Here is a 114,659-nt window from a genome sequence, read left to right as displayed (position 1 = left end):
GTGGCCGCTTCAGCGTTGCCCGGGGTACCCAGGGCGATGAGCATATCCTGTCCTACGGCAAGCAACTGGATGCGCTCGGCGAACGATACCAGCTGCTCGACACGCGACAGATCGGCGAGGTTACGGGTAGCCCCGCTTATACCTCGGGCATGTTCATGCCAGGCACGGTGATGATCCAGCCAGCGGCCTATGTGCGGTGTTTTGCCGATGCACTGGAAGACTCGGTGCGGGTGTATGAACAGACGCCGGCGCTGTCGTTCAAGCAGGTGGGGGGGGCTGGGTGATCAAGACGCCGAAGGGCGGGGTCACGGCCGGCAAGATCATTCTGGCCAACAATGGTCATGCACAGAGCTTCGGCTTCTTCAAGGGCAAGCTGCTGCACGTGTTCACCTACGCTTCGTTGAGCGAGCGTTTCGACCCGAAACGCCTGCCGGGGCAGCGTACCTGGGCAGCGACACCGGCACTGCCGATGGGCACCACGGTGCGGCGGATCAGCGATGGCGACAGTGACCGCATCCTGGTGCGCTGGCGCTACAGCTACAACCCGAGCCTGACCATTGGCGACGGCCAGGTGAACAGTGCCGGGCGTGTGCATGACGGCAAGTTCGCGACGCGCTTCCCTACTTTGAAAGGGCTGCGCATGGAGCACCGCTGGGGAGGCCCGATGGCGCTGACCTGGAACAGCGTGCCGGCGTTTGGCGAGGTGGCAAGCGGTGTGTTCTCGGCCTGTGGTTGCAACGGGCTTGGCGCGTCCAAGTCCAGTGCTGCCGGGATCGCGGCAGCCGACCAGGCAGTGGGTGTGCGCAGCGAACTGGTGGAGATCTTCACCGGCTTTGACAAGCCCAAGCAGCTGCCGCCGCAGCCGTTCCTGACCCTTGGTGCCAAGGCCAACATGAAACTCAAGGAGCTTCGGGCCGGGGATGAGTGACGCTGGCTGGCGATCAATGCATTGATGTTTGAATACCAGGGCCGCTTTGCGGCCCTTTTGCCGTATGGCATGCATATGATCTGTTAGTGCGGGCAAGCCGTGAATGTCTTGGGATTTGAGGTGATGCACAGATCGAGCGCCGCCCGCGCGGCGCTTCGCGGCACAAGGCCGCTCCCACTGTCTGTTTCGGGCCAGTCACGCTTGTGAGGTCACCGCTGTTTGCCTTGTTTGTTCCATTTGATATCGAAGGGGACACAGTTGCTATCCATCGATCTCCAGCCATGCACCAAGGCTACAACCCACCTGGCACAGGAAGAACTGGCCCGAAACAGATGTGGGAGCGGCCTTGTGCCGCGAAGCGCCGCGCGGGCGGCGCTCGATCTCAAAGGCGCTGAAAATGTTGTGGCAAGCACCTTGCAGCCGAGATGCCTTATCAGAGCGGGCAAATCCAACGGCCGCCTTGTATTGGCAGTGCCGGCCCTTTCGCGGGTAAACCCGCTCCTACAGGGGCAGTGTGAACCCTTGTAGGAGCGGGTTTACCCGCGAAGAGGCCAGCCCTGCAAACACAAGGCGGCCAGGTGCCGAACTCCGTCAGAACAGCGTTGCAGCTCAGCCCAACGATGCCGCCTCGGCAAGGCGCCGAGTCATAAGTTCGCAATACCAGTCGATAAACTGGCTCACGCCATTTTCGATGAGCGACGAATACGGCCCGGGAATGTAGGCGGGGGAGGTAACACCGATTTGCGTGCCTTCGACCAGCCGGCGGTCCTGATCGTTTGTGGCAATCCACACTTTGGTCAGCCGGTCGATGTCATAGTCGACCCCTTCCTGGGCATCCTTGGGCACCAGCCATTTGGTAGTCACCACGGTTTCGCCAGGCCCGACCGGCAATACACGGAAGCTCAAGGCGTGGTCGCCGAGAAAGTGGTTCCAGGTAGAGGGGTAGTTGAAGTACAGCAGCGCACCAATGTTTTCCACGCCACTGCGATCAAGGCGCTTGGTCACGGCTGGCTTGCCGTCCATGGTATAGCTGCTGGCCCCTGGGTTGAGCGGGATGCGGGTCATGCGGAACTGGCCGCCAGGGTCCATGACCAGGCGACTGGCCAGGCCCGCCGCCTCCAGGGTATCGCAGTATTCGGCGAATGCCGGGTCCTCTGCGCTTCCCACGCCCTGTACCGAGGCCAGCTCGGTGTAGCTGCACAGCAGTTCAGGGTGGGTACCGTCGCAGTGGTAGCATTCACGGTTGTTTTCAAATACCAGTTTCCAGTTGCCCTTTTCCACCAGATTGGATTCGAAAGCGACTTTGCAGTCCTCGAGGTAGTGGGGGCCGATAAAAGGCGAAACGGCACTGCGGAACTTTTCAAAGTCTGGCGCCACCTTGGCCACGCAGACATAGATGTAGCTATGGACCACTTCGCAGTGCACCGGCATGAGGCTATGTTTCGTCGGGTCGAAATCCGTGCCCATGTTGCCGGCATACAGCAACTTGCCGTCCAGTTCGAATGTCCATTTATGGTACGGGCACACCAGTTTGGCCACTTTGCCTTTGGCCTCGGTGCATACTTTTGAACCGCGGTGGCGACAGGCATTATGGAAGGCCCGCACCGCTCCATCTTTACCGCGTACCACCACCACCGGATACTCGCCAATCTGCAGGGTCAGGTAATCGCCCGGCTTTTCCATTTCAAAGGTATGACCGGCAAAGATCCACTCTTTGTACCAAATGTGCTCAAGGTCCTGCTGATAAAGCAGCGGGTCCATGTAGGCTGCACCAGGAAGCCCATGTTGCGGCTTACGTTGTTTGATCAGGTCTAATCCAGCGGTGTACGTTTGCATTTTTATTTTTACTCCTTAAACAACAACGCTTGGCAACAGGCAGCAGCCCTGGCGCGCACGGAAATACGCCAGCGATTGAACAACCCGAAGTTGAGGTTGAGCCGTCACTGATCGCTTTTGAGTTGGTTCTTTGCCTGAATCGAGTCTAGTGATCAGGCCGTTGCAGCGGAATCAACTTTTAGTAAGTCGCTGTGATAACCAAATCTCATGGCACCTGAAGGGCTCTGTTCACGACGTCAACGCCATGCGTCCAGGCTGTCCCCTGACCGGTCCGCGGTGTGACGGAAGAACTCCCGAAGGTGATCAATGAAGAACGAAACCTTGGCGGAGAGGTTCAAGCGTTCGAGATAGACGGCATAGATATCTGCAGGGGGTGTTTCGTAGTCCTCAAGCACTTCCTCCAGCCGGCCGGAGCGCAGGTGATCAGCGAGGTTCCATTCCGCCCGCATGAGAATGCCATGGCCATCGAGTGCCCAATTCAGGGCGACCTCACCATCATTGGTGCTCAGGCTACCGTGAACCTTGATCGACTCGGACTGCTTTCCGCGGCTCAGCCGCCAGATACCAAATGCTGCGTCATTCTGTCGTAACACGATGCAATTGTGAGCGGTCAGATCGCGCGGTGTTTCGGGCCTGCCGAAGGTGCTCAGATAACCTGGGCTTGCACAAAGCCGACGCCGGTTGGTCGCAATTTTGCGAGCGATAAGGCGGGAGTCTGGCAGTTCGCCGAAGCGAATCGCCACATCGATCGCATCATCTGGCAGGTTTATGGGGCGATCAGTCAAATGAAGCTGTACCTCAACCTCGGGGTAGCGCTTCGCAAAAGACGATACCGCAGGGCCCACATGGGTGCGGCCGAACCCGAGCGGTGCGTTCACCCGCAGCAGCCCCTTGGGCGCGGCACGGCTGCTCGACACCTGCCTCTCCATCTCATCAATTTCCCCAAGAATCCGCTTTGCATTGACCAGGTAGGTTTCACCCTCGGCGGTAAGGCTGATGCTGCGGGTGGTGCGATTGAGAAGCCGCACGCCCAGACGTTTCTCCAGTTGTGCCAGGCGCTTGGAGACTGCAGGTGGGGTCAGGTTCATTTCTCGCGCTGTTGCCGCCAGGCTTCCTGCCCTCACCAGCTGGGTGAAGAAGGTCAATTCGGATACAGGGTTCATAGGTGACTCTGAGGAAATAATGAGTTTATTTTCATTGTATTACGCGACTTCAGGAAAGGCATTATCTTGAGCTGGCGGGATTAACCACAAGAAAACCGGGCTATGTAGCTGTCACCGTCAGGCCATGTTTTGCCAGCATTGGATGATCGGCGTACAATTTACGACAAAGTTGGTCGGAGATTGATATGTCGCTTTACAGTGCGGGCGTCGAATACGGCATCCATTGCCTGCTGTTCCTGGTGGACGAGCGTGGTGAAACGCGTGATTCGAGCGTGCGCGACCTGGCGGAGTTGCAGGGCGTGCCGCAGGAATACCTGGCCAAGGTGTTCACCAAGCTGGCCCGCGCCGGGCTGGTGGCGGCCACCGAAGGCGTGCGCGGCGGCTTCCGCCTGGCGCGGCCAGCGGCTGAAATCACCGTGCTGGATATCGTCAATGCCATCGACGGGCCGAAGAAGATCTTTGACTGCCGCGAGGTGCGCGAGCGCTGCAGCCTGTTTGACGGTTCGCCGCCGGGCTGGGCGACCGAGGGCACCTGCGCGATCCATGCGGTGATGCTGGGGGCGCAGAAGCGTATGGAAGAGGCGTTGGCGCAGCAGACTGTTCTGGAACTGGCAATGCGCTTTGGGCGCAAGGCACCGGCCGAGTTCGGGCAGCAGGTCAATACCTGGATGGGCGAGCGGCGGGAAGGGAAAGGGGGCGGCGATATACCGGTCAGCCAGGTTTGAAGCGGTTGCCTGTGCCGGCCTATTCGCGGGCAAGCCCGCTCCTACAGGTACACCACAAACCTTGACGATCATGATGTCCCTGTGGGAGCGGGTTTACCCGCGAATAGGCCCCCGGATCAATGCACGGTCTTGCGCTGCCGCACACACTCCAGCGCCTGAGCAGTAAGCTCATCCAGCCGCTCGTCACGCATCTGCTCGGCTTCGATCATCGCATCCTCACCCTGCTGGTTGAGCAGGTAGGTGTGAATCTGCATCACTTCTGCCGTTTGGTAGATCGGCGCAATGTCCAGCCGCCCGATCAAGGCGCCGCTAGCCTGCCCGGTACTGCTCATCAGCACTTGCGGCCCGTTGGCGGCCACCACCTGCATCCCCATCGCCTCGAACCATGGCACCTGGTTGGCAAAGGTATTGAGCTCCACGCAGGCATGGCGTACCTGCAAGTCACCCAGCAAGGCGCGGGCGATGCCTTGGCGGCGATGGCTGGCACGTACGGCTAGGAAGGCCAGCGCACAGGCCTGTTCATCGTCATCGGCCGGCAGCGACAGGGCAAAACCCAGCAATTGGTCCGGTGCCTCGGCATCCAGCGCCAGGGTCAGCGCCACGGCCAGGCCGCGGGTGCCGTCCAGCGCTTGCAGGTACTGGTGCACCTCCATGCCGACGCCGTACTGGTACAGCGGGTACAGCGGATTGTCGGCGGTAATGGCAACACTGCTCAGTTCGCCGACATGGTGGATCACCAGCTCGCGGATCTGGTTCTGGAAAGATTCGGGCGGCACGCTGTCGAGGCGGCTCAGGATGAACATCGGGGGGTGGGCTCCGGCGAATGGGAATACAGCCCGCGCCTTGCTGGCGCGGGTTGTACAGTCTAACCGGTTTTGCCGAATCAGCCTTGGCCCAGTAATGCACCGAGCATCAGGTCGAGGTTTTGTACCGCCGCGCCCGAGGCACCTTTGCCGAGGTTGTCGAATACCGCAGTCAGCAGTACCTGGCCATGCTCGGGGTTGGCGTACAGCGCCAGGCGCAGGTCGTTGCTGTCGTTCAACGCTTCGGGGTCGAGGTTCGGTGCTGCGCCGTGCTGGTGCAGGGGCATCACCTGGACGTGACGGGCGCCCTGGTAGTGCTGTTCCAGGCAAGCCTGCAGCTGTTCGGCGCTGACCTGGTCGGGCAGCAGGCGTAATTGCAGGGGGATGCTCAGTACGATGCCTTGGCGGTAGGCGCCGTAGCCGGGCATGAACATCGGGCGTGCCGACAGCCCGGCATGCTGCTGGATTTCCGGCACGTGCTTGTGCGCCAGTTCCAGGCCATACAGCTGCAGGGCCGGGGTTTTGCCGGCACCAGGCTGTTCATGTCGCTCGACGGCGGCGCGGCCACCGCCGGAGTAGCCAGAGATGGCGTGGATGTTCAGTGGGTAGTCCGCAGGCAGCAGGCCTGCCTTGACCAGCGGGCGCAGCAAGGCGATGGCGCCGGTGGGGTAACAGCCGGGGTTACTGACACGCTTGCTCTGCGCGATGCGTTCGGCTTGCTGTTCGTCCAGCTCCGGCAGGCCATAGACCCAGCCCGGGGTGGTGCGGTGCGCGGAGCTGGCGTCAATCACCCGTACCTGCGGGTTGTGGATCGCCGCCACCGCCTCGCGGGCGGCGGCATCGGGCAGGCACAGCAGGGCGATGTCGGCGCTGTTGATCGCTTCGCGGCGGCGTTGCGGGTCTTTGCGCTCGGTTTCCGGCAGGGTCAACAGGCGCAGATCGCTGCGGCCTTGCAGGCGGGCGTGAATTTGCAGGCCGGTGGTGCCTTGGTCGCCGTCGATGAAGACAACAGGGGTGTGCATGGTCAGGGTCCGGTCGAGGAGAAGAGACCTATGCTCGCTTGTGGCTTTGGTAAAGAAAATTTGAATATGATGATCTAGCTATTCAGATTTTCTGAATGTGATCGTTAGTGCCGGCCCTTTCGCGGGTAAACCCGCTCCTACCAGGGACGGCGCCGACTTTGGCAACTGTGGTGAGCCTGTGGGAGCGGGTTCACCCGCGAATAGGCCGGCACAGACCATGCGCGAAATCAGCCTCGACCGCCTCCGCACCCTGGTGGTCATCACCGACCTGGGCTCTTTTGCCGAGGCCGCCCGCCAGCTCAACCTGGCGCCGCCCACCATTAGCCTGCACATAGCCGAACTGGAGGCACGCATCGGCGCCCCGTTGCTCACCCGCGCCCGCGGCCAGGTGCGGCCCACGGCAATCGGGGAAACGTTACTGGCTCGAGCCCGCCGCCTGCTGGCCGACGCCGACCTGGCGCTGGACGAAGTACGCCGGCAGGTCGAGGGACTTACTGGTCGGGTACGCTTGGGCGCTTCGACCGGTGCCATCGCCCACTTGTTGCCGCAGGCGCTGGAGCGTTTGCGTGTGGAGCACCCAGGGATTGACGTGCAAGTGCAGGTGCAAACGTCGCAGGCTTCGCTGGCGCGCCTGCGTGAGGGCACGCTGGATATCGGCTTGGTGGCATTGCCGCAGGTAGCCGGCAAAGGGCTGGCGGTCACCCCCTGGCGGCGCGACCCGATCCTGGCCTACGTGCCGGCCGACTGGCAGCCGCCGGCCAAGGTCACGCCGGCCTGGCTGGCGCAGCGTGCGTTGATCCTCAACGACAACAGTACCCAGCTGTCGCGGGTGACCGGGGAGTGGTTCGCGGCGGCGGGGTTGTACCCCGAGCCGCGAATCGAGTTGAACTATAACGATGCGATCAAGAGCCTGGTCGGGGCCGGGTACGGGGCCACGCTATTGCCGCAAGAGGGGGAGGCAGCCGAACTGGATCGGCGCATTGCCCGCCGACCGCTGCGGCCGGGGTTGTGGCGGCAGTTGGGCATTGCCTACCGGGAAGGGCAGGTGGAGCGGGCCACGGGGTATGTGTTGCAGGCGCTGGAGCGGTTGCGCCAGTAAGGGGGCCGCACAGCGGCCCCCGACCTCAAACCCGCTCTCGCGCCCGCACCACAGTCACCGTCTCCCCACCCACCCCCCAGTTATCGGTCGGCACCTCCTCGATCACCACAAAGGTACTGGCTGGCGGCTTGCCCAGCACCTGTTGCAGCATGCGGGTGGTCTGCTCGATCAGCTGGCGCTTGTGCTCAGCGGTTACCCCTTCATCGGTCACACGAATATGCACATAAGGCATGGCTGCTTGCTCCTCTGTTCAGTGCCAGGTGCCGGCGGTGCTACCGCCATCCACCGGCAGGATTACACCGCTGACAAAGCGTGAATCGGCCAAATACAGCACTGCGTCCACCACATCCCGGGGCGAGCCGGTGCGGCCGCTGGGTGACAGCGCGCCCAGCCCCTGCACATTGCCGCCATGCAGCGGTGTGTCGATGATGCCCGGCGCCACGGCATTCACCTGCACGCCGCTGGCCGCCAACTCGAGGGCCAGGCCTTTCACCGCCTGGTTCAGGCCGCCCTTGACCAGCACCGGTAGCAGCGCCGGCACGCGGGTATCCGGTTGCAGGGCAATTGAGGCGGTGATGGCGATGATCTGCCCGTGCCCTTGCCCAGCCATGATTCGCGCTGCTTCCTGGGCCGGGTAGAAGAAGCCCTTGAGGTTGGTGCCGACCAGTGTGTCGACATCCGTTGCGCTGTAATCGGTGAACGGCTTGGCAATGAAGATGCCCGCGTTGTTGATCAGGATATCGACGCCACCAAAGCGTTGCAGGGCTGTGGCAAACAACTGCTGTGCCGTGCTTGCCTCGGCGATGTCACCCGCCACGCCGATAAAACGCGATGGATTGCCGAGGCGGGCGGCGGCCTGCTCCAGGCGGGCCTGGCTGCGGGCATTGCCGACCACGTTGTCGCCCCGCTCGAGGAAGGCCTCGGCCAAGGCGAAGCCCAGGCCGCTGGAGGCCCCGGTGATGATGACAGTGCGTGGCTTGTTCATGTGCATGATCTCCAGTGAAGTGAGCCATCGGCTCGGTGTGGCGCTACTGTAGGTCGCCACCAGCACTTGAAAAATGAGGCGCAAGGCATTTCAATCGATACACCATGTAATCAATAGAGTTGCCATGACGCGCCATTTCGATGACCTGCAACTGGGCAGCCTTGAACTGTTCTGCCTGGCCGCCGATAGCGGCAGCTTCACCGCCGCTGCCTCTGAAGCGGGTGTCACCCCGGCGGCGGTCAGCCGCAGTGTGGCGCGCTTGGAAGAGCGTCTTGGAGTGCGCCTGTTTGTCCGTACCACCCGGCAGATGCGCCTGTCCGCAGCCGGCCAGGCCTATTACCAGCAATGCCGCCAAGCGTTGGGGCAACTGGTTGAGGCCGAACGCCAGGTGGCGGGCGGGCAGCTCGAGCCGAGCGGACGCCTGCGCATCAGTGCGCCCACGCCATATGCCCATTACCGCCTGTTGCCGCTGCTGCCGCGTTTTCGCCAGCGTTACCCGAAGGTGCAAGTGGATGTGCATGTCAGCAACCGCAACGTCGACTTTGCCGAGGAGCCGTTCGACCTGGCCATTCGTGGTCGCGAGCCGGCTGATTCACGCCTGGTGGCGCGCCGCCTGGAGGATGCCGAACTGGTGGTGGTGGCTACGCCGGGCTACCTGGCCCAAGCCGGTTCGCCGCAGGTACCACACGACGTGCTGGCGCACGAGTGCATTCAATTCGAAATGCCCAGCAGCGGCCGCCGCCCGCCGTGGAGCTTTCGCCAGGCTGGCCGCCAGATAGAGATCGAAACCCAAGGTGCGTTCACCTGCCTGGGCGACTTCCTCGCCACGGTCACGCTGGTGCGCCATGGCGGTGGGTTGATGCAGGCTTACCGGTTTACCGTGCAGGACGCCCTGGCTCGTGGCGAACTGGTGGAAGTGCTCGGCGAGTTTGGCGGGACCTCGCGGCCGTTCATGCTGATCTACCCCCAGGCCCGGCACATGCCCTTGCGAGTGCGGGTGTTCATCGACTACCTGTTCGCCGAGGCCGGCCTACCGCTGGGCTGAAGCGATGCGGGGCAAGCAGGGGGCAACTATGCTTTTCCCTGCGTCGAGTCGAATGCACCTCGACGAACCTTAGGGTTTTCCAGGAGAACGCTCCATGAAATCCACGAAATGCATACCCTTGCTGGTGATCGCCTCGGTCCTCAGTTTTGCCGCACACGCAGACCCTGCGAGCAACTGTGCGGCCAAGATCAAGGAGCTTGAGGACATCCAGAAAACCGATGGCCAGGCGCTGCACGGTGGCATGGCGCACGACTACCACGAGCTATTGAAGCAGGCCAAGGCTTCGCAGGCCTCGGGCGACATGACCCAATGCCAGGCCTCGGCTGACCGGGCCAAGACCATCTACAACAAGGCGCGCGGGAAGTAGGCGAATACCTGTAGCGGCCTCTTCGCGGGTAAACCCGCTCCCACAGGTATTGCACCGGCTTTGAACCTGCTGGGGGTCCTGTGGGAGCGGTTTTACCCGCGAAGAGGCCAGCACACGGTGGCCCAACAGTCAGAACCAGCGATCGTTCTTCTTGCGCCCCCGGGTCAGCGCCGGCAGGATCAGCCCCATCAACAAGCCCGCACCGGCAATGCTGCCGCCATACACCATGTAGCGCATCATCACCTGCTTGTTCTCGTCCCCCAGGCGTGCCTGGGTATCGCGCAGCTCCGACTGGCTCTGGTCGAGTTGCTCGTTCAACGCCTTGTTGCGCGCCTCCAGTTCGTCGATCAGCTTTTTGCGTGAATCGAGCGTTTCCTGCATGCCTTGCACGCGGCTCTTCCAGCTGTCGTCGATGGTCTTCAACTGCCCGGTCAGCTCGGCGACCTGGGCGTCGAGCTGCGGCAGGCGCTCGCTCTGGCCTGGTACTGCCTGCAAGTCGTTGCTGAGGATCCACACCAAATCACCGTTCTGACCGCGCACCTGGCTGTAGTTGCCCTGGCTGCCGATCAGGGTCAGCTTCTGCCCGGACTTGAGGGTGCCGACTATGCGGTGGCCGTCGGTCGGGCCGCTGCGCACGTAGGTACTCAGGCTGTCGCTGACCCAGCGTGCATCGCTGGCAGGCTCTTCGGCGTGCACCGGTGCGGCAAGGGCCACCAGGGCGGCGATCAGGCCACCGCGCAGGGCAGGGAGGGCGGAAGCAGTGGGGCGGGAATAGGGCATGTTGGGTCTTCGCTGAAACAGGACAAAAGTAGGCCCGGTGACTGGGCCGATGAACCGGTCGGTGAGTTGACCGTCAGCGAAAGACCGTTTTTTTGTCAGCAGGTTCACAACCTGATGTCGGAAATGTCTGCAGGATGTTGCAGAACCGGCTTCACCCAAGGCACCGTAGGCGTTGGCCTGGATGCGTTCGCCATGCTCGGTCTCAAACTCTACACCGGCGGTGGCCGCAACGGCGGGCGCAGTTCGTTCGATGTGCTGCCAGTTGATAGCGATGGCCAGGCCCGTGACGAAACACCAAGGTTGGCGGCGCGGCCAAGCTGCGCGTGTTCGATACGGTACTGAAGGTGGGCGATGTGTTCCCGGCAAACCCGGTGATGGCCGCCGGTGATTCGCGGCTGTTGCCGCAGCGATTTCAACTCGCCCAAGGAGCGCTCGTGGATATTGCGTTATGACCTGAACATGGCGGCCTACGGTATTCCCGGGCTGTCGTTCATGACGCGCTACGCCAAGGGCTCCGATGCCGACTATTCCAATGCCAACGCCTTCTAGATGCGCCGCGACGCCGAGGGCAACCCGCTTACTGACCAGAAGCGCTGGGAGCGTGACATCGAGGTCAAGTACGTGGTGCAGACCGGCGTGGCCAAGGATTTGTCCCTGCGTGTGCGCCAGGCCACCACCCGAGCCACGGCGTTCGAGTCGGACCTGGACGAAGTGCGACTGATCGTGGAGTACCTGTTGTCGATTCTGTGAGTTCACCTTGGCAGCCTTCTAGTCGCCTTCGACGCGGCCGTTGTGGGAGCGGGCGTGCCCAGGGCACGCCCGCTCCCACAAGGTCCTGAACATGCCTACAAGGTGGGGCCGGACGTGGGGATTTCTTGTTATCCTCGCCGCAACAGCAGCCGCGAGTCACCCATGCCAAGACCCCGCAAGCAGGACATCAACACCCCCGACAGCAAAGCCATGATCATCGAGGCGGCACTGCGGGTCATTCGCCAGGAAGGCGCAGGCTGCGCCACCTACCGGCGCATTGCCGCCGAGGCCGGGGTGTCGCCGGGGACCATGACTTACCACTTTGCCAACATCAACGAAATCGTCGCCGCCGCGTTCGTGAAGATGGCCGATGGCATCGCTGACCAGTATTTTCGCCAGCTCAGCGAGGCCCGTGACCAGGCTCATGCCCGCGAACTGGTAGCCGACCTGATCTGTGGCGACCTTTGGAAGGCCTCGGGGCAGATGCTGCTGATCTTCGAGCTATACACCTTCGTGTCCCGCCATCCGCAATACACCTATGTGATGGACGACTGGATGGCGCGCTCGCGCCAGGCCCTGCAGATGCATTTCGAGGAGCAGACCGCACGGGCGCTGGACGCGCTGATCGAGGGGTTCACCATCCACAATGCCCTGAGCAAGACCGTGGTCAGTCGTGACGATATCCTGGCCTTGATCAAGGCCATTGCCTGACACCGCGATGGCGCTGTTTCAGGCCACTTGCAGGCGCTTTTGTTCCTGCAATGCCGACGCCAGCACGAACGCGATCGCCACCAGCAGCAAAACCGGCAGCATGGCCATGCGCAAGCCGTAGTGCTCGCCAAGAAAGCCCAGCATCGGTGGGCCGACCAGAAACGCCAGGTAGCCGGCGGTGGCTGCCAGGCGTACACGCTGGTCACTGTGATCACCGCTTTCACCGGCTGCCGAGATGGCCAGCGGGAAGCCCAGCGAGGCCCCGATGCCCCACAGCATGACTGCGGCCGCCGCCACCCACTGCACATCGCAGAACACCACCAGGGCCAGGCTTAGCGCACCGAGCAGGGCGCTGGCGCGCAGGGTGGCGGCGCGGCCGAAGCGGGTTACCACAGGAGCCCCGGCGAAGCGGCCGAGGGTCATGCCGACGGTGAATACCAGGTAGATCAGCGTGCCAGTGGCCTGGGCGAAACCGTGACCATCGATCATCAGCAGTGGCAGCCAGTCGTTGGCGGCACCTTCGGCCAGGGCCATGGCCAGCACCACAAAGCCGATCAGCAGCAGGCGGCGGTCTTTCAGCAGCGCCCACCAGGAGAAGCTCGCGTCGCTGGCGGCCTGTTGTGCGGCGGGCTGTTCGCTGGCGCGTGGGGCATGGCCGATCAACGCCAGAGTGGCCAGCGCCGATAGCACAGCCATGGCTAGCAGATGCAGGTCCAGTGGCACGTTGATGGCAGTCATGGCCATACCCACCAGCGCACCGACCAGGGTGCCAAGGCTGAAGAAGCCATGCAGGGTGGTCATGATCGGCGCATCGATCGCCCGCTCCACGGCCGCCCCTTCAATGTTCGCCGCAATGTCCGCCCAGCCCATGCCCAGGCCGAACAGCAACAAACCGGCGAAGGCACACCAGGCGCTACTCAGGTCGCTGCTGGCAGCCAGCACGCACAGCCCTGCCGACAGCCCGAGCAGACCCAGGCAGATCACCCGGTTGGCACCGAACCGGCCAATCACCCGGCCAGCACTGAGGATGCCGAGCATGGCGCCGGCGGAAAAGCCGAACAGGATCATGCCCATCTGCTCGGTTGAGGCCTGCAGCCCATCGCGCAGGGCAGGGGTGCGGGTTACCCAGGTGGCCAGGGTCAGGCCGGGGAGCAGGAACAGCAGGTAGAGCGCGTAACGCGCCCATCGGGTGACGAGGGAGGGCATGGTGGGGCTCGCAGCAATTTAGGGTCGTACGTCTGTACGGTAAAATCGTACGGGCGTACGAAGCTGTGGTCAATGCTCGTCGGGCAGTGGCAGGTCAGGTGGTCCGAAGGTTCCAATGTGCATGGCGCGAGGGGCTAGACTCAAAAGCTCACACTCGTTCATGGAGCAGGACCATGACTGCCAAGAACACCATCTGCCTCTGGTACGACAATGATGCCGAGGAAGCAGCGAACTTCTATGCCAGCGTTTTCCCTGATAGCAAAGTGCTTGCCGTGCACCAGGCGCCCGGTGATTACCCCTCTGGCAAGCAAGGTGACGTGATTACAGTGGAGTTCACCGTCATGGGTATTCCCTGTGTTGGGCTCAATGGTGGCAAGGCCTTCACCCATTGCGAGGCGTTTTCGTTCCAGGTCAGCACCGAGGACCAGGCCGAGACCGACCGGTTGTGGGATGCCATCGTCAACAACGGCGGTGAGGCCAGTGTTTGCGGCTGGTGCAAGGACAAATGGGGGATTTCCTGGCAAATCACTCCGCGTATTCTCATCGAAGCTATCGGCCACTCCGACCGCGCGGCAGCCAAGCGGGCATTCGAGGCCATGATGCAGATGGGCAAGATCGATGTGGCCAGGATTGATGCGGCGTTGAAGGGCTGATGCATTGTGCTGCCTGTACTGGCCTCATCGCCGGCGGCCAATTTCCCTGGCCGTTCACCGTTGCAGCCGCCACTGCATTCGCGGGTAAACCCGCTCCTACACTGATCGGTGGTGCATGCACCTCGGTGGTTCGGCACAGCCCGTTGTAGGAGCGGGTTTACCCGCGAAGAGGCCGGGCCTGCTGGCCAATACCCCTGGCCATTCACCGTCGCAGCCGCCACCGCATTCGCGGGTGAACCCGCTCCTACATTGGTCGGGGGTGCATGCACCTCGGTGGTTCGGCACAGCCCGTTGTAGGAGCGGGTTCACCCGCGAAGAGGCCGGGCCTGCTGGCCAATATCCCTGGCCGTTCACCATCGCAGCCGCCACCGCATTCGCGGCGGTTCGACGCCTCGATAAACCCGCTCCTGCAAAGACCGCGTAATGCGGGTGCTATCTCGGTTGTTTGAGCGACAGCAACCCGCCTGCCACCACCATCCCCGCACCAATGACCAGCGCTGGCGCCAGCACCTCGCCAAACCACACCACCCCCAGCACCGAAGCGAACAGCAACAGCGCGTAGTTGAACGGCTGCAACGTCACAGCAGGTGCGTAGCGCAGGGCCTGGATCAGCAGCAGCTGTGCCAGCACGCCGGTCATCGACAGCACCAGCATCATCGCCAGTTGCCCTGGCTCAGGGGACACCCATTGCGGCAAGCCGATCGCAGTGGTCGCCACAGCGCCCCACAGGCCCATGTACAACATGTTGGTGGCAAAACCGTCAGCAGTGCTGATCTTGCGTGTAAGGATGCTGAAGAAAGCAAACATCAGCGCTGCCAGCAAGGGGATCAGCGAAGCCAGGCTGAACACCCCCAGCCCCGGCTGCAGGATGACCAGGGTGCCGGCGAAGCCGATCACTGCCGCCAGCCATTGCCGACTGCTGACCCGCTCACGCAGCAGGACACCGGCCAAGGCCAGGGTGAGCAGTGGAAAAATAGCGTAGATGGCATGCGTTTCGGCCAGGCCCAGGTAACGCAATGCCAGGCCGAAGATGATGATCTCGAACACCCCCAACAATGAACGGCACAGCTGCAGCCAAGGGTGACGACTGTTGGCAGCTACCCGCACGCCGCCGACCTTGAGCGTGGCGAAGGCGATGGCGAACAGCAGGAAAACCCAGTAGCGCACCATCACCAGCTGGGCCACGGGCAGGTCACGGACCAGGATCTTGGTGATGCCGTCCTGAGCCGCAAAGATGAACATCGACAACAGACACAACACAATGCCCAAGCGTGGGCTGGTGCTGGTGGCGCTGAGCGGTTGGGTCATGGATGTCATCGAGGATTCTCAGCGGCGGATAGCGCATGGTCGATGAAAGGTTAGTGACGCAACAGGCACCGCTACAGCGACATTTTCGCAGTCAATCCTATGACTTTTGGTTATGCCTCTGTCCCCACCTCGCTGTCTTCATGCAGTGACCAGTCGAACTGCTCGGCCAGCCAGTCACGCACCTTGCAGCAACTGGCATCGCGCGCCTTGGCCTCGCTCATGCTCAGGTAGTGCAGGGTTTCGCGGTGCACCAGGGTTTTCTCTACCGGGCGTACCAGTACCCCTTGCTCCACCAGCGGCGCGACCAGGTAGTGCCAGCCCAGCGCCACGCCCTGATGGTTTTGCGCCATTTGCAGCAGCAGGCTGAAGTCGTTGGCGTTGAACAGCAATGGCGCGTCGACGTCGCGGCGGTTGAGGTCGATGTCCTGGTAGGCGAACCAGACTTTCCAGTCCACATGTTCGGCTACCTGTGAGCGGCCGAAGGGGCTGAGGTTGAGCAGGGCGGTGTCGCGCAGGCCTTGCAGGGTGCGGATTTCGGGGTGCTGCTCCAGATAGTGCGGGGTGCACACGGGGTAGATCACGTCGCACACCAACGGCTGGCTGAAATAGCCTTGGCCGCTCTTGGCCATCTTGCAGATGAGGATGTCCGGGTTGATGCCGTTTTCCAGGGTCAGGAAGTTCTGCGTGACCACGATGCTCAAGTCGATCTCGGGGTAGGTGGCAAAGAACGCCGGCAGTTTCGGCCCCAGCCAGAAGTTGGCGAAGGCCGGCGAACAGCACAGCGTCACTTGCTGCTTGGGGCTGTCGGTATGGCGAATGCGCTCGGCGGCCTGGGCAATGTTGGTGAACGACAACTGCACCGCATCGTAGAAAATCGAGCCCGCCGGGGTCAGCTCCACGGCGCGCCCGGAGCGGTTGAACAGTTCGGCGCCCAGGTGTTCCTCCAGGTCGCGGATTTGCCGGCTGATGGCGGCCTGGGTGACGCACAGGGCCTCGGCCGCGCGGGTGAAGTTCTGGTAGCGGGCGGCGGCGACGAAGGCCTTGACCGCGCGCAGGGAAGGCATCTTGATCAGGGTCTGATCGGGTTGGGTGTGCTTGACCATACGTTTTTGTAATCAATAGGCCCTAGAAAATGTCGATGTATCGCGTTGCAGCCCTCGCCCTAGACTCAGTTGGCAAGCAGAAGGCTGCGCTGTTCATTTAAAAAGACTAATCGAATGAGCACACGCGTTAAAGCGCGATGAAGCGCATAGCGGCCTCGTTGCACCGCTGTTTTCCAGACAATAAGAACCAGGAAATCCGCAAGCCATGATGACATCGCCGTTCTCGATCCCCGCTAACGCCCGCCGTATCGACCCGTCCCGCCAACGCGCCGCTGCGCTCAAGGCCGATGGCTCGGTCGACGATAACGACCGCACCGAAATTGGCCCCACACCGCTGGCCTTCGCCGAGTGGGCCGCGCTCGGCCTGCAGGCACCGCACCTGCCGAGCATGCGCGAGTACCGCCTGCAGCGCATCCGCGAGCAACTGGTCGCCCGCGACCTGGGCGGTATCCTGCTGTTCGACCCGCTGAACATCCGCTACGCCACCGACACCACCAACATGCAATTGTGGACCACCCACAACCCGGCGCGCGCCTGTTTCGTCGCCGCCAGCGGCCATGTGGTGTTGTGGGACTTCCACGGTTGCGACCACCTTTCCGCACACTTGCCGCTGGTCAGCGAGTTGCGCAGTGGCGCTTCGTTCTTCTACTTCGAAACCGGCGACCGTACCGAGGAACACGCCCGGCGCTTCTGCGCCCAGGTCGACGAACTGCTACGCAGCCATGCCGGCAACAACCGCCGGCTGGCCGTGGACCGCATTGAAGTCGCCGGCCTGCGTGCCCTTGACGCCCTTGGCGTGCAAGTGCACAACGGCCAGGAGGTCACTGAATTCGCCCGGCTGATCAAAGGCCCCGACGAAATCCTGGCCATGCGTTGCGCGGTGGCCTCCTGTGAAGCCGCGGTTGCCGAAATGCGCCACGCCATGTGCGCCGGTGCTACCGAGAACGATGTTTGGGCGGCACTGCACAGCGGCAATATCCGCCGCGGCGGCGAGTGGATCGAAACCCGTATTCTCAGCTCCGGCCCGCGCACCAACCCCTGGTTCCAGGAGTCCGGCCCGCGGGTGCTCAGCGACGGTGACCTGCTGTCGTTCGACACCGACCTGATTGGTGTGTACGGCTTCTGCGTGGACATGTCGCGCAGCTGGATCTGCGGCGGCCTGGAGCCCACGGCCGAGCAGAAGCGCCTGTACCGCATCGCCCATGAACACATCCACGTCAACGCCGAGATGGTCAAGCCTGGTGTGCGTTTCACCGAGCTCACCCGCAATGGCCATCGCTTGCCCGAAAGCTGCCGTGCCCAGCGTTACGGCGTGATGTTCCATGGTGTGGGGCTGTGCGACGAGTACCCGAGCATTCGCTACCCGGAAGACCTTGAATCCTATGGTTACGAAGGTGAGTTGCAGCCGGGCATGGGCCTGTGTGTGGAGGCCTATGTGGGTGAAGTGGGCGGGCGTGACGGGATCAAGCTGGAGAACCAGTTGCTGGTGACCGAAGACGGGTATGAGCTGTTAACCCATTACCCGTTCGAAGAAAGCTTCCTGCGTGACTGACAAGCGCACCCATCGCCGGCAAGCCAGCACCCACAGGGATAGCGCAGCCCTAAAGGACAGCATAGAACCTGTGGGAGCTGGATTGCCGGCGATGGGCTGCGCAGCAGCCCCAGGTTCCTCTGCCTGGACCGATTAGTTGCCGCTTGCTTCGGCCTCTGTCGTTGCCACCTTCACCGCTGCCTTCTTCTCCTGCACCACAATGTAGAACTCCTCCCCATGCTTCACTGCCCCATACAACACGGCCTTTTCGATCAGCTCGTTACCGCGCAGGTGGCGCAGCATCATCGGGTCCTTGCGCAGGTCGCGGTACAGCGCCAGGCACAGCAGCACCATCACCACCACAAACGGCAGGGCCACGACGATGGTCAGGTTTTGCAGCCCGGTCAGCGCCTCGCCTGGGTCACGCGGGTCGCCGATTGCCAGCATGATCGCTGCCACCGTACCGGTCAGTGCGCCCCAGAAGATCACCGTGCGCCGTGATGGCGTGGTGGTGCCGTGCTCCGACAGTGTGCCCATCACCAGCGAGGCGGCATCGGCACCGGAGACGAAGAAGATGCCCACCAGGATCATCACCAGCACCGAGGTCGCCGAGCCCAGCGGGTAGCTGTCCAGCAACTGGTACAGCGCATGGTTGCTGTTGACCGCCCCATTGGCCAGCTGGAAGGCACCCTCACGCAGGGCGTCGATGGCTGCGCCGCCGAAAATGGTGAACCACACCAGGCTGACCAGGCTTGGCACCAACAGCACCCCAGTGACGAACTGGCGGATGGTGCGGCCGCGGCTGATGCGCGCGATGAACATGCCCACGAACGGCGTCCAGGAGATCCACCAGGCCCAGTAGAACACGGTCCAGCCGGCCAGCCAGCTGTTCATCTGCTCACCGCCGCTGGCGTTGGTGCGGGCCATCATTTCCGGCAGCATCTTGATGTAGATACCGATCGAGGTCGGCAGCAGGTTGAGCATCAGCAGGGTCGGGCCGACCATGAACACGAACACCGCCAGCACCAGTGCCAGCACCATATTGGTGTTGGACAGCCACTGGATGCCCTTGCCGATGCCCGACACCGCCGAGGTGACGAAGGCAATGGTCAGCAGGGTGATGATCGAGATGTAGAACAATTTGCCGGGGTGTGCGACCCAGCCGTTGTATTCCAGGCCGCCGGCTATCTGCAGTGCGCCCAGGCCCAGCGAGGCCGCCGAGCCGAACAGCGTGGCGAATATCGCCATCATGTCGATCAGGCGGCCGAGCGGGCCATTGGCATGCTTGCCGATCAATGGCCGGAAGGCGGCGGAAATCAACTGTGAGCGGCCACGGCGGTAGGTGCCGTAGGCAATCACCAGGCCGACGATGGCGTACATGGCCCAAGGGTGCAGGGTCCAGTGGAACAGCGTGGTGGCCATGGCCACCTGCATTGCTTCGCTGGTCTGCCCGCTGGCCGAGCCGGGCGGCGGCGACACATAGTGCGACAGGGGTTCGGCAACGCCGAAGAACATCAGGCCGATGCCCATGCCGGCGCTGAACATCATCGCCACCCAGGACACTGTGCGGAATTCTGGCTGTTCGCCATCACGGCCCAGCGGCACCCTGCCGTAACGGCTGGCGGCCAGCCATAGCACGAACACCACGAACAGTGTGGAAGTGAGGACAAAGAACCAGCCAAAGTTGAGAATGACCCAGGACTGCGCGCTGGAGGCGCTGCTGGCGAGGCTGGCCTGGTTAAGGAAGCCCCAGAGGACGAACGCGATGGCCAGGAGGCTGGTGAAACCAAAGACTATCCAGTCGAGCTTGCCCTCGAAATGCCGGTCCTGGCGGGCTTCTGCGGTTTTCGAGGGGTCGGTAACGCCAAGGTCGAGTGTTTCGGTGATGTGTTCCTTTGCCATGAATGATGAGGCCCCTTTGTGGCTTACCTGCACGCGCAGGCTTGTTGTTGTGTGGGCTACCGAGTTCGATGACGGCCTCGGCGGGGTGGATTGCTGGCGCGATTATCCTGCGCAGGAAACGCCGGCTCCTGTCCCGAATACGCCCTGGGGCGTCCATTGCGCGACTTGGCAAATACTTTTAGTTCTGGGGGCAATAGCCCTTTCTGCCTCGGCTTCTGGTACCCTGATGTGCATTACCCGGGCCCGCACATCCGAGCACCGTAGAAGCGCTGCTGCTTGTGGACCTGGCCGTACCAGGAAACGGAGATTCGTCAAAATGGCCACTGACCGTGTGAGCCTGATTCATTTCGATAAATTGAGCATGAGCCCTGCCGCTGCCGATCGGTTCCAGAAAGCCCTCGACGCGCTGGAAGCGCTCAAGCTGCAGGACCGTTACGTGTACCTCATCGCTCCTTATCTGGGTGATATCGCTGACGCCTCCGACACCGAACAACTGGCCACTGCCCTGGAGCAGGGCTTGCGCGTGGTCGACGAGCTGCTGGCCGCCAGGTCGGTGAGCAAGGTCAAGGCCGAGGAAGTGCGCCAGGTGTTCCAGGCTGCTGCTGCGCGAGCTCGAGCAGAACTGCCTGGCTGAGTGGTGGCATGGCCAAAGACATCGACAACCCCTGCGTCTCGCTATGCCAGCTCAACAGCGAGCTGTGCGTGAGCTGTGGTCGCACCCGTGATGAAATCCGTAAATGGCGGGGCATGAAGCGCCCGGAAAAGATGGCCACCGTGCAACGGGCGGCGACGCGGATGAAGGCTATCGCCAAGAAGGCGGCCAAGCGGCAGAATGCCGACTGAGCCTGCGTGCGATGCACGCGACTTTCCCTGATTGCCTGATGAGCGCGAAAATGGATTCTCACTCGCTGTTTGCCTTTACCTTGGTTGCCGCCATCGCGATTGCCAGCCCCGGCCCTGCCACCTTGATGGCCATCAACAACAGCATCGCCCACGGCCAGCGCAGCGCGATCTGGTCGTCGCTGGGCAATGGCTCGGGCCTGTTCTGCCTGTCGGCGGCGGCCATGCTGGGCTTGGGCGCGCTGCTGGCCAGTTCCGAGATGCTGTTCAATGCCGTGAAGATTCTAGGGGCGGGCTACCTGTTCTACCTGGGCGCGCGGCAGTTGCTGAAGAAAAGCCCGATGCTGGAGCAGGGCGCTGCAGAGGGGGTGGTCAAGGTGCGGCCTACGCCGCTGAAACTGTTCAAGTCGGCCTTCCTCACAGCGGTGACCAACCCCAAGGCGACCATGTTCTTTACCGCGCTTTTCCCGCAATTTATCGACCAGGGGGCGGCGTTGCTGCCGCAGTTCCTGACCTTGACCGGGATATTCGTGGCCTTGTCGCTGGTTTCGCTGAGCTTGTATGCCGCACTGGCTGCGCGGGCCAAGGGCGTGTTGACTCGCCCTTCGCTGTCGCGCTGGGTCAGCCGGGTGGTCGGGACGACCTTCATCGGCTTTGGCGCGGCGATTCTGGCGATGCGTCGGCAAGCGGCCTGAGGCGGGACCTTGGTGTGGCCGGCAAAGGTTTTTGCCGGCCGGTATAATATCTGGCTGATGAAAGGCCAGCCCGCAGGCCGCTGATGGTCCAGACTGTCTAAAGCAAACCCACAGGGATGCTGCAGTTGACCACAGGAGGTGGCAGCCTTTGGCCACCACGCAGGGTCGCGGGATGTCACATGTGCCGAGGGCTGTCGATGATCGAGCGTTGCTTTCGCCAAGCCTTGCTGCTGCCAATATGCCTGTTGCTACTGCCGCTGCTTGCGGTAGCGGATGAGCCTTGCCGACGCCTGACCGCCACTGGCAACCCCGAATACCCCCCGTACCTGTGGCGCGACCCGCAAAACCCCCAGCAACTGATCGGTGCCAATGCCGACCTGCTCAAGTACCTGGGCCAGCAGCTGGGTTTGGAAATTGACGTGGTCTATGCCGGGCCGTGGTCGAGGGCCCAGGAGGAAGTGCGCACGGGCCGGATCGACCTGTTGGCCGGCTATTTCCTGACCCAGGCCCGGCAGCAACAGATGAACTTCATCGCCCCGCCATTCCTGCACACCCCAAGCGTGGTCTGGGTGCGCCAGGACAATGCTTTTGCCTACCGGCAATGGCCCGACCTCAAGGGCCGCAAAGGCGGGACCCTGGTCAACAACAGCCATGGCCAGCAGTTTGACGACTACGCCATGGCCAACCTCACCCTGGAAGCGGTGCCCAGCGCCCGGCAGGCGTTCGAGAAGCTGATGCACAAGCGCAGCGACTATGTGGTGTACGAACAATACCCCGGCATGGCGCTGGCGCGTACGCTGGGGATCGCAGGCACCGTGCAGGTGCTGCAGCCGCCGGTGTCCAGCGAAGGGCTGTACTTGGCGCTGTCGCATGACTCGCCCTGCAACCAGCCGCAATTGCGTGAAGCGCTGGCGCGGGAGATGGAAAAGATCGTTGCCGGGGCGTTGCCGCAGCAACTGCTGAAGCAGAACCTGGAGCGTTGGCAGTAGCAGCAAGTACGCGGTCCCTGTAGGAGCGTCCTTGTGTCGCGACGGGGCGCGCAGCGGCCCCGGCAATATCGAGGTAAGGCAAAGATCCTGGGGCCGCTGCGCGCCCCGTCGCGACACAAGGCCGCTCCTACAGGGAAATCACAACCTTCAGGTCATGTGGTGAACCTGTGGGAGCGGGTTCACCCGCGAAGAGGCCAGCATAGTCAGCGCATATGCAAAATGATCGGGCTGCTACTGGCCGGGCCGGTATGCCCACGCAATTTGCCCACCGCCTGCGCATTCACTGCACCGCCCTGGTTACCCCACGCCGTACGCACGAAACTCAGCACCTCGGCAATCTCCTGATCCCCCAGCTGTTCGCGAAAAGCCGGCATGCGATAGGCATCCGGCACGCCGGCAGCTACCACCCGCTGCGAACCATTAAGGGTGATATTGATCGCCGAGGCGTCCTCTTTGGCCAGTGCTGAAGTCGCCCCGGCCAACGGCGGCATCCACTCGGCCTGGCCCTTGCCGTCCAGGCCGTGGCACGACGCGCAGCGGCTCACGTAGGTGTGCGCACCGGGGCTGTCGAGCCGCGTGGCCGCCGACTCGGCCTGGTACTGCCAGGGCGCGCCGTCGCGCTGCGGGTCGCCTGGCAGCGATTTCAGGTAGTGGGCAATGGCAGCCAGGTCGTCGTCACTCATGAACTGCGTGGAGTTGTTGAACGCTTCGGTCATCGAGCCGAACACCACCGCATGGCGGTTGCGCCCGGTCTTCAGGAACTGGGCAATCTCGGCCTCGCTCCAGCGCCCTAGCCCGGTGTTGTGGTCGGCGCGCAGGCTCGGGGCATACCAGCCATCGAGCAGGGCGCCGGCCAGAAACGGCTTGCCACCGTCATCCAGCGCCTTCTCGTTGAATGCCAGGCCACGCGGCGTGTGGCAGCTGCCGCAGTGGCCGGGGCCCTGGACGATGTAGGCGCCACGGTTCCACTGCGCGTCCTGGCCGGTTTGGGCGGCGTAGGGTGTGGTCGCAGCAAACAGGCCGTTCCACATTGCGATGGGCCAGCGCAGGTTCAGTGGCCAAGGGATGTCGCTGGCCAGGTTGGCCTGCTTTACCGGCTGCACACCGTGCATGAAGAACGCGTACAGCGCCTTTACATCGTCATCGCTGAGTTTGGCGTAGGACGGGTAGGGCATGGCTGGGTACAGTCGCCGGCCGCCGGGTGCGACACCCTGGCGTACCGCGCGGTCGAAGTCGGCCAAGCTGTATTTGCCGATACCGTAGTCGCGATCCGGGGTAATGTTGGTGGCGTGGATCGCTCCCAACGGGGTGGCCATTTCCAGCCCGCCGGCAAATGGTTTGCCATCAGGTAGGCTGTGGCAGGCCACGCAATCGCTGAGCCGGGCCACGTACTCGCCGCGGCTGACCAGCGCCGGGTCGGCAGCAACGGCCTGCTCGCCGGCAAAGGGCGTGGCGGGCTCACGGGTGACATACCAGGCCAGCAGGCCTGTCGCAACCAGGCACGGCAGCGCCAGCCAACCAGCGGTCCGTGCGAAACGATGGGTCATGGGGCGTCCCTTTGCGATCAGCTGAAGGTATGGCGGCTCATGGGCAGGCTGCGCACGCGCTGGCCGGTGAGTTGTGCGACCGCGTTGGCCACGGCCGGCGCCACCGCCGGTAGCGGTGGCTCGCCGATGCCGCCCATCTTCGCCCCGCTTTCGACGATGCGCACATGCACCCGGGCCATGCGCGCAGGCTGCAGGATCGGGTACAGGTCGTAATTGCGCGCGCGTGGCATGCCATCGACGTATACCGCTTCCTCCACCAGCGTTTGCGACAGCCCCAGGGCGACGGCGCCGTTGACCTGGTGCTCGATGATCGCCGGGTTGACGATGCTGCCTGGGTCGATGGCCTGCCAGATGTCGTGCACCTTGACCTGGCCATTCTCGATCGACACTTCGGCAATCACCGCTGCCTCCGAGCCGAACGGTGAGGCCATGGCCACGCCGCGTGCCCGTTTGCTGCCGTCCTCGGCGGTGAACGGGCCGCGTTTCCAGCCACCGGACAGTTCGGCGACCGCGTTCAGCAGGTTGGTCAGGCGCGGGTTGTCGCGCAGCAGGTGCAGGCGTAGTTCGAATGGGTCCTTGCCGCCTTTGTCGGCCAGCTCGTCGAGGAATGACTCATAGAAGAAGTCATTCAGCGAGTTGCCTACTGAACGCCAGTAGCCAAGCATGGCCGGGCCTTTGACGTAGATCTGCGCGATGCGCTTGTTGGCGATGGCGTAGGACTTGCCCGAAAGCCCTTCAAGCGCGGTCGGGTCGATCTTGTCCTCTTGCTTGCCAGCAATGGCCTCGGTCGGGCCTTCGGTGGCGCTTACCGCTTCGATGGCCACCGGCATGCCGTCGGCATCAAGCCCTGCGCGGAATTTCACCACCGCGACCGGGCGCAGCACATCGCGCAGGAATTCCTCTTCGCGACTCCAGATCAGCTTCACCGGCCGACCTACCGCTTTGGCCAGGGCAATGGCCTGCGGGTAGGGGTTGGCCGAGTCATAGAGGAAGTGGCGGCCAAAGAAACCGCCCAGCAGTGGCGAATGCAGATTGATTTGTGTGGCTTGCAGGCCAGTGCGCTTGGCAATGTCATCACGGAACATGTCCGGTGCCTGGTTGGGCAGCCAGACGTCGAGGGTGCCATCCGGGTTGAAGCGGGCCAGAGCGGACGGTGGCTCCAGCTGGGCATGGTTCAGGTACTGGTTGTGGTAGCTGGCCTCGACCTTGGTCTTGGCATTGGCCAGGGCGCCAGCGATATCGCCTTCGTTCTCTTCGTCACGGGCCGGGCCGTAGACAGTCGCCAAGTGCTCGCGCCAGCCATCACTGGAGAAGTCGGCCGGCATCGGCCGTACCTTGCTGTTGGCGGCCGGCTCTTTCCAGTCCACCTGGATCGCCTCCACCGCACGCTTGGCGTGCCACCAGCGTTCCGCGACCACGGCCACGGCGCCCGGCAACTGATGCACCGAGTGCACGCCTTTCATGGCCTTGACCTGGTCTTCGTTACGCAGGCTGCCCACGGTCATGCCCAGGCGCGGCGCGTGTTGCACGGCAGCGTGGAGCATGCCGTCGACCTTGATGTCGATGCAGTACTGGGCCTTGCCAGTGGATTTGTCGTAGGCATCCAGGCGGCGTACGGGCTTGCCGATCCAGCGAAACTGGCTGGGGTCGCGCAGCTTGACGCTGGCCGGGTCGGGCACTGGCAGGTCCATGGCGCGGCCGGCCAGCTCACCATAGGTTACGCTACGGCCAGACGTGGTATGTACCACGTTGCCCGGCGTGGTGGAGAGTTCTTCGACCGGCACGCCCAACTGCTCGGCACCTGCCTGCAGCAGCATGGCCCGGGCGAGCGCACCCAGGCGGCGCATGGTCGGGTAGCTCATGCGCACCGACATGCTGCCGCCGGTGATGCGCATGCCATTTTCCATCACCACGTAGGCTTCGCCCGGCGGTGCGCTATCGACCACGAAATTGGCGGGGTCGACGTCCAGCTCTTCGCCAACGATCTGCGCCATGGCGGTGAAAGGGCCTTGGCCGCCTTCCATGAAGGGGCTGAGCAGGCGCACCGTGCCGTCTGGGCGAATCTCCAGAAAGGCCGGCACCTGGGTGCCGCGTTCCACGGATGTTGCGGCCGCTGCCTGCACGCGGGCCGAGCCCATTGGCAGGCCGAAACCCAGCACCAGGGCACCGACTGCGGTGCCGGCAAGAAAGCGCCGACGCGATAGGTTGACCGTTTCACCCTGTTGCAACCTGAGCAGTTCGGCGGGGGTATCGACGGGCGTGTTCATCAGGCCTGCTCCCCTTGGGCCAGGTCATGCACGGCGGCATGGATGGCGTTGTAGGTGCCGCAGCGGCACAGGTTGACCATGGCCGCATCGATCTGTGCAGCGCTGGGTTTTGGGGTGTGCTTGAGCAGCGCCGTGGCCGCCATCACCTGGCCGGACTGGCAGTAGCCACATTGCGCCACCTGGTGCTCGACCCAGGCGGCGACCACCCGCTTGCCAACGGCGTCAGCCTCGATCGCCTCTATGGTGGTGACCTCGCGCCCGACCACACCGGCCACCGGGGTTACGCAGGCGCGCACCACCTTGCCGTCCACCAGCACCGAACAGGCGCCGCACTGGGCCAGGCCGCAGCCATACTTGGTGCCGGTCAGCCCCAGGTCATCGCGGATCACCCACAGCAGGGGCGTATCGGCGTCCGCCTCGACCTGGTAGGTCTTCTGGTTGATGCGTAGTTCCATGGTTCACCTGCCAGTCATCGGTTGTTGTCGCCATGTATTTTCTGCTTTGGGAATGCGTTGTTCCCCAGTTGAGAAACGCTAGCACAGGGCTGCAACCGCTGGTCTGCTGGCAGGGGCAGGTTCAGAGGATCAGGCAAGCAATCCGGTGGAATGCGCAAGCCAGTACCGGCCTCATCGCCGGCAAGCCAGCTTGCTCCCACAAGGGGCTGCACATCCTTCAAGCCTTGTGCCTGTGGGAGCTGGCTTGCCGGCGATTGGGCCAGTAAGGCAAACAGGACTTCTGGCTTGAAAACCCGGATAATGCCGGCCAATTTCGTTTTGCACGCTTAACTCACGGTAATCCCGCATGGAAATCAAGGTCAATTTTCTCGACAATCTCCGTCTCGAAGCCAAGTTCGATGACTTCACGGTGATCGCCGACCAACCGATCCGCTACAAAGGCGATGGTTCGGCCCCAGGCCCGTTCGACTATTTCCTGGCGTCTTCGGCCTTGTGCGCGGCTTACTTCGTCAAGCTGTACTGCCAGACCCGCGACATCCCCACCGAAAACATTCGCCTGTCGCAGAACAACATCGTCGACCCGGAAAACCGCTACAACCAGATCTTCAAGATCCAGGTCGAGCTGCCCGAGGACATTTCCGAGAAGGACCGCCAGGGCATCCTGCGCTCCATCGACCGCTGCACGGTGAAAAAGGTGGTGCAGACCGGCCCCGAGTTCGTCATCGAAGTGGTCGACAACCTGGATGCCGATGCCCAGGGCCTGCTGATGCCAGTTTCCGACACCAGCACCTACATCGCCGGCAAGGACCTGCCGCTGGAGCAGACCATCGCCAACATGTCGGGCATCCTCGCCGGGCTGGGGATGAAGATCGAAATCGCCTCGTGGCGCAACATCGTGCCCAATGTGTGGTCACTGCATGTGCGCGACGCCCAGTCGCCGATGTGCTTCACCAACGGCAAGGGCGCGACCAAGGAGGCCGCACTGGCCTCTGCGCTGGGCGAGTTCATCGAGCGCCTGAACTGCAACTTCTTCTATAACGACCAGTTCTGGGGCGAGGACCTGGCCAACGCGCCGTTCGTGCACTACCCGAACGAGCAGTGGTTCAAGCCCGGCCCACGTGATGCGCTGCCGGCCGAGATCCTCGATGAGCACTGCCTGGAAATCTACAACCCGGACGGCGAACTGCGCGGCTCGCACCTGTACGACACCAACTCAGGCAATACCGCGCGCGGCATCTGCTCGCTGCCGTTCGTGCGCCAGTCCGATGAGCAGGTGGTGTACTTCCCGTCCAACCTGATCGAAAACCTGTTCCTCAGCAACGGCATGAGCGCCGGCAACACCCTGGCCGAGGCGCAGGTGCAGTGCCTGTCGGAAATCTTCGAGCGTGCCGTGAAGCGCGAAATCCTTGAAGGCGAACTGTGCCTGCCGGATGTGCCGCAAGAAGTGCTGGCCAAGTACCCGGCCATCGTCGCCGGTATCCAGGGCCTGGAAGAGCAGGGGTTCCCGGTACTGGTCAAGGATGCCTCGCTGGGTGGTGAATTCCCGGTCATGTGCGTGACCTTGATGAACCCGCGCACTGGCGGCGTGTTCGCCTCGTTCGGCGCCCACCCAAGCCTGGAAGTGGCGCTGGAGCGTAGCCTCACCGAACTGCTGCAGGGCCGCAGCTTCGAAGGCTTGAACGACCTGCCGCAGCCAACCTTCGAAAGCCACGCTCTGACCGAGCCGAACAACTTCGTCGAGCACTTCATCGACTCCAGCGGCGTGGTGTCGTGGCGCTTCTTCAGCGCCAAGGCCGACTTCGAGTTCGTCGAATGGGACTTCTCCGGGCACGGCGAGGACTCCAACACTCAGGAAGCCGCGACGCTTTTCGGTATCCTCGAAGACCTGGGCAAAGAGGTGTACATGGCCGTGTACGACAACCTCGGCGCCACTGCCTGCCGCATCCTGGTGCCGGGCTACTCGGAAATCTACCCGGTCGAGGACCTGATCTGGGACAACACCAACCGCGCCTTGTCGTTCCGCGCTGACATCCTCAACCTGCACAGCCTCGAAAGCCGCCCGCTGAAGCTGCTGCTCAAGCGCCTGGACAACTGCGATGTGGATGACTACACCACTATCTCCACGCTGATCGGCGTGGAGTTCGATGAGAATACGGTGTGGGGCCAGTTGACCATTCTGGAGCTGAAACTGCTGATCTGCCTGGCGGTGCAGCGTTTCGAGGACGCCAAGGAACTGGTCGAGGCGTTCCTGCAGTTCAACGACAACACTGTCGAGCGCGGGCTGTTCTACCAGGCGCTGAACGTGGTGCTGGAGGTGCTGCTGGATGATGAGCTGGAGATGGACGACTACGAGGCCAACTTCCGTCGCATGTTCGGCAACGCGCGTATGGACGCGGTGCTCGGTTCGGTGGACGGCAGCGTGCGCTTTCATGGCTTGACCCCGACCAGCATGAAGCTCGAAGGCCTGGACCGGCATCTGCGTTTGATCGAGAGCTACAAGAAGCTGCACGCGGCCCGGGCCAAGTTCGCCTGATAACTGCTGCGTGAACTTGCTGACTCTTCTGGCTAGCGCTGGCCCCCTGTAGGAGCGGCCTTGTGTCGCGATAGGGCTGCGAAGCAGCCCCGGCGATTTGTGCATCTGTGCTGAAATCCTGGGGCTGCTTCGCAGCCCTATCGCGACACAAGGCCGCTCCTACAGGTCTTGTGCATTCCTTGAAGATGATGCCCGCCAGGTGGCCGCAACTATCTTGCACAAGTTCAAAAAGCTAGCGCGATCCCTGTGGGAGCGGGCGTGCCCGCGAAGAGGCCGGCAGCCTTCATATATCGCTTCGCTCTTGCCCCTATCCCCATTTGATCTTGCCACTTCGCCAGCCAAGCGCGTACCGTTTTGCACCCATCCCTGAATCCCCGGCGCGTACACCGCCAGAAGGACCTCGGCCGCGCACAACAAGAAGGCGCAGACCATGAGCACCCCTTTGGATACCAATGCCCTCAAAGCCCGCCAGCAAGCCGCCTGGGCCAGCGGCGACTACGCGGTAATCGGCACCACCCTGCAACTGGTTGGTGAACGCCTGGCAGAAGCCTGTGACCTGCGTTGGGATGAGCAGGTGCTGGATGTCGCTGCCGGCAACGGCAACGCCACCCTGGCCGCCGCCCGGCGCGGCTGCCGCGTCACCTCCACCGACTATGTGCCCGAACTGCTCAAGCGCGGCGAAGAACGGGCGCGGGCCGAGCACCTGAATGTGCTGTTCCAGGCCGCCGATGCCGAAGCATTGCCGTTTGCCGATGGTACGTTCGATGCGGTGCTTTCCACCTTCGGCGTAATGTTCGCCCCCGACCAGCCCCAAGCCGCGCGCGAATTGGCCCGGGTGTGCCGGCCCGGTGGCCGTATCGGCCTGGCCAATTGGACCCCGCAAGGCTTCGTCGGGCAGATGTTCAAGACCCTCGGGCGGCACGTGCCCCCGCCAGCCGGCGCCTTGCCGCCCTCGCGCTGGGGCGATGAGGAACAGTTACGGGTGATGTTCGAAGGGGCACTCGGTGAGCTGCAGGTCAGCCGTCAGCTGTTCAACTTCCGCTATCGCTCGGCGGCGCATTTCATCGAGGTGTTTCGCACCTGGTATGGGCCGGTGCACAAGGCGTTTGCCTCATTGGAGCCGGAGGCAGCCGGGGCGCTGGAGAGGGATCTGACCCAGTTGCTGGATGAGAGCAACGTCGCAGGCCCTTCGTCGTTGGTGGTACCGAGTGAATACCTTGAGGTGGTGGTCATTCGGGGTTAGCAGACTCTCCTTCGAAGGCCTCTGCCGGTGGTGGCGCTGCACGGACATTGAAAAGCTTGCAGACGCAGTACCAAGCGATGGCGACGGTCAGGTTGTACGGGAACAGCACGGCCCAGAACGGCAGTTGCCAGTTCTTCTTGCCCTGCATTTCACCGGGTTCGCCGGTCCGCCAGGGGGCGTAGTGGCGCCAGGCTTCTGCCGGGGTCAGGCAGATGGCGTGCAGCGGCTTGTGCCACCAGTTGGGTTCGCCGGGCGGCGGGAGCTTGTCCGGGCCGTGGTCCATGAAATGGCGGAGGTACTCCCACACTTCGGCGACGTATTGGGTGTCGGACTCGGTGGGTTCGTTGCTGTCGACCCATAGGCAGTCTTTCTGGTGGAGGCTCCCGTCCTCTCGGCGAGGGGCGAAGGCTAGGGCGTAGCTGGTGGTGAAGGAAGAACCGCTGAATTCAGTGCGTTTGAATACACCGCCTCCAATGTTGTTCCAATCGAAGACTATGAGTTTGTTTATTCGTTTGTAATAAATTTTTTTTGTTAAGCGATTCAGGAAGATGTGTGAAAGATTTTTTATGAAAAATATTCTGTATGCTAAGAAAGGAGTAAAAATGAACGGCGCCGAAATTAGCATGGCAATGAAGATTGTGCCGCCGTCGAGTGAGTAATCTATATTGCTGTCAGTGAGATTTAAGAAAGAGAATATGCAAGTAGATAAAAACATTGCCATGTAAATCTTTCCCATGAATACCGAGTCGGAGACCCAAGGGTTTCGCAAGCATAAGCTTGAGTTGTATGTCTGAATAAGTTGTCCAGAGATCTTTGGGTTGACCCCTGATCTATGCGATGGATTGAAAAGCCAGACAGTCGCCATGAATTTAGCGCTCCAGATAAAATTTGGTGGTAGAAGAGGTGTCGTTATCTAGGCTTCTGTTTTTATCGTAATCAAGCGTGAGCGTGACAGCTCTGATTCCTCTCGCTTCGACCTTGTAGTGAATTACTAAACCAGCGGGTGTCATGTGGCAATCCGGTGTTATAGGGAGGCGGGTTATGTGTTTGTCGAAGCTATAGCTAATAAAAATTCCTGACCATTCGCTTTGGCCCAGTGCAAAGCCTGGTAAAAGAAGAGTGAGCTCAACTGTTGAGCTTTCATCAGTAACGTGTGTGTGGATTATTGTTGTCCAATCAGGCGTCGACCACTCGTTATGTATGTTAAATCCTGTCGTGACACCGGCTATGCCGAGTTGCTCGGATTGCATCGTTGATAAAGTTCTTGGCGAGAAAAATTCCATATTCCATGCCTTGACTTCTTCGTGGAGATGGCAAAAGGGCGGTAGTTTTTTCTCGAAATCAAGTTTTATATTTTCTCGTGCCTCGCCGTCATTTTCCCTCGTGCCGAAAATGCCTCTGCACGCCCATAACTCTATAGGGCTGTGAAGGCGGGAATGTGCCTTTGAGTGGAAAAATAGACCTGCTCCAATCAAAGCGGCTCCTACCAGTGCAAGTCCCGCTGCGGTCCAGCCTGCAAAGGGAATAACAACCGTCTTACCTGCGATGGCAAGGGTTCCTTCTAGAGTTAGAATAGAACCCAAACCCGTTAAAGCACCGCCAGTCGCTGTATATATCCCTGAGGTGAGATTGCCGTTCTGCCACTGGCGTACTGCTTTAAATCCATCAGAGAAAAATCCTGCTGCTATCGCTGGGTAGGCTGAAGCTCGCGCAAAGAGATTACTCGTTAAGAAGTTAATGATGCCGTTACCGAAAGCAATCCCGGGTGCTGTTGAACTCAACCTCAGCATCACGGCTTTCTGCGTTGCGCGCACGCTCACCAGCGTCGCCGATGCCGCACCGATCACCCCGAAAATCGATGAAGCGAACCCCATCGTGTATTCCGGAGCATCGCTCTGCTGCACGCTGTTGTAGGCGGTCTTGAGCGAAATCACGTTGAACCACAACATGCCCGCGTTCAAACCACCGCCAATGCCCGAAGTAAGCAACCCAAGGAAGTTGGGTTTCACACGCGCGGTGGTGGTCAGTTCGATTGAAATAGTCCGGCTTCCGGAGATACGGATTTGTTTCATCTCCTCAACCTGCGCCAGGCCGCTCTTCAAGTACTTCTGTACCTCCTGGCTAAAGGGATTTTCCGCGATGGCTTGCTCGGTGATCCGGTAGCGTGCTGCCAGCAACCCCAGTGCTTTCTCGGCATTGCCCTCACGCGCCGCCAACAGCACCTGCTGACGCAGGCCATGACTGGCGTCCCAGCGGGTCTGCCCACGCAGGCGCTTGAGCACCACGGTATTGACTGACTGGGCGGTGAGGTCGGTAATGCCGGCCATGGCCGGGAAGCGGCCAGCCAACCCTTCGATCACGTTGTCGCTGGCACCGAACAGGCTGCCGATCGCATCTGCCTTGTCCTTGAACGGGTTGAACGGCGCCAGGGCGGTGTAGAGCGGGCTGTCGTGCTGATCCAGCCACTGCTCAAGGCGTTTGAGCCGCTGATCCTGTGCTTCGGTACCGGGCGCTGGCTGGCCCATCGGCTGAATCAGCAGCGCCAGTGAAATTTCCAGCCCACGGGCGGACGCGATTTCATCACGGTCGTAACAGGCCAAGGCCGCAGCCAGGCTGTAGGGGTTATCGACATGCTGGGGTTCGGCGGTCCCGAGCCAGGCGTCATGATCGTTGCTGGCTTGCAAGGCCTGGTTGCGCAACGCGACGATGCGGCGTCCCAGCTCGTCACGCTCGGTCAGGAAGCGCCGGTACTTGGCGAGGTCGAGGCGCTGTGCCAGGCGTGCGCCGTTGGGGGAGTAGTCTTCGTGGGTGAGCGCCTGAAAACGTGACTCGGACGGCGACAGGGCGGGGCCGCGGCGTTGCGTGCCAAGGCGGAACTCGGCGAGGTCCACTGAAGGTGCATCGGCCGGGTACAGGCTTTCCAGCGTCTTGTTCAGCAGCATGGCTACCAGGTTGCGATGGTGGAAATCGCGGCTTTGCACGCTCAGCTGTTCGGCATCCAGCTTGTAGCACGCCGGCACGCTTTCCTGTTCGGGCCCTTGTGCAGGCTTCGTGTGTTCCAGCTGCTCGGCGGGCATCAGGTCGCGCAGTTGGTGCTGGTAGGCCGACACCGTCAGGCTCAGGTCCAGGGCCATGCCTTCGGCATCGGCGAGCGCCACCACTACCGGTACCTTCGGCTGGGTGTAGGGGTAGTGGCGGCCGATGGCGACGAGGTTGCCGATGGGCAAGGTTTCGTTGATCGGGTCGCTGCTCCAGGTCAGGGGCATGCGCCGTTCGGTGGGCTTGAAGTCTTCGACCCAGGTTTGCAGGGCACTGACCGGCAAGACATGGGGCTGGGTTGACGGGGCCTGGTTGCCGGCTATCAGTTCGGCCATGTCCAGCTGGCGCATATGCCGTTTGCGCAGGGCTGGCGAACCGGTGATACGAGCAGTCATGGCGTTGGTCCACAGGTGTGGGCTATAGCCGATCCACACTTCCTTGGCGGTATCCGGGCAGGTGTCGGCCCACACCCAGCCCATGGTCCGGCTGGACAGGTAGCGATCACGCAGGTGGTAGTCGTCCAGCCCGCTGTAGCGCAGTTCCTTGTACAGGCCGGCGCCGACGTACTCGTGAATGACCAGCTTCTCGCCCAGGGCGCCTTTCATGAACACGTAGACATAGCCCGGGCGCAGCGCGCGCAGGGTGTAGGCGGAGTGTTGCAGCGGCCCGAAGCCTTGTTCCAGGTTGAAGCCTGCATCGGCATAGCGGCAGGCGGGCATGTCGCCGGTGCGTGGCACGATGGCATAGCGCACTGGCAGGATGGGGATGCGTGCGCTACAGGAAGGGCCGGAAGTAGCACTGCTTACGGAGGCATTACTCATGCGAGTTCCTTGCTCAAAGAGCAGCCTTTTCGGACCCTAGGCGTAAAGTGGCCTGTTCCAGTACTGAAAAGACTGAAATATCGGTTGGCTGATACTTTTACGGAGGTGCTGACGTTTCGCTTTTTGTTACGTGCTTCACGCTGGAATGTAGGGTTCTTGCTTGTATTGTAGGAAATGTCTTACTTAGTTGATGAAGTAAGAAGGTGATCTGGTTGTTGGCTTTGAGTGAAAGACAATGCCCCGATTTCCACTTCTTGGTCGAGGTGGAAAGTGTAAGATTTTATTTGGATGGATTTATGTTTCGCTGACGCAGTTGTGCGACTGGAAAGATGGATTATTTTTGTAGGACGTATCTTACTTATGAAGTTGTTTATATACTTTCAGTTCTTGCACTTGGCCATCACCACCTGGCAAGTTTTGGGTGTGCCCCCCGAGCGGGTGGCATAGCGTATGCAATTGGTCATTGATTTCTGCCGGGCATTGCTCAGGGTATTGCCCCAGGCCAGGCCGCCTTCGCCGGTAGTGGGGACGGCTTTGGCGAAACAGTTGGAGCCCACTGCAGGCGTGGCGTAGCGGGCCTTGCTGGCTTTGCTGGAGCAGCCAGCGGTGAGCGCCAGGCTAAGGGCGAGCAGGGTGGTCAGCGCCAAGGACGCGTTCGGGTGGATCGCTTTTCTGCTCATGTGTTCCCCCTTCGTTTACCGGGCGGCTAATGACTTGCAGGATATTTCATTCTAGCGAAGCGGTGAACTATCGCGTCGCCAAGAGCCTGGCTCACACTTGCAAAGATTGCACCCCGTTGTAGGAGCGGCTTTAGCCGCGAACACCGGCAAAGCCGGTGCCATGCACCGCGCTGGCTTCTTCGCGGGCAAGCCCGCTCCTACACGTATTGCGCAAGCTTCGGGCTCACGCGGTACGTGGGAGCGGCTTTAGCCGCGAACACCGGCAAAGCCGGTGCCATGCACCGCCCTGGGTTCTTCGCGGGCAAGCCCGGCGCCCGGTAAGGCCGTCCCCGCAAGGCATGGGATTGCCTGTAATCAGAACCGGTAGTTGAAGCTGGCTTCCAGTGTGCGCGGTGCACCTGGGGTGACCAGGTCTACCGAGCCGTGCGCCGAGGCGTAGTAGTCGCGGTCGAACACGTTCTTCAGGCGCAGCGCGGCGTCCCACTGCTGCACACCGTACAGCAGCGCGGCGTCGAAGGTGGTATAGCCCGGCATCACCACCACGTTGTCGAGTGCGGTGTAGCGTTCGTCGACGTAGTTGGCGCCGGCAGCCACGCGCCATTCCGGAGTCAGGGTACGCACCAGCCAGACGTTGGCGCTGTTACGCGGCGTCAGGGTTGGAGTTTGGCCTTCGTTGGCCACGCCGTTGGTCTTGCTGTTGGACTTGGTGATCTCGGCATCCAGGTAGGCGTAACCGGCGTAGACCTGCCACTTGTCCGTCAGCTGCCCGCTGACGGTGGCTTCGAAGCCGTCGGTACGTTGTTCACCCGCCAGCACGGTCAGGTTGGGGTTGGCCGGGTCGGCAGTCTTCATGTTGGTGCGCTCCAGGCGGAACACTGCAGCAGTCACCGACAGGCGGCTGTCGAGCAGGTCCCACTTGGCGCCGATTTCGTAGTTGGTGGTTTCTTCCGGCTCCAGATGCTGGTTGGTCGGGCTCACCGCGAACACCTCGCCCGAAGGCTGGTAGCTGCGGCTGACCGACACGTAGTAGGACTGGATGGCGTCTGGCTGATATACCAGGCCGGCACGCGGGCTCCAGGTCTTGTCGGTACGGTCGAGGTCGACGTTCTGCACGCGGTCGTCGTCGTACTCCTGGCCGAAGATGTCATAGCGCACGCCGACCAAGGCCTTCCAGTGCTCGTTCAGCTCGATCATGTCCTGCAGGTACAGGCCGGTGGTCTGCTGGAAGTTGGTGCCCTGGGACGACAGGTTGGCGGCGTGCTCCGGCACCGGCACCAAGGCGTCGCGGTATACCGGCACTTGGGCCACGTTGTTCTGGCTCAACACGCGCTGGTACTTGTCCTGGAAGCCCACTTCCACGCCATACAGCAGGTTGTGCTGCATGCCGGCCAGTTGCGCCTGCTGCTTGAGCTCGGTCTGGTTGAACACGCCGTACTCGTCACGCGCAACGTTGCCGCGGTTGAGCTTGACCAGCAGTTCGCCGTTGGGCGCGGTAACGAAGCGCGTCGGGGTGCTGTCGGCCAGGGTGTTGTTGCGGTCCAGGTCGTAGCGGTAGTAACGGCTGGTGTTGGTCAGGGTGAAGTCGTCGTTGATGCGGTAGTCCAGGCTGGCGGTCAACGAGAACACTTCGCTGCGGGCGTAGTCCTGGTCGGCATCGCCGGAACCGAAGCGCTTGCCGCGGTCCACGTCCACCGGGCGATTGCCCAGGGCCGGGATGCCGAAGTCGATCAGGCGCTTGTCGTATAGGTAGGTGGCGCCCAGGTTCAGTTCCAGGTCGTCGGACAGGCGGAAGTAGGCCGATGGTGCGATGGCCTTGCGATCGATGTAGCCATCGTCGCGGAAGGTATCGCTGTCTTCGAATGCACCGGTCATGCGGTAGGCCTGGTTGCCCTGCGGGTCGGCCCAGCCGGTGTCGAACTGGGTGCGGCGCTTGCCCTCGCTGTCGAAGCTCATGCCGACTTCGCGCTTGGGCGTGAAGCTTGGCTTCTTGCTGATGCTGTTGATCAGGCCGCCCGAAGAACCACGGCCATACAGCACGGCAGCCGGGCCCTTGATGACCTCGACACGCTCAATGTTGGACAGGTCGCGGAAATACAGGGCGTCGTCGCGCACGCCGTCGATGTACATGTCGCCAATGGCGCTGAAGCCGCGAATGGTCACCTGGTCGCGCTGGCCATCGCCGTTGGACATGCCGATGCCGGGCACGTTCTTCAGCACGTCTTCCATGGACTGCGCACCCTGGTCCTTGATCACACTCTCGGGCACGACGTTGACGGTTTGCGGGATATCGCGCAGCGGTGCATCGACTTTCAAGGCGCTGCGGCTTTCACCGGCCTTGTAGCTTTGCTGCTCGTAGGCGCTGGTGATGGCAGTGGCGGGGAGGGCGAGGGAGCCCTGAGCTTCGGTTTGAACGGCAGCGTGAACAGCAGGTACAACCAGCAGGCCCAGCATGGAAATGGATGCCGGGGCAACAGACCTTTTTGCCATTACAGGTGACTCTTTGTTGTTTTCGAAGGTCACGAATAGTAATGATTTGTAAATGTAAAGCAAGTGTAAAGAGTTCGCATTTGCTGTTGCAAGGATTTCCATGACGAAAATGCGCCGGAATGGGTCGCGTGAGAAGTGCCGGCAAGGCGGCAGGTAATGGCTATGCTTGTTAGCGCGTAAACATTTCCCGCACCTATTCGGTCTTGATTACATGGAAGCAGGCCTATGAACCCAATTCGTTCTCTCGCTCGTGCTGTTGCCCTTGCCACACTGGGCTCTGCCGCCAGTTTCACGGCGCAGGCTGCCGGTATCCCTATCGGCAGCGAGGCGCTGGAAAGCCACGTCACCACGCAGGTCACGGCCATCGACCTGGCCACCCGCCAGGTTACGGTGAAAGGCCCTGACGAGAAGAAGGATGTGACCTTCCAGCTGACCGAGAAGGCCAAGGCGCTGCCCAACCTCAAGGTGGGTGACCAGGTCGACATCTATGTGACCCGCGCAGTGGCCTATGTGCTGAATCCTGAAGTGGGTGGGGCGCCGAAGGCGAGCGAAGAGTCCGGAACCATTCGTGCAACCGAGCAAAACCCCAACCCGGGCGGCGAGGCATTCCGCCAGGTCAAGGTCACGTCACAGATCAAGAAGATCGACCTCAAGAAGCATGAAGTCAGCCTGCTGCCACCAGAGGGCAAGCTGCAGGTGGTCAAGGTCGAGAACCCTGACCTGCAGGCACGCATGAAAAACCTCAAGGTCGGCCAGACGGTCGACGCGATCTACACCGAAGTGCTGCGCGTCGAAACCTCGCGCTAACGCCTCATTGGGGAAGACTGCGGGTTGCCCGCGTATGGATCCGCCGTGATGCCTTGCATGATGGCGGATACCGTTCGAACAGCTGGAGCACCCAGTCGGGCCGAGTCTTGCTGGCATCATTGAGCCAATTGGCAACCGAGTCCTGGGCATACTTGTCGGCTTCGGCCAGGCGGGGTACCAACAGCGGCTCGGCCACTTCCGGTGCCTGTTTGAGTGCGGCGATGTGTTCGCACCAGACCCCACGAGGGCGCAGCACCTCGACGCAGAAACGGCGCACCAACGGGTTTTTGTCACCCGCATGCTGGCCGAGCAAGGCCAGTGCGCCTTCCAGTTCTTGGGCTAGGCGCGGGCGCAGGGCCATCCAGGCCCACTCGCGGACGCCGAAATGTTCATCCTGAGCAAAACGTAACTGGGCCAGTAATGCCGCCTCAAGGTTGAGCGAGCGCGACAGGTGTGCCTGAGCGAAAGCCGCCCAACTGCGAAGCGTATCGGAGCGGTGTGCGCTGCAGTACTCGAAAACTTGCTGACGCTGGTGCGCCGGGGCTTGTTCCAGCCACTGCCCAAGGGTGAGCCCGATGGCTGCGATCTTTTTCGACAGGCCCAGCGTCTGGCTGGCTTCGGCGGTGGCGGCCAACTGCTGGGCCAGGGTGGTGGGCAGCTCACTGGCCACTGCATGGGCCACGGTCAGTTGGTTCACTGCCAGGCATTCGGCCAGGTTGCGGGTTGCTAGTTGTCCGTGATCAATCAGGGTTTTGCGTTCATCTGTCATCGAATGTGCTCCATCACATACGGTATTCGTTGGGTTCCAGTCGTGGCTCCCCCGGCATGTCCTGGGGCGTCGCGGCTGGGCTGCATCCTAGTCCAATCGACAGAAATCGTAAGCTGATATCCATTTGGCGAATGATTGGCGTGCACACTTTCAATTTCCATAGATGCAGGGAATTTACCGATCATGGCCTGAACCTTTTTCAGGAACGAGACTGCCATGTTCAGTAAAACCCTGTGCCTGCTGGCACTTCCCTTTGCCTTGGCGCTGCTTGCCGGTGCCGTGCTGCCGTTTCAGGCGGCAGGCAACGCTGCTGTCGGCCGGGCGCTGGGGCATTGGTTATGGGGGGCGTTCACCTCGTTGACGGTCAGTTCGGTGGTGGTGATCGCCGCGTTGCTGGTTCTCAGGGTGCCGGCGCCGGATTTGGGCAAGGCGATGCAGGGGCCTTGGTGGCTATGGATCGGGGGTGTGCTGGGGGCGATGTACGTGGCCGGTGCCGCAGCGCTCACCCCTAAGCTGGGGGCGGCGGGGTTCCTGGTACTGGTGGTGGCGGGGCAGATCATCACGGCCGTTCTTGCCGACCATTTCGGGGTGATGGGGCTGGCGGGCAAGCCGCTCAACCTGGCCAGGCTGGCGGGTGTGCTGTTGATCCTGTGCGGTGTATTGCTGGTGCAGGGCACCTGGGCCGTGCCTTCGCCTGCCAGTACCACTGCGGTGGTCAAGCAGCCAGAAGGCTGATCAGTGCCCTGGCTGGCTGCAGGCCCACACGGTTTCACGCAGCCAGCGATGCCCAGGGTCGCTGTCCTTGCGGCTGTGCCAGGCCTGTTGGTAGTCGAAAGCAGGAATCGCCAGTGGCGGCTCGAACTGGCGTAACGCCTTGTGCGGGTGCAGTGAGCCCACCGCGCGGCTGGCCACGGTAAGGATCAGGTCGGTACCGGCCAGCACCTCGACTGCCGCGCTCCAGTGCGGCAAGGCCAAGGCAATTCGGCGGCGCAGGCCCAGGGCAGCGAGCGCACGTTCGATTTCATCGAAGGCATCCGGGCGCATGGCCATCAACACATGCGGGCGCGCCAGCCAGTCTTCCAGGGCCAGGCCGCCGCTGGCCGGTAGCACCTGGCGGTCGGCAACGCTGATGAAACTGTCAGCGAACAGCGGCTGGGCGGTGATCGCCTGGGGCAGATCGGGAAAGATGCCCAGGGCCAGGTCCAGTTCACCATCGAGCAGCTGGGCCAGCATGGTCTCGCGGCTGGCCTGGCTGATGGCCAGGTCCACCCCTGGCGCGACTTGGCGCAGGTGGCGCAGCAGGGACGGCAGGATGATGCGCGAGGAGTAGTCGGACAGCGACAGCCTGAAACGGCGTTGGGCTTTGGCCGGCTCGAACTGCGGGGCGGCCAGCAGGCCGTTTAGGTTGCCCAGTGCGTCTTGAAGCGGCCTGGCCAGCGATTGGGCGCGGGAGGTCAGGGCCATGCGGCCGTTCTGGCGGACCAGCAAGGGGTCGTCGAAATGCTTACGCAACTGCGCCAAGGCATGGCTTACCGCCGGTTGGCTGCGGTGCAGGCGCAGGGCGGCGCGGGTCACGTGCTTTTCGCTGAGCAGGGCGTGCAGGGCGAGGAGCAGGTTGAGGTCGATCTTGCGCAGCTCATCCATGGGATGAATGGCCTCTATAGAATCTGGCGGCTTTGATCAGCTTACCAAATGATTGAGCCTTGCACGGTCACTGTAGGAGCGGCCTTGTGTCGCGATGGGCCGCAAAGTGGCCCCGGATTTTCAGCTGCGCAGCAGATTTCGCTGGGGCCGCTTTGCGGCCCATCGCGACACAAGGCCGCTCCTACAAGGACCGCGTCATCTGTCGGGGTTATACTCCCAAGCCGTTTCACTGTTATCCGAGTATTTCGATGGGTCTTTCCGCAACTGCCACACCTGAACCGCGTCGCCTCGGCGCGCCTTTGATTGCCTTGGCCCTGCTGCTGGCCGGTGCCTGGTTCCTCAACCTCAACGCTGGCTTCAAGCAGGTGTTACTGCTGCTCGTTGGCGCGGCGCTTGGCCTGACGTTGTATCACGCCGCCTTCGGCTTCACCTCGGCCTGGCGGGTGTTCATCAATGAGCGGCGAGGTGCAGGCCTGCGTGCGCAGATGGTGATGCTGACCCTGGCCGTGCTGTTGTTCTTCCCGGCGCTGTCGGCGGGCAGCCTGTTCGGCAACCCGGTCACCGGCCTGGTAGCCCCGGCCGGCGTGTCGGTGGTGTTCGGTGCGTTCATCTTCGGCATTGGCATGCAGTTGGGCGGCGGCTGTGCGTCGGGCACACTGTTCACTGTGGGCGGGGGTAATGCACGCATGCTGGTGACCTTGTTGTTCTTCATCATTGGCTCGGTCACCGCCACCCACCATGCCGACTGGTGGTTTGCCTTGCCGTCGTTTCCGGCTACCTCGATCCTACAGGCCTGGGGTGTAGGGCCGGCGCTGCTGGTGAGCCTGGCTGTATTCGGGCTAGTCGGCTGGGCCACCGTGGTGCTGGAGAAGCGCCGGCATGGCGCACTGGAGGCACCGCTTGCCAGCCAGCACCAGGGCCTGCGCCGCTTCCTGCGTGGCCCTTGGCCGTTGTTGTGGGGCGCGATTGCCTTGGCACTGCTGAACTACGCGACGTTGGCGCTGGCGGGGCGGCCGTGGGGCATTACTTCGGCCTTCGCCTTGTGGGGCGCAAAGGTCCTCAACGGGCTGGGCGTGGATGTCGGCAGCTGGGTTTTCTGGCAGGCACCGGCCAATGCCAAGGCCTTGGCCGCGCCGTTGTGGCAGGACATCACTACCGTAATGGACTTGGGCATTGTGCTGGGTGCATTGCTGGCGGCGGGCCTGGCCGGACGCTTTGCCCCGAGCCTGAAAATTCCGTTGCCGTCGTTGGTAGCTGCGGTGATTGGCGGCCTGCTGCTGGGCTACGGTTCGCGCCTGGCTTACGGCTGCAACATCGGTGCGTACTTCAGTGGCATCGCCTCAGGCAGCGTGCATGGCTGGTTGTGGCTGGTGGCGGCCTATGCCGGTAACCTGATCGGTGTGCGACTGCGCCCATTGTTCTTCGCCGGGGAGCGCCGCCCTGCGGTACTGAGCGGCTGCTGAAGCGTATTGCTGCAAGGGATGCAGAAATCATCTGCATCCCGCCTGATTGTTCAACTTTTCCTACCTGTTTAGCCTGACTCGAACACTCATCCAGCAGGATTCGATCATGGCTAACCGCATCATCCTCAACACCACCGGCACTGCCGATGTCATGCAGCTGGAACACATACACGCGCAAGTGCCAAGGCCCGGCCAGGTCTGGCTGGAGCAGACGACCATGGGCGTGAACCCGCTGGACGTGTTGCAGCGCAAGGGCGGTGCACCGCTGGCATTGCCGTCCGGTCTGGGCCTGGAGGGCGCAGGCCGGGTCGCCGCCATCGGTGATGGGGTACACAACGTGCAAGTGGGGGACCGGGTCGCCTATGCAATGGGGCCAGTCGGCGCCTATGCCAGTGGCCGCCTGTTCCCGGCCGAGCGCCTGGTCAAGCTGCCGTCGCAACTGGATGACCAGGCAGCGGCTGCGGTGCTGTTCAAAGGCATCACGGCGCAATACCTGCTGAAATCCACCTATGCCGTAGGGCCGGGCACCCAGGTACTGTTGTATGGTGCAGCCGGCGCCTTGGGCCAACTGATGGCGCCTTGGGCGCGGCATTTGGGGGCTACGGTGATCGGCGTAGTGTCGCGCCCGCAAAGCGTGGCACGGGCGCAGGCGGCGGGCTGTCACCATGTGCTGGTATTCGACGCGGCAACGCTGGCCGGCCAAGTGCGCGAGCTGACCCGCGGGCAAGGGGTGGACGTGGCCTATGATTGTGTCGGCAAGGTGTCGCTGGAAGCCTCTCTGGACAGCCTGCGGGTGCGTGGCCTGCTGGTTTCGTTCGGCGGCACCTCAGGCGCCCCGGCGGCCATCGAGGTAGCCACGCTGAATGCCAAGGGCTCGCTGTACCTGACCCGGCCTTCGCTGGCGGCACACACCCGCACGGTTGACGAATACCAGCAACGCGCCGCCGATGTGCTGGCGGCGGTCGCCGAGGGTATCATCCAGCCTCGGGTCTGGCGCAGCTACCCGCTGGCCGAAGCGGCCAGGGCCCACGGGGACCTGGAGCAAGGGCTGTCGGAGGGCGCGCTGGTCCTTACTGCCTGATCTCTGATCCCACTGCCTTGTGCCGAGCCTTGCCATGGATGCCTTTGATAGCCGCCGCGCCGATGAACTTGCCACCTTGCTGGCCCTGCATGAGCAGGGGTCGTTTGCCGCTGCCGGGCGGCAGTTGGCGCGCCACCCCACGGTGCTGTCGAAGCGCCTGAGCGCACTGGAGGCGCGCCTGGGCATTCGCCTGGTGGAGCGCAGCACGCGGCAGTTGCGCTTTACCGATGAGGGCGCGCGGCTAGTGGCCAAGGTGGGCGAGGCCAACCGGCTGATCGCCGAGGCGGAGCAGGAGGCGGCTGAGGGTGCGGCAACGGTACGTGGCCGCCTGCGTCTCGCGTTGCCGGCAGCCATGGGCCGGCGTTGGTTGAGCGGGATGCTAGCCGACTTCGTGCTGGCCTATCCGCAGGTGACGGTGGAGGCTGAGTATGCCGACCGTTTCGTCGACCTGATCGGCGAGGGCTTCGACGCTGCGATTCGCATTGGTGAGCTGGCAGATAATCGCCTGGTGGCCAAGAAGTTGTGCGACCACGTGCGCATCCTGTGCGCGTCTCCCGGGTATCTGGTTCGGCATGGTGCGCCTGCGCAGCCGGAAGATTTGTCCGGCCATAATTGCCTGGGCTTCAGTGGCCTGCGTTCATTTCCCGAGTGGCGCTTGATGAGTGGCGGGCAGCAGGTGAACGTCAAGGTCGCCGGCAGCCTGCGCAGCAATGACAACGAAGCGCTGCTGGAGGCGGCGCGGCGTGGCGTGGGTATTCTTGCCGGGGGTGATTGGCTAATGGGTGAGGACCTGGCCAGCGGGCGCCTGCTGCGGGTGCTGCCGCACTGGCAGCTGGACGTGGCGGCAGGCATTTATCTGGTACGGCCGACAGCGCGCCTCAACACTGCCGCCCTGGGCGCCTTGAAAGCCTGGCTGGAACAGCGCTTCAAGGCCGGTGCCCCCTGGCGGCCTTGAAGCGCTCCTACAGGTTTAAAACATAACTAACTGATAAATAACAAATTACCTTTTAGCTACAGCATGCTGTACACACTGCTCGTAGTAGGTCTGCTTGATCGCCGCGGGTTTGATCCGCGAGCGGCTGTTGTAGGTCTGTTCGGTAATGCCGAAAGCGGTCATGCGCATCCACGGTTTGGGGAATTTGCGCACCTGCAGCTTCTTGCGCGTGGCATACAGGGTTACCCCGGAAAGCTTGGCCTGCTGGGCCTCGGCGGCTATCTGCGCACCCCAGCCGCAGGTGTGGCGATCATTCTGGCTCAGCGCCCGAGCCTGGGCGCCGAAAGCGAGCGTGGCCAGCACACAGCCGGCCATCGTTGCTAGAAGTACTCGCATGTTGCTGTCCTAAGCATCTGAAGATGAAGGAAGTTTGCCTTCGCTTTCAGAGGCTGGGGGCCAGCAATTTGCCGTCAGATCGTGGCCATGCGTAGCGGGTTGGCGGCTGGTGTGCGCAAGCTGGCCCAGGCCAGGCTGGCGACCCAGATCACCGACACGCCATAGTTCAGGCGTTGATACAGGCCGAACAACTGGCCGCTTTGTGCCGCCTGGCCCATCAGCGCGACGGTGATGATCGCCAGTACCACGCAGGCCAGGGAGAACAGTGCCAGCCCCTGTGAGCCGGCAATGCGGTTGCCCAACCAGGCCCACAGGGCGCTGGCCAGGGTCAATGACAAGAACATCAGCAGGCCAGACAGGTTATGCAACTGCTGTGAGGTGGACGGCTGCGCCGGTGCGCAACCTTGGTCGCAGGGAAACCAGCCCGTGCCCAAACTGCCGATGCCATGCAGCAGCACCAGGCCTGCACTCAGCAGCGCCAGTTTCGAGCCACGCCAGCGCCGCGCCAGGCCCCATGCAAACAGGGCGAACAAGGCGGCCAACGGGAAGTTGTTGACCAGCGGTGACCAATGGTGGGTCGGCGAGCCTGCAGCGCCGAGCTGGCTCATGGCTTGTTGCAGGTGGCTGTAGCCGGGGTAAGCCTGGGCGGTGAGCCATACACCTGCCAGCAACCAGAGGGGAATCAGCAGGCCGCTGGCGAGCAGCAGGCGGTCTAATGGCTTCATGCTGCGGTTTCCTTCCATGGATGAGTGAGCGTGAAGGCGCACAGTACAGGCTTTTGCGCGCTCTGGACCAGCGCTTCCACGCGTTTTTTTACAGGCTTTGGCCTACAGGCCGAGTAAGAAATACCGCACCGGGAGTATGTGATCGTACAACTGCTTGCGCTATGATGAGCGCTGTCTTTCAAGGTGAAATACAGGGCAATGACAGAGCAGCAGGTACAGGCAAAGACCCGGCGCAAGCCGCGCAGTCTGGCCCAGGAACTGGTCACGGTGCTGACCGAGCGAATTCGCAGTGGCCAGCTCAAGCGCGGCGACAAGCTGCCGACCGAATCGCAGATCATGGCCGAAGAGGGCGTCAGCCGCACCGTGGTGCGTGAGGCGATCTCGCGGTTGCAGGCCGCCGGGCAGGTCGAGACCCGCCACGGCATCGGCACCTTCGTGCTGGACGCGCCGGCTACGGGGGGCTTTCGCATCGACCCGGCGACGGTGGTCACCCTGCGTGAAGTGCTGGCAGTGCTGGAGTTGCGCATTGCCCTGGAGATCGAGTCGGCGGGCCTGGCGGCGCAGCGGCGCAGTGATGAAGAGCTGGCCGGCATGCGTGCGGCGCTGGACGAACTCAACGAAGGGGCTGCCCATGCCACCGATGCGGTATCGGCGGATTTCCAGTTCCACCTGCGCATTGCCCAGGCCAGCGGCAACCACTACTTCGCCGACATCATCAACCACCTGGGCACCAGCATCATTCCGCGTACCCGGCTGAATTCGGCGCGCCTGGCCCATGATGACCAGGCGCATTACATGAGCCGGCTGATGCATGAGCATGAAGCGATCTACGAGGCCATTGCCCGGCGTGACAGCGAAGGGGCGAAGATGGCCATGCGCATGCACCTGAGCAACAGCCGCGAGCGCTTGCGCCAGGCGCATGAAGAGGCTGAGGCGCAAGGGGCCTGAGGCCTTTGTTACCTGTGCTGGCCTCTTCGCGGGTAAACCCGCACAGGGACCCCAAAGGGCTCAAGCCTAAGGTGGTCCCTGTGGGAGCGGGTTTACCCGCGAAGAGGCCGGTACAGGCAAAAGAAAAGCCCCGCCATGTGCGGGGCTTTCTGGTTTCAGGGGGATCAGATCGCCCCTTCACTCCACTGCCCATTCACCAGCCGACGCACCCCCAGCGGGTTGCCATCGCGCAGTGCCTCAGGCAGCAGCGCCTGCGGGTAGTTCTGGTAGCACACCGGGCGCAGGAAGCGGTCGATGGCCAGGGTGCCGACCGAGGTGCCACGTGCATCGGAAGTTGCCGGGTACGGCCCGCCGTGGACCATGGCATCACACACTTCCACCCCGGTCGGGTAACCGTTGACCAGGATCCGCCCGACTTTCTCTTCCAGCAGCGGCACCAGCCAGGCAAAGGCCTCGAAGTCCTCCGGCTCGCCGATCAGGGTGGCGGTCAGCTGGCCACGCAGGCCGAGCAGGGCGGCGCGCAGCTGGTCGTTGTCCTGCACTGCCACGGCCACGGTGGTGGGGCCGAACACTTCTTCCTGCAGCAGCGGATCAGACTCGACCAGCAAACGGGCATCGGCCTTGAACAGCTGGGCACGGGCCTGGCTGCCTTCCTGCGCCTGGCCGGCCAGGTGCTCGATACCGGCGTGGGCGTGCAGGTGCTCCAGGCCGCCGACGTAACTGCGCAGGCCGCCGGCGTTGAGCATGGTCTGCCCGGCCTGTTGGTCCAGGTGTTGCCCCAGGTCGGCCAGCAGCTGGCTGTACTGCGGCGACTGCAGGCCGATCACCAGGCCTGGGTTGGTGCAGAACTGCCCGGCACCCATGCACACGGAGCCAGCCAGTTCGCGGGCGATGGCCTCGCCACGCTTGGCCAGGGCGCCCGGCAGGATGATCACCGGGTTGATGCTGGACATCTCGGCGAACACCGGGATTGGCTGCGGGCGCTCGGCGGCCATGCGGCACAGGGCGTCGCCGCCTTTCAGCGAGCCGGTGAAGCCAACCGCCTGGATAGCCGGGTGTTTGACCAGCCACTCGCCCACGCCGCCACCGAAGACCATGTTGAACACACCCTTGGGCATGCCGGTACGCTCGGCGGCACGCACGATGGCGCAGCCGACCAGGTCGGCGGTGGCCATGTGGCCGCTGTGCGCCTTGAACACCACCGGGCAGCCGGCGGCCAGTGCCGCTGCGGTGTCGCCACCGGCGGTGGAGAAGGCCAGCGGGAAGTTGCTGGCGCCGAACACGGCGACCGGGCCGACGCCGATGCGCATCTGGCGCAGGTCTACGCGGGGCAGCGGCTGGCGCTCGGGCAGGGCCAGGTCGATGCGTGCGCCGAGGTAATCACCACGGCGCAGCACTTGGGCAAACAGGCGCATCTGGCCGCTGGTACGGCCGCGCTCGCCCTGGATGCGGGCGGCGGGCAGGGCGGTTTCGCGGCAGACGATGGCGACGAAGGCGTCGTCCAGTTCGTCCAGCTCGGCGGCGATGGCGTCGAGGAACTCGGCGCGGCGTGCAGGTTTGAGGTTGCGGAATTCGACGAAGGCGGCAGCGGCCGCCTTGGCGGCCTGGTCCACTTCGCTTTCGGTGGCTTGGGCAAAGCTGTAAGGCAAGGCTTCGCCAGTGCTGGCGTCCAGGCTCTGCAGGCGCTGTGGGCCAGCGGCGCTGCGCTGGCCGGCGATGAAGTTGTGGCCGAGGATTTCAGGCATGGGGTGCTCCTGTAGAGAGTTGTGAAGGAAGAGAACTTGCTTGCGGAGTTTGCTCGGGCCCTGTGGGAGCGGGTTCACCCGCGAACACCGGCGAAGCCGGTGCCATGCACCGCGTTGGATTCTTCGCGGGTGAACCCGCTCCCACAGGGATCGCGACTCACTGTGAGACCGAGCAAGCTTGGGGCATCAGGTAATCGGTGCCGGGTTGAACAGGGTGATGTCGTTGTGCAAACGGTGCTGTTCGGCCCAGGTCTGTTTGCGGCCGCTGGCCACATCCAGGTAGTAATGGAACAGCTCCCAACCCAGCTCCTCGATGGTCGAGCGGCCGCTGGCGATGCGCCCGGCGTCGATGTCGATCAGGTCGGGCCAGCGCTGGGCCAGCTCGCTACGGGTGCACACCTTGACCACTGGCGCCATGGCCAGGCCATACGGGGTGCCGCGGCCAGTGGTAAACACATGCAGGTTCATGCCGGCAGCCAGCTGCAGGGTACCGCAAACAAAATCGCTGGCCGGGGTGGCGCAGAAGATCAGGCCCTTGCGCTTTACCCGCTCGCCCGGGCCGAGTACGCCCTGGATGGCGCCGCTGCCAGACTTGACGATCGAACCCAGGGACTTCTCGACGATATTCGACAAGCCGCCTTTCTTGTTGCCCGGCGTGGTGTTGGCGCTGCGGTCGGCGGCGCCTTGCTGCAAGTAGCGGTCGTACCAATCCATTTCACGTACCAGTGCATCGGCGACGTCCTGGTTTTCCGCGCGGGAGGTCAGCATGTAGATGGCGTCGCGTACTTCAGTCACTTCCGAGAACAGCACGGTGGCGCCGGCGCGTACCAGCAGGTCGGCGGCGTAGCCCAGCGCCGGGTTGGCGGTGATGCCCGAGAAGGCGTCGCTGCCTCCGCACTGCATGCCGAGGATCAATTCGCTGGCCGGTACGGTTTCGCGGCGGCGCTGGTCGAGTTTTTTCAGGCGTGTTTCGGCCAGTTCCATGATCTGTTCGATCATTTCCACAAAGCCCAGGCTAGCGTCCTGCAGGCGGTACAGCCATGGCTCGCTGAGGTCCACCGACGGGTCATTGTCGTGCATCACCTGGCCGGCCTGCAGTTTTTCGCAGCCCAGGCTGATGACCAGCGCCTCGCCACCCAGGTTGGGGTTGCGCGCCAGGTTGCGCACGGTGCGGATCGGGATATAGGCATCGCGGGCGTTGATTGCCACGCCGCAGCCATAGCTGTGGGTGATGGCCACCACGTCATCGACATTGGGGTACTTGGGCAGCAGTTCGCTGCGAATGCGTTTGACCGCATGCTCCAGCACGCCGGTCACGCATTGCACTGTGGTGGTGATGCCGAGGATGTTGCGGGTGCCGACGGTGCCGTCGGCGTTACGGTAGCCTTCGAAGGTGAAGCCATCCAGCGCTGGCAGCGGCTGCGGAACGGCGTCGCAACGCGGCAGGCTGTCCAGCTCGGGGGCAGCAGGCATGGCCAGTTGGCTCTCCTGCACCCAGCTGCCCTGGCGCAAGTCTTCCAGCGCATAGCCAATGATTTGCCCGTAGCGGCGCACCGGCTCGCCCTTGGCGATGGCCACGGTGGCGACCTTGTGGCTTTGTGGCACGCCTTCGACCAGGGTCAGGCCGTCGGCAAAACGGGCGCCTTCGCCCAGGCCGCCGTCGTTGACCACCACCACGACATTGTCGTCGTCGTGCAGGCGGACGTAGCGGGGCGAGTCGGAATGTTCGATCAACTGCATGGTTGGGCCCTACTTGTCAGGTTCTCAGGCTTTTTGTACATCCGCCCGCACCAGGGTTACCGGCGCGGGCGTGTTCACTCAGTGTCGCGAGCTGGCCAGTTCGCTGTTGGCGGCAGGCTCAGCCTGTGGCTTTGGGGCATCATCGCGCAGCTCGATACGCTTGATCGGGCCGACGATCACCAGGTAGCTGAATACCGCTACCAGGGCGTTGGCGCCCACATACACCAGGGCCCACTTGAACGAGCCGGTGGCGCTGATGATGTAGCCGATCACGATTGGCGTGGTGATCGAGGCGATGTTGCCGAAGGTGTTGAACAGGCCGCCCGACAGCCCGGCAATCTGCTTGGGCGAGGTGTCGGCGACTACCGCCCAACCCAGTGCGCCGATGCCTTTGCCGAAGAATGCCAGGGTCATGAAGCCGACCACCATCCACTCGGCGTCCACGTAGTTGCAGAACACCATGGTGGTAGACAGCAGCAGGCCGCAGACGATCGGCAGTTTGCGCGAGAACGTCAGCGAGTTGCCACGGCGCAGCAGCCAGTCCGAAATCACGCCACCCAGCACACCACCGATGAAACCGCAAATCGCCGGCAGCGAGGCGATGAAGCCGGCCTTGAGGATGGTCATGCCACGTTCCTGCACCAGGTACACCGGGAACCAGGTCAGGAAGAAGTAGGTGATGGCGTTGATGCAGTACTGGCCCAGGTATACGCCCAGCAGCATGCGGCTGGTCAGCAGTTGCTTGATGTAGCCCCATTTCGGGCCGTCGTTGCCGCGCTTCTGGTCCATGTCCACCAGGCCACCGTTCTGCTCGATGTGCTCGAGTTCGGCCGGGCTGATGCGCGGGTGCTGCCTGGGGTTGTGGATAGTCTTCAGCCACACCATGGAGAACACGATGCCCAGTGCGCCCATGACCACGAATACATGCTCCCAGCCGAAGCTGAACACGATCCAGCCCATGATGGGCGCGAACAGTGCGGTGGCGAAGTATTGCGCCGAGTTGAAGATGGCTGATGCGGTGCCGCGTTCCTGGGTCGGGAACCAGGCCGCGACGATGCGCGCGTTGCCCGGGAACGACGGGGCTTCGGCGAAACCGACCAGGAAGCGCAGGGTGAACAACGTCACCACCGCCCAAGCCACCGGCAAGCCACCGACAAACCCCTGCAGCAGGGTGAACAGCGACCAGGTGAAGATGCTGAAGGCGTAGACGTTCTTGGAGCCGAAGCGATCGAGCAGCCAGCCACCAGGAATCTGGCCAGCCACGTAAGCCCATCCGAAGGCGGAGAAGATATAACCGAGGGTTACGGCGTCAATGCCGAGGTCTTTCTGCAGGCTGGAGCCTGCGATTGCGATGGTAGCGCGGTCGGCATAGTTGATCGTGGTCACCAGAAACAGCATGAACAGGATCAGGTAGCGCACATGCGTCTTTTTAGTCGCTTGCATGCTGGCAATACTCCCACTAGTTATTTTTGTGCGGGCTCACGAATTGTAACCGGAGTGGGGGCTTCCCACTCCGGGTGCGGCAAGGGCAGGCCGCGGGGGTCGCTTATTGCGGACCCATCTTGTCCATAAGGGCTGCGAGCATTTCGTACTCTTCGGCAGTCAGGTCGGTCAGCGGGGTGCGTACCGGGCCGGCGTCGTAACCGGCGATCTTGGCGCCGGCCTTGACGATGCTCACGGCGTAACCGGCCTTGCGGTTACGGATGTCCAGGTACGGCAGGAAGAAATCGTCGATCAGCTTGGCCACGGCGGCGTGGTCGTCACGGGCGATGGCGTTGTAGAAGTCCATGGCCGTCTTCGGTACGAAGTTGAACACGGCGGAGGAGTACACCGGCACGCCCAGGGCTTTGTAGGCGGCAGCATACACTTCGGCGGTCGGCAGACCACCCAGGTAGCTGAAGCGGTCGCCCAGGCGGCGACGGATCGACACCATCAGTTCGATGTCACCCAGGCCGTCCTTGTAGCCGATCAGGTTCGGGCAGCGCTCGGCCAGCTTTTCCAGCAGGTCGGCGTTCAGGCGGCAGACGTTGCGGTTGTAGACCACCACACCGATCTTCACCGATTTGCACACGGCTTCGACGTGGGCGGCAACACCGTCCTGGCTGGCTTCGGTCAGGTAGTGCGGCAGCAGCAGCAGGCCCTTCGCACCCAGGCGCTCGGCTTCTTGTGCGTACTCGATGGCCTGGCGGGTGGAGCCACCGACGCCAGCGAGGATCGGTACCGAAGTGGCACAGGTGTCGACGGCGGTCTTGATCACCTGGCTGTATTCGCTGGCGGCCAGGGAGAAGAACTCACCGGTACCACCGGCGGCGAACAGGGCGCTGGCGCCGTATGGGGCCAGCCATTCCAGGCGCTTGATGTAGCCAGCCTGGTTGAAGTCGCCCTGGGCGTTGAAGTCGGTGACCGGGAAAGACAGCAGGCCGTGGGAGAGGATGGATTTAAGTTCTTGAGGATTCATTGTTGTTGGCATCCTGTGGCGCTTGGGTGAAGGGTGTTGTTCTGTGTTGGAGGTAAGTTATCGTACAACTAGTGCGATGACTAGTCCCTTTTGAGAAAATTTTTTGTGGGCTCAAGATGCATGTCTTGGCATTTGCAGCGCCTATCAGACCGAGCGCCGCCCGCGCGGCGCTTCGCGGCACAAGGCCGCTCCCACATCTGTTTCGGGCCAATTATTCCTGTGACATAGGCGCGCGCACCCTTGGTGCATGACAGGAAATTGAAGAAGAACAGGTGTGCAACCCACAATATCGAAGGGAACAAACAGGGCGGGCAGAGGTGAAGGCCCAGGAGAGACTGGCCCGAAACAGATGTGGGAGCGGCCTTGTGCCGCGAAGCGCCGCGCGGGCGGCGCTCGATCTCAAGGGCGCTAAAAATGTAACGACGACCACATAGCAGTCATCGTATCTCTTGGGGGAGGAAAAAACGATCGCGGAGACAGGCACAAGCCCGCCGCCCGATTCCACGGGAAGTGTTCTGGGACCAGCAGAGGGTGACCGGGGAAACGGGGGCGGCCTTGCGCCGCCCCGCGATCAAAGCAGAGGAAACTGAGGGTCAGGCCGCGCGCTTGATCTGCGCCTTGCGTACCTGGGCACGGCAAGCATCACCGAAAGCCTGGAAAATCTTGATCGAATCAGGGTTCTTCGCCGCTTGCCACTCAGGGTGCCACTGCACGGCAAACAGGAACGGCGAAATGCTCGGGGCGTGAATCGCCTCGACCAAGCCGTCTTCGGCGTGGGCGATGGCCTCGATGCCGGCGCCGAGCTTGTGCAGGCCTTGGCCATGCAGCGAGTTGACGCGGATTTCGTCGGTACCCAGGGTGTCACGCAGCCAGCTGCCCGGCTTGATCTTCACGCTGTGCACCTGGGCGTACTGCACCTCGACCGGGTCTTCCGGGTTTTCCCGGTGGTCGTTGAAGCCAGGCTCGGCGTACACCTTCTGGTAGATATCGCCACCCAGTGCCACGTTGATTTCCTGCATGCCACGGCAAATGCCGAAGATCGGCAGGCCACGCTTGAGCGCCGCCTTGACCAGCGGAATGTCGAACAGGTCGCGGTTCTGGTCCTGGCCCTTGCCTGGGGTCTGGTTTTCCTGGCCGTACAGGGCCGGGTCGATGTTGCTGCCGGCGCCGGTCAGGTACACGCCGTCAGCCATGTCCAGGTAGGTCTCCAGGTCTTCAGTGCCGCAGCAAGTGGGCACCAGCACCGGGACGCAATCGGAAAACTCGACCAGCGGGGTGATGTATTTGTGGGTCATGACCTGGTAGTCATGGCCTTTGCGCTCTTGGCTGCCCATGGTCATCAGGACGACGGGTTTGCGCAGGGAGGGTTTCTTGTTGCCAATGTTGCTGTTGGACATATGTCACCTTGGGACAGGTTCAACCTGTCGTTGTTGTGCAGGCGCACGGCGCGGGGCTCTGAGTGCTGCCTGTAGCCCCGAGCACTGCCGGCTCGTCGAGGCGACGATTCCGGTCGGGGCCTGTAGATAGCTTGCCAGAGCCGTTCGATATGTCAAACGAAGGAAGAGAGCTTTAATGCGGGAATGCGCCGGTTTTTGGGGGCTGAAACCGATGCGGGCCTGTGGCGGCGTGGGTTTGGCGGGGGTGAAAGTCAATAATATTTAACGATGCAGTTGGGTCATTGCAGCGGTGCAATGAAGGTGTTGCCTGGGCTGGCCTCTTCGCGGGTGAACCCGCTCCTACAAGGGCGTAGAGAACCCTGTAGGAGCGGGTTCACCCGCGAAGAGGCCGGAGCAGGTATCAGTGCAGTATCTGCGCCAGGAACCCCTTGGCCCGCTCGGTACGCGGCTGGTTGAAGAACACCTGCGGCGGGCTGTCCTCGATGATCTGCCCACCTTCAAGGAACAGCACCCGCTCGGCCACCTGCCGGGCAAAGCCCATTTCATGGGTAACGCAGAGCATGGTCATGCCAGTGCCAGCCAGTTGCACCAGCACATCCAGCACCTCGGCGACCATTTCCGGGTCCAGCGCCGAGGTTGGCTCATCAAACAGCATGATCCGCGGCTTCATGCACAGCGCCCGGGCAATCGCCACGCGCTGTTGCTGGCCGCCAGACAACTGGCTGGGGTACTTGTGCGCCTGGCTTTCGATACCCACCTTCTTCAGGTACATGCGCGCCCGCTCCTCGGCATCTTTGCGCGACAGCCCACGCACGCTGGTGGGGGCCAGCAGGCAGTTGTCGAGCACGCTCATGTGCGGGAACAGGTTGAAGTGCTGGAATACCATGCCGATGTCGCTGCGTATTTGCGCCGCCTCGCGGCTGGTGGCCGCCAGGTCGATGCCGTCCACCTGGATGCTGCCCTGCTGGGCGATTTCCAGGCGGTTGATGCAGCGAATCAGCGTCGACTTGCCCGAGCCGGACGGCCCGCACAGCACGATGCGTTCACCTTCGCGCACCTGCAGGTCGATGTCGCGCAGCACGTGAAACGCGCCGTAGTGCTTGTTCAGGCCTTCGATGCGGATCAGCACCGGGCGCGGGTCGGGTTCGGGGGCAAGGGTGGCAAGGCTCAGTGGTGCGGTCATCTTGTTGTTCTCCCGCGTGGGTTCAGTCGAAACGGGTCGCGCTGTAGGGCGCGGGGTCGGTGAAGGGGCGTTCGCCAGTGAGCAGCTCGGCCAGCAGGCGGCCGCTGACCGGGCCGAGGGTAAGGCCATGGTGGGCGTGACCGAAGTTGAACCACAGGCCAGGGTGGCGCGGCGCCGGGCCGATCACCGGGCGCATGTCGGGCAGGCACGGGCGGCGGCCCAGCCACGGGGTATCGTCCAGGCGTTCACCCAGGGCCGGGAACAACTTGCGCGCCAGGGCTTCGCAGCGGCCCAGCTGAATCTGGTTGCCCGGTGCGCTGGCCGCGTCAAACTCGATGCCGGTGGTCAGGCGCACACCACGGGCCATCGGTGCCAGTACATAGCCGCCCTGGGTGTCGCAGATGGAATGCTCCAGCTGCGCGCCGTCACGGGTGCTGTAGTGCATGTGGTAGCCACGCTTGATGGCCAGCGGGATCTGGTAGCCCAGGCCGCTGAACAGGTCGGCCGACTGTGGGCCAAGGCAGGCCACTACTTCGTTGGCGGTGATCGGACCGCGGCGGCTGTCGACCTGCCATTTGCCTTCTACTTGGCGCAGGCTGCGCGCATCGCCATGCAGGAACTGCCCGCCGCGTTGCTGGAACAGCGCCGCATAGCCACGAGTGAGGGCGCCGGGGTTGTTCACGGTCTTGGGGTCGAGCCAGTGGATGCCGCCAACGACGGTGGCGTCCAGCTGGTGCTCACGCGCCTGCAACTGCCCGCATTCGAGGATTTCGAACTGCAGGCCATACCGGCTCAGGCCTTTGGCGTCGGTCTTGGCCTGCTCGAACAGCGCCGGGTCGCGGAACACCTCGATCCACCCCTTGGCCTGCACCAGCCCTTCCAGGCCGGCCGCCGCGATCAGGGCGTCATGCTCTTCAACGCAGCGCTGCACCAGCGGCAGCATGTCGGCGGCAGCGCCGGCCAGGCACCCAGGGGCTGACTGCCGCCAGTAGCGCCACAGCCAGGGCGCGGCCTTGGGCAGGTGCATCAAGCTGTAGCGCACATCGGGTTGGCGGTTCAGGCCGTAGCGCAGCAGTGCACCCAGTTGCCGGGGGAAGGCATAGGGGATCACGCTGGAGCGCTCGATCAGCCCGGCGTTGCCGTGGCTGGTACCGCTGCCCGGTTCGTCGCGGTCGATCAGGATCACCTGGCGCCCGCGGGCCTGCAGGTGCAGGGCGGTGCTGACGCCGACGATGCCGGCGCCGAGAACAAGGGTCTGGCAATGCATGGAACGTATCCTTCGGTCAGTTCAGGTGGCGGCCCAGGCGGGCTTCCAGGTGTTTCAGCAGGCGCCGCACCAGTTCGACGATCACCAGGTAGAGCACGGCGGCCCACAGGTAGATCTGGAAGTCGAAGCTGCGCGAGAAGGCCAGTTTGGTCACGCCCATCAGGTCGTAGATGGTCACCAGCGAGGCAATCGCGCTGGCCTTGATCATCAGGATCAGCTCGTTGCCCAGCGGGCCGATGGCCACCAGCAGCGACTGCGGCAATATCACCTTGAAGAAGGTGGTCGAGCGTTTCAGGTTCAGCGCCCGCGCTGCTTCATGCTGGCCAGGGGCAACCGCCATCAGGCTGCCGCGGAAGATCTCGGCCTGGTAGGCAGCGGTGTTCAGGGTGAACGCCAGCAAGGTGCAGAACCACGCCTCGCGGAAGAACCACCACAGGCCGACGTCCTGCCAGAAGCCCTTGAGCGAACCCAGGCCGTAGTACAGCAGGAACAGCTGGGCCAGCAGCGGCGAACCGCGGAAGAAATACACGTAGCCGGCGGCCATGCGCTGCAGCAGCAGGCTGCGCGACATGCGCGCCAGGGCCAGCAACAGGCCGAGCACGGCGCCCAGGCTGAAGGAAATCGCCACCAGCTTGGCGGTCACCAGCAGGCCGTCGAGAAAGCGCGGGCCGTAGCGCTCCAGCAGGTCGGGGTCGAGTACCAGTGCCAGCAGTTGATCGAAGCTCATGCGCGTGCTCCTTGCAGGTGGCGGTTGCTGCGCCGTTCGATGTAGGCGAACACGCGCCCGGACAGTGCCGCGAACAGCAGGTAGCCCAGGCAGGCGACGCCATAGAAGAACATCGGCTCCTTGGTCACGCTGACCGCCAGGTTGGTCTGGCGCATCAGGTCGACCAGCGAGATGGTCGATACCAGCGAAGTGTCCTTGAGTAGCGACAGCCAGTTGTTCGACAAGCCGGGCAGGGCGATGCGGGTAAGTTGCGGCAGCAGCACCTTGAAGAAGCCGGTGCGTTTGCTCAGGCCCAACGCCGAGCACGCTTCCAGCTGGCCCTTGGGCAGGGTCTTGAAGGCCGCCAGCCAGATCTCGCTGGAGAACGCGGCGAATACCAGGCTGAAGGCGATCATGGCAGCGAGGAAGGTGTTGATCAGGAACTCACCCTCATAGCCCATGGCGGCGAGAATCTTCTGCGCGGCGATCTGGCAGCCGTAATAGATGATCAGCAGCGTCAGCAGCTCGGGCAGGCCGCGGAACACGGTGGAAAAGGTGGTGGCCCAGGCCCGCGGCAGGCGCTTGCGTGAGCGTGCGGCCAGGGCGACGACCAGGCCCAGCGGCAGGCCGATGGGCAGGCAGGCCAGGGCCAGGGATACGGTAACCAGCGCGCCGGCCAGCAGCGCCTGGCCCCAGCCTCCGCTGGCGAAGGACAGCAAGGACAATTGATCGAGCATGACGAACCCCTAAGATGGGCAACGCGGTCTCTTTGTAGGAGCGGCCTTGTGTCGCGATAGGGGTGCGCAGCACCCCCACATTTGCAGCTTCGCGGCGAAGAGTGCCGGGGCCGCTTTGCGGCCCTATCGCGACACAAGGCCGCTCCTACAGGGATTGCGCAGTTTCCAGAAGATCAGTTGTAGATATCGAAAGCAAAGTACTTGCTGGCGATCTTCTGGTAGGTGCCGTTGGCCACGATCTGCTGCAGCGCGGTGTTCAGGCGCTGGCGCAGGGCTTCATCGTCCTTGCGCACGGCAATGGCGGCATCGGCCTTGGTGTCGGCCACGTCGCCGAGGATCTTGCAGCAGTCGCCGCCGTTCTTGGTCATCCACTCGTGCAGCGGGAATTTGTCGGCAATCACGCCGTCCAGGCGGCCAGCGGCAAGGTCGGCGTTGGCTTCGTCCATGGTCGGGTACAGCTTCACGTCGGCGCCGGCCTTGGCGTATACATCTTCGGCGTAGATGGCCTGGGTGGACGACGACTGGGCGCCGACGGTGTAGCCGACGAAATCGGTCTGGGCGTTGTCGATCTTGCTGTCCTTGGCGACTGCCACGGTCAGCGGGGTGCGGTAGTAGTGGTCGGTGAAGGCAATTTTCTTGCGCCGCTCTTCGGTGTCGATCATCGACGCGACCACCGCGTCATACTTGCGCGCCATCAGCGCCGGGATGATGCCTTCCCAGTCCTGGGCCACCAGCGTGCACTCGACTTTCATCTGTTCGCACAGGGCATGGGTGATGTCGATGTCAAAGCCATGCAGCTGGTTGTTGGCATCGACATAGTTGAAGGGCGGGTAGGCGCCCTCGGTGGCGAAGCGCAGGGTTTCGGCACTGGCGGCACCCGTCAGCAGCAGGGCACACGCACCCACCAAGGCCATGGTCTTGTTCATCTCGCACCTCATTGCACTCTTGCTATTGTTGTTTTCCCGCCGACCACGAGGTGTAGCCGACGAATTCGTTATGTAGAGCGGCAGTCGCTTCCAAGCGTTTTTCAACATCCGGTCCGAGCTTCTTGCAGACCTCGTTGACCATCAGGTGCACCCACGACAGCATGGTCGAGGTGGATTCCCAGAACAGGTTGAACTCGGTGGGGATACGGAACACCTCGTCGGCGTTGGCATCGGCCCAGTCACAAAAGGTGTCGGTCACCAGGGTGACCGCAATGCCAGCCTCGCGCGCCTTCTGGCACAACAGCAGGGCGTGGCGGGAATAACGGCGCGCCTCGAACACCAGCAGGGCGCTGTCTTCGGCGCGGCCCAGCAGCACTTCGCCGAAGTGCCCGGCACTTATGTCGACCAGTTGCACACCATCGCGCAGGTATTGCAGCAGATGGCTCATGCACATGGCGATGCCGCGCTCGGTCTGGAAGCCGGCGATGAATACCCGTGGCTTGCTGGCCAGGCGTTGCGCCACGCTGTGCCAGGCCGGGCTCTGGCGGTACTCGTGCACGCGCACCAGGGCGGCGATCTCCAGTTCCAGGCTGCCGGCGTTGTCGCTGGCGTCCTGGTTCTGGCGGTAATCCTGCAGGCGGTCGCCCACCAGCCACGGGCCATCACCCAGGTCGTTCTGCAGGTCTTGCTTAAGTGCCTTGAGGTGGGCATAACCCAGTGAACGGCAGAAGCGCCCGACGCTGGATTCGCTGACGCCGAGCTTGGCGGCAATGCTGGCCGAGGTCTGGAACGGCAGTTCGTGCAGGTTGGCGAGCATATAGGTGGCGATCTTGCGGCCCGAAGCGGCGGCCCCTTCGAGGCTGTTTTCCAGGCGTTGCTTGATCGGTTGGCTCATGCTGCGGCTCCAGGGGTAAGGCTTGCGAAAGAAAATGGCCGTTTTCTGTCATCAAGTCAACATTTGACAGATTGCTGTCACATGCAGGAAAGTTTTTGTCGTTGCAACGCTGTAGCCATTCCAAAATCAACAAGGAGCTTCAGATGTCCGCACCGTCCACCAGCACTATCGTGCGCGTGCCGTATACCGAGCTGCAGGGCCTGTTGCAGGCCATTTTCCAGCGCCATGGCTGCAGCGACAGCGTCGCTCAGGTGCTGGCCTATAACTGCGCCAGCGCCCAGCGCGATGGCGCCCACAGCCATGGGGTGTTCCGCATGCCAGGCTATGTCTCGACCCTGGCCAGTGGCTGGGTCGATGGCCAGGCCAGGCCGAAGGTCAGTGACGTGGCTGCAGGTTATGTCTCCGTCGATGCCGCCGGCGGTTTTGCCCAGCCGGCACTGGCGGCGGCCCGTGCGTTGCTGGTGGCCAAGGCGCGCAATGCTGGCATCGCCGTGCTGGCGATCCACAACTCGCACCATTTTGCCGCGCTGTGGCCAGATGTGGAGCCGTTCGCCGAAGAGGGCCTGGTGGCCCTGAGCGTGGTCAACAGCATGACCTGCGTAGTACCGCATGGTGCGCGCAAGCCGTTGTTTGGCACCAACCCCATCGCCTTTGCGGCGCCTTGCGCCGAACATGACCCGATCGTCTTCGATATGGCCACCAGCGCCATGGCCCACGGCGACGTACAGATTGCCGCGCGTGCCGGCCAGCAACTGCCGGAAGGCATGGGCGTGGATGCCAACGGCGAGCCGACCACCGACCCCCTGGCGATTCTGGAGGGCGGTGCCTTGCTGCCGTTTGGCGGGCACAAGGGCTCGGCACTGTCGATGATGGTCGAGTTGCTGGCGGCGGCGCTGACCGGCGGTAATTTCTCCTGGGAGTTCGACTGGTCGGGGCACCCAGGGGCAAAAACGCCGTGGACCGGGCAGCTGATCATTGTCATCGACCCGAGCAAGGCCGAGGGCGAGCGCTTTGCCCAGCGCAGCCGCGAACTGGTGGAGCAGATGCAGGCGGTGGGGCTGACGCGCATGCCGGGTGAGCGGCGTTATCGTGAGCGTGAGGTGGCCGAGGAGGAGGGGGTGGCAGTGACCGAGCAGGAGTTGCAAGGTCTGAGGGAGCTGCTTGGCTGATCCGGCCTCTTCGCGGGTAAACCCGCTCCTACAAGGTAATCACATGCCCTGAAGATTGTGATTTCGTTGTAGGAGCGGGTTTACCCGCGAAGAATCCAGCACAAATCCCCAGCCATGCAATGTTGCATAGACAACCTTGCACAATAGTGGATGTTCCTGAGCCCGCTCTCCGGGTATGCTCAGGGCTGACTTTTCGTACCGTCCTGATCCAAGGAGCTGCACGCTGTGTTCAAACATGTCGATGCCTATGCCGGCGACCCGATCCTCTCGTTGATGGAAACCTTCAAGGCCGACCCACGCGCCGACAAGGTCAACCTGAGTATCGGCCTGTACTACGATGAGGCCGGTGTAGTGCCGCAACTGGCAGCTGTGGATGCGGTAGAAAAACGCATTGCCGGCCAGGACCACGAAGCATCCCTTTACCTGCCGATGGAAGGCCTGGCCAGCTACCGCCAGGCGATCCAGGCGCTGCTGTTCGGTGCCGATCACCCGGCTGTTACCGGCGGCCGCGTGGCCACCGTGCAGACCGTGGGTGGCTCCGGTGCCCTGAAAGTCGGTGCCGACTTCCTCAAGCGCTACTTCCCGCAGTCCGAAGTCTGGGTCAGCAACCCAACCTGGGACAACCATCGCGCCATCTTCGAAGGTGCTGGTTTCAAGGTACACACCTACCCGTACTTCGACCAGGCCACCCGTGGCGTGGACTTCGACGGCATGCTGGCCACCCTGCAGACCCTGCCGGGCAACAGCGTGGTCCTGCTGCACCCGTGCTGCCACAACCCCACCGGCGCCGACCTTGAGCAACACCAGTGGCAACAAGTGGTCGAAGTGGTCAAGGCCCGTCAGCTGATCCCGTTCCTCGACATCGCCTACCAGGGCTTTGCCGAAGGCCTGGTGGAAGACGCCTACGCCATCCGCGAAATGGCCCGCGCCGGCGTGCCATGCCTGGTCAGCAACTCGTTCTCGAAAATCTTCTCGCTGTACGGTGAGCGGGTAGGCGGCCTGTCGGTGGTCTGCGACGACGACGCCACCGCGCAGAGCGTGCTGGGCCAGCTCAAGGCCACCGTGCGCCGCAACTACTCCAGCCCGCCCAACTTCGGCGCCCAGCTGGTCGCTGGCGTGCTCGGCGATGCCGGCCTGAATGCCCAATGGGCCGAGGAAGTCGAAGTGATGCGCAAGCGTATCCTCGACATGCGCCAGGCGCTGGTCGATGCCCTGGCCGTGCTGCTGCCAGGCCAGGACTTCCAGTTCTTCCTGCGCCAGCGCGGCATGTTCAGCTACACCGGCTTCAGCGTCGAGCAGGTACGCCGCCTGCGTGACGAGTTCGGCGTGTACCTGATCGACAGCGGCCGCGTGTGCATGTCCGGCCTGCGCCCGGCCAACCTGCAACGGGTTGCCGAAGCGTTCGCTGCCGTCCAGAAGTAACCCTTCAGGGGCCCTGCGGGGCCCCTCCTGTGGGGGGCAACTGTCTTCTCTACATTTGAAAGCTTGCGCGGTCGCCTGTAGGAGCGGCTTTAGCCGCGAACACCGGCAACGCCGGTGCCATCCACCGCGCCGCCTTCTTCGCCGGTAAACCCGCTCCCACAGTCACCCTTGCAACCCACTGGTGCACCTTGCTTGTAAAGACAAGTGCAACCGCCCCTCGGAAAAGGGCTTCGCAAGTGCAACCTTTCCGTGCACAATCGCGCCCCTCTTTTCCGGTTGAGTTGGGCGAAGCCACAATTTCGCCATTCTCAGCCTGTTGCAGTCTTGCGAGTGGAGCTTCACCCGGAATGAATGAGCAGGCCCCAAGCGTTGAACAACGCTTTGTAGAATCGACCCCCGCCACCCTCGGCAGCTGGGCGCGTCACGACACCACCTGGATGCTGGGCCTGTTTGGCACAGCCATCGGCGCCGGGACCCTGTTCCTGCCGATCAACGCTGGCCTCGGCGGCTTCTGGCCGCTGCTGATCCTGGCCATACTGGCGTTTCCGATGACCTATTTCGCCCACCGCGGCCTGACCCGTTTCGTCCTCTCCGGGCGCCAAGGTGGCGACATCACCGAGGTGGTCAAGGAGCACTTCGGCATCAACGCCGGTGCCGCGATCACCGTGCTGTACTTCTTCGCCATCTTCCCGATCCTGCTTATCTATAGCGTGGCGCTGACCAACACTGTGTCCAGCTTCATGGAGCACCAGTTGCACATGGCGCCGCCACCACGGGCGATCCTGTCGTTCGTGCTGATCCTCGGCCTGCTGGCCATCGTGCGCTGCGGCGAGCAGGCCACGGTAAAGGTCATGAGCCTGCTGGTGTACCCGTTCATCGTCGCCCTGGCGTTGCTGGGCCTGTACCTGGTGCCGCACTGGACCGGTGGCATCCTCGACAGCGCCACCCAGGTGCCGCCGGCCTCGGCCTTCCTGCACACCCTGTGGCTGGCCATCCCGGTGATGGTGTTCTCGTTCAACCACTCGCCAATCATCTCGGCCTTTGCCGTTGACCAGAAGCGCCGCTACGGCGAGCACGCTGACGAGCGCAGCGGCCAGATCCTGCGCCGTGCCCACCTGCTGATGGTGGTAATGGTGCTGTTCTTCGTGTTCAGCTGCGTGCTCACCCTGAGCAGCGCCCAGCTGGCTGAAGCCAAGGCACAGAACCTGTCGATCCTGTCGTACCTGGCCAACCACTTCAGCAACCCGACCATCGCGTTCGCTGCACCGCTGATCGCCTTCGTGGCCATCGCCAAGTCGTTCCTCGGCCACTACATCGGCGCCAGCGAAGGCCTGAAGGGCATTATCGCCAAGACCGGCGCACGCCCGGGTGCCAAAACCCTGGACCGTGTGGTTGCCGGGCTGATGCTGGTGGTGTGCTGGATCGTCGCCACCCTCAACCCAAGCATCCTCGGCATGATCGAATCGCTGGGCGGCCCGATCCTCGCGGTGCTGCTGTTCCTGATGCCGATGTACGCCATCCGCCGTGTACCGTCGATGCGCAAGTACAGCGGTGCAGCGTCCAACGTGTTTGTTGTGGCCGTTGGCCTGGTTGCGCTGACTTCGGTGGTGTACAGCTTGCTGAGCTGATTCGCCGCTTGCAGTAAAGGCTGCCCGGGTCGGCTATCGCCACCCGGGCATTTTTTTAAGCCTAACCAAGGTTTCAGCAGCGTTGCATTTCATCTTCCTTGGTGCACGCAAGCAGCCACCATCCACAGAGGCTGGCCACCACGAACAGCAGTCCCAACCCTACCGGAAGCGTACTTTCGAAGCCTGCGACCACGCTGCTAGTCAAACCAGCCCCAGCGAACAGCAATGTCGTGTTGAGCGAGGCTGCCGCACCTGCCTGACGCGAATAGCGTGCCAGGGCCTGGGTCGTTGCAGCCGGGCGTACCAGGGTTGTCCCGGTGGTACAGACAATCATCGGTAGCAGAACGCCCACCACAGACAACCCTGCTAGCTGCTCCCAAATCAAAAGGGTGATGCCCGCAACACTTATAAGCAGGAAACCCGCTTTTATTTGAGCCTGCGGGCTTACGCGATGGTTCAAATAAGTTGCAGCTACTCCGCCGGCGATATAGGCCAACCCATAGCCGATAAATACCATGGAGAATTGATAGGTCGTCAGCTCCAGCCTGCCCATCAGCAGCAATGGCGCTATGACGATAAAGGAAAAATGGCAGGCAAAGGCGAGGCTGGACTGCATGGAATAGCCGAGATAGGGGGTGTCTCGCAGCATCATCAGATAACTGGAGATGCCTGACGCCCGGTGGTGCAGCCCAGGTGCGTCCTGAAGCAGTACATACGATAAAAGTGAAACGATCGCAGCGATGACCGTGAATACTGTAAAGCTTGCCTCCCAGCCAAAGAGCTGCTGGAGAAGGGCACCTGCCAGCGGTGACAGGGAGATGAACAACCCACTTGCGCTGGTTAACAGGATTCGCATGGCATTGCGTTGCTTACCCCTGTACAAGTCCTGCACCAGCGCCTGTCCTAGCACGAGGCTGCCGCAACCCAAGGCCTGGACTAAACGAAACGCCATGAACGTTTCATAGGTGGTTGAAAATACGCAACCGAGCGCCCCTGCAATGGATACTCCCAGCCCGGCGAGCAGCAAACGCTTGCGCCCGATGCTGTCCGACAGTGGGCCGATCACTATTTGCGCCATGGCAACACCAACAGCAAAAAAGCTCACCGAGTACGCTATCTGCTTTGAGTCGACACGGAACTCATCTGAGAGCGCAGGGAATGATGGGAGGATCACATCCAGGGGAAATACGCCTAACAGGCACAACAGAATCAGCAACGTCGAGCACAGATGACGCCGGAGCGAATCCGGTGGGCGGTTCATGCTACTAACCCCGCCGATTGGAAGCACTGGATGAGTGCCAATTCCGAAACAGGGTGATGCTGCGGTTGGTTGTCTCATTCATATGTAAGCTCGCATCAGTTTTTTCAAGATCGACTTTAGGCAGTCGGGAATTGCGGAGCCGTCACTGTAGCCGCAGCCGACAAAGAAAAGGACCTGTTCATTGGCGTTTTCGAGCTTTAGTAGTGGCTCGATCGAGCACTCATTCGATGCGCCAGTTAGCCATGTATTCATGCCGCTGGCAGTAGCAGCTAGTTGAAACGTCTGGACCACGTGGCCAATCTCTATCAGCGCCATCCGATAAGCACGTGAATGCTCATACTTCCATCACAACTTGTCGAATCTGGAGTGAGGAATAGTCCCGTCGGTATATCGTTCGCAAAATGCTCGTCTGATGGTAGCGGCTATTTGAAGATGTACAAGATTAACCTGGTGGCGAAATGTCCGATAAGGTTGTAGGATTTTTTACCTCGACACTTATAAGGGAGCGCTTCAATCTTGTCGTAAAGCCTCTAGCGCAAGCCATGCAGCCGTTATGAGAATAGTACTGTGCAGCTCATATAAATTAAAAAACCAACTTTGTAGCAGGCTCGTAGTGGAGGTCGGGATGGGCTCGGCAACTGGCCGTCACTGCAGATATCGGCATTTTGTCCACAAAAATAGTCTGGTATTAGAACAATTTCACCTGCCCCCATAGGCACCCGGCCGCCTTCATGCTTAACTCAGTGTCCTTTTCAAACCCCGCATAAGGATTTCGTCATGGCTCAAGTGACTCTCAAAGGCAACCCGGTCCAGGTCAAAGGCAACCTGCCACAGGCCGGCGCCCAGGCTCCGGCTTTCTCCCTGGTAGGTGACGGCCTGGCCGACAAGTCGCTGCAGGACTACGCCGGCAAGCGCAAGGTGCTGAACATTTTCCCAAGCGTCGACACCCCGACCTGCGCCACTTCGGTACGCAAGTTCAACGCCCAGGCCAACGATGTAGCCAACACTGTGGTGCTGTGCATCTCGGCTGACCTGCCGTTTGCCCAGGCTCGTTTCTGCGGCGCCGAAGGCCTGGAGAACGTGAAGAACCTGTCGACCCTGCGTGGCCGCGAGTTCCTCGAGAACTACGGCGTTGCCATCGCCGACGGCCCGCTGGCCGGCCTGGCCGCCCGCGCCGTGGTGGTGCTGGACGAGAACGACAAAGTGCTGCACAGCGAGCTGGTTGGCGAAATCGCTGACGAGCCGAACTACGATGCGGCGCTGGCTGTACTGAAGTAAGGGTTGCGTGGGGCAGCGCGGGCGTCTATAGCCTGTTCCGGCCTCTTCGCGGGTAAACCCGCTCCTACAACGGGCGTAGACAACCTTGTGGGAGCGGGTTTACCCGCGAAGAGGCCAGAACAGGCAACGGAACCCTCAAGCCCGCCACCACTCCAAGCAACACCCTGTAAACGGCCCGGACCACGTTCCGGGCCGTTTTCATTTAAAATTCCGCGTCTTGCCAACGTCAGGCAAAGGTAAACCTCTGGTAAAGGCCCTTTGCTAAAACGATGCCAGTGCTTATCGTTCACCCTCCCCAAGCCGTCATTCCGAACAAGGTTCGTTCAACCCATGCAAGCGTCCAATTCCCGTTCCCCTCGTCGCTGGCTCTTTGGCCTGCTGATCCTGCTGCTGGTGGCCCTGCTGGCCTGGTGGCTGTGGCCCGCAGCGGCGCCTGTGCATAAAGAGGCCAGTGGTGGGCGCGGTGGCAAGGGCATGGGTATGGGCATGGGCGGCCGCCCAGGCTTCGGCGGCTCCAGCGACCCGGTGCCGGTGCGCGTCGAGCCGGTGCGGGTGGGCGACTTCCCGCTGTACTACAAGGCCTTGGGCACGGTCACTGCGACCAATACCGTGAACGTCCGTAGCCGCGTGGCTGGCGAGCTGGTGAAGATCCACTTCAAGGAAGGGCAACAGGTCAAGGCCGGCGACTTGCTGGCCGAAATCGACCCGCGCCCCTACCGCATCGCCCTGCAGCAGGCCGAAGGTACCCTGGCGCAGAACCAGGCGCAGCTGAAAAACGCCCAGGTCGACTTGGCCCGCTATAAAGGCCTGTACGCCGAAGACAGCATTGCCAAGCAAACCCTCGACACCGCCGAAGCCCAGGTCGCGCAGTTCCAGGGGCTGGTCAAGACCAACCAGGCGCAGGTCAATGATGCCCGCCTGAACCTCGACTTCACCCAGATCCGCGCGCCGATCAACGGCCGTGTGGGCCTGCGCCAGCTCGACCTCGGCAACCTGGTGGCGGCCAACGACACTACCGCCCTGGTGGTGATTACCCAGACCGAGCCAATCAGTGTGGCCTTCACCTTGCCGGAAACCGAATTGACCACGGTGCTGCAGCGCTACCGAAGCGGTGCCAACCTGCCGGTCGAGGCTTGGGACCGCAGCGACAGCAAGCTGCAATCCACCGGCGTGCTGGGCAGCATCGACAACCAGATCGACACCACTACCGGTACCCTCAAGTTCAAGGGCCGTTTCGAGAACAATGACCTGGCCCTGTTCCCCAACCAGTTCGTCAACGTGCGCCTGCTGGCCGACACCCTCAAGCAGGTGACCATGGCCCCGGCGGCGGCCATCCAGTTCGGCAACGACGGCAGCTTCGCCTACGTGGTCAACGCCGAGAACACGGTAAACGTGCGCAAGCTCAAGGTGGGCGCCAGCGACGGGGAGAACAGCGTGATCCTCGAAGGCCTGGCCGCCGGCGAACGTCTGGTGCTGGAAGGCACCGACCGCCTGCGCGAAGGCACCAAGGTAGAAGTGGTCGAAGACAGCTCGCAAGTGCCGACCACCCCCGGCCAGCACCTGCAAGGCCAGGACGCCAAGGGCGCGGCGCAAAGCGGTGAAGCACAGCCCGGTAAAGCAGCAGGCAAGGCGGGCGCATGAACCTCTCGCGCCTGTTCATCCTGCGGCCGGTCGCCACCACGCTGAGCATGCTGGCCATCGTCCTGGCCGGCCTGATCGCCTACAAGCTGCTGCCGGTTTCCGCCTTGCCGCAGGTGGATTACCCGACCATCCGGGTCATGACCCTGTACCCCGGCGCCAGCCCGCAGGTCATGACCAGTGCCGTCACCGCGCCACTGGAACGCCAGTTCGGCCAGATGCCCGGCCTGGAACAGATGGCCTCGACCAGCTCCGGCGGCGCCTCGGTACTGACCCTGCGCTTCAACCTCGACATGAACATGGACGTTGCCGAGCAGCAAGTGCAGGCCGCGATCAACGCCGCCAGCAACCTGCTGCCCAGCGACCTGCCGGCACCGCCGGTGTACAACAAGGTCAACCCGGCCGACACCCCGGTGCTGACCCTGGCCATTTCCAGCAAGACCATGCCGTTGCCCAAGCTCAACGACCTGGTCGACACCCGTGTGGCGCAGAAGCTCGCGCAGATCAGCGGCGTGGGCATGGTCAGCATCGCCGGTGGCCAGCGCCAGGCGGTACGCATCAAGGTCAACGTCGATGCCCTGGCCGCCAATGGCCTGAACCTGGATGACGTGCGCACGCTGATTGGTGCCTCCAACGTCAACCAGCCCAAGGGCAACTTCGACGGCCCGACCCGGGTGTCGATGCTCGACGCCAACGACCAGCTGCGCTCGCCCGAAGAATACGCCAACCTGATTTTGGCCTACACCAACGGTGCACCGCTGCGCCTGAAGGACGTCGCCGAAATCGTCGACGGCGCGGAAAACGAACGCCTGGCCGCCTGGGCCAACGAAAACCACGCCGTACTGCTGAACATCCAGCGCCAGCCGGGCGCCAACGTCATTGAAGTGGTCGACCGCATCAAGGACCTGCTGCCGTCGATCACCGACAACCTGCCGGCCGGCCTCGATGTGTCGGTGCTCACCGACCGCACCCAGACCATTCGCGCTGCGGTCAAGGACGTGCAGCACGAACTGCTGATTGCCATCGCCCTGGTGGTGATGGTCACCTTCGTCTTCCTGCGCCGCTTCAGCGCCACCCTCATCCCGTCGGTTGCCGTGCCGCTGTCGCTGATCGGCACCTTCGGCGTGATGTACCTGGCCGGCTTCTCGGTCAACAACCTGACGCTGATGGCCCTGACCATCGCCACCGGCTTCGTGGTCGACGACGCCATCGTCATGCTGGAAAACATTTCCCGGCACATCGAGGAGGGCGAAACGCCCATGCAAGCGGCGCTCAAGGGCGCCCGGCAGATCGGCTTCACCCTGATTTCGCTGACCTTCTCGCTGATCGCAGTGCTGATCCCGCTGCTGTTCATGGCCGATGTGGTCGGCCGCCTGTTCCGCGAGTTCGCCATCACCCTGGCGGTGGCCATCCTGATTTCCCTGGTGGTGTCGCTGACCCTCACGCCGATGATGTGCGCGCGCCTGCTCAAGCGCGAACCCAAGGAAGAGGAACAGGGCCGTTTCTACCGCGCCAGTGGCGCCTGGATCGACTGGCTGATCAAGCACTACGGCAGTGCCCTGCAGTGGGTCCTCAAGCGCCAGCCGCTGACCCTGCTGGTGGCCGTGGCCAGCCTGGCGCTGACCGTGTTCCTGTACATGGTGGTGCCCAAGGGCTTCTTCCCGGTGCAGGACACCGGGGTAATCCAGGGCATTTCCGAAGCGCCGCAGTCCACCTCGTTCGCCGCCATGAGCGAACGCCAGCAGGCCCTGAGCAAGGTGATCCTGCAGGACCCGGCGGTACAAAGCCTGTCGTCCTACATTGGTGTAGATGGTGACAACGCCACGCTTAACAGCGGCCGCCTGCTGATCAACCTCAAGCCGCACGGCGAGCGTGATGTCAGCGCCAGTGAAGTGATCAGCCGCCTGCAGCCGCAAGTCGACCGGCTGGTGGGCATCCGCCTGTTCATGCAGCCGGTGCAGGACCTGAGCATCGAAGACCGGGTCAGCCGTACCCAGTACCAGTTCAGCCTGTCGTCGCCAGATGCCGACCTGCTGGCGCAGTGGAGCGGCAAGCTGGTGCAGGCGCTGCAGCAGCGCCCGGAGCTGGCCGATGTGGCCAGCGACCTGCAGGACAAGGGCTTGCAGGTGTACCTGGTGATCGACCGCGACATGGCCAGCCGCTTGGGCATAACCGTGTCGCAGATCACCAACGCCCTGTATGACGCCTTTGGCCAGCGGCAAATCTCCACCATCTACACCCAGGCCAGCCAGTACCGCGTGGTGCTGCAGTCGAAGGACGCGGCAGTCATCGGCCCGCAGGCGCTGGAGTCGATCCACGTCAAGGCGACCGATGGCGGCCAGGTGCGCCTGTCGGCCCTGGCGCGCATCGAGCAGCGCCAGGCCCAACTGGCCATTTCCCACATCGGCCAGTTCCCGGCGGTGACCCTGTCGTTCAACCTGGCCCACGGCGCATCGCTGGGCGAGGCGGTGCAGGTGATCGAGCAGGTGCAGCAGGACATCGGCATGCCGCTGGGGGTGCAAACCCGCTTCCAGGGTGCAGCCGAGGCCTTCCAGGCATCGCTGTCGAGCACCTTGCTGCTGATTCTGGCAGCGGTGGTGACCATGTACATCGTGCTGGGCGTGCTGTACGAGAGCTACGTCCACCCGGTGACCATCCTCTCGACCCTGCCGTCGGCGGCGGTGGGTGCCTTGCTGGCCCTGCTCATCAGCGGCAACGACCTGGGCATGATCGCCATCATCGGCATCATCCTGCTGATCGGCATCGTCAAGAAGAACGCGATCATGATGATCGACTTCGCCCTTGAGGCCGAGCGCCACCAGGGCATGAGCCCACGTGATGCCATCTACCAGGCGGCGCTGCTGCGTTTCCGCCCAATCCTGATGACCACCCTGGCCGCACTGTTCGGTGCGGTGCCGCTGATGCTCGCCACCGGCTCCGGCGCCGAGCTGCGCCAGCCGCTGGGCCTGGTGATGGTGGGCGGGTTGCTGGTCAGCCAGGTGCTGACGCTGTTCACCACACCGGTCATCTACCTGTACTTCGACCGCCTGGCCCGCCGCTGGCGCCCGGCCACTGACGCGAAGCAGGCCGAGGCATGAACCTGTCCGGTCCTTTCATCCGTCGCCCGGTGGCGACCATGCTGCTGAGCCTGGCGATCATGCTGCTGGGTGGGGTCAGCTTCGGTCTGCTGCCGGTGGCGCCGCTGCCGCAAATGGACTTCCCGGTGATCGTGGTGTCGGCCAACCTGTCCGGTGCCAGCCCCGAGGTCATGGCGTCCACCGTGGCCACGCCGCTGGAACGCAAGCTGGGCAGCATCGCTGGCGTCACCACCCTGACCAGTAGCTCGAACCAGGGCTCCACCCGGGTAATCATCGGCTTCGAGATGGGCCGCGATATCGACGGCGCGGCGCGTGAGGTGCAGGCGGCGATCAACGCCACCCGCAATCTGCTGCCCAGCGGCATGCGCAGCATGCCCACCTACAAGAAGATCAACCCGTCGCAGGCACCGATCATGGTGCTGTCGCTGACCTCGGACGTATTGCAGAAGGGCCAGCTGTACGACCTGGCCGACACCATCCTGTCGCAGAGCCTGGCCCAGGTGCCGGGGGTAGGGGAGGTGCAGATCGGTGGCAGTTCGCTGCCGGCGGTGCGTATTGCCGTCGAGCCACAATTGCTCAACCAGTACAGCCTGTCGCTGGACGAGGTGCGCACCGCGGTGTCCAACGCCAACCAGCGCCGGCCCATGGGCTTTGTCGAGGACGCCGAGCGCAACTGGCAGGTGCGCGCCAACGACCAGCTGGAAAGCGCGAAGGACTACGAGCCGGTGGTGATCCGCCAGCAGAACGGCACCATCCTGCGCCTGGCCGACGTGGCGACCATTACCGACAGCGTCGAGAACCGCTACAACAGCGGCTTTTTCAATGACCAGAGCGCGGTGCTGCTGGTGGTCAACCGCCAGACCGGCGCCAACATCATCGAAACGGTCGACCAGATCAAGGCACAGTTGCCGGCCCTGCAATCGCTGCTGCCGGCCAGCGTACAGCTGAATGTGGCCATGGACCGCTCGCCCGTGATTAAGGCCACCCTGAAAGAGGCCGAGCACACCTTGCTGATTGCGGTGGTGCTGGTGATCCTGGTGGTCTACCTGTTCCTCGGCAGCATGCGCGCCTCACTGATCCCCACCCTGGCGGTGCCGGTGTCGCTGGTGGGCACGTTTGCGGTCATGTACCTGTGCGGCTTTTCGCTCAACAACCTGTCACTGATGGCGCTGATCCTCGCCACCGGCCTGGTGGTGGACGACGCCATCGTGGTGCTGGAGAACATCTCCCGGCACATCGAGGACGGCCAGCCACCGATGAAAGCGGCCTTCCTTGGTGCCAAGGAAGTAGGCTTCACCTTGCTGTCGATGAACGTCTCGCTGGTGGCGGTGTTCGTTTCCATCCTGTTCATGGGTGGCATCGTGCGCAACCTGTTCCAGGAGTTTTCCATCACCCTGGCGGCGGCGATCATCGTGTCGCTGGTGGTTTCGCTAACCCTTACCCCGATGCTCTGCGCCCGCTGGCTCAAACCGCACCAGGCCGAGCAAACCCGCCTGCAGCGCTGGAGCGACAAGGCGCACCAGCGCATGGTCGATGCCTATGACCGCAGCCTGGGCTGGGCCCTGCGCCACAAGCGCCTGACCCTGGTCAGCCTGCTGGCGACCATCGGCATCAATATCGCCCTGTATGTGGTGGTGCCCAAGACGTTGATACCGCAACAGGACACCGGCCAGCTGATGGGCTTCATCCGTGGCGACGACGGCCTGTCGTTCAGCGTGATGCAGCCGAAGATGGAAACCTACCGCCGCGCCTTGCTGGCCGACCCGGCCGTGCAGAGCGTTGCCGGTTTCATTGGTGGCAACAGCGGCACCAACAACGCCATGGTGCTGGTGCGCCTGAAACCGATCAGCGAGCGCAAGATCGATGCGCAAAAAGTGATCGAGCGCCTGCGCAAGGAAATGCCCAAGGTGCCGGGCGGGCGCCTGTTCCTGATGGCTGACCAGGACCTGCAACTGGGCGGCGGCGGCCGTGACCAGACCTCGTCGCAATACCTGTACACCCTGCAGAGCGGCGACCTGGCTGCGTTGCGCGAGTGGTTCCCCAAGGTGGTCGCCGCCTTGCGTGCGCTGCCGGAGCTGACCGCCATCGACGCCCGCGATGGTGCTGGCACCCAGCAGGTGACCCTGGTGGTCGACCGCGACCAGGCCAAGCGCCTGGGCATTGATATGGACATGGTCACCACGGTGTTGAACAACGCCTACAGCCAACGGCAGATCTCCACCATCTACGACAGCCTCAACCAGTACCAGGTGGTGCTGGAGATCAACCCGAAATACGCCTGGGACCCGAGCACGCTGGAGCAGGTGCAAGTGATTACCGCCGACGGTGCCCGCGTGCCGCTGTCGACCATCGCCCGCTACGAGAACAGCCTGGCCAACGACCGGGTCAGCCACGAAGGCCAGTTTGCCGCCGAAAACATTGCCTTCGACATCGCCGAAGGCTACAGCCCCGACCAGGCCATGGCGTCGCTGGAACGCGCGGTGGCCAAGCTCGGTCTGCCCGAGGAAGTGATTGCCAAGCTCGGCGGTACCGCCGATGCCTTCGCCAAGACCCAACAGGGCCAGCCGTTGATGATCCTTGGCGCGCTGGTGCTGGTGTACCTGGTGCTGGGTATCCTGTACGAAAGCTACATCCACCCGCTGACCATTCTCTCGACATTGCCCTCGGCCGGCGTGGGGGCGTTGCTGGCGCTGTACGTCACCGGTGGCGAGTTCAGCCTGATCTCGCTGCTGGGGCTGTTCCTGCTGATCGGCGTGGTGAAGAAGAACGCCATCCTGATGATCGACCTGGCCCTGCAACTGGAACGCCACCATGGCCTGTCGCCGGAAGAGTCGATCCGCCGGGCCTGCCTGCTGCGCCTGCGGCCAATCCTGATGACCACCCTGGCGGCCATGCTCGGTGCCTTGCCACTGCTGTTGAGCCACGCCGAAGGTGCGGAAATGCGCCAGCCGCTGGGCCTGACCATCATCGGCGGCCTGGTGTTCAGCCAGGTCCTCACCCTTTACACGACGCCGGTGGTCTACCTGTACCTGGACCGCCTGCGCCACCGTTTCAACCGTTGGCGCGGCGTGCGCACCGACGCCGCCCTGGAAACCCCGCTATGACTTTTGCCCAGACCCCACTTCACCGTGCCCTGCAAGCGCTGACCCGTGGGCGCGGCTCGCGCCTGCTCGGCGCCGGGTTGTGCGTGGCCTTGCTCAGTGCCTGTACCCTGAGCCCCGACTACCACCGCCCCGAGCTGAACAGCACGGCGGCGCAGTTCAAGCATGCTGAGGGCTGGACCCAGGCCACGCCGTCCGATGCCATCGCCCGCGGCGCCTGGTGGGAAATCTACGGCGATGCCGGGCTCAATGCGCTGGTCGAAGAGCTCAACCGCAGCAATCAGACCGTGGCGCAATCTGAAGCCCAGTACCGCCAGGCCCAGGCGCTGGTGCGCAGCAGCCGTGCGGCGCTGTTCCCCAGCCTGGATCTGAGCGCCGGCAAGAACCGCTCGGCGCAGGGTACCGGCAGCTCCAGTTCCAGCCTGTCCAACAACAGCAGTGGAATTCGCAACACCTACAACGCGCAGTTGGGCGTGAGCTGGGAAATCGACCTGTGGGGCAAGCTGCGCGAAACCATGAATGCCAATGAGGCCAGCGCCGAAGCCAGCTTCGCCGACCTCGCATCGATCCGCTTGAGCCAGCAATCGGAGCTGGTGCAGAACTACCTGCAGCTGCGGGTGATCGACGAGCAGAAACGCCTGCTGGAAGCCACCGTGGCGGCCTATGAACGCTCGCTGCGGATGAACGAAAACCAGTACCGCGCCGGTGTCGCTGGCCCGGATGCCGTGGCCCAGGCGCGCACTCAGCTGAAGAGCACCCAGGCCGACCTGATCGACCTGATCTGGCAGCGCGCACAGTTCGAGAACGCCATTGCCGTGTTGCTGGGCAAGACCCCGGCCGACTTCGCCCTGGCCGACAGCAAGGACATTCCCGCGCTGCCGCAAATTCCGGTGTCCCTGCCTTCGCAGTTGCTGGAGCGGCGCCCGGATATTGCCGCCGCCGAGCGTAACGTGATGGCCGCCAACGCCAACATTGGCGTATCACGGGCGGCGTACTTCCCAGACTTGAGCTTGAGCATGAGCGGCGGCTATTCCAGCAGCAGTTTCAGCAACTGGATCGAGCTGCCCAACCGCTACTGGTCGGTAGGGCCGCAGTTGGCATTGACCTTGTTCGACGCCGGCAAGCGCAGCGCCGAGGTGGACCGCACGGTGGCGGTGTATGACCAGACCGTGGCGCAATACCGCCAGACCGTGCTCGACGGCTTCAAGGAAGTGGAAAACCTGCTGGTGCAGTTGAAGGTGTATGGCGATGAAGCGGTGGTGCGCCAGGAGGCGCTGGATGCCGCCCGCGAATCACTGCGCCTGACCGAGAACCAGTACCGCGCCGGGTTGATCGGCTACCTGGATGTGGTCAACGTGCAGACCACGGCGCTGAGCAACGAGCGTAGTGTGCTGAACCTGCTGCAAGGGCGCCTGGTGGCCAGTGTGCAACTGGTGGCAGCACTGGGTGGTGGCTGGGATGCCGAACAGGCGTTTGCCGAGCAGGATTGATTTAACCTGCAACCGCGCCCCCCCGCATTCCTCTGTGGGAGCGGGTTTACCCGCGAAGAAGCCAGCGCGGTGCATGACACCGGCTTTGCCGGTGTTCGCGGGTAAACCCGCTCCCACAGGGATCGTACTCGGCCACATCTTTGGATCCATTCCCATTCGCAAAAACCCCGTGCGTTTCGCCAAAGCTTGAGTACAATCGTCAGCTTTTTCCGGGCCCCCTGTCCCGGCCCTGGAACCCCAATGCTGACCGGTAGCTACTCCTCTTCGCTGGTGTTGATTTCGCTGTGCGTGGCGATCCTGGCGTCCTATACCGCCCTGGACCTGACCGGCCGCATCGCCACGGCCCAGGGCCGGGCTGCCTACCTGTGGATGGGCGGCGGCGCGCTGGCCATGGGCATTGGCGTGTGGTCGATGCACTTCATCGGCATGCTCGCCTTCAGCCTGCCGATCAACCTGGGCTACGATCTCACCCTTACCGCGTTCTCGCTGCTGATCGCGGTGCTGTCCTCGGGCTTTGCCTTGTGGCTGGTCAGCCAGCCAAGCCTGCCGGGGCTGCAGTTGTGTTTCGGCGCACTGATCATGGGCGCCGGCATCGCCTGCATGCACTACACCGGCATGGCCGCGCTGCGCATGCTGCCGGGCATCGACTATGACCCAGCGTTGTTCGGTGCCTCGCTGCTGATTGCCGTGGGCGCCTCGGCGGCGGCCTTGTGGATCGCCTTCCGCCTGCGCAAGCACACCCCTTATGTGCGGCAGATCCGTGGCCTGGCGGCGGTGGTCATGGGTTTTGCCATCGTCGGCATGCACTACACCGGCATGGCTGCGGCAAATTTCCCTGAGGGTAGCTTCTGTGGCGCGCTGGCCGGTGGGCTACAGGGTGATGGCCTGGTCTATCTGGTGCTGATCACCACCCTGGCGGTACTGGCGGTGGCCTTGCTGACCTCGGTGCTGGACGCCCGCCTGGAGGCGCGCACCGCCGAGCTGGCCCGTTCGCTGACCCTGGCCAACCAGGAACTCACCCAACTGGCCCTGCATGACACGCTGACGGATCTGCCCAACCGTACCTTGCTGGCCGACCGCATCGAGCAGGCCATCGCCAAAGTGACGGAGCAGGGCGGCTGTTTTGCCCTGATGTTCATCGACCTGGATGGCTTCAAACCGGTCAACGATGCCTTTGGCCACCATATCGGCGACTTGCTGCTAAAAGCCGTGGCAGCGCGCCTGCGCGGCCACCTGCACAGCCAGGACACGCTGGCGCGCATCGGCGGCGACGAGTTCGTGCTGCTGGTGGAACTGCAGGAGCCGAACGATGCCATGGACGTGGCGGTCAAGCAGGTCAACCTGGTGTCGCGGCCATTCCGCGTGGCCGAGCACGACCTGCAACTGACGGCGAGCCTGGGCATTGTCCTGTACCCGGGCAACGGCCAGGACCAGCATGAGTTGCTGCGCAATGCCGACGCCGCCATGTACCACGCCAAGAGCGCCGGCAAGAACGGCTACAGCTTCTTCGACGTGTCGATGAACAGCAACGCCCGCCAGCAATTGCAGTTGCTGCAGGACCTGCGCCAGGCGCTTGAGCAGCGCCAGTTCCGCCTGCACTACCAGCCCAAGTTCGACGCCCAGGCCTGCCAACCGATCGGCGCCGAGGCCTTGCTGCGCTGGCAGCACCCGCAGCAGGGCCTGTTGCTGCCTGACCGCTTCATCGGCCTGGCGGAAAAGACCGGCTTGATCATCCCTATCGGGGAATGGGTACTCGACGAAGCCTGCCGGCAAATGCGCCAGTGGCTGGACCTGGGGCACCAGGACTGGCGCATGGCGGTGAACCTGTCGGCCATCCAGTTCTGCCACGCCGGGCTGGTCGAGAGCGTGGCCCGGGCGCTGCAGCAGAACGGCCTGCCGGCCAACTGCCTGACCCTGGAAATCACCGAAACCACCGCCATGCACGACGCCGATGCCAGTTTGACGGTGCTGCAGCGCCTGTCCGACATGGGCGTGGACCTGTCCATCGACGACTTCGGCACTGGCTATTCCAGCCTGATGTACCTCAAGCGCCTGCCGGCCAACGAGCTGAAGATCGACCGCGGCTTCGTGCGCGACCTGGAGCAGGACAGTGACGATGCGGCGATCGTTTCGGCGATCGTGGCGTTGGGCCAGGCACTGGACCTGCGTATCGTTGCCGAAGGGGTAGAGACCGACAAGCAACAGGCCTTCCTGACCCGCCTGGGCTGTGATTCGCTGCAGGGCTACCTGCTAGGCCAGCCGGTGCCGGCCGAGCAGTTCATGGGCAAGTTGCAGCTCATGCGCCAGGAAACTACCGTCGCAGGTTAAACCGCGTCGCGCAGGGTGAAGGTAGGGATGAAGGCATCCATCTCCGCTTCGACGGCCTCGATGATGCGCTCTACATCGGCTGCAGCCATGATCGCCGCGCAAGGGATGCCGGCAATCGCCAGCAGGGTTTCACCGCTGGCGCGATCGAACAACCGCGCGACCATGCTGCGTGGCGCATCCATGCTGGCTTCGAAGCCCAGCGGGTGGAAATGCCAGCGCATCACCTGGCAGGCGTTGGGGAACGTCATCTTGTTCATATGCCAGCCTCCTTGTCCTTGCCTGGACGTGGTGAGCGGGTGGCCACATTGATGCGGCCGCTGGGAAGGTAACCATAGCACCTGCCACGCCCGATACTCGGCGGTGAATAAGACAAATGTACTAATGCATGACCGGGGTCACATCCTTGGTATGGATAGCATTTGGGCAGCGGCCTCCCTGGCAAACGTTTCCATGGCCGATAGCTGCGTGCTGCCTCATGGAATCTGCGGCTGCAATCGCCATCCGGCCCACCCTCTTTTCGGACGAACGGTATAAGCAGTTCAAACTTTCGAGTGGTCTTTCAGGAATCAGAATGAGTTTCGGCGCAAGTCAAGCGCGATACGTTGAGCGTCCGTAGGGCCGTAAAATAGGATGCTGTAGAAATCAGTCGGCGTGACAGGCAAGAATGAGCCTGTCCTTGCTGCGGCCAGAGCGGTTGTTAATGCAGCGGGAACAATGGTAAACGTCGCGCCCACTACCAGCGCTTGCTGGACTGGATCCGGAAGCCTGTTCCATTGGTGTGTAATTGCTCTTCGGCCCTCCGTGAAAGGTCGTGTCAAATCATTCACTGTAGCCGACAGCACGTGATTTGCAGCTCCGATTGTTACCTCGGTAAGCTCGTCGATTATTTGTGGTATCAGCGGCTCAATTTCTATCGTGGTGTCTTGTGTGGTCAAAGAGCTTCGCCTGGAGGGGGACGGTGTTTCCGGGGAAAGCCAGAGGTTCAATCTTGATACGCTTCTCCTAAGCCACTCGAAGAATCGTCCACTAGGATCGTGGCGGTTAATGGGGTCGTCCTGGCAATAAGCGTATGCGTTTATCCCACCTGCGGAAAATGGCGACAGCGCATCCGCTTGAATGAAGCGCGTAAGCATAGGTGAATAGAACCGATGCCCATTGCCTAAGGGGTAGCATCCACTGACCTTGTCCAGACGCTTGCCAGCAAAGCCGAATTCTGACACATGATCATTCGTTTCTCGAAAACCATAAGGTGAATATCTACATTTCGCGGGCGTAGTCGAGAGGCCTAACACAGTCGTCGCAAGATCACATTGCAATAGTTGGCACGCGGCAGAGCGCGAATCACGTTGACCGACGATTATCCCATCTGCACGTAAATAATGTTTCGATATAGTGCCTATTTCAGTGCACAGCATACTGTTCTTGTAAAAATAAATATTTTTGTGCATGGGAGCTCGGCCGTATTCATGGACTGAATTTTTTTCGTCGAAAAAATGTAAGTCGGTTACTTCTTTAGGTCTACTGGTAGAAATATCAGTTTTTCGGGTGGATGGATTGGTGATCCAGACTCAATCGAAAATGCCAGCAGCAATGTTGATGGTGAACCCCAGAATCGCCGTATTGAACACGAACCCCACCAGTGAATGCGCCAGCACCACCCGCCGCAGGCCGCGCCCAGCAACACCCACGTCGGAGGTTTGCACCGCCACGCTGAGGGTGAAAGAGAAGTAGTGGAAGTCCCAGTAATCCGGGTTGCGCTCACCATCGGCGAAGCGCAGGGGCGGTTCGTGGGTATGCCCGGTGTAGAACAGCCGGGCGTAGTGCAGGCTGAAGATGCAGCCGATCAGCAGCCAGGAGCCGGCCACGGTCAGCCCGGTGTAGAGGTAGTGGAGGGCCAGGGCCGTGCCTTGCAGGCCGCGGCTGGAAACCAGTTGCAGGGTGACGGCGGCGAGGCTGGCGATGGCGGCGATGCACACGGTGAGCAGGACCAGGCCGGCGTTTTCGTCTTCGACGCGGGCCACCTTGCGCACCTTTTCCGGGCTGGCGGTCCATGTCAGGTAGAGCACCAGCAGCAGGTACAACCACACGCCAAGGTTCCAGCCAGCGAGGATGTGCTGCACGCTGTCGCCAGCGGGGATCAGCCAGGCGCCGGCAAGGCCGACCACGGCGGCGATGCTCAGGCGGGGGTGGGTGCGGGTCAGGCGGTGGAAAGCCATGGGGCCTCGATTGCGGGGGCATGGCTACTACTCTAGACCGTCCTGATACAGTTGAGCGGCATGCGCGGTCCCTGTAGGAGCGGCCTTGTGTCGCGATAGGGCCGCAGCGCGGCCCCGGCGATTGTCGCTGCGAAGCTGAAAGTGTGGGGCCGCTTCGCACCCCGATCGCGACACAAGGCCGCTCCTACAAGGGTTCGCGTGGCCTGTTGTTTTCTTTGCCGCCCATCGCACGGCATTGCAACTCTCAGTACACTGCACACTCCAACCCCAACATCCGTTGAACTCGAGGTTTTTGCATGACGCTCAGTCCTTTGGCAGGCAAGCCGGCTCCGGCCAGCGTGCTGGTCGATATCCCCCGACTGCTCACCGCCTACTACACCGGCCGCCCGGATGCTGCCGTGGCGGCCCAGCGAGTGGCCTTTGGCACTTCGGGGCACCGGGGCACTTCGCTTGAGTTGAGCTTCAACGAGTATCACGTACTGGCTATTACCCAGGCCATTTGCCTGTACCGCCTGGAAAAGGGTATCGACGGCCCGCTGTTCATTGGTGCCGATACCCATGCCCTGTCTGCACCGGCCACCGCCAGCGCCCTGGAAGTGCTGGCAGCCAATGGCGTGCAGGTAATGCTGTCCAAGGATGACGAATACACGCCCACCCCGGCCGTGTCCCACGCCATCCTCTGCTACAACCGTGGCCGCACCCAGGGTCTGGCCGACGGCATCGTCATCACCCCGTCGCACAACCCGCCGCAAAGCGGTGGCTTCAAGTACAACCCGCCCAATGGCGGCCCGGCAGACAGCGACGTGACCAAGTGGATCGAAGCCAAGGCCAACGAACTGTTGGCTGCGAACCTGGCAGGCGTCCAGCGCATGGACCATGCCCAGGCGCTGCAGGCACCGACCACCCAGCGCCACGACTACGTGAGCAACTACGTGGCCGACCTGGAAAACGTCATCGACTTCGACGTCATCCGCAATGCCAAGCTGCGCCTGGGCGTGGACCCGTTGGGCGGGGCAGGGGTGCGCTACTGGTCGGCAATTGCCAAGTATTACCAGCTTGACCTGGAAGTGGTGAATACTGAAGTCGACCCAACCTTCCGCTTCATGACCGTCGACTGGGACGGCCAGATCCGCATGGACCCATCCTCGCCGTACGCCATGCAGGGCCTGATCGGCCTGCGCGAGCGTTTCGACGTGGCCTTCGCCTGCGACCCGGACCATGACCGCCACGGCATCGTCACCCCCGACGGCCTGCTGCAGCCGAACAACTACCTGGCCGTGGCCATCGACTACCTGTACCGCCACCGCCCGCAATGGCGTAGCGATGCCGCAGTCGGCAAGACCGTGGTCTCCAGCGGCCTGATCGACCGCGTCACCCAGCGCCTGGGCCGTGAGCTGTACGAAGTGCCGGTGGGCTTCAAATTCTTCGCCCAGGGCTTGTTCGACGGCTCGCTCGGCTTTGGTGGCGAGGAAAGTGCGGGTGCTTCGTTCCTGCGCCGTGATGGTTCGGTATGGGCCACCGACAAGGACGGGCTGATCCCGGCCTTGCTGGCTGCCGAGATGACCGCCCGCACCGGGCGTAACCCGAGCCAGGCCTACGCCGACCTGACCGAGGCGCTGGGCAAGCCGTTCGCCACCCGTGTCGAGGCCAAGGCCGATGCACGGCAGAAGGCCCTGCTGAGCAAGCTGGCACCGGAGCAGGTGAAGTCGACCGAGCTGGCTGGTGAGCCGATCGTGCAGATCCTCAGCCATGCCCCGGGCAACGGCCAGGCGATTGGCGGGCTGAAGGTGATGACCGCCAACGGCTGGTTCGCCGCACGCCCTTCGGGCACTGAAGACATCTACAAGATCTACGCCGAAAGCTTCATCGACGAGGCGCACTTGCAGCGTCTGGTACAGGAAGCGCAGGTGTTGGTGGATGCGGCGATTGCCTGATTGGGGCATGAAGTGCCTGGCTTGGGCTTTGGGTTGTGAGTGAGATCGAGCGCCGCCCGCGCGGCGCTTCGCAGCACAAGGCTGCTCCTACATCTGTTTCGGGCCAGTCCATCCTGTGAGGTCACCGCTGTCCGCCTTGTTTGTTCCCTTCGATATCGAAGGAGACGCTGCTCTTCATCAATCTCCAGCCATGCACCAAGGCTGCCACCCACCTGGCACAGGAATAATTGGCCCGAAACAGATGTAGGAGCAGCCTTGTGCTGCGAAGCGCCGCGCGGGCGGCGCTCGATCTCACCTGCACCACAAAATTCAAGCCAAACCCCCTCAACGGCACAAACCATCTGGTGCTGCAATGCGATGTAAATTAGAATTAATCTTATTTACACCGCCGCAGGGCCTTCCCCATGATCGACGCCGCGCCGCCACCGGAGCCTAGCCTGCCTGCCCTGTACCGGGAGCATCGCAGCTGGCTGGAAAACTGGCTGCGCCGGCGCATGGGCAATGCCTGGGATGCCGCCGACCTCAGCCAGGATACCTTCCTGCGCGTCCTGGCCAGTGCCCAGCCACTGGCAGACATTCGTGAACCACGCGCCTACCTGCTGACCGTGGGCAAGCGCCTGCTGAGCAACTTCCACCAGCGGCGCAGCCTGGAGCAGGCCTACCTGGACGCCTTGGCGCATTTGCCCGAGCAGCATGTGCCTTCGCCAGAGCAGCGCTGGATATTACTGGAAACCCTGCAAGCGCTGGATGAACTGCTCGACGGCCTGAAGGCGCCGGTGCGCAAGGCTTTTCTCTGGAGCCAGCTGGAAGGCCTGGGCTATGCCGAAATCGGCGAGCGCCTGGGCGTTTGCCAGCGCTCGGTGAAGCGCTACATGGCGCAGGCTTACGAACACTGCCTGCTGGCCGAATTGCAATGACCAGCCACTCCCCCGACACCCGCGAAGCTGTACGTGCTGCGGCGCGTTGGCTGGCACTGCTGGACTCTGGCGACGCCAACGAAACGGACTTGCAGCGCCTGGCGCAATGGCGCGCCAGCAGTAGCTTGCACGAAGACGCCTGGCAAAAGGCAGCATTGCTGCGCGCGCGTTTTTCCGGGTTACCTGGGCCGTTGGCAATGGCCACCCTGGACCGTCCGGATGCCGGCCGCCGCGCGCTTCTCAAACAGGCCCTGGGCGTGGCGGCGCTGCTGCCGGCGGCCTGGCTGGTGAGCCGCGAGTTGCCGCTGGAGGCCTGGACAGCCGACCTGCGCACCTCGGTAGGCGAGCGCCGGCAGGTACTGCTGAGCGATGGCACCTTCCTGCAGTTGAACACCGACAGTGCAGTGGATATCGACCTTGGTGCCCATCGCCTGACACTGCTGCGCGGTGAAGTAGCGGTCAAGGTACCCTCTGACGTAAGCGTGACCTTGCAAGTGCCTTACGGCCAGGTGGCGCTCAATGACGGTGAGGTCTGTCTGCGTCTGTTTGATGACGCCTGCCGGGTGTCGGTGGTCAATGGGGCGGCCCGCCTGCAGCCGTTGGGTGGCCCGGGAGTGCTGTTGCTGGCCGGGCAGCAGGCCAGTTTGCGGGTGGCAGGCGTCGGTCCTGCGAAAGCTTTTGATGCCTGGCCGCTAGGCTGGCGCGAAGGCGTGCTGCGCCTGGACGACCGCCCACTGGGCGAGTTGCTGCACGAACTGCGCAGGTACCGCCCTGGGGTATTGCGCTGGGCACCGGAGCTGGAGGGCCTGCGCGTTACCGGCACGTTCCGCCTCGACGATACCGACCGGGTGCTGGCCTTGCTCGCCGCCAGCCTGCCGTTGCAGGTGCAGACGCGCACACGTTATTGGGTGAGCCTGAGCGCACGAGAAAATCGTGCATGAGGCTGTCCCCTTTTTTTCCTTCGCCGGTCATTACCGGTAGGAGCAAATAAAGGGGAGCCTTGTTCAATGCCTGCAGTAATGTCTAGCCGCCTGCGCCCGTTGGTGTGTGCAGTGCGTCCGTTGTTCGCCATGAGCCTGTTGTTGTGCGCACCCGCCTGGGCCGATGAACCGGCCCGGCATGCCTACCAGGTACCCGCTGCCAGCCTGGGTACTACGTTGACCCAATTTGCCGACCAGGCAGGTGTCAGCATTTCGCTGGACCCGGCGCTGGTCAAAGGCCGTCAAAGTAACGGCCTGTCTGGCACCTACAGCGTCGACGAAGGCTTCACTCAGCTGCTACGCGGCAGCGGCTTGCAGTTGCTGCCGGTGGGTGAGGGGGCCTTCACCCTGATGCCGGCGCCCCAGGCCGGTAGTGCCCTGGAAATCGCCCCGACCAGCATCGTCGGTGGCTTGGCCGCAGGCAACGAAACGCAGCCCTATGCCGGTGGCCAGGTAGCACGCCAAGGTGCGCAAGGCCTGCTCGGCTCGCGCGACTTCATGGAAACGCCGTTCAGCATTACCAGCTACACCAGCGAACTGGTGAAGAACCAGCAGGCGCGCACCTTGGGCGAGCTGATTGCCAGCGACCCCTCGGTACGCGCCACCAACCCGGCCGGCGGGCGCTTCGAGCAGTTCACCATTCGTGGCTTCAGCCTGTTCAACAGCGATGTCGCCTACAACGGCCTGTACGGCATCTTGCCGACCTATTCGATCGACATGGAAATGGCCGACCGGGTCGACATCATCAAAGGCCCCAGCCAGCTGCTCAACGGCATTTCGCCGCGTGGCAGCGTGGGCGGCGGTATCAATGTGCAGCCCAAGCGGGCAGGCGACAAGCCGATTACCGAATTCACCGGCAGCTTTGCCTCCGGCAGCCAGGCGGGCGGTGCAGTGGATGTTGGCCGCCGCTTTGGCGAGGGCGACCAGTTTGGCGTGCGCTTCAATGGCGTGAAGCAGTCCGGTGATACCGAATGGGATCATCAAAGCGTCGATCGCGAAATGGCCGTGCTGGGCCTGGATTTTCGCGGCGAGCGCCTGCGTCTGTCGGCAGACCTGGGGCATACCGAGCGTGATACCGACGCGCCCCAGGAGCGCGTGCTGGTAGGTGCCAACGCCAAGGTGCCGGATGCCAACGATGTACGCCACAACTACGCCCAGGCCTGGAGCGAGGCGCGCACCAACGACACCTTTGGCGCGCTGCTTGCCGAGTACGATCTAAGCGAGTCGCTGCTGGCCTATGGCGCGGTCGGCGCGCGCAAGAGCAACCATGACTTCCTGCGCCACAACGTGTCGATCATCAACGATGCCGGTGACTTCACCGTGCAGCCGCGTGACTTCACCCGCGATGAATCGGTGCGCACGGCCATGGCCGGCCTGCGCAAATGGTTGCATACCGGGCCGGTCAGCCATGAGCTGAACCTGGCCGCCAGCTACTTCTACATGGACTTCACCAACGGCGGTGCGCGCTATGCCTCGGCGCCGAGCAACCTGTACAACCCGGTAGCCACGCCGACGCCGGGCACGCCAACCCGCCTCGACCCCGAGGTCTACACGGAAAACCGCTTCTCCGGCGTGGCCCTGGCCGACACCCTGGGCTTTTTCGACGACCGCTTGTTGCTGACCCTGGGCGCGCGCTGGCAGCGGGTGCAGGTGGATGACTGGAGCGACGGCATCAAGGGCGATACGGCTTACGATGAAGAGAAGGTCTCGCCCTCCGGTGGCGTGCTGCTCAAGGTCACCGACCAGCTGTCGTTGTACGCCAACTACATGGAGGGCCTGAGCCAGGGCAAGATCGCCCCATCGACCTCGATCAACGAAGACCAGATCTTCCCGCCGTTCACCAGCCGCCAGGTCGAGGTTGGGGCCAAGTACGACCTCGGCCAGGTGGCCTTCACCGCCAGCGCCTTCCGCATTCGCCAGCCGGCCTACGAGACCAATGCCACCTCACGGGTGTTCGGCCCCAACGGCAAGCGTGACAACCGCGGCATCGAGCTGAGTGTGTTCGGTGAACCGCTGCAAGGCGTGCGGGTGTTGGGTGGGGTGATGTACATCGACAGCGAGCTGACCGACACCGTCGGTGGTGCCTACGACGGCAACCGCGCGCCGGCCACGCCCGAGTACAACGTCAACCTTGGCGCCGAGTGGGATGTGCCAGGGGTGAACGGCCTGACTTTGACGGCGCGGGGTATTCACTCCAGTTCGCAGTACCTGGACCAGAACAACAGCAAGCAGATCGATGGCTGGGAGCGGTATGACCTGGGGGCGCGTTACGCGTTCAAGGTGGATGCTACCGAGGTGACCTTGCGCGCCAGTGTCGAGAACGTGCTGGATGATCGTTACTGGAGTTCGGCGGGGGCGTCGGATGACAGTGAGCCGGGGTTGACCCTGTCCACCCCGCGCACCTACCTGCTGTCGGCAACAGTCGGTTTCTAAGCCCGGCAGGCAGGCCTTGCTCATTCCCTGTGAAAACGTGAATCCAATGCTTACGCGATCCCTGTAGGAGCGGCCTTGCGTCGCGAAAGGGCCGCAAAGCGGCCCCGGCGGTTTCAGCGGCGAAGCTGAAAGTGTGGGGCCGCTGCGCGCCCCATCGCGACACAAGGCCGCTCCTACAGGGGATCGCGTAAGCCTGCGAAGTCAGCCCGCCCCAGCTTCTGTGCCTGCCCCTGCAACACCCGCATCAAATGCAGCGCCGCATGCGACGGCGGCTCGAAGCGCGAGTAGACAAAGCTGATATCGAAGTGAATCTCATCGGCCAACGGCACCACCGCCAACCCGCTGTCCTGCGCCACGAACTCGTCGATCACGCTGATACCCATGCCTTGCTTGACCAGCGCCACGGCTTCGTTGGCATTGGTGAACGACAACAGTGATTTCAGCTGCAGGCCACGGCGCTCGATATGCCCGGCCAGCAGTTTGCCAAACGGCATGTCGGGGCGGAACAGCAGCAAGGGGTGACCATCCAGTTGCTGCAAGGTCAGCGCGGCCTGCCCGGCCAGCGGGTGGCCGGGCGGCATCACCACCACCATGCGTCCGCGCATGAACGCCTGCGAATGCAGGTGATCGTGCACCACGGGCAGGGCGGCAATCGACAGGTCGACTTTTTTCGACAGGATCTGGTTGGGCATTTCACCCATCAGCGAGGTCTGCCATTCGATGTTCAGCGATGGCGACTCCCGCTTGAGTTGTGCCAGGGCAATCGGGATGACCACCGTCGACAACGACGCGCTGCACGAAATGCGCAGTTTGCGCTGGCCACCGGCGCCCAGTGCCAGGGCGCACTCGTTGACCTCCAGCGCAGCCTGGTACACCCGCTCGACTTCGCGGAACAGCACCTGCGCTTCGGCCGTCGGCACCAGGCGGTTGTTGATGCGCTCGAACAGTGGGTAGGCCAGCCGACCTTCGATGTACTGGATCAGCTTGCTTACTGCCGGTTGCGACACATACAGCAGCTTGGCCGCAGCGCTGATCGAGCCAGTCAGCATCACCGCCCGGAACACTTCCATGTGCCGCAGTTTGAACACCATCGGGCTGGCATCCGCGCCTTCATTGCCAAGCAGCATATTTATTACCTTCGGTTATGGTCTTCGCCATCTGGGTATGTGCGCCAAACCCGGCCACGCAGTATCGTGAACCCAGCCTGATCGCCCTTGCGGCGCACCATAACAAGATCTGCAGGCAAGCGCAGTGGCGCTTGAAGGGAGTGCTGCGTGAACATCTTTGACGAAGCGAAGATCGATTGCCATAACCATTTGTTTGACCCCGCGCGTTTCCCCTACCACGCCGATGCGCCCTACGCGCCCTCTGGCCAGGAAGTCGCCACCCAGGAACAGTTCACCCGGGTGATGGACGCCTATGGGGTGCAACATGCCTTGCTGGTTGGGCCCAACAGTGGCTATCACACCGACAACCGCTGCCTGCTGCATGCCTTGGCCACCGGGCAGGGTCGCTTCAAGGGGGTGGCGGTGGTCGCGCCGGATATCACCCTCGACGCGCTGTCGGCATTGCAGGCACAGGGCGTGGTCGGCATCGCCTTCAACCCCGCGTTGTATGGGGTATCCAGCCTCAAGGGCGTTGACCCGTTGTTCGGCAAGCTCGCCGAGCTTGGTCTGTTTGCCCAGGTACAGGTGTGTGAAGACCAGTTGCTGGACCTGCATGGCCTGCTGCAAGGCTCGCAGGCACGCCTGTTGATCGACCATTGCGGCCGCCCGGATGTTGCCGCCGGGGTGCAGCAAGCCGGTTTCCAGGCGTTGCTGAGGCTGGCCGACAGTGGCCGCGCCTGCGTGAAGCTGTCGGGCATGCAGAAGTTCGCCGCAGCCGATGCCTTGCTGGAACAGAGCAGTGCCTACGTTCACGCCTTGCTCGAAGCCTTTGGCGCCGAGGCCTGCGTATGGGGCTCCGACTGGCCGTTCATTCGCCAGCGCTCGCGGGTCGACTACGGCCCTTTGTTGAAACTGGCCGAACACCTGATGCCCGATGCCCGGCAGCGCCGCACGGTGATGTGGGACACCCCGCGCCGACTGTTCGGGTTTGCCTAGAAACCTGTTGCTTGCCATTCCAATAACAAGAGAGCAATCGTCATGAACACTGAACAGAACGCCAGCCTCGGGGTGTTCGACACCCCGGCGCGTGCGCAGCAACGCACCCGCACCCGCTTCATGATCCTGGCGCTGATTTCCGGCGGCACCATGATCAACTACCTCGACCGCAGCGTGATGGGCATTGCCGCGCCCAGCATCAGTGCCGACCTTGGCCTGAACGCGGCGATGATGGGGGTGATCTTCTCCGCGTTTTCGTGGACCTACGCCGCCGCACAGATTCCGGGCGGTATCCTCATTGACCGCTTGGGTACCAAGCTGACCTACTGGCTGGCGCTGACCCTGTGGTCGCTGTTCACCGGCCTGCAAGGCCTGGCGCAGGGCTTCCTGTCGCTGCTGGGCATGCGCTTCCTGGTCGGGGCAACCGAAGCCCCGTGCTTCCCGACCAACAGCCGCGTGGTGGCCACCTGGTTCCCACAGAGCGAGCGGGCCAGGGCGACCGGTATCTACACCTTTGCCGAATACACCGGGCTGGCGTTCCTCACGCCGCTGCTGTTCTGGGTACTGCACGCCTACGGCTGGCGCTTTCTGCTGCTGGCCGTGGGCCTGCTGGGCATCCTTTACGGTCTGGTGTGGTGGCGCAAGTACCACGAACCGTACCAGACGACTACGGCCAACCAGGCCGAACTGGACTACATCGCCGCAGGCGGCGGGGTGGTCGATGGCGGGCAGAAGGCCACAGCGTTCAGTTGGTCGCAGATCCCGGCGCTGCTCAAGCACCGCAACATGCTCGGCATCTGCCTGGGCCAGTTCGCCTGCAACTCCACCAACGTGTTCTTCCTCACCTGGTTCCCCACCTACCTGGTGACCGAGCGGCACATGCCCTGGCTCAAGGTCGGCTGGGTGGCGGTACTGCCGTTCATTGCCGCCTCGCTTGGCACCCTGGTTGGCGGCTGGCTGTCCGACGCCTTGCTGCGCCGCGGCTACTCGCTGAACGTGGCGCGCAAGCTGCCGGTGATCGCCGGGCTGCTCACCGCCTCGGTGATCGTGTTGGCCAACTATGTCGAGTCCGACGCGCTGGTGATCGCCATCCTGTGTATCGCCTACTTCGCCCAGGGCATGTCGGCGCTGGCCTGGATGATCGTGTCCGATATCGCCCCCAAAGGCCTGCTGGGCCTCAGTGGCGGCCTGTTCAACCTGTTCGCCAACGCGGCCGGCATCGTCACCCCGTTGACCATCGGCATCATCGTTTCGCTGACCGGCTCGTTCGTCTGGGCCCTGGCGTTCGTGGCGTCGATCACCGTGCTTGGTGCGCTGTGCTACCTGTTCATGGTCAGTGACTTGCGTCGCTTGCCGGATATTCCTTCTGTCGAAAATGGAGCAAAACAATGAGCCAGTACCTGCAAGGCCAGACCGCAATCGTGACCGGTGGCATGCGTGGCATCGGCCTGGCGATCGCCCAGCGGCTGCATGCTGCCGGCGCCCAGGTGGTGATCTGGGACCTCGCCGTCGATGGCTGGAGCAGCGCTGAAAATGGCTTCGAGCCGGTGCTGCGCCAAGCGGTGGATGTGTCATCGCTGGCGTCGGTGGAGGCCGCCTTCGCCGAGACACTGGCGCGTTTGGGGCAGGTGCAGATCCTGGTCAACAACGCCGGTATCAACGGCCCGGTGGTGGCCTCGTGGGAGTACCCGCCAGAGGCCTGGGACAAGGTCATCGGCATCGACCTGAACGGGGTGTTCTATTGCTGCCGCACCGCCATCCCGCACATGCGTGAAAACCGCTACGGGCGCATCGTCAATATCGCTTCCATGGCCGGCAAGGATGGCGTGCAGTACATCTCGGCCTATTCGGCAGCCAAGGCCGGGGTCATCGCCTTCACCAAGGCGGCGGCCAAGGAGCTGGCGCAGGACGGCGTGCTGCTCAACTGCGTGGCACCGGCCATGGTCGAGACACCGCTGATGGCCGAGATGACCGCCGAGCATATTGCCGCGAGCAAGGCCAAGATCCCCATGGGGCGCTTCCTCAAGGCCGAGGAAATCGCCAACATGGTCAGCTGGATTGCCGGGCCCGAGTGCAGCTTTACCACCGGCTTTGTGTTCGACCTCAGCGGCGGGAGGGCGACCTATTGAATGGCCTGGGTGTGGCGCACCTGACGGCGCTGGAGCTGGCGCCGGCCAGGCTGGTGCGTGAGGCGCGCCGCGCCGGCTTCAGCGCGGTAGGGCTGCGTTTGCACCCGGTCATGCCGGGGGCGCAGGCCTATCCCGTAGCGGCGGGTAGCCAGGCGATGCGTGAGCTGCGGGCGGTGATGGCGGGGGAAGGTGTGCGTGTTAGCGACATCGAATTTGTTTCATTGACGGCACAGACACAGGTCGCCGACTACGAAGCGCTACTGGCCGCAGGTGCCGAGTTGGGTGCGCAGAGCCTGACGGTGTCCGGGGACGATGACGATGTTGCGCGGCTGACCGGCAACTTTGCAGCGCTGTGTGAACTGGCGCGTGGCCATGGTCTGCGGGTAGACCTGGAGTTCATGCGCTGGCGGTCGGTGGCGAACCTGCAACAGGCTTGCGCGGTGGTGACGGGGGCAGGGCAGGACAACGCCGGCGTACTGGTCGATGCCTTGCACCTGTTCCGTTCGGGTGGGCAGGTGACGGACATCGCTTTGCTCGACCCGCGTTGGCTGCGAGCGGTGCAGCTATGTGATGCACCGCTGCAGGCGCCCGCCGACGAGCTGATCATCCAGGAAGCCCGCGAGGGCCGTTTGCTGCCAGGCGACGGGCAACTGCCGCTGGTGCAGTTGCTCGCCGCATTGCCGAAGGACGTGAGCGTCAGTGCAGAAGTACCGTGTGCCCATTTGCACGGGCAAGCGCGCTTGATCGCCGCTGCACGCTCAACCCGTGCGCTACAGGCTGCCGGTCATTCCTGATCGGGTACCACGGCGATCACGTCGATCTCCATCAGCCACTCGGCCTGGGCCAAGCCGGCCACCACCAGCCCGGTGGAAATCGGGAACACGCCCTTGAGCCACTTGCCCACTTCCTTGTACACCGGCTCGCGGAAGCGCGGGTCGGTGATGTAGGTGGTGGTCTTGACGATGTGCGACAGGTCAGAGCCGGCCTCTTCAAGCAGTTGCTTGACGTTCTTCATCGCCTGCTCGGTCTGCGCCTGCGGGTTGCCCAGGCCCACCAGCTTGCCTTCAAAGTCGGTACCTACCTGGCCACGCACATAGATGGTGTTACCGGCCCGCACGGCCTGGCACAGGTCGTTGTCCAGGGTCTGGTTGGGGTAGGTTTCCTTGGTGTTGAACATGCGGATGCGAGTATGGGTAGGCATCAGTGGGCTCCGAGGGTGCTGACGTTGCTGATCAGGTTGTCTTGCTCATCCGCTTCGCGCTGTTCGCGGTCGCGGTAGGCGGTATAGGTGCGTTGCGTGGCGATGTGGCCGGCGACGTGCTTGGCGTCGTGCCATACGCCCCAGATGAACGACGAGCCACGGCGCGACAGCCACGGCAGGCCAAGGAAGTACACGCCTGGCTCGCGGGCCACGCCGCGCTGGTGCTGGGGTTTGCCGTTGGCGTCGAAGGTATCTACCTGCAGCCAGCTGAAGTCCACGCCGTAACCGGTGGCCCAGATGATGCTGCTGACGCCGGCCTGCGCCAGGTCCAGCTGCTGCAGCGGGTTGGTCATGCAAGCTGGATCGGCCAGGCGTTTGCGTGCTTCGGGCTCTTCCGGCAGGTCCAGGCCGTTGCGTTCGATGTAGGCATCAGCGGCATCCAGCAGGGCCAGGTAGTTTTCGTCGCCACGGTTGATGTTCTCGACCAGGTTGTCCTGGAAACGCGCCACGCCGTTCTCGAACGACTGGGTCAGGCCGACCAGGGTCATGCCCTGATGGGCGAGGGCACGGAAGTCCACGGTGTGGCCGCCGCGGGCACCGCTCACGGCAATGGTCACGTGCTCGCGGCCGGGCTTGGCGATTTCCGCATCCCACTCACCCAGCACGCCCAGCCACCAGCAGAAGTCGCGGTTGCGGTAGGCGCGTGGCGGGCGGTCGTGGGCGCCGACCGACAGGTACACCTGGCGCCCGGCACGCATCAGCTCTTCGGCGATCTGCACGCCGGAGGAACCGGCACCCACCACCAGCACTGCGCCTTCAGGCAGTTGCTCTGGGTTGAAGTAGGCGGCGGAGTGGATCTGGTGCAGGTTGCTGTCTTTCGGCGCGATGGCCGGGATCACCGGTTTCTGGAACGGGCCGGTAGCAGCGACCACACGGTTGGCGCGAATCACGCCTTCATTGGTTTCAATGGTGAAGCCTGGGCGGTCGCTGTTGCGCACCACGCGCTTCACTTCGATGCCGGTGCGCACTGGCAGGTTGTACTTGCGTACGTACTGCTCGAAGTAGTCGGCGACCTGGTCCTTGCCGGCGAAGGCGTCGGCATCGAGGTTGAATTCCAGGCCTGGGAAGCGGTCGTGCCAGACCGGGCCGTTGGCTACCAGCGAGTCCCAGCGGCCAGTGCGCCAGGCCTCGGCAATGCGGTTGCGCTCCAGCACCAGGTGCGGCACGCCAAGCTTGCTCAGGTGTTCGCTCATGGCCACGCCGGCCTGGCCGGCGCCGACCACGAGGGTGTCGATTTCGAAGTTGTTCAGTGTCATGTCCGAGCCCTTGTTAAGGCGGTTTTTGTCAGGTCGGTTTGGAGGACCGCCGTTGCCTGGGGCCAGACTAGGGATGCTGTGGAAATGGCGAAAATAGTATTTAGCTGGTGCTTGCCGATAAAACGGCGAAGGCCTTGTGTTATTTGGCTTGTGGGGTGGGTTGGTCGGGTGCATGTCGTGGATTTTGAGGTGGTGCGCAGATCGAGCGCCGCCCGCGCGGCGCTTCGCGGCTAAAGCCGCTCCTACGTTTGTTTCGGGCCAGTGCATCCTGTGCCTGGCGCGCGCGACCGCCTTGTTTGTACGACGCGATTTCGAGGTGTACGCCACGGCGTTCGCGCACAAATGCCACAGGCATAATTGGCCCGAAACAAATGTAGGAGCGGCTTTAGCCGCGAAGCGCCGCGCGGGCGGCGCTCGATCTCCGCCCGAGCCTAGTTTTTTCCTGCCTACCCCCTCGGAAAAAGGTCGTTTCGCCTGCCGAAAGGTCCACCCAGAATGCCGTGTATCGCACAGCACAACAGGAACCTAGACATGACGTTCTCCATCATTGGTCGTTGCCAGGAAACCGGCCAGGTCGGTATTGCCATCAGCTCGTCGAGCATCGCCGTGGGCGCCCGTTGCCCGTGGGTGCGGGCCGGCGTGGGCGCGGTCTCTACCCAGAACATCACCCTGCCGGCGCTGGGCCCGCAGATTCTCGATGCCATGGAGCGGGGCCAGTTGCCGCCTGCCGCAGCGCTGGACCGGATACTGAGCGCCAATGGCTGGAGCGAGTACCGTCAGGTCACGGTGATCGACAGCCACGGCCAGGTGGCGCTGTTCACTGGCCGCGAGGCGCTGGGCACGCACAATGCCGTTGCCGGTGAGCAATGCGCAGCAGCCGGTAACCTGCTGTCCTCGACCCAGGTGGTCGAAGCGATGGTGCTGGCCTTTGAACAGGCCGGCGGGCACCTGGCCGACCGCCTGCTGGCGGCCATGCACGCGGCGATGGCTGCTGGCGGTGAGGCCGGGCCGGTGCATTCGGCGGCGTTGAAGATCGCCGGCGAATTGACCTGGCCACTTGTAGACCTGCGCGTTGACTGGGCCGATGCCGACCCGATCGGTGTGCTCGATGGCCTGTGGCAAGCCTACCGCCCACAGATGCAGGATTACGTCACCCGTGCCCTCAATCCGACCGCCGCACCAAGCTACGGGGTGCCGGGTGATGAGTGAGTTTGCCAGCCGCACGCTGCTGGCCCGGCTGATCGGCTTTGCCACGGTCAGCCGCGACTCCAACCTGGCACTGATCGGCTTCATCCGTGACTACCTCGCCGAGCTGGGGGTGGAAAGTGAGCTGTTTCATAACCCGGAAGGCACGAAGGCCAACCTGTTCGCCACCATCGGGCCCAAGGATGTCGGTGGCCTAGTGCTTTCGGGGCATACCGATGTGGTGCCAGTGGATGGCCAGGCCTGGACGGTCGATCCGTTTGCCCTGAGCGAACGCGACGGGCGCCTGTATGGCCGCGGTACGGCCGACATGAAAGGTTTCATTGCTTCGGTACTGGCGGCGGTGCCCGCATTCCTCGCCCAGCCCTTGCGCATGCCGGTACACCTGGCGTTTTCCTATGACGAGGAAGTCGGCTGCCTGGGCGTGCGCTCGATGCTGGCAGCGCTTGAACGGCGCCCACACAAACCGCGCCTGTGCCTGATCGGCGAACCCACCGAGCTCAAGCCGGTGCTGGGGCACAAGGGCAAGCTGGCGATGCGCTGCCAGGTGCATGGCGCGGCCTGCCATTCGGCGTATGCGCCGTATGGGGTGAATGCCATCGAGTATGCGGCGAAGCTGATCGGCAGGTTGGGAGAGATCGGTGATGCATTGGCCTTGCCTGAGCATCACGACGAGCGTTTTGACCCACCGTTCTCAACGGTGCAAACCGGGGTGATCAAAGGGGGCAGGGCGCTGAACATCGTGCCAGCCGAGTGCGAATTCGATTTTGAAGTGCGCGCATTGCCGGGGTTCGAGGCGCAGGCGGTGGCCGAGCAGTTGCAGGCTTATGCCGAGGCCGAGCTGCTGCCGCGTATGCGCAAGGTCAATGCCGACAGTGCCATTCGCCTGGAGCCTTTGAGTGCCTACCCGGGGCTGGCTACACCAGAGGACAGTGAAGCCGCGCGGTTGGTGGCGTTGCTCAGTGGGTCGGATGAATTCGGCACGGTGGCGTTTGGTACCGAAGGCGGGCTGTTCGACAAGGCGGGCATCCCGACCGTGGTGTGCGGGCCTGGCAGCATGGACCAGGGGCACAAGCCGGATGAGTTCGTCAGTGTCGAGCAGTTGCAGGGCTGTGATGCCATGCTGCTCAGGCTGGTGGACTACCTCAAGCAGGATTGACGGTGTTGGCTTCTTCGCGGGTGAACCCGCTCCTACAGGTACTGCACTGGGTCTGAAGGTTGTGGTATCCCTGTAGGAGCGGGTTCACCCGCGAATGGGCCGCAACGCGGCCCCGGCGACTCAGAAGGTAGCCTTGACCTGCAGGCCAACCACCAACGCGTTGTCGATGTCCTTCCCAGAGAACGCCCCCGGCTCGATGATGTATTGCACATCCGGCCGCAGATTCAGCCACGGCGTGGCCTGGTAGCCATAGCTCAGCTCGATCAGCTGCTCGGCGCTGTCGATATCGGGGAACTGCTGGCCAGCGTTGAACGCGGTATCTTCCAGCACATCGCGGCTACGCGGGTTAGGTACGGCGCGGCCATAACCCAGCGCCACGGTGTCTTTCGGGCGGTCTTCGAACGGCTTGTACAGCACCACGCCGGCGCCGTACCACTTGGTGAATGGCGAGGCTGCCTTGCTCGACGCCGAGTACTGGCCGAAGGCATGCAGGCTGCGGCCCGGCGAGGCCTGGTCGTTCCACACCGCCTGGTCGACAAGCAGGTAGTGACCACCGCGACCGGATACTTCGTCGTCGCTGCCGATGCGTTTCACGTCGGAGCTGTCGTAGTAGTAGCCCAGCTTGTACTCGCCCGGCAGTTCACCCTGCAGCTTGTACACCAGCTCCACCGGCACCACGGTGCCGGTAGTGTGCTTGGGGCCCAGGTGCCAGGCGCGGCTGGAATTGCCGTTGCTCTCGGGGTCGACGTTGAACGCCGCCACGCGCAGCTGCCAGGCCGGCGACAGGTCGTACTTCACCCGCACGCCGAGGTGGGCGTTGGGGTAGTTGGTCCAGCCACTGCCACCGGACATGTTCAGCGGGTGGCCGCAGAAGCCGGCGTTCATGAAGTTGCACAGGATGCCGCTGTCCAGCCCGCCAAGGTCGTTGCCCATGGCCATATAGCCCAGCTTGACGTTGAGCGCCGGGGTGAACAGGGTGCGCTCGTAGCTCAGCTCGGTCAGGCGGGTGTACAAGCCACCGAAGTTTTCCTGGATCGGCAGGCGGTTGCCTACCAGGTCTTCTGAGGCGCTATTACCGCGGCGGTCGTTGATGGTCAGCTGGACTTTACCGCCGTTGTCCAGGCCATACAGTTTCGACAGGTCGAACTGCACGCCCAGCTTGAGGTTCTGCGAATAGCGCGCCGAGCGGTGCAGGCCGCCGTGGGCGTTGTAGGCGGTTTCGCCGCTGTAGTCGCCGGTGAACTTGACGCCGTCATCTTCCAGCTGGTGGCGCAGGCCGCCCCAGTCACCGGTCATGGTGCTGCGGGTCAGCAGGTCATCGTTGGCGAGGGCGGTCGTGCTGGCCAGGGCCAGCAGCAGGGTGGGGGTGATGCGAATTGCGGATGGCATTGCTGAGTCTCGAGTTGTCTTTGGGGCCATTCGCGGGCAAGCCCGCTCCTACAACGGCCGGTGCCGTCCCTGTAGGAGCGGGTTTACCCGCGAAGCAGGCGACGCGGTCTTACGGCAGTGCGTAAGAAATCACATAATCGCCACGGTCAGTCGACTGGCGCGCACCGCCAGCAGTGATCACCACGTACTGCTTGCCGGTCTTCGGCGAGACGTAGGTCATCGGGCCGCCCTGGCTGCCCACTGGCAGGCGAGCCTTCCAGATTTCGTTGCCGTTGCTGCTGTCGTAGGCGCGCAGGTAGAAGTCCTGGGTGCCGGCGATGAACACCAGGCCGCCTTGGGTCGACAGGGTGCCGCCCAGGGTTGGCAGGCCGATCTTGATCGGCAGGTGCATGCGGATACCCAGCGGGCCGGTGTCTTCAACGGTGCCCACCGGTACCTGCCAGGCCACCTGGCGGGTCTTCATGTCGATGGCGGTGAGGGTGCCGAACGGCGGCGCCTGGCACGGAATACCGGCAACCGACAGGAAGCGGTTCTTGTTCACGGCATACGGGGTGCCCTTGAGCGGTACTGCGCCCATGCCGGTGTTCAACGCTTCGCCACCGGAAGCTGCGCCACCTTTGTTCTGCGAAGGGATCATCTGGATCCACAGGCCCAGGCGCATGTCGTTGACGAAGATGAAGCCATGCACCGGGTCGGTGGAGAGGCTGCCCCAGTTCATGCCACCCAGCGAACCCGGGAAGCTCAGCGACAGGTCGGTGCCCGGCGCGGTGTACAGGCCGTCGTAGCGCATCTTCTTGAAGTCGATACGGCACAGCAGCTGGTCATACGGGGTAGCGCCCCACATGTCCGATTCGGTCAGGGTCTGCGCGCCAATCTGCGGCATGCCCACCGACTTCGGCTGGGTTGGGGAGTACGGCTCGTTCGGGATGTTGCTTGGCTTGACCGGTACTTCGTCGACCTGGGTGAGCGGCTTGCCGGTGGCGCGGTCGAGCACGTAGATCTGCCCGGCCTTGGTGCCGATCACCACCGCAGGCACCGACTTGCCGTCGTCCTTGGTGAAGTCGATCAGGCTCGGCTGCATCGGCAGGTCGAAGTCCCACAGGTCGTTGTGCACGGTCTGGTACACCCACTTCTGGTTGCCGGTGGTGGCGTCCAGGGCCAGCACCGAAGCGCCGTAGGTGTGGTCCAGCTTGTTGCGTTCAACGCCATAGATGTCGGTGGACGACGAGCCCATTGGCAGGAACACGGTGTTCATCGCCGGGTCGTAGGACATCGGTGCCCAGCTGTTCGGCGTGCTGCGCACGTAAGTGCTATCGCCCTGCGGTGCCTGGCGGTCTTCCGGGTTGCCCGGGTCGAAGGCCCAGCGCATTTCACCGGTGATCACGTCGAAACCACGGATCACACCGCCTGGCATGTCGGTCTGGACGTTGTCGGCGACGCGGCCGCCGACCACCACGGTGGTGCCGGCCATCAGCGGTGCGGAGGACAGCTGGTAGTAGGAGTCCGGCACATTGCCCAGGCCAGCCATCAGGTTGACCTGGCCGTTGTTGCCAAAGCCCTGGCAGAACTCGCCGGTGTCGGCGTCGACGGCAATCAGGCGGCCGTCGATGGTGTTGGTCAGCAGGCGACGCTGGCAGTTGGCGCCAGCCGCCACGCTGCCGCCGGTGATTGGCGAGCTGTTCGGCTGGGTCGGCTGGGCGATGGCGGCCGTGGCGTCGAAGTAAGCCATGCCACGGCAACGCTGCCAGACCTTGGACTGGGCGTTGATCGCGTTCTTCCACAGCTCTTTGCCAGTGTCGGCATCAAGGGCGATCAGGTTGTTGTGCGGGGTGCAGATGAACACCTTGTTGCCGACCTGCAGCGGGGTCAGCTGGTCTTCGGCGCCGTTGCCGTCGCTGATGGCCACGTCGCCGGTGTGGTAGGTCCAGGCCACTTTCAGCTTGTTGACGTTGTCGCGGTTGATCTGGTCCAGCGCGGCGAAGCGGCTGCCACCTTCGGTGTTGCCGTAGTGGGCCCAGTCTTTCTGCTCCTTGCCGGCTTCGACCGGGGTCATGCCTGGGCCTTTGCCGTTAGGGGCGACGCTTGGGTGGGCAACGAACATGTTGCCGGCGGCGATCACCAACACCACTGCGATGACTGCGGCAATGCCGTAGGCACCACGGCCGGCGCTGGCGCCGTTGGCACGCGCCAGCAGCGGGTAGACCAGTGCCACCACCATGCCGATTGCGCCGAACATGAACAGGCGCGAGAACAGCGGCCAGAATACCAGGCCGGCGTCGATCAGTGCCCAGATGGCAGTACCGACCAGGAACAGCGCGTACAGCCAGGCACCAGCCTGCTTGCGACGTGCGATGAGAATACCGGCGATGGCCATGGCCAGGCCGCCGATCAGGAAGTACCAGGAACCGCCCAGGCCGGCGAGCTTGACGCCGCCAGCAGCCAGGAGGAGACCGAGCAGGGCGATGACCACGCCCAGGCCGATCAGGATGATGTTTGTGGCGCCAGTGGCGCGCGGTGTTTCTTTCATGCCAGGGATCTCAGCAGGTGGAATGCGCGCAGTTTAAGCCCTTAGCTTGCTAATTAACAAGTTGGTACATTATTTTGTGAGGCTGATTGTCGCAGGGCTGAACTTGCCAAGGTGTGGCTAAAAGTTTAGATCAGGCAGTGAAAAATGCATTAAACAGGGTGTTCATGCCGGTTATGCAATCTGCATTTCATTTTCACGCCGGCCATGGGGTGCTGCTGCTGTAGAACACCGCGAGCCAGATGGTGGCCGTGCCGGGGGCGGTCCATTCCACGCGGTGGCGGCAGTGCGGCGGGATCTCCAGGCAGTCGCCGGGCGCCAGCAGTCGGGTGTGGTGCTCATGCTCGAAGCGCAGACCGGCAGCGCCGCTGAGCAGCACGATCCATTCGCCCTCGGCCTGGTCGTACCAGAAGTCGGGCGGGCTGGCCTGGCCGCTGGAGACGATACGCTCCACACGCACGCCAGGGCGGCTGAGCAGTTCGTCGACATGCTCGGCACGGGTGGGGTCACAGGGGGGTAGGGCAGCCAGCAGGTTGCTTGGGGTCATGGGAAGCCTTGTCTGAAAGTGAGAGATTCCACTATGGACGCAATCGTCGTGCAGCGCGCTTCTTGACCCGCCCGGCTGTTTGTAAGAACTTTCCGAGTTTTGGGAAGCGGGCCGCAAATGGACAAACTCCTGGCGATGAAGATGTTCGTGGCCACCGTCGATGCCCAGGGCTTTTCTGCCGCCGCGCGCCGGCTTGGGCTGGCGACATCGTCGGTGACGCGCCTGGTCGATGCCCTGGAAGCAGCGCTGGGCACCACCTTGCTCAACCGCTCGACCCGCCAGGTCAGCCTGACCGAAGCCGGTGCCCGCTACTACGACCGTGCGCGGGGCATTTTCGAGGCGCTGGACGAAGCCGATGCCAGCGTCGCTGATCGCGGTGAAGAGCCGGTCGGCGTGCTGCGCCTGTGCCTGCCAGTGGAGTTCGGCAGGCGGGTCATCGCCCCGCACCTGGGGCCGTTTCTGGCGCGGTACCCGGCGCTGGAACTGGACATCGACCTCAGCGACCGCCTGGATGACCTGCTCGACGGGCGCTATGACCTGTCGATTCGCCTGGGCGACCCCTCGCCGAATGACGAACTGGTGTGCCGCCCGCTCGGTCGCTTCCAGCGCTGGCTGGTTGCCAGCCCGGCCTACCTGGCCGGGCGTGAAACGCTTCAACATCCCCGGCAATTGCTTGACCATGCCTGCCTGCGCTTTCGCTACGGCCAGAAGGCGCGGCCGTGGCGCCTGTCCCTCGGCCAGGAAAGCCTTGAACTCGATGTAAGCGGGCCTCTGCGCAGTGCCAACGCCGACATGTTGCGCGAAACCGCACTGGGCGGTAGTGGCATCGCGCTGCTGGCCGACTGGCTGGTGCGCGAGGATGTCGAAGGCGGGCGCCTGCAGCGGGTATTCCCTGACTGGCAGGCCAGCCCAGGCACCGCCAATGACAGCATCAATGCGCTGTACCTGCCCAATCACCGGGGCTCAAGGCGGGTGAAGGCCTTCATCGACTTTTGCGAAAACTTGTTAAAGCGCAGCACCTAGTGTTGCGCAGTGCGCAAAGGCGCGTTGCGCCAAGGCCGGATTCTCGACGCTGACGCGCATCGGTAAGGTGGCCGACATATTCCACCCTTGTCGAGGAACCTCGCATGAATCCTTCCCTTGCTGCAGCGCAACCGGCAGCCGCCGGCCTGAGTCGGGCCCTGGTCGTGCTGCTGGCGTTCTGCTGCGGCGCGATCGTCGCCAATATCTACTATGCCCAGCCCATCGTCGGCTTGATCGCCCCGGACCTGGGGTTGTCCACTGAGCATGCCAGCCTGATCGTTTCCCTCACCCAACTGGGCTATGCCCTGGGCCTGCTGTTGCTGGTACCGCTGGCCGACTTGCTGGAAAACCGCCGCTTGATGGTGGCCACCGCGGTGCTGGCCTGCGTCAGCCTGCTGCTGGCAGGCACCAGCAGCAGTGGCCAGGGCCAGCTGTTCCTGGGTTATGCACTGCTGATCGGCTTCAGTTCGGTGGCGGTGCAGATGCTGATCCCGCTGGCGGCGCACCTGGCGCCGGAGCAGCAGCGCGGCCGGGTGGTCGGCAACATCATGGGCGGCCTGCTGCTGGGTATCCTGCTGGCGCGGCCGTTGTCGAGCCTGGTGGCCGACCACTTTGGCTGGCGCGCGGTGTTCATTGGCGCTGCTGCGGTGATGCTGGCGATCATCCTGCTGCTGGCCCTGACCCTGCCGCAGCGGCGGCCCGAGCACAAGGCCAGCTATGCCGGGCTGATGCTGTCGTTGCTTACGCTGCTGCGCCGATACCCGCTGCTGCGCCAGCGTTCGCTGTACCAGGCATTGATGTTCGCCGCGTTCAGCCTTTACTGGACCGCAGTGCCGATGGCCTTGGCCGGTGAGCATGGTCTGTCGCAGAGCCAGATTGCTGTGTTCGCCCTGGTTGGCGCGGTAGGCGCGGTCGCCGCACCCTTGGCCGGCCGCCTGGCCGATGCCGGGCATGCCCGGGCGGGTTCGCTGTTGGCACTGCTGCTGGCGCCGGTGGCCTTGTTGCTGGGGCTGACAGTGCCGGGTTATAGCATGATTGGCCTGGGCGTAACCGGCGTGCTGCTGGACTTTGCGGTGCAGATGAACATGGTCATTGGCCAGCGCGAAGTGTACGCACTGGACCCGGCCAGCCGCGGGCGGCTGAATGCGCTGTACATGACCAGCATCTTCCTTGGTGGAGCGTTCGGGTCGGCAGTGGCCAGTGCGCTGTTCAGCCAGTTTGGCTGGCAGGGCGTGGCGCTGGTGGCGGCTGCGTTGCCGGGTGTTGCCTTGCTCATCTTCCTGGCCAAAGCGCGCCGTCCCTGAACGGTAACGCGGCCCTTGTAGGAGCGGCCTTGTGTCGCGATGGGGCGCGCAGCGGCCCCGGCGATCTCCGTCACAGCACAAACCGCCGGGGCCGCTGCGCGCCCCATCGCGACACAAGGCCGCTCCTACAGGGATCGCGATAGCCTGGGCGTTATCGGCCAAGCGGCAAGGCGATACCAATCAAGGCAAACAAGCTACCGCAGCAGCGGTTGAAACCTTTCCCACCCTTGGCCAACCAAGGCCGAATGCGGAACGCCAACCGCGCCAGCAGGTATTCGACCAGGAATTCGACGCTGGCAAAGGTCGCCGCCATCACCACGAACTGCAACAACAGCCCACGCTGCGGGTCGATGAACTGCGGCAGGAACGCGCCATAGAACAGCAACACCTTGGGGTTGGCCATGGCCGACAGCAGGCCCTGGCGGAACAGGCCAGCATTACCAAGCCGAGCGCTGCGCTCGGTCAGTTCCAGGTGCAGGCCCGGGCTGCGCCATAGCTGGATGCCCAGCCAGATCAGGTAAGCACCCCCCACCCACTTGAGCACGCTCAGCACCGAGGCCGAAGCCTGCAGCAAGGCGCTAAGGCCAAACATGGCCAGGGCAATGAGGGCGCTGAAGCCGAACACGCCGCCGACGATGGTGAACAACGTGCGGCGTGCGCCATACAGGGCGCCGTGGGTCAGCGCCAGCAGGCTGTTGGGGCCTGGGGTCAGCGAGAGGCCGATGCTGGCCAGCAGGTAGATGAGCCAGGTGTCGAGTGCCATGGGGGGGAGATGCCTTGTTGATGTGGAGGGCGCCAGTCTATGGCGCAAGGCACTCGCTGGCAGGGTATGATCTGGACATTGAATGGTCGTTTCTGGACGCAATGCCATGCCGCCCGACATCCGCTTGTTGATCATGCCGTTACCGGATTTTGCCCTGCTGCCATTCGGCGCCTTCCTCGACAAGTTGCGCTTCAGCGCCGACGATGAGGACTACAGCCAGCAGCGTTATTGCAGCTGGACCGTGGCAGGGCTCAGCCTCGATCCGGTACCGTCGAGCAGTGGCGCGGTGGTGCAGGTAGAGGCGGTTGCAGGTCAGCTTGAGCTGAGCTGTTTCGATTACCTGGTGGTGTTTGGCGGGCGCAACGCCATGGCCACTGCAGCGCTGGCGCCACGCTACCAGGCGTTGCTCAGGCAGGCTGGCAAAGCCGGCGTCAAGCTGGTGGGGGTCGACAATGGCGCTTTCCTTCTGGCCTCCTGCGGGCTGCTGCAGGGGCACAAGGTGGTGGTGCACTGGCGCCACGAAGCCGAGTTTCGTGCCGCCTTCCCGCAGTTGCAGGTACTGCGCGAGCAGCTGTATTGCATCGACGGCAGCCGCATCACCTGCGCCGGCGGTACTGCAGCCATCGACCTGGCCGTCGCGCTGCTGGCACGCGCCTGCGGGCGAACCCGTGCGCTCAAGGGCCTGGCCGACATGCTGGTGGACGAAACCCGCGACAGCCGCCATGCCCTGCGCTCACTGGAGCTGGCGGCCGGGCAGGGGCGGCAGGTGCAGCGGGCGCAGGCGTTGATGCGTCATCACCTGGGCACGCCGTTGGCGGTGGAGCAGTTGGCCGAGGAGCTGGGCATCAGCCGGCGCCAGCTGGACCGACAGTTCCAGGCCAGCCACGGCATGAGCGCCAAGGCCTGGTGGCTGGAGATGCGCTTGCAGCAGGCACGCTGGCGTTTGCTCAACTCCTGCCACAGCCTGGCGCAGATTGCCGATGAGGTGGGCCTGGGCGATGCCAGTTATCTGGGCAAATGTGTACGGCGGCGGTTTGGTTGTACGGCTCTGGAGCTACGTACAGGCACAAACCCTCTCTGAAGCCGAGCGCGGTTCCCTGTGGGAGCGGCTAAAGCCGCTCCCACAGTGTTCCTGCTAACTCAATGAGTTATGTGTAGTTTTGCGAGACCAGCTTATTGCGGTGTACCGAACAACCCGGTCCAGTAGATGCCTGCATCACTCTTCGGGTCTACCGCATAGGCAGCACCCATTTCGCGGAAGTCCGGGTTCATCAGCGTGGCGCAATGCCCCGGGCTATCCAGCCAGCCATCCACCACCTTGCGCGCGGTGTCACGCCCGGCGGCAATGTTCTCGCCGACTTGCTGATACAGGTAGCCGGCCAGTTCCGCCCGGTCGCCGGGGGTGCGGCCATCCTTGTCGATGTGGTCGAAGAAGTTCTGGTTGGCCATGGCCCGCGTGTGGTTGGCGGCGACCCCGGCCAGTACCGTGCTCCAGCTCAGTGCGGGGGCGGCGGCGAACGGCTGGCCGCCGCATTGGCGCGGTACCTTGCGCGCGGCGTTGATTTCCTGCAGCACCTTCTGCCCCTCGGCCTGCCAGTCGCCCAGGCGGCCGCTGAGTAACGGCCGGGCCAGAACGATGCGCCAGTCGCGGCCCTCCTGGCTGACGCCAATATCGACGAACTGCGGGTCGAGCACCACCTGGCAAAAGCTTTCTTCGATGGCATGCATGGCCGCGCGCGCATCACGCGGCCCCGACAGGCTGATGGCCTGGACGTTGACCATGGGGTAGGCGGCGCGGCTCATGGCCTGCTGCAGGTCGCGGGTGCCTTCTGGCGACAGCGCCAGGCGGGTATCGCTGTTCAGCGGCGGCAGTTCCAGCGACGCCTCACCGCCGCAGGGCTGGGCCTTGCTGCGGTAGACATTGATCGAATCGATCAGCTGCGCCTCTTCGCCGGTAACAGCCAGCGCCCCGGTCGAGACGACCAGGCCCAGCGACAGGGCGGCAACGGATGACAGGACGCGCATGTGGATCTCCCTATGGCTGGCAGCGTCGTGGTGTGCGCTGCTCATCCTACACAAGCCCGGGGCTTTTGGCCCGAGGTGGTGCAAAGCAATGAAAGCGCCGGCAATCGTTGCTGGCGGTAAAAAGGGAGTAGACCACTGGTCGGCGGAAAAGTGCTATCACTTGGTAATCATTCGTAACATCGGCTAGAAACAGTATTCAAACGCAATTAATTCCCACTCTGCCAGGAAGGCTGCAATCCTATTAACGGGAGCCTTTCATGGCACAAGTCCGCTTGTATCAATCGACCTTTTTCGCTGTGTGCTGTTCCGTTGCAATCCCTGCCCAGTCGGCCGATGAGGTCATCGAGCTGGATGCTACGGCTGTCAACGCCGAGGCGGCCAGGCCCAAGGGCGAACCGCCAGAGCCGTTCGCTGGCGGCCAGGTAGCCAGGGGCGGGCAGATGGGCATATTGGGCAACCAGGACATGATGGACGTGCCGTTCACCATGACCAGCTACACCTCGCAACTGATCGAGGACCAGCAGGCCGAAGACATTGGCGATGTGCTGCTCAATGACCCGTCGGTGCGCCAGTCGTTCGGCTTCGGTAACCAGTCGCAGGTGTTTGTCATTCGTGGTTTGCCGCTCAACGGCGATGACGTGGCGTTCAACGGCCTGTATGGCGTGCTACCGCGGCAGATGATTTCCACCGATGCCGTCGAGCGGGTCGAGGTGCTGAAAGGTCCCAATGCCTTCCTCAACGGTGCCAGCCCGACAGGTACTGGCCTGGGCGGTAACGTCAACCTGCAACCCAAGCGTGCCGGCGATACCCCGACGCGGCGTTACACTCAGGACATCAGCAGTGATGGCCGCCTCGGCGAGCACCTGGACCTCGGCCAGCGCTTCGGCGAAGACAACCGCTTTGGCGTACGCCTGAACCTGTCGCAGCGCGAAGGCGAAACGGCGGTGGACGACCAGCACCAGCGCAGCAAGCTGTTCATCGTCGGCCTCGACTACCGCGGTGACAACCTGCGCCTGTCCACCGACATCGGCTACCAGAAGCAACGGGTCAACCACATGCGCAACAGCGTGCGCCTTGGGGCTGGGCTGACGGATATTCCCCGCGCGCCGGATGCCGACCACAACTATGGCCAGGACTGGTCGTGGACCGAAACCGAGGACACCTTCGGCATGGTGCGTGCCGACTACGACTTCAACGACAACTGGAGCGCTTACCTTGCCGGGGGCCTCAAGCACACCCACGAGAACGGCTTCTATGGCACGCCGATCCTCACCGATGCAGCCAGCGGCGCTGCCACCATCGCCGGCTCGGAAATCCCCCACAACGAAGACAACAGCACCCTCATGGGCGGCATCAATGGCCGCTTTCAGACGGGGCCGGTCAGCCACCAGCTGAACCTTGGCGCCGCCAGCATCTGGACCCAGCAGGAAAACGCCTTTGTCTTCTACAACTCGCAGAACACCAACATCTATCACACCGACCCGCTGCCCAGGCCAACTACGCCAACCTTCACCGGCGGCAAGCTGGATGACCCCGGGGTAACCGGCAAGACGCGCAACCGCAGCCTTGCTGTATCGGACACGGTGGGCCTGTTCGATGACACCCTGCTTGTCACTGTCGGTGTGCGTCGTCAACAACTGCGGGTGGAAGGTTACGCCTACGATGGCGAAGGCGCGGACCTGGGGCGCAACGCGTTCTATGACGAAGCGGTCACCACCCCGGTGTATGGCATCGTCTACAAGGTCAACCCGTCGATCTCGCTGTACGCCAACCGCATCGAGGGCCTGGCCCAGGGCGCGACGGCTTCGGGGCAGGGTATCGTCAACATCGGCGAAGTGTTCCCGCCGGCCAAGACCAAGCAAGTGGAGGCGGGCGTCAAGCTCGACTACCAGAGCTTTGGCGCCAACCTGGCAGTGTTCCGTATCGAGCGGCCTACCGACGGTTTTGTCCAGGGTAATGTGTTTGTCCAGGATGGCGAGCAGGTCAACAAAGGCATCGAACTGAGTGTCTTTGGTGAGCCGTTGCAGGGGCTGCGCCTGATGGCTGGCGGCACGCGCATGGACACCGAGCTGAAGAACACCCAGAACGGCGCCGACGACGGCAACCATGCTGTCGGGGTGCCAACCTTCCAGCTCAATGCCAGTGTCGACTGGGATGTGCCGGGCTTGCCGGGTGTTGCGGTAAACGCCCGTATGTTGCGCACTGGCGGCCAGTATGCCAACCCGTCGAATACGCTAAGCCTGCCGACCTGGAACCGCTTCGATGTGGGCGCGCGCTACAGCTTCAAGGTGCAGGACAAGGCCGTCACCTTGCGCATGAATGTGGAAAACCTGACCGACAAGAATTACTGGGCATCGGCCAATGGCGGCTACCTGACCCAGGGCGACCCAAGGCTGGTCAAGTTCTCGGGGACGATCGATTTCTGATGCACCCTGCGCGGTACCTGTGGGAGCGGGTTTACCCGCGAAGCAGCCAACTCGGTGCATGGCACCGGCGTTGCCGGTGTTCGCGGCTGAAGCCCCACAAAGATCGCGCAAGGTAGTTTCTCCCGATTGAAGGCAACTCACCGCGCCAACGCCTGGTTCGGCTTGTAGAACAGGAAGTGCGTAGTCTGCGCAGTACGGCGGTAAGCCTTGGCCCAGCTTGGGTGCACATTGCGGTCATGGAAGTACAGCGCGCCACCCGTTGGATCTTTCAATTGCTGGTTCAGCGCCTTGCGCGCAATCTCCTTGGCAATGTCGTAGCGCCGCGTTTCCTCGACCAGATCGGAGCGCCCGTCGCACCACCAGGAAAACTGGCAGGCCTTGCTCTCCACCCCCTGCTTGACCACACCGCAGATAGTGTCGGGGAAACCATCATGGCCCAGGCGGTTGAGCACCACGCTGGCCACGGCGGTCATGTCCTCGGCGTCGGCGCCCTTGGCCTCCCAGTAGATGGTGCGGGCCAGGCAGGTGATGCTGTCGTCCATCGGTGCCTTGCCGGCGGGGTCGACTGCTTGTGCTTCGCTTGGGGTCAGCGTCTCGGCTTTTTTCGGCGGCGCGGCATCCTTGACTACCTTTTCTTCCAGCACTTCGGCCTTGTCCTCGGCGACAGCGGCCTTGGCTGGGTCGGCTGCGTGCAAGGGGCCTGCAAGCAGGGCCGAGGTCAAACCGATCACCATCCACCAAAAGCGCATGGGCAAGCTTCCGAACTGTGGGCTGATTCTCAGTCTAGCCAAGCGTAAGCATTAGTACCAAAGGCAGGGTTGCGGCAGCAGCCACGGTCTGCAGGGCAATGATGGTAGCCATCAGCGGTGCGTTACCGCCCATTTGCCGGGCCATTACATAAGACGACGAGGCGGTGGGCAATGCCTGGAACAGCACGGCCACCACTGCTGCCTGGCCCGTCAGGCCGAGCATGCGGCACAGGCCCCAGGTGGTCAGTGGCATTACCAGGAACTTGAACGCCGAAGCCGCCATCAACGGGCGAACCTGCTGGCCCAGGCGGGCGCCACCCAGGGCCGCGCCGACGCACAGCAGGCCCAGTGGCAGGGCGGCCTGGCCCAAGGCCTTGACCGTGGGTTCGATACCCGCAGGCAAGCCCAGCCCTGTCACCCGCAGCAGCAGGCCACCCGCACAACCGACGATCAACGGGTTGGCGAAGATGGCGCGCAGCACAATGGCCGGCGAGCTGTGGCGGGCACTGAAACGGGCGAACACCAGCACGCAGAGCAGATTGACCAGGGGCACGATGGCAGCATTGGCCACTGCCGCCAGGGCAATGCCGGCGCTGCCATAGATGCCGGCGGCCAGGGTGGCTCCGATGTAGTTGTTGAAGCGGATGCCGCCCTGGAACACCGAGGTGAAGTCGGCACCGTCATGGTTCACCGCGCCCTGGTACAGCACCAGCAACACGGCACCGGCCAGGGTAGAGAGCATCAGTGCGCCGACCATGCCCAGCACCGGTACGCCATCGAGGTTGGCGGTGGCCAGGCCGTGGAGGAACAGCGACGGTAGCAGCACGTAGTAGCTCAGGCGCTCGGCGCCGGGCCAGAAGCTTTCGGCAAGAAAGCCACGCAGGCGCAGGAAGGTGCCCAGGGCAATCAGCAGGATGATCGGCAGCAGGGTGGTCAGCAGCAGGTGCAGCATGGTCAGCGTTCCGAGGTCGGGTACGGGCACAGACTACTGGTGCGCAATGATTTGGAAAAACGTTGTTTTCTGCACTGACTGTTGAGGAAAAAATGCATCATGGCCACCACCATTCTTCCCTGTGGGAGCGGGTTCACCCGCGAAGAGGCTGACGCGGTGGATGGCACCGGCTGCGCCGGTGTTCGCGGCTAAAGCCGCTCCTACAGGGGGTGTGCAAGACAGAGAAATTTCGATGGATGCTCAGGCCTCCAGCGCAGTCTTCAACACCGCACTCAAATGCCGCCGCTGGCTTTTCTCATGCTCCAGCAACACCACCCGCCGGGTCAGCTGCGGTTCGCCAAACGGCAGGCAGGTAGCCGGCGGCAAGCGTTGCAGGTCGTCATCCGCCATGGGGATGATCGCCACACCCAGGCCCATCACGGCCATGCGCGCCAGGGCCTCCTGGCTGTCCAGCTCCATTTGCTCGCTCACCTGCAAATGTTGCCGGCGCAGTTCCTGCTCGATCTGCCGCCCGGCCCAGGCGCGCTTGTCGAAGCGCAAAAATGGCTGGCTGGCGAGTAACTGCGCCACGCTGCGCCCGGCCAGTTCGGGGCTGGCGATAGCCCAGAAGCGGTCTTCGAACAGCGGTGTGAAATCCAGGCTCTGCGGGTAGGGGCTGACCGGCTCGGTGGTGATTGCTGCATCGAGTTCGCCGTCTTCCACGCGCCGTGCCAGTTCCGCCGACATGCCTGAAGCCACGCTGATGTGCAGTTGCGGGTGGTGGGCCTTGATCCACACCAGCGCCTTGGGCAGACGCCGCGCCAGCACTGTGTGGATCGCCCCCAGGCGCAGCCGGCCGCGCAGGCTCGGGCCGCTGGCCAGGGCGTCGGCCAGTTCGTCATAGGCCGCCAGAATGCTCTCGGCGCGGGCCACTGCCAGTTGGCCGGCTTCGGTCAGCATCACCTGCCTGCGGCTGCGGTCGAACAAGGTCACCTGCAGTTCGTCTTCAAGGGTCTTGATGTGCAGGCTTACTGCCGAGGGGGTGAGGCTGAGCAAGTCGGCGGCACGGGCGAAGGTGCCGTGGCGGGCGATGGTCACCAGGGTGCGCAGGGCTTTGAGGGACATGCGGATGAGGTCCGGTTTCAAGCTGACAGAGCCGTATTGTCAGGCCCGGCCCTATCGCCAGCAATCAATATCTTGCCTTGCGCCAACCCCTGTAGGAGCGGCCTTGTGTCGCGATCGGGCTGCAAAGCAGCCCCGGCAATATCTGCGGCGAAGCTGAAATCGTGGGGCCGCTGCGCGACCCATCGCGACACAAGGCCGCTCCTGCAACGGACGGTGTCAACCGTTGCGCCCGCTACGCCCATACGCCTGGCTGATCCGGTCGATCACCATCGCCAGGGCGACAATCGCCAGCCCGGCCTCCACACCCTGGCCCACATTCAAGGTCTGGATCCCCGCCAGCACATCTTCACCCAACCCGCGGGCACCGATCATCGACGCCACCACCACCATCGACAAGGCCATCATCACCGACTGGTTGAGCCCGGCCATGATGCTTGGCAGCGCCAGTGGCAGGGCGATGCGCCGCAAGCGCTGCCAGCGGCTGGCGCCCAAACCGTGTGCGGCTTGCAGCAACGAAGGGTCGATCTGGCTCAAGCCCAGTTCGGTCAACCGCACCAGCGGTGGCAGGGCGTAGATCAGCGTGGCGAACACAGCGGGCACCTTGCCCAGGCCGAACAGCATCAGCACGGGTATCAGGTAAACGAACGCCGGCAGGGTCTGCATCACATCCAGTACCGGTAACAGCAGCCGCCTGGCCAGCGGCCGGGCAGCCAGCAGAATGCCCAACGGTACCCCCACCAGTACGCACAGGCCGGTACTGACCAGCACCAGGGCCAGGGTCTGTAGCAGTTTGTCCCACAGCCCAAGCATGCCAATCAGCGCCAGCAACGCCACCAGTACCGCGCTGCGCAGCAGGCTGCGGCTGGCGTGCCAGGCCAGCAGGCCGACCAGCAGCAACAGCAGCCACCAGGGCAGCAGGCGCAGTAGGGTCTCCAGCCCGACCAGCAGTTGCAGCAACTGGTCAGAGACGCTACGCAGGTGGTCGCCGTAATTCAGCACCAGCCAGTCGACCAGGCGGTTGACGCTGTCGGCAAAGGAAAACTGCAGGGCTTGCGGGAAGCCGCCGTTCACAGGCTGCCCTCGACCTTGGCGGCAATGTCCGCAGGCAGCCAGGCTTTCCACACTTCGCGGTTATCGCGCAGGAAGGTGAGTGCAGCGTCGCGCGGTGGCGTGCGTTTTTCACTCATGTCGGCCAGTGCCTGGTTCAGGCGATCGATGGGCAGGTCGACCTGTTCGAACACGCTGACCAGGTCCGGGTAGCTTTCACGAAAGGCCTTGGACACGCCAATCGACAATTTCGCGGGTAGCGAGCGGCTGCCCTTGGGGGCGGGGTTGCTGGCATCGGTGAGGGTGGCCCAGGCCTGGGCATCGAACGGCGGCTCTTCCAGGCGTATGAGTTTGTAGCGGCCCATCAACGGGGTCGGGTTCCAGTAGTAGAACAGCACGGGTTGGCCACGGCGGATGGCCGAGCTTATTTCGGCATCCATCGCCGCCCCGGAGCCACTGCGGAAATTGGTATACAGCTCGTTCAGGCCATACGCCTTGAGTTTCTGGCTGTTGACGGTCTCGGAAGTCCAGCCGCTTGGGCTGTTGAGAAAGCGCCCTTTATCGGGCGACTCAGGGTCGCGGAATACCTGCGGATAGCGCTTGAGGTCGTCGACACTGCGTAATTCCGGCGCCGTGGCTTGCAACTTGCGAGCAGCATCGCCTTCGATCACATAGGCCGGTACCCACCAGCCTTCTTCAGCATTCTTGACTGTGTCGCCCAACGCGAACACCTGGCCCGCCTGTTCAGCCTTGACCCAGGCAGGGCTGCGCCCGGCCCACTCCTCAGCGATTACCTGCAGGTCGTCGCGTGCCAGGGCCACCTCCATGCTGACGCTGCTGCCGGGCAAGGTGTCGGTGGCATAGCCGTAGCCGCGCTCCACGATCAGCCGCAATATCTCAGTAGTGAGCGCGCCGCTTTCCCAGCCGATGGCACCAAAGTGGATGGGCGTTGGCTGTTCTGCCGATGCGGCGCTGTCGGTGCTGGCCAGGCCCACAGTCAACAGCAGACCGGCCAGCAGCGCTGGAATTGTCTTCATGAAAAACCTCGTCGTTCGTCACCCCTTGGCAGTGGGGGCAAGTGTAGACGACGAGGCTTTGCCAACTTGAGGGCCACCGGCATGGCCCCCATCGCGTCAGACGCGGAACTGGTCCATCAGCGCCTGCTGCTGGTTGGCCAGGCTGTTCAGCGACTGGCTGACCCGCGCCGACTCGTTGGCTTGCCCCGACAGTGACTCGGTGACATCGCGGATGGTTGCCACGTTGCTGTTGATTTCCTCGGCCACCGCGCTTTGTTCTTCGGCGGCCGAAGCAATTTGCAGGTTCATGTCGGTGATCACCGTCACCGCCTGGCCGATGCGCTGCAGCGCAGTGACGGCCTGGCCAACCTGCTGCACACCGCTTTGGGCCTGGCGGTGGCTGTTGTCCATGGCGCCGACCACTTCACGGGTGCCGTGCTGCAACGCTTCGATTACCTGGCGGGTTTCTTCTACCGATTCCTGGGTACGCTGTGCCAGGTTGCGCACTTCGTCGGCGACCACGGCAAAGCCTCGGCCGGCTTCACCCGCGCGGGCTGCCTCGATGGCGGCATTGAGCGCCAGCAGGTTGGTCTGTTCGGCGATCGAGCGGATCACCTCCAGCACCGAGCCGATCTTCTCGCTGTTCTGCGCCAGGCCCTCGACTTCGGCCATGGCGTTGCTCATGTCGGCGGCCAGGGCGTCGATGCTGTGGGTAGTGCGGTCGATCACCGCCAGGCCTTCGCGGGTGGCCTGGTCGGCATCGCGCGCGGCTTGCGCGGCCTGGGCGGCGCTGCGGGCAACGTCCTGGGCGGTGGCGCTCATTTCGTGCGAGGCGGTGGCCACCTGGTCAACCTGGCGGTATTGCTGCTCCATGCCTGCGCTGGTTTCAGTGGCAATCGCCGAGGACTGGTCGGCGGTGCCGCGGGCGGCCTGCACCGAGTGTTTGACCTCGGCGATGGTCGGCTGCAGCTTGTCGAGGAAACGGTTGAACCAGCCGGCCAGCTCGCCCAGTTCGTCCTGTTTCTGGTAGGTCAAGCGCCGGGTCAGGTCGCCTTCGCCGCTGGCGATGTCCTTGAGCATGGCAGCCACGCCAAGGATCGGCCGGGTAACACCGCGGGCCATCAGCCACACCATCAGCAGGCCGGCGATTGCCGCAGCCAGGCCCAGGCCTAGCTCCAGCAGGGTGCCGCTGGTGTTCAGTGCGTCCAGCTCCTGTTTCAGCGTTTCGGCCGGCCCGGTCAGGGCGTTTTCCGGTACATCCAGCAGTACGCCCCAAGGCTGGGCGTCGGGGATCGGCCGGAACGCGGCCAGCACCTTCAGGCGCTGCCGGTCGTGCAGGATGGTCATCTTGCCATCGGCGAGCTTGCGTACCAGCTCGGCGCCCTTGGCCGGGTCAACCTGGTCGAAGCGCTGGGCCAGCTTGCCGGCATCGGCGCTGTAGCCGGCCAGCAGGCCGACCGGGCTGAGGATGCCGACGGTGGTGCGCCCTTCGTACAGGCTGCGGCTGGCTTCCTGGCTCAGGGCCTGCAGGCTGTTGAGGTTGATGTCGATGGACAGGGTGGCGATGATCTTGCCGTTGACTGCCAGCGGGAAGACGATGCTGGTCATCAGCACCTGTTGGCCATCGATGTCATAGAAGTAAGGCTCCACCACGCACACCTTGCCGGAGGTGCGCGGGCACACCCACCAGGTGTTGGCCGGCTGGCCGCTGGGGCCGACTGCGGTGTTGGCCATGTCGTGTTCAGGCAGGGCCATGGCCGTCAGCTGGCCGGCGCGTGGCTGCGACCAGTACAGGGCAAAGCGCCCGGTCTCGTTGCTGCCTAGCTCCGCCTTGGCGGCGAACAGGCTGTCCTTGTTGTCCAGGGCGTTGGGCTCGAACACCAGCGACATGCCGAGCAGGTCGGGGTTGGCCTGCAGGGCGGCGCGTACCTGGCGGGTCATGTCCTCGCGCAGGTCGAAGGCATCGAGAAAGCGCTTTTCCGCCTGTTCGCGCAGGAACAGCACCTGGCGAGCGAAGCCGGCGCCGTACTGGTAGGCGTCCATGAACTGGCGACGGATGTTCAGCGCCTGCACCTCGCCCTGCGACTCGATGCGCGACTGCGCCGCCTCGGTCAGCATCTGCATGCTGCTGGCCTTGACCAGGTCCGAGCTGTGGTCCATGCGGTACAGCGACAAGCCGACGAGCAAGGTGACGATGCCGGCCAGGCAGAGACCGGCGAGCAGGGTGATCTTCCACTGGATGGAAAGTTGTCGCAAAGGCATGGGGGTTGGTCCCTTTTTTCTTGGCAGTAAGGGTTATGGCTTTTGGGGGCTGGGTTGGGCTGGCGGGTGCCTGGCTGGAGATGTGTGTCGCCTGTGAGATCGAGCGCCGCCCGCGCGGCGCTTCGCGGCTAAAGCCGCTCCTACGTTTGTTTCGGGCCAATTATTCCTGTGGGATTCGCGCGCGAACGCCT

The 114,659-nt window shown here is 63.2% G+C and carries 93 protein-coding genes and 3 pseudogenes (1 of these 96 running past the window's edge); 44 read left to right on the top strand and 52 right to left on the bottom strand.

The genetic code is table 11. The annotated features are described in order from the left end of the window. Positions 1-928 (top strand): annotated as a pseudogene (locus ACIP1G_RS13475) (NAD(P)/FAD-dependent oxidoreductase); it begins 397 nt to the left of the window's first position. A 609-nt stretch (positions 929-1,537) separates the two neighbouring features. Here ACIP1G_RS13475 and ACIP1G_RS13470 read toward each other — a convergent pair. After that, positions 1,538-2,764 carry an aromatic ring-hydroxylating dioxygenase subunit alpha gene (locus tag ACIP1G_RS13470; protein ID WP_400737636.1) on the bottom strand — a complete coding sequence of 409 codons (1,227 nt, stop codon included), beginning with the start codon at positions 2,762-2,764 and terminating at the stop codon, positions 1,538-1,540. Between the two features lie 236 nt (positions 2,765-3,000). Then, positions 3,001-3,927 carry a LysR family transcriptional regulator gene (locus tag ACIP1G_RS13465; protein WP_400737633.1) on the bottom strand — a complete coding sequence of 309 codons (927 nt, stop codon included), beginning with the start codon at positions 3,925-3,927 and terminating at the stop codon, positions 3,001-3,003. 185 nt (positions 3,928-4,112) lie between these two features. On the opposite strand from ACIP1G_RS13465, the gene ACIP1G_RS13460 reads away from it, so the two are divergent. Further along, the gene (locus tag ACIP1G_RS13460; protein WP_400737630.1) at positions 4,113-4,652 is read left to right on the top strand and encodes an RrF2 family transcriptional regulator; all 540 of its coding nucleotides are present in this window, start codon (positions 4,113-4,115) and stop codon (positions 4,650-4,652) included. A gap of 116 nt (positions 4,653-4,768) precedes the next feature. Here the strand turns inward: ACIP1G_RS13460 and ACIP1G_RS13455 are convergent, their stop codons facing one another. After that, positions 4,769-5,455 (bottom strand): GNAT family N-acetyltransferase, encoded by a 687-nt coding sequence (locus ACIP1G_RS13455; RefSeq protein WP_400737627.1) that lies wholly within the window; start codon positions 5,453-5,455, stop codon positions 4,769-4,771. An 80-nt stretch (positions 5,456-5,535) separates the two neighbouring features. Continuing rightward, a complete protein-coding gene (gene argC / locus ACIP1G_RS13450; RefSeq protein WP_400737624.1) occupies positions 5,536-6,477 on the bottom strand; it encodes an N-acetyl-gamma-glutamyl-phosphate reductase in 942 nt (313 codons plus the stop codon). 217 nt (positions 6,478-6,694) lie between these two features. Here argC and ACIP1G_RS13445 point away from each other — a divergent pair, with 217 nt between their 5' ends. Continuing rightward, entirely contained in the window at positions 6,695-7,576 is an 882-nt protein-coding gene (locus ACIP1G_RS13445; protein ID WP_400737621.1) for a LysR family transcriptional regulator, read from the top strand. Positions 7,577-7,601: 25 nt separating this feature from the next. On the opposite strand, the gene ACIP1G_RS13440 is transcribed toward ACIP1G_RS13445, so the two are convergent. Both ACIP1G_RS13440 and ACIP1G_RS13435 read right to left on the bottom strand, forming a co-directional pair. Next, complete coding sequence (locus ACIP1G_RS13440) at positions 7,602-7,808, bottom strand: 4-oxalocrotonate tautomerase family protein (protein WP_400737618.1); 207 nt, start codon at positions 7,806-7,808, stop codon at positions 7,602-7,604. A gap of 18 nt (positions 7,809-7,826) precedes the next feature. After that, entirely contained in the window at positions 7,827-8,561 is a 735-nt protein-coding gene (locus tag ACIP1G_RS13435) for an SDR family NAD(P)-dependent oxidoreductase (protein ID WP_400737615.1), read from the bottom strand. 124 nt (positions 8,562-8,685) lie between these two features. Here ACIP1G_RS13435 and ACIP1G_RS13430 point away from each other — a divergent pair, with 124 nt between their 5' ends. Together ACIP1G_RS13430 and ACIP1G_RS13425 are read left to right on the top strand one after the other, a co-directional pair. Then, positions 8,686-9,606 (top strand): LysR family transcriptional regulator, encoded by a 921-nt coding sequence (locus ACIP1G_RS13430; protein WP_400737612.1) that lies wholly within the window; start codon positions 8,686-8,688, stop codon positions 9,604-9,606. 94 nt (positions 9,607-9,700) lie between these two features. Further along, positions 9,701-9,973 carry a hypothetical protein gene (locus ACIP1G_RS13425; RefSeq protein WP_400737609.1) on the top strand — a complete coding sequence of 91 codons (273 nt, stop codon included), beginning with the start codon at positions 9,701-9,703 and terminating at the stop codon, positions 9,971-9,973. 129 nt (positions 9,974-10,102) lie between these two features. Here the strand turns inward: ACIP1G_RS13425 and ACIP1G_RS13420 are convergent, their stop codons facing one another. Beyond that, positions 10,103-10,753, bottom strand: coding sequence for a TIGR04211 family SH3 domain-containing protein (locus ACIP1G_RS13420; RefSeq protein ID WP_400737607.1), 651 nt, complete (start codon positions 10,751-10,753; stop codon positions 10,103-10,105). Positions 10,754-10,765: 12 nt separating this feature from the next. On the opposite strand from ACIP1G_RS13420, the pseudogene ACIP1G_RS13415 reads away from it, so the two are divergent. Together ACIP1G_RS13415 and ACIP1G_RS13410 are read left to right on the top strand one after the other, a co-directional pair. Further along, positions 10,766-11,503, top strand: a pseudogene (locus ACIP1G_RS13415) (OprD family outer membrane porin). A 162-nt stretch (positions 11,504-11,665) separates the two neighbouring features. Further along, the gene (locus ACIP1G_RS13410; protein WP_400737604.1) at positions 11,666-12,214 is read left to right on the top strand and encodes a TetR/AcrR family transcriptional regulator; all 549 of its coding nucleotides are present in this window, start codon (positions 11,666-11,668) and stop codon (positions 12,212-12,214) included. A gap of 18 nt (positions 12,215-12,232) precedes the next feature. Here the strand turns inward: ACIP1G_RS13410 and ACIP1G_RS13405 are convergent, their stop codons facing one another. Continuing rightward, positions 12,233-13,420, bottom strand: coding sequence for an MFS transporter (locus ACIP1G_RS13405; RefSeq protein ID WP_400737602.1), 1,188 nt, complete (start codon positions 13,418-13,420; stop codon positions 12,233-12,235). A gap of 173 nt (positions 13,421-13,593) precedes the next feature. Between ACIP1G_RS13405 and ACIP1G_RS13400 the strand changes: the two genes are divergently transcribed. Beyond that, positions 13,594-14,073, top strand: a complete 480-nt coding sequence (locus ACIP1G_RS13400) for a VOC family protein (RefSeq protein WP_400737598.1) — start codon at positions 13,594-13,596, stop codon at positions 14,071-14,073. A gap of 432 nt (positions 14,074-14,505) precedes the next feature. Here the strand turns inward: ACIP1G_RS13400 and ACIP1G_RS13395 are convergent, their stop codons facing one another. Together ACIP1G_RS13395 and ACIP1G_RS13390 are read right to left on the bottom strand one after the other, a co-directional pair. Further along, on the bottom strand, positions 14,506-15,381 hold the full coding sequence (locus tag ACIP1G_RS13395; protein ID WP_400737595.1) for a DMT family transporter: 876 nt from the start codon (positions 15,379-15,381) through the stop codon (positions 14,506-14,508). A 110-nt stretch (positions 15,382-15,491) separates the two neighbouring features. Further along, positions 15,492-16,484: a LysR family transcriptional regulator gene (locus ACIP1G_RS13390; RefSeq protein ID WP_400737593.1), complete on the bottom strand. Its 993-nt coding sequence runs from the start codon at positions 16,482-16,484 to the stop codon at positions 15,492-15,494. Positions 16,485-16,689: 205 nt separating this feature from the next. On the opposite strand from ACIP1G_RS13390, the gene dddP reads away from it, so the two are divergent. Further along, a complete protein-coding gene (gene dddP / locus ACIP1G_RS13385; RefSeq protein WP_400737590.1) occupies positions 16,690-18,036 on the top strand; it encodes a dimethylsulfonioproprionate lyase DddP in 1,347 nt (448 codons plus the stop codon). Between the two features lie 132 nt (positions 18,037-18,168). Here the strand turns inward: dddP and ACIP1G_RS13380 are convergent, their stop codons facing one another. After that, positions 18,169-19,917, bottom strand: coding sequence for a BCCT family transporter (locus ACIP1G_RS13380; RefSeq protein WP_400737587.1), 1,749 nt, complete (start codon positions 19,915-19,917; stop codon positions 18,169-18,171). A 316-nt stretch (positions 19,918-20,233) separates the two neighbouring features. Between ACIP1G_RS13380 and ACIP1G_RS13375 the strand changes: the two genes are divergently transcribed. The 4 genes from ACIP1G_RS13375 (at position 20,234) to ACIP1G_RS13360 (ending at position 22,441) form a co-directional block, all read left to right on the top strand. Further along, positions 20,234-20,551 (top strand): hypothetical protein, encoded by a 318-nt coding sequence (locus ACIP1G_RS13375; RefSeq protein WP_400737585.1) that lies wholly within the window; start codon positions 20,234-20,236, stop codon positions 20,549-20,551. Positions 20,552-20,559: 8 nt separating this feature from the next. After that, entirely contained in the window at positions 20,560-20,760 is a 201-nt protein-coding gene (locus ACIP1G_RS13370; protein WP_012271937.1) for a DUF1289 domain-containing protein, read from the top strand. Between the two features lie 50 nt (positions 20,761-20,810). Next, positions 20,811-21,452 carry a LysE family translocator gene (locus tag ACIP1G_RS13365; protein WP_400737582.1) on the top strand — a complete coding sequence of 214 codons (642 nt, stop codon included), beginning with the start codon at positions 20,811-20,813 and terminating at the stop codon, positions 21,450-21,452. Positions 21,453-21,649: 197 nt separating this feature from the next. Continuing rightward, positions 21,650-22,441, top strand: a complete 792-nt coding sequence (locus ACIP1G_RS13360; protein ID WP_400737690.1) for a substrate-binding periplasmic protein — start codon at positions 21,650-21,652, stop codon at positions 22,439-22,441. A 203-nt stretch (positions 22,442-22,644) separates the two neighbouring features. Here the strand turns inward: ACIP1G_RS13360 and ACIP1G_RS13355 are convergent, their stop codons facing one another. The 3 genes from ACIP1G_RS13355 to ACIP1G_RS13345 are packed head-to-tail and all read right to left on the bottom strand — an operon-like array spanning position 22,645 to position 26,710. Continuing rightward, positions 22,645-23,988 carry a c-type cytochrome gene (locus ACIP1G_RS13355; protein WP_400737579.1) on the bottom strand — a complete coding sequence of 448 codons (1,344 nt, stop codon included), beginning with the start codon at positions 23,986-23,988 and terminating at the stop codon, positions 22,645-22,647. A 17-nt stretch (positions 23,989-24,005) separates the two neighbouring features. Next, complete coding sequence (locus ACIP1G_RS13350) at positions 24,006-26,255, bottom strand: molybdopterin cofactor-binding domain-containing protein (RefSeq protein ID WP_400737574.1); 2,250 nt, start codon at positions 26,253-26,255, stop codon at positions 24,006-24,008. Further along, on the bottom strand, positions 26,255-26,710 hold the full coding sequence (locus tag ACIP1G_RS13345; protein WP_400737572.1) for a (2Fe-2S)-binding protein: 456 nt from the start codon (positions 26,708-26,710) through the stop codon (positions 26,255-26,257). The genes ACIP1G_RS13350 and ACIP1G_RS13345 overlap by 1 nt, the downstream gene beginning before the upstream one ends. Positions 26,711-27,056: 346 nt before the next feature. On the opposite strand from ACIP1G_RS13345, the gene ACIP1G_RS13340 reads away from it, so the two are divergent. Then, complete coding sequence (locus tag ACIP1G_RS13340) at positions 27,057-29,243, top strand: OsmC domain/YcaO domain-containing protein (RefSeq protein ID WP_400737570.1); 2,187 nt, start codon at positions 27,057-27,059, stop codon at positions 29,241-29,243. 430 nt (positions 29,244-29,673) lie between these two features. Next, positions 29,674-30,486 carry a class I SAM-dependent methyltransferase gene (locus ACIP1G_RS13335; protein ID WP_400737568.1) on the top strand — a complete coding sequence of 271 codons (813 nt, stop codon included), beginning with the start codon at positions 29,674-29,676 and terminating at the stop codon, positions 30,484-30,486. Here the strand turns inward: ACIP1G_RS13335 and ACIP1G_RS13330 are convergent. The 4 genes from ACIP1G_RS13330 to ACIP1G_RS13315 form a co-directional block, all read right to left on the bottom strand. After that, the gene (locus ACIP1G_RS13330) at positions 30,473-31,351 is read right to left on the bottom strand and encodes a DUF6708 domain-containing protein (RefSeq protein WP_400737566.1); all 879 of its coding nucleotides are present in this window, start codon (positions 31,349-31,351) and stop codon (positions 30,473-30,475) included. The two genes, ACIP1G_RS13335 and ACIP1G_RS13330, sit on opposite strands and share 14 nt — an antisense overlap. Positions 31,352-31,355: 4 nt before the next feature. Beyond that, entirely contained in the window at positions 31,356-34,346 is a 2,991-nt protein-coding gene (locus ACIP1G_RS13325; protein WP_400737564.1) for a T6SS effector BTH_I2691 family protein, read from the bottom strand. 380 nt (positions 34,347-34,726) lie between these two features. Further along, positions 34,727-35,026, bottom strand: coding sequence for a hypothetical protein (locus ACIP1G_RS13320; protein ID WP_400737562.1), 300 nt, complete (start codon positions 35,024-35,026; stop codon positions 34,727-34,729). 354 nt (positions 35,027-35,380) lie between these two features. Continuing rightward, positions 35,381-37,513 carry a TonB-dependent receptor gene (locus ACIP1G_RS13315; RefSeq protein WP_400737560.1) on the bottom strand — a complete coding sequence of 711 codons (2,133 nt, stop codon included), beginning with the start codon at positions 37,511-37,513 and terminating at the stop codon, positions 35,381-35,383. 225 nt (positions 37,514-37,738) lie between these two features. On the opposite strand from ACIP1G_RS13315, the gene ACIP1G_RS13310 reads away from it, so the two are divergent. Next, complete coding sequence (locus ACIP1G_RS13310; protein WP_400737558.1) at positions 37,739-38,320, top strand: hypothetical protein; 582 nt, start codon at positions 37,739-37,741, stop codon at positions 38,318-38,320. Between the two features lie 4 nt (positions 38,321-38,324). On the opposite strand, the gene ACIP1G_RS13305 is transcribed toward ACIP1G_RS13310, so the two are convergent. Then, on the bottom strand, positions 38,325-39,089 hold the full coding sequence (locus ACIP1G_RS13305) for a hypothetical protein (RefSeq protein ID WP_400737556.1): 765 nt from the start codon (positions 39,087-39,089) through the stop codon (positions 38,325-38,327). A 216-nt stretch (positions 39,090-39,305) separates the two neighbouring features. On the opposite strand from ACIP1G_RS13305, the gene ACIP1G_RS13300 reads away from it, so the two are divergent. Then, positions 39,306-39,824 (top strand): DMT family transporter, encoded by a 519-nt coding sequence (locus tag ACIP1G_RS13300; RefSeq protein ID WP_400737554.1) that lies wholly within the window; start codon positions 39,306-39,308, stop codon positions 39,822-39,824. Here ACIP1G_RS13300 and ACIP1G_RS13295 read toward each other — a convergent pair whose 3' ends face one another. Further along, positions 39,825-40,733 (bottom strand): LysR family transcriptional regulator, encoded by a 909-nt coding sequence (locus ACIP1G_RS13295; RefSeq protein WP_400737552.1) that lies wholly within the window; start codon positions 40,731-40,733, stop codon positions 39,825-39,827. It abuts the gene before it with no gap. Positions 40,734-40,981: 248 nt separating this feature from the next. On the opposite strand from ACIP1G_RS13295, the gene ACIP1G_RS13290 reads away from it, so the two are divergent. The 3 genes from ACIP1G_RS13290 to ACIP1G_RS13280 all read left to right on the top strand — a co-directional run bounded on the left by ACIP1G_RS13290 (position 40,982) and on the right by ACIP1G_RS13280 (position 44,232). After that, positions 40,982-42,196, top strand: coding sequence for a YeeE/YedE family protein (locus tag ACIP1G_RS13290; protein ID WP_400737550.1), 1,215 nt, complete (start codon positions 40,982-40,984; stop codon positions 42,194-42,196). 106 nt (positions 42,197-42,302) lie between these two features. Beyond that, positions 42,303-43,277, top strand: a complete 975-nt coding sequence (locus tag ACIP1G_RS13285) for a quinone oxidoreductase family protein (protein WP_400737548.1) — start codon at positions 42,303-42,305, stop codon at positions 43,275-43,277. Positions 43,278-43,311: 34 nt separating this feature from the next. Beyond that, positions 43,312-44,232 (top strand): LysR family transcriptional regulator, encoded by a 921-nt coding sequence (locus ACIP1G_RS13280; protein WP_400737546.1) that lies wholly within the window; start codon positions 43,312-43,314, stop codon positions 44,230-44,232. Positions 44,233-44,277: 45 nt separating this feature from the next. Here ACIP1G_RS13280 and ACIP1G_RS13275 read toward each other — a convergent pair whose 3' ends face one another. Both ACIP1G_RS13275 and ACIP1G_RS13270 read right to left on the bottom strand, forming a co-directional pair. After that, positions 44,278-44,607: a hypothetical protein gene (locus ACIP1G_RS13275; protein ID WP_400737544.1), complete on the bottom strand. Its 330-nt coding sequence runs from the start codon at positions 44,605-44,607 to the stop codon at positions 44,278-44,280. A 74-nt stretch (positions 44,608-44,681) separates the two neighbouring features. Beyond that, complete coding sequence (locus ACIP1G_RS13270; protein ID WP_400737542.1) at positions 44,682-45,332, bottom strand: DUF998 domain-containing protein; 651 nt, start codon at positions 45,330-45,332, stop codon at positions 44,682-44,684. A gap of 198 nt (positions 45,333-45,530) precedes the next feature. Here ACIP1G_RS13270 and ACIP1G_RS13265 point away from each other — a divergent pair, with 198 nt between their 5' ends. After that, the gene (locus ACIP1G_RS13265; protein WP_015270701.1) at positions 45,531-46,280 is read left to right on the top strand and encodes a FadR/GntR family transcriptional regulator; all 750 of its coding nucleotides are present in this window, start codon (positions 45,531-45,533) and stop codon (positions 46,278-46,280) included. 164 nt (positions 46,281-46,444) lie between these two features. On the opposite strand, the gene ACIP1G_RS13260 is transcribed toward ACIP1G_RS13265, so the two are convergent. The 11 genes from ACIP1G_RS13260 to ACIP1G_RS13210 form a co-directional block, all read right to left on the bottom strand. After that, positions 46,445-48,025 (bottom strand): aldehyde dehydrogenase (NADP(+)), encoded by a 1,581-nt coding sequence (locus ACIP1G_RS13260; protein WP_400737540.1) that lies wholly within the window; start codon positions 48,023-48,025, stop codon positions 46,445-46,447. Positions 48,026-48,211: 186 nt separating this feature from the next. Next, complete coding sequence (gene garD / locus ACIP1G_RS13255) at positions 48,212-49,765, bottom strand: galactarate dehydratase (RefSeq protein WP_400737538.1); 1,554 nt, start codon at positions 49,763-49,765, stop codon at positions 48,212-48,214. 78 nt (positions 49,766-49,843) lie between these two features. Beyond that, positions 49,844-51,208: an MFS transporter gene (locus ACIP1G_RS13250; protein ID WP_400737536.1), complete on the bottom strand. Its 1,365-nt coding sequence runs from the start codon at positions 51,206-51,208 to the stop codon at positions 49,844-49,846. A 103-nt stretch (positions 51,209-51,311) separates the two neighbouring features. After that, positions 51,312-52,223: a 5-dehydro-4-deoxyglucarate dehydratase gene (kdgD, locus tag ACIP1G_RS13245; RefSeq protein WP_264362989.1), complete on the bottom strand. Its 912-nt coding sequence runs from the start codon at positions 52,221-52,223 to the stop codon at positions 51,312-51,314. A gap of 593 nt (positions 52,224-52,816) precedes the next feature. Next, entirely contained in the window at positions 52,817-53,620 is an 804-nt protein-coding gene (locus ACIP1G_RS13240) for a gamma-glutamyl-gamma-aminobutyrate hydrolase family protein (RefSeq protein WP_400737532.1), read from the bottom strand. 400 nt (positions 53,621-54,020) lie between these two features. Further along, positions 54,021-54,803 carry an amino acid ABC transporter ATP-binding protein gene (locus ACIP1G_RS13235; protein ID WP_400737529.1) on the bottom strand — a complete coding sequence of 261 codons (783 nt, stop codon included), beginning with the start codon at positions 54,801-54,803 and terminating at the stop codon, positions 54,021-54,023. A 22-nt stretch (positions 54,804-54,825) separates the two neighbouring features. Next, positions 54,826-56,070, bottom strand: coding sequence for an FAD-dependent oxidoreductase (locus ACIP1G_RS13230; protein WP_400737526.1), 1,245 nt, complete (start codon positions 56,068-56,070; stop codon positions 54,826-54,828). Between the two features lie 16 nt (positions 56,071-56,086). After that, positions 56,087-56,797: an ABC transporter permease subunit gene (locus ACIP1G_RS13225; RefSeq protein WP_346646370.1), complete on the bottom strand. Its 711-nt coding sequence runs from the start codon at positions 56,795-56,797 to the stop codon at positions 56,087-56,089. After that, complete coding sequence (locus ACIP1G_RS13220) at positions 56,794-57,513, bottom strand: ABC transporter permease (protein ID WP_016713841.1); 720 nt, start codon at positions 57,511-57,513, stop codon at positions 56,794-56,796. Before ACIP1G_RS13220 ends, ACIP1G_RS13225 begins: the two co-directional genes overlap by 4 nt. Positions 57,514-57,686: 173 nt before the next feature. Further along, a complete protein-coding gene (locus ACIP1G_RS13215; protein ID WP_400737522.1) occupies positions 57,687-58,439 on the bottom strand; it encodes a transporter substrate-binding domain-containing protein in 753 nt (250 codons plus the stop codon). 22 nt (positions 58,440-58,461) lie between these two features. Then, entirely contained in the window at positions 58,462-59,334 is an 873-nt protein-coding gene (locus ACIP1G_RS13210; RefSeq protein ID WP_400737520.1) for a MurR/RpiR family transcriptional regulator, read from the bottom strand. 143 nt (positions 59,335-59,477) lie between these two features. On the opposite strand from ACIP1G_RS13210, the gene ACIP1G_RS13205 reads away from it, so the two are divergent. From ACIP1G_RS13205 to ACIP1G_RS13195, 3 genes are all read left to right on the top strand, one after another. Then, complete coding sequence (locus tag ACIP1G_RS13205; protein ID WP_400737517.1) at positions 59,478-60,503, top strand: Ldh family oxidoreductase; 1,026 nt, start codon at positions 59,478-59,480, stop codon at positions 60,501-60,503. Between the two features lie 225 nt (positions 60,504-60,728). Then, positions 60,729-61,925 carry an aromatic amino acid transaminase gene (locus ACIP1G_RS13200; RefSeq protein ID WP_400737514.1) on the top strand — a complete coding sequence of 399 codons (1,197 nt, stop codon included), beginning with the start codon at positions 60,729-60,731 and terminating at the stop codon, positions 61,923-61,925. Positions 61,926-62,272: 347 nt separating this feature from the next. Continuing rightward, complete coding sequence (locus ACIP1G_RS13195) at positions 62,273-63,553, top strand: serine/threonine transporter (RefSeq protein ID WP_400737512.1); 1,281 nt, start codon at positions 62,273-62,275, stop codon at positions 63,551-63,553. Between the two features lie 73 nt (positions 63,554-63,626). Here the strand turns inward: ACIP1G_RS13195 and ACIP1G_RS13190 are convergent, their stop codons facing one another. Further along, entirely contained in the window at positions 63,627-64,814 is a 1,188-nt protein-coding gene (locus ACIP1G_RS13190) for a Bcr/CflA family efflux MFS transporter (protein WP_400737510.1), read from the bottom strand. Between the two features lie 78 nt (positions 64,815-64,892). Then, positions 64,893-65,129 (bottom strand): nitroreductase family protein, encoded by a 237-nt coding sequence (locus ACIP1G_RS13185; RefSeq protein WP_400737509.1) that lies wholly within the window; start codon positions 65,127-65,129, stop codon positions 64,893-64,895. A gap of 462 nt (positions 65,130-65,591) precedes the next feature. On the opposite strand from ACIP1G_RS13185, the gene tpx reads away from it, so the two are divergent. The 6 genes from tpx (at position 65,592) to ACIP1G_RS13155 (ending at position 77,747) form a co-directional block, all read left to right on the top strand. Beyond that, complete coding sequence (gene tpx / locus ACIP1G_RS13180) at positions 65,592-66,092, top strand: thiol peroxidase (protein WP_400737506.1); 501 nt, start codon at positions 65,592-65,594, stop codon at positions 66,090-66,092. Between the two features lie 330 nt (positions 66,093-66,422). Further along, a complete protein-coding gene (locus tag ACIP1G_RS13175) occupies positions 66,423-67,733 on the top strand; it encodes an MdtA/MuxA family multidrug efflux RND transporter periplasmic adaptor subunit (RefSeq protein WP_400737504.1) in 1,311 nt (436 codons plus the stop codon). Continuing rightward, entirely contained in the window at positions 67,730-70,828 is a 3,099-nt protein-coding gene (locus tag ACIP1G_RS13170; RefSeq protein WP_400737501.1) for an MdtB/MuxB family multidrug efflux RND transporter permease subunit, read from the top strand. Before ACIP1G_RS13175 ends, ACIP1G_RS13170 begins: the two co-directional genes overlap by 4 nt. Continuing rightward, positions 70,825-73,932 carry an efflux RND transporter permease subunit gene (locus tag ACIP1G_RS13165; protein WP_400737498.1) on the top strand — a complete coding sequence of 1,036 codons (3,108 nt, stop codon included), beginning with the start codon at positions 70,825-70,827 and terminating at the stop codon, positions 73,930-73,932. Before ACIP1G_RS13170 ends, ACIP1G_RS13165 begins: the two co-directional genes overlap by 4 nt. Continuing rightward, on the top strand, positions 73,929-75,419 hold the full coding sequence (locus tag ACIP1G_RS13160) for an efflux transporter outer membrane subunit (protein WP_400737495.1): 1,491 nt from the start codon (positions 73,929-73,931) through the stop codon (positions 75,417-75,419). The genes ACIP1G_RS13165 and ACIP1G_RS13160 overlap by 4 nt, the downstream gene beginning before the upstream one ends. Before the next feature lie 240 nt (positions 75,420-75,659). After that, positions 75,660-77,747 (top strand): putative bifunctional diguanylate cyclase/phosphodiesterase, encoded by a 2,088-nt coding sequence (locus ACIP1G_RS13155; RefSeq protein ID WP_400737492.1) that lies wholly within the window; start codon positions 75,660-75,662, stop codon positions 77,745-77,747. Here ACIP1G_RS13155 and ACIP1G_RS13150 read toward each other — a convergent pair. The 3 genes from ACIP1G_RS13150 to ACIP1G_RS13140 all read right to left on the bottom strand — a co-directional run bounded on the left by ACIP1G_RS13150 (position 77,744) and on the right by ACIP1G_RS13140 (position 79,963). Then, positions 77,744-78,004, bottom strand: coding sequence for a DUF1652 domain-containing protein (locus ACIP1G_RS13150; protein WP_014590699.1), 261 nt, complete (start codon positions 78,002-78,004; stop codon positions 77,744-77,746). The two genes, ACIP1G_RS13155 and ACIP1G_RS13150, sit on opposite strands and share 4 nt — an antisense overlap. A gap of 309 nt (positions 78,005-78,313) precedes the next feature. Then, positions 78,314-79,195, bottom strand: coding sequence for an RHS repeat-associated core domain-containing protein (locus ACIP1G_RS13145; RefSeq protein ID WP_400737489.1), 882 nt, complete (start codon positions 79,193-79,195; stop codon positions 78,314-78,316). Between the two features lie 120 nt (positions 79,196-79,315). Beyond that, positions 79,316-79,963 (bottom strand): DUF1345 domain-containing protein, encoded by a 648-nt coding sequence (locus ACIP1G_RS13140; protein WP_400737487.1) that lies wholly within the window; start codon positions 79,961-79,963, stop codon positions 79,316-79,318. A gap of 296 nt (positions 79,964-80,259) precedes the next feature. Here ACIP1G_RS13140 and pgm point away from each other — a divergent pair, with 296 nt between their 5' ends. The 4 genes from pgm to ACIP1G_RS13120 all read left to right on the top strand — a co-directional run bounded on the left by pgm (position 80,260) and on the right by ACIP1G_RS13120 (position 86,227). Then, on the top strand, positions 80,260-81,897 hold the full coding sequence (gene pgm, locus ACIP1G_RS13135; protein WP_400737485.1) for a phosphoglucomutase (alpha-D-glucose-1,6-bisphosphate-dependent): 1,638 nt from the start codon (positions 80,260-80,262) through the stop codon (positions 81,895-81,897). Positions 81,898-82,301: 404 nt separating this feature from the next. After that, positions 82,302-82,814, top strand: a complete 513-nt coding sequence (locus ACIP1G_RS13130) for a sigma-70 family RNA polymerase sigma factor (RefSeq protein WP_400737483.1) — start codon at positions 82,302-82,304, stop codon at positions 82,812-82,814. Continuing rightward, positions 82,811-83,755 carry a FecR domain-containing protein gene (locus ACIP1G_RS13125; protein WP_400737481.1) on the top strand — a complete coding sequence of 315 codons (945 nt, stop codon included), beginning with the start codon at positions 82,811-82,813 and terminating at the stop codon, positions 83,753-83,755. Before ACIP1G_RS13130 ends, ACIP1G_RS13125 begins: the two co-directional genes overlap by 4 nt. Positions 83,756-83,821: 66 nt before the next feature. Then, positions 83,822-86,227 carry a TonB-dependent siderophore receptor gene (locus tag ACIP1G_RS13120; RefSeq protein ID WP_400737479.1) on the top strand — a complete coding sequence of 802 codons (2,406 nt, stop codon included), beginning with the start codon at positions 83,822-83,824 and terminating at the stop codon, positions 86,225-86,227. A 173-nt stretch (positions 86,228-86,400) separates the two neighbouring features. Here the strand turns inward: ACIP1G_RS13120 and ACIP1G_RS13115 are convergent, their stop codons facing one another. Continuing rightward, the gene (locus ACIP1G_RS13115; RefSeq protein ID WP_400737477.1) at positions 86,401-87,354 is read right to left on the bottom strand and encodes a LysR family transcriptional regulator; all 954 of its coding nucleotides are present in this window, start codon (positions 87,352-87,354) and stop codon (positions 86,401-86,403) included. 147 nt (positions 87,355-87,501) lie between these two features. Between ACIP1G_RS13115 and ACIP1G_RS13110 the strand changes: the two genes are divergently transcribed. Genes ACIP1G_RS13110 through ACIP1G_RS13095 form a run of 4 tightly spaced genes read left to right on the top strand, consistent with a single transcriptional unit; the run spans position 87,502 to position 91,252 of the window. Next, on the top strand, positions 87,502-88,329 hold the full coding sequence (locus ACIP1G_RS13110; protein ID WP_400737475.1) for an amidohydrolase family protein: 828 nt from the start codon (positions 87,502-87,504) through the stop codon (positions 88,327-88,329). A 42-nt stretch (positions 88,330-88,371) separates the two neighbouring features. Further along, positions 88,372-89,721, top strand: coding sequence for an MFS transporter (locus ACIP1G_RS13105; RefSeq protein ID WP_400737472.1), 1,350 nt, complete (start codon positions 88,372-88,374; stop codon positions 89,719-89,721). Continuing rightward, positions 89,718-90,458 (top strand): SDR family NAD(P)-dependent oxidoreductase, encoded by a 741-nt coding sequence (locus tag ACIP1G_RS13100; RefSeq protein ID WP_400737469.1) that lies wholly within the window; start codon positions 89,718-89,720, stop codon positions 90,456-90,458. Before ACIP1G_RS13105 ends, ACIP1G_RS13100 begins: the two co-directional genes overlap by 4 nt. Next, the gene (locus tag ACIP1G_RS13095) at positions 90,455-91,252 is read left to right on the top strand and encodes a sugar phosphate isomerase/epimerase family protein (protein ID WP_400737467.1); all 798 of its coding nucleotides are present in this window, start codon (positions 90,455-90,457) and stop codon (positions 91,250-91,252) included. The genes ACIP1G_RS13100 and ACIP1G_RS13095 overlap by 4 nt, the downstream gene beginning before the upstream one ends. Here ACIP1G_RS13095 and ACIP1G_RS13090 read toward each other — a convergent pair. Both ACIP1G_RS13090 and ACIP1G_RS13085 read right to left on the bottom strand, forming a co-directional pair. Further along, positions 91,243-91,659 (bottom strand): RidA family protein, encoded by a 417-nt coding sequence (locus ACIP1G_RS13090; protein WP_012271993.1) that lies wholly within the window; start codon positions 91,657-91,659, stop codon positions 91,243-91,245. The genes ACIP1G_RS13095 and ACIP1G_RS13090 overlap by 10 nt on opposite strands. Next, a pseudogene (locus tag ACIP1G_RS13085) lies at positions 91,659-93,061 on the bottom strand (flavin-containing monooxygenase). The gene ACIP1G_RS13090 and the pseudogene ACIP1G_RS13085 overlap by 1 nt, the downstream one beginning before the upstream one ends. Positions 93,062-93,506: 445 nt before the next feature. Between ACIP1G_RS13085 and ACIP1G_RS13080 the strand changes: the two are divergent. Both ACIP1G_RS13080 and argE read left to right on the top strand, forming a co-directional pair. Continuing rightward, positions 93,507-94,184 (top strand): DUF1028 domain-containing protein, encoded by a 678-nt coding sequence (locus tag ACIP1G_RS13080; protein WP_400737465.1) that lies wholly within the window; start codon positions 93,507-93,509, stop codon positions 94,182-94,184. Next, on the top strand, positions 94,177-95,337 hold the full coding sequence (gene argE, locus ACIP1G_RS13075) for an acetylornithine deacetylase (protein WP_400737462.1): 1,161 nt from the start codon (positions 94,177-94,179) through the stop codon (positions 95,335-95,337). The genes ACIP1G_RS13080 and argE overlap by 8 nt, the downstream gene beginning before the upstream one ends. 120 nt (positions 95,338-95,457) lie before the next feature. On the opposite strand, the gene ACIP1G_RS13070 is transcribed toward argE, so the two are convergent. From ACIP1G_RS13070 to ACIP1G_RS13060, 3 genes are all read right to left on the bottom strand, one after another. Next, positions 95,458-96,726, bottom strand: coding sequence for a carbohydrate porin (locus ACIP1G_RS13070; RefSeq protein ID WP_400737459.1), 1,269 nt, complete (start codon positions 96,724-96,726; stop codon positions 95,458-95,460). A gap of 109 nt (positions 96,727-96,835) precedes the next feature. Then, on the bottom strand, positions 96,836-99,253 hold the full coding sequence (locus ACIP1G_RS13065; RefSeq protein ID WP_400737456.1) for a glucose/quinate/shikimate family membrane-bound PQQ-dependent dehydrogenase: 2,418 nt from the start codon (positions 99,251-99,253) through the stop codon (positions 96,836-96,838). A 193-nt stretch (positions 99,254-99,446) separates the two neighbouring features. Continuing rightward, complete coding sequence (locus ACIP1G_RS13060; protein ID WP_400737453.1) at positions 99,447-99,797, bottom strand: cupin domain-containing protein; 351 nt, start codon at positions 99,795-99,797, stop codon at positions 99,447-99,449. 117 nt (positions 99,798-99,914) lie between these two features. On the opposite strand from ACIP1G_RS13060, the gene ACIP1G_RS13055 reads away from it, so the two are divergent. After that, positions 99,915-100,820, top strand: a complete 906-nt coding sequence (locus ACIP1G_RS13055; RefSeq protein WP_400737451.1) for a LysR family transcriptional regulator — start codon at positions 99,915-99,917, stop codon at positions 100,818-100,820. A 104-nt stretch (positions 100,821-100,924) separates the two neighbouring features. Next, complete coding sequence (locus ACIP1G_RS13050) at positions 100,925-102,124, top strand: MFS transporter (RefSeq protein ID WP_400737449.1); 1,200 nt, start codon at positions 100,925-100,927, stop codon at positions 102,122-102,124. A gap of 151 nt (positions 102,125-102,275) precedes the next feature. On the opposite strand, the gene ACIP1G_RS13045 is transcribed toward ACIP1G_RS13050, so the two are convergent. Next, complete coding sequence (locus ACIP1G_RS13045; protein ID WP_400737446.1) at positions 102,276-102,887, bottom strand: LysE family translocator; 612 nt, start codon at positions 102,885-102,887, stop codon at positions 102,276-102,278. A gap of 106 nt (positions 102,888-102,993) precedes the next feature. On the opposite strand from ACIP1G_RS13045, the gene ACIP1G_RS13040 reads away from it, so the two are divergent. After that, a complete protein-coding gene (locus ACIP1G_RS13040; protein ID WP_400737687.1) occupies positions 102,994-103,968 on the top strand; it encodes a GlxA family transcriptional regulator in 975 nt (324 codons plus the stop codon). Positions 103,969-104,060: 92 nt separating this feature from the next. On the opposite strand, the gene ACIP1G_RS13035 is transcribed toward ACIP1G_RS13040, so the two are convergent. Continuing rightward, complete coding sequence (locus tag ACIP1G_RS13035) at positions 104,061-104,912, bottom strand: CAP domain-containing protein (RefSeq protein WP_400737443.1); 852 nt, start codon at positions 104,910-104,912, stop codon at positions 104,061-104,063. 257 nt (positions 104,913-105,169) lie between these two features. On the opposite strand from ACIP1G_RS13035, the gene ACIP1G_RS13030 reads away from it, so the two are divergent. Beyond that, positions 105,170-107,338: a TonB-dependent receptor gene (locus tag ACIP1G_RS13030; RefSeq protein ID WP_400737440.1), complete on the top strand. Its 2,169-nt coding sequence runs from the start codon at positions 105,170-105,172 to the stop codon at positions 107,336-107,338. 137 nt (positions 107,339-107,475) lie between these two features. Here the strand turns inward: ACIP1G_RS13030 and ACIP1G_RS13025 are convergent, their stop codons facing one another. From ACIP1G_RS13025 to ACIP1G_RS13000, 6 genes are all read right to left on the bottom strand, one after another. Next, the gene (locus ACIP1G_RS13025; protein ID WP_400737438.1) at positions 107,476-108,087 is read right to left on the bottom strand and encodes a cell wall hydrolase; all 612 of its coding nucleotides are present in this window, start codon (positions 108,085-108,087) and stop codon (positions 107,476-107,478) included. Between the two features lie 34 nt (positions 108,088-108,121). Continuing rightward, positions 108,122-109,039 (bottom strand): AEC family transporter, encoded by a 918-nt coding sequence (locus tag ACIP1G_RS13020; RefSeq protein ID WP_400737435.1) that lies wholly within the window; start codon positions 109,037-109,039, stop codon positions 108,122-108,124. A 240-nt stretch (positions 109,040-109,279) separates the two neighbouring features. After that, a complete protein-coding gene (locus ACIP1G_RS13015; protein WP_400737433.1) occupies positions 109,280-110,143 on the bottom strand; it encodes a LysR family transcriptional regulator in 864 nt (287 codons plus the stop codon). A gap of 216 nt (positions 110,144-110,359) precedes the next feature. Next, the gene (locus ACIP1G_RS13010; RefSeq protein ID WP_400737430.1) at positions 110,360-111,214 is read right to left on the bottom strand and encodes an ABC transporter permease; all 855 of its coding nucleotides are present in this window, start codon (positions 111,212-111,214) and stop codon (positions 110,360-110,362) included. After that, positions 111,211-112,227: an ABC transporter substrate-binding protein gene (locus tag ACIP1G_RS13005; RefSeq protein WP_400737427.1), complete on the bottom strand. Its 1,017-nt coding sequence runs from the start codon at positions 112,225-112,227 to the stop codon at positions 111,211-111,213. Before ACIP1G_RS13005 ends, ACIP1G_RS13010 begins: the two co-directional genes overlap by 4 nt. A 96-nt stretch (positions 112,228-112,323) precedes the next feature. Beyond that, complete coding sequence (locus ACIP1G_RS13000) at positions 112,324-114,468, bottom strand: methyl-accepting chemotaxis protein (RefSeq protein ID WP_400737424.1); 2,145 nt, start codon at positions 114,466-114,468, stop codon at positions 112,324-112,326. Positions 114,469-114,659 lie beyond the last annotated feature (191 nt).

This window comes from Pseudomonas sp. NPDC089392, from assembly GCF_044749595.1.
GTDB lineage: Bacteria > Pseudomonadota > Gammaproteobacteria > Pseudomonadales > Pseudomonadaceae > Aquipseudomonas.
Note: the sequence above shows the minus strand (reverse complement) of the source record. Positions and strands in the feature narration are given on the sequence as shown.

Coding starts and splice junctions, on each gene's coding strand:
- ACIP1G_RS13430 (WP_400737612.1), top strand. CDS start 8,686: ATGACGCGCCATTTCGATGACCTGCAACTGGGCAGCCTTGAACTGTTC.
- ACIP1G_RS13015 (WP_400737433.1), bottom strand. CDS start 110,143: ATGTCCCTCAAAGCCCTGCGCACCCTGGTGACCATCGCCCGCCACGGC.
- ACIP1G_RS13035 (WP_400737443.1), bottom strand. CDS start 104,912: ATGCGCGTCCTGTCATCCGTTGCCGCCCTGTCGCTGGGCCTGGTCGTC.
- ACIP1G_RS13435 (WP_400737615.1), bottom strand. CDS start 8,561: ATGAACAAGCCACGCACTGTCATCATCACCGGGGCCTCCAGCGGCCTG.
- ACIP1G_RS13270 (WP_400737542.1), bottom strand. CDS start 45,332: ATGAAGCCATTAGACCGCCTGCTGCTCGCCAGCGGCCTGCTGATTCCC.
- ACIP1G_RS13160 (WP_400737495.1), top strand. CDS start 73,929: ATGACTTTTGCCCAGACCCCACTTCACCGTGCCCTGCAAGCGCTGACC.
- ACIP1G_RS13455 (WP_400737627.1), bottom strand. CDS start 5,455: ATGTTCATCCTGAGCCGCCTCGACAGCGTGCCGCCCGAATCTTTCCAG.
- pgm (WP_400737485.1), top strand. CDS start 80,260: ATGACGCTCAGTCCTTTGGCAGGCAAGCCGGCTCCGGCCAGCGTGCTG.
- ACIP1G_RS13190 (WP_400737510.1), bottom strand. CDS start 64,814: ATGAACCGCCCACCGGATTCGCTCCGGCGTCATCTGTGCTCGACGTTG.
- ACIP1G_RS13225 (WP_346646370.1), bottom strand. CDS start 56,797: ATGAGCTTCGATCAACTGCTGGCACTGGTACTCGACCCCGACCTGCTG.
- ACIP1G_RS13310 (WP_400737558.1), top strand. CDS start 37,739: ATGAACCCAATTCGTTCTCTCGCTCGTGCTGTTGCCCTTGCCACACTG.
- ACIP1G_RS13130 (WP_400737483.1), top strand. CDS start 82,302: ATGATCGACGCCGCGCCGCCACCGGAGCCTAGCCTGCCTGCCCTGTAC.
- ACIP1G_RS13295 (WP_400737552.1), bottom strand. CDS start 40,733: ATGGATGAGCTGCGCAAGATCGACCTCAACCTGCTCCTCGCCCTGCAC.
- ACIP1G_RS13425 (WP_400737609.1), top strand. CDS start 9,701: ATGAAATCCACGAAATGCATACCCTTGCTGGTGATCGCCTCGGTCCTC.
- ACIP1G_RS13005 (WP_400737427.1), bottom strand. CDS start 112,227: ATGAAGACAATTCCAGCGCTGCTGGCCGGTCTGCTGTTGACTGTGGGC.
- ACIP1G_RS13050 (WP_400737449.1), top strand. CDS start 100,925: ATGAATCCTTCCCTTGCTGCAGCGCAACCGGCAGCCGCCGGCCTGAGT.
- ACIP1G_RS13060 (WP_400737453.1), bottom strand. CDS start 99,797: ATGACCCCAAGCAACCTGCTGGCTGCCCTACCCCCCTGTGACCCCACC.
- argE (WP_400737462.1), top strand. CDS start 94,177: ATGAGTGAGTTTGCCAGCCGCACGCTGCTGGCCCGGCTGATCGGCTTT.
- ACIP1G_RS13070 (WP_400737459.1), bottom strand. CDS start 96,726: ATGCCATCCGCAATTCGCATCACCCCCACCCTGCTGCTGGCCCTGGCC.
- ACIP1G_RS13100 (WP_400737469.1), top strand. CDS start 89,718: ATGAGCCAGTACCTGCAAGGCCAGACCGCAATCGTGACCGGTGGCATG.
- ACIP1G_RS13090 (WP_012271993.1), bottom strand. CDS start 91,659: ATGCCTACCCATACTCGCATCCGCATGTTCAACACCAAGGAAACCTAC.
- ACIP1G_RS13340 (WP_400737570.1), top strand. CDS start 27,057: ATGGAAATCAAGGTCAATTTTCTCGACAATCTCCGTCTCGAAGCCAAG.
- ACIP1G_RS13420 (WP_400737607.1), bottom strand. CDS start 10,753: ATGCCCTATTCCCGCCCCACTGCTTCCGCCCTCCCTGCCCTGCGCGGT.
- ACIP1G_RS13345 (WP_400737572.1), bottom strand. CDS start 26,710: ATGGAACTACGCATCAACCAGAAGACCTACCAGGTCGAGGCGGACGCC.
- ACIP1G_RS13220 (WP_016713841.1), bottom strand. CDS start 57,513: ATGCTCGATCAATTGTCCTTGCTGTCCTTCGCCAGCGGAGGCTGGGGC.
- ACIP1G_RS13465 (WP_400737633.1), bottom strand. CDS start 3,927: ATGAACCCTGTATCCGAATTGACCTTCTTCACCCAGCTGGTGAGGGCA.
- ACIP1G_RS13165 (WP_400737498.1), top strand. CDS start 70,825: ATGAACCTGTCCGGTCCTTTCATCCGTCGCCCGGTGGCGACCATGCTG.
- ACIP1G_RS13330 (WP_400737566.1), bottom strand. CDS start 31,351: ATGGCGACTGTCTGGCTTTTCAATCCATCGCATAGATCAGGGGTCAAC.
- ACIP1G_RS13235 (WP_400737529.1), bottom strand. CDS start 54,803: ATGACCGCACCACTGAGCCTTGCCACCCTTGCCCCCGAACCCGACCCG.
- ACIP1G_RS13145 (WP_400737489.1), bottom strand. CDS start 79,195: ATGCACAAAAATATTTATTTTTACAAGAACAGTATGCTGTGCACTGAA.
- ACIP1G_RS13355 (WP_400737579.1), bottom strand. CDS start 23,988: ATGACCCATCGTTTCGCACGGACCGCTGGTTGGCTGGCGCTGCCGTGC.
- ACIP1G_RS13275 (WP_400737544.1), bottom strand. CDS start 44,607: ATGCGAGTACTTCTAGCAACGATGGCCGGCTGTGTGCTGGCCACGCTC.
- ACIP1G_RS13390 (WP_400737593.1), bottom strand. CDS start 16,484: ATGGTCAAGCACACCCAACCCGATCAGACCCTGATCAAGATGCCTTCC.
- ACIP1G_RS13350 (WP_400737574.1), bottom strand. CDS start 26,255: ATGAACACGCCCGTCGATACCCCCGCCGAACTGCTCAGGTTGCAACAG.
- ACIP1G_RS13230 (WP_400737526.1), bottom strand. CDS start 56,070: ATGCATTGCCAGACCCTTGTTCTCGGCGCCGGCATCGTCGGCGTCAGC.
- ACIP1G_RS13365 (WP_400737582.1), top strand. CDS start 20,811: ATGGATTCTCACTCGCTGTTTGCCTTTACCTTGGTTGCCGCCATCGCG.
- ACIP1G_RS13025 (WP_400737438.1), bottom strand. CDS start 108,087: ATGCGCTTTTGGTGGATGGTGATCGGTTTGACCTCGGCCCTGCTTGCA.
- ACIP1G_RS13400 (WP_400737598.1), top strand. CDS start 13,594: ATGACTGCCAAGAACACCATCTGCCTCTGGTACGACAATGATGCCGAG.
- ACIP1G_RS13205 (WP_400737517.1), top strand. CDS start 59,478: ATGTCCGCACCGTCCACCAGCACTATCGTGCGCGTGCCGTATACCGAG.
- ACIP1G_RS13150 (WP_014590699.1), bottom strand. CDS start 78,004: ATGAACAAGATGACGTTCCCCAACGCCTGCCAGGTGATGCGCTGGCAT.
- ACIP1G_RS13210 (WP_400737520.1), bottom strand. CDS start 59,334: ATGAGCCAACCGATCAAGCAACGCCTGGAAAACAGCCTCGAAGGGGCC.
- ACIP1G_RS13055 (WP_400737451.1), top strand. CDS start 99,915: ATGGACAAACTCCTGGCGATGAAGATGTTCGTGGCCACCGTCGATGCC.
- ACIP1G_RS13325 (WP_400737564.1), bottom strand. CDS start 34,346: ATGAGTAATGCCTCCGTAAGCAGTGCTACTTCCGGCCCTTCCTGTAGC.
- ACIP1G_RS13445 (WP_400737621.1), top strand. CDS start 6,695: ATGCGCGAAATCAGCCTCGACCGCCTCCGCACCCTGGTGGTCATCACC.
- ACIP1G_RS13335 (WP_400737568.1), top strand. CDS start 29,674: ATGAGCACCCCTTTGGATACCAATGCCCTCAAAGCCCGCCAGCAAGCC.
- ACIP1G_RS13125 (WP_400737481.1), top strand. CDS start 82,811: ATGACCAGCCACTCCCCCGACACCCGCGAAGCTGTACGTGCTGCGGCG.
- ACIP1G_RS13320 (WP_400737562.1), bottom strand. CDS start 35,026: ATGAGCAGAAAAGCGATCCACCCGAACGCGTCCTTGGCGCTGACCACC.
- ACIP1G_RS13460 (WP_400737630.1), top strand. CDS start 4,113: ATGTCGCTTTACAGTGCGGGCGTCGAATACGGCATCCATTGCCTGCTG.
- kdgD (WP_264362989.1), bottom strand. CDS start 52,223: ATGAATCCTCAAGAACTTAAATCCATCCTCTCCCACGGCCTGCTGTCT.
- ACIP1G_RS13410 (WP_400737604.1), top strand. CDS start 11,666: ATGCCAAGACCCCGCAAGCAGGACATCAACACCCCCGACAGCAAAGCC.
- ACIP1G_RS13470 (WP_400737636.1), bottom strand. CDS start 2,764: ATGCAAACGTACACCGCTGGATTAGACCTGATCAAACAACGTAAGCCG.
- ACIP1G_RS13155 (WP_400737492.1), top strand. CDS start 75,660: ATGCTGACCGGTAGCTACTCCTCTTCGCTGGTGTTGATTTCGCTGTGC.
- ACIP1G_RS13020 (WP_400737435.1), bottom strand. CDS start 109,039: ATGCTGCACCTGCTGCTGACCACCCTGCTGCCGATCATCCTGCTGATT.
- tpx (WP_400737506.1), top strand. CDS start 65,592: ATGGCTCAAGTGACTCTCAAAGGCAACCCGGTCCAGGTCAAAGGCAAC.
- ACIP1G_RS13305 (WP_400737556.1), bottom strand. CDS start 39,089: ATGACAGATGAACGCAAAACCCTGATTGATCACGGACAACTAGCAACC.
- ACIP1G_RS13370 (WP_012271937.1), top strand. CDS start 20,560: ATGGCCAAAGACATCGACAACCCCTGCGTCTCGCTATGCCAGCTCAAC.
- ACIP1G_RS13300 (WP_400737554.1), top strand. CDS start 39,306: ATGTTCAGTAAAACCCTGTGCCTGCTGGCACTTCCCTTTGCCTTGGCG.
- ACIP1G_RS13265 (WP_015270701.1), top strand. CDS start 45,531: ATGACAGAGCAGCAGGTACAGGCAAAGACCCGGCGCAAGCCGCGCAGT.
- ACIP1G_RS13175 (WP_400737504.1), top strand. CDS start 66,423: ATGCAAGCGTCCAATTCCCGTTCCCCTCGTCGCTGGCTCTTTGGCCTG.
- ACIP1G_RS13315 (WP_400737560.1), bottom strand. CDS start 37,513: ATGGCAAAAAGGTCTGTTGCCCCGGCATCCATTTCCATGCTGGGCCTG.
- ACIP1G_RS13290 (WP_400737550.1), top strand. CDS start 40,982: ATGGGTCTTTCCGCAACTGCCACACCTGAACCGCGTCGCCTCGGCGCG.
- ACIP1G_RS13285 (WP_400737548.1), top strand. CDS start 42,303: ATGGCTAACCGCATCATCCTCAACACCACCGGCACTGCCGATGTCATG.
- ACIP1G_RS13395 (WP_400737595.1), bottom strand. CDS start 15,381: ATGACCCAACCGCTCAGCGCCACCAGCACCAGCCCACGCTTGGGCATT.
- ACIP1G_RS13140 (WP_400737487.1), bottom strand. CDS start 79,963: ATGGCTTTCCACCGCCTGACCCGCACCCACCCCCGCCTGAGCATCGCC.
- ACIP1G_RS13240 (WP_400737532.1), bottom strand. CDS start 53,620: ATGTCCAACAGCAACATTGGCAACAAGAAACCCTCCCTGCGCAAACCC.
- ACIP1G_RS13000 (WP_400737424.1), bottom strand. CDS start 114,468: ATGCCTTTGCGACAACTTTCCATCCAGTGGAAGATCACCCTGCTCGCC.
- garD (WP_400737538.1), bottom strand. CDS start 49,765: ATGCAGTTGATCGAACATTCCGACTCGCCCCGCTACGTCCGCCTGCAC.
- ACIP1G_RS13170 (WP_400737501.1), top strand. CDS start 67,730: ATGAACCTCTCGCGCCTGTTCATCCTGCGGCCGGTCGCCACCACGCTG.
- ACIP1G_RS13380 (WP_400737587.1), bottom strand. CDS start 19,917: ATGGCAAAGGAACACATCACCGAAACACTCGACCTTGGCGTTACCGAC.
- ACIP1G_RS13440 (WP_400737618.1), bottom strand. CDS start 7,808: ATGCCTTATGTGCATATTCGTGTGACCGATGAAGGGGTAACCGCTGAG.
- ACIP1G_RS13280 (WP_400737546.1), top strand. CDS start 43,312: ATGGATGCCTTTGATAGCCGCCGCGCCGATGAACTTGCCACCTTGCTG.
- ACIP1G_RS13260 (WP_400737540.1), bottom strand. CDS start 48,025: ATGCCTGAAATCCTCGGCCACAACTTCATCGCCGGCCAGCGCAGCGCC.
- ACIP1G_RS13185 (WP_400737509.1), bottom strand. CDS start 65,129: ATGGCGCTGATAGAGATTGGCCACGTGGTCCAGACGTTTCAACTAGCT.
- ACIP1G_RS13405 (WP_400737602.1), bottom strand. CDS start 13,420: ATGCCCTCCCTCGTCACCCGATGGGCGCGTTACGCGCTCTACCTGCTG.
- ACIP1G_RS13040 (WP_400737687.1), top strand. CDS start 102,994: ATGCCGCCCGACATCCGCTTGTTGATCATGCCGTTACCGGATTTTGCC.
- ACIP1G_RS13195 (WP_400737512.1), top strand. CDS start 62,273: ATGAATGAGCAGGCCCCAAGCGTTGAACAACGCTTTGTAGAATCGACC.
- ACIP1G_RS13045 (WP_400737446.1), bottom strand. CDS start 102,887: ATGGCACTCGACACCTGGCTCATCTACCTGCTGGCCAGCATCGGCCTC.
- ACIP1G_RS13080 (WP_400737465.1), top strand. CDS start 93,507: ATGACGTTCTCCATCATTGGTCGTTGCCAGGAAACCGGCCAGGTCGGT.
- ACIP1G_RS13030 (WP_400737440.1), top strand. CDS start 105,170: ATGGCACAAGTCCGCTTGTATCAATCGACCTTTTTCGCTGTGTGCTGT.
- ACIP1G_RS13105 (WP_400737472.1), top strand. CDS start 88,372: ATGAACACTGAACAGAACGCCAGCCTCGGGGTGTTCGACACCCCGGCG.
- ACIP1G_RS13375 (WP_400737585.1), top strand. CDS start 20,234: ATGGCCACTGACCGTGTGAGCCTGATTCATTTCGATAAATTGAGCATG.
- ACIP1G_RS13065 (WP_400737456.1), bottom strand. CDS start 99,253: ATGAAAGAAACACCGCGCGCCACTGGCGCCACAAACATCATCCTGATC.
- ACIP1G_RS13215 (WP_400737522.1), bottom strand. CDS start 58,439: ATGAACAAGACCATGGCCTTGGTGGGTGCGTGTGCCCTGCTGCTGACG.
- dddP (WP_400737590.1), top strand. CDS start 16,690: ATGATGACATCGCCGTTCTCGATCCCCGCTAACGCCCGCCGTATCGAC.
- argC (WP_400737624.1), bottom strand. CDS start 6,477: ATGCACACCCCTGTTGTCTTCATCGACGGCGACCAAGGCACCACCGGC.
- ACIP1G_RS13115 (WP_400737477.1), bottom strand. CDS start 87,354: ATGCTGCTTGGCAATGAAGGCGCGGATGCCAGCCCGATGGTGTTCAAA.
- ACIP1G_RS13360 (WP_400737690.1), top strand. CDS start 21,650: ATGATCGAGCGTTGCTTTCGCCAAGCCTTGCTGCTGCCAATATGCCTG.
- ACIP1G_RS13250 (WP_400737536.1), bottom strand. CDS start 51,208: ATGCAAGCGACTAAAAAGACGCATGTGCGCTACCTGATCCTGTTCATG.
- ACIP1G_RS13120 (WP_400737479.1), top strand. CDS start 83,822: ATGCCTGCAGTAATGTCTAGCCGCCTGCGCCCGTTGGTGTGTGCAGTG.